The following is a 115,343-nucleotide window of genomic DNA, read 5'->3' on the forward strand; positions in this document are numbered from 1 at the left end:
CGACCGCGTGCTGTCCTCCCAGAACGAAACCACTCTGGTGATGTTGACGCTGATGGTCGTGGGCTTCTTCGCCTTTATTGGCACGCTGGAAGTGATCCGCAGTTTTATCGTGATCCGTATCGGCAGCCAGTTGGAACGGCGTTTCAACTTGCGCGTTTACAAAGCCGCGTTCGAGCGCAACCTGCAACGCGGCCAGGGGCATGCGGGGCAATCCCTGGGCGACCTGACCCATATCCGCCAGTTCATCACCGGGCCGGCGCTGTTCGCGTTTTTTGACGCGCCGTGGTTTCCGATCTACCTGTTTGTGATTTTCCTGTTCAACGTCTGGCTTGGAGTGCTGGCCAGCGCCGGCGCGGTATTGCTGATCGGCCTGGCATGCCTGAATGAATACCTGACCAAGAAACCCTTGGGCGAGGCCAGCGGTTTCTCCCAGCAATCGACCCAACTGGCCACCAGCCATTTGCATAACGCCGAAACCATCCAGGCCATGGGCATGCTTGGCGCGCTGCGCAAGCGCTGGTTTGCCGTGCACGCGCAGTTCCTCAACTTGCAGAACAAGGCCAGTGACACCGGTTCAGTCATCACCGCCCTGAGTAAATCCCTGCGCCTGTGTTTGCAGTCCCTGGTGCTGGGCCTGGGCGCACTCCTGGTGATCCGCGGCGATATGACGGCAGGGATGATGATTGCCGGTTCGATCCTGATGGGCCGTGTGCTCAGCCCCATCGACCAGTTGATTGCCGTGTGGAAGCAATGGAGTTCGGCCAAGCTGGCCTATCAGCGCCTGGATGAGTTGCTGCGCGAGTTTCCACCGGAGGTCGAGCAGATGGCCTTGCCGGCGCCCAAGGGCCAGGTCAGTTTCGAGCAGGTCAGCGCGGGCCCGCCGGGCAAGCGCGTGGCGATGCTGCATCACGTCAGTTTCAACCTGGGCGCGGGCGAGGTGCTCGGCGTGTTGGGGGCATCGGGCTCGGGCAAGTCGACCCTGGCCCGTGTGCTGGTGGGGGTATGGCCAACCCTGGCCGGCACGGTGCGGCTGGATGGCGCAGACATCCATCGCTGGGACCGCGACGACCTGGGCCCGCATATCGGTTACTTGCCCCAGGACATTGAGCTGTTCAGCGGCAGCATCGCCGACAACATCGCCCGCTTTCGCGAGGCCGACCCCGAGCGTGTGGTCAAGGCGGCGCAACAAGCCGGTGTGCACGAGCTGATCCTGCGCCTGCCCCAAGGCTACGACACGGTACTCGGCGACAACGGCGGCGGCCTGTCCGGCGGGCAGAAACAGCGCGTGGCCCTGGCCCGTGCGCTGTATGGCGAGCCACGCTTGATTGTGCTGGATGAACCCAACTCCAACCTCGACACCGTGGGCGAAGCCGCCTTGGCCAGCGCCATCGTGCAGATGAAGGCCCAAGGCAGCAGTGTGGTGCTGGTGACCCATCGGTCGTCGGCACTGGCCCAGGCCGACAAGTTGCTGGTGCTCAACGACGGCCGTTTGCAGGCATACGGACCGAGCCAAGAGGTGCTGCGTGCCTTGTCCGGCCAGCAGGAAGCGCCGAAAGACAAACCTGGCGTCAGTTTCAGTCGTCAGTACCAAGCGGGAAGGAATCCAGGCGCATGAGCAGTATCACTTTCGAACAACCTGTCAAAGAGCGCGACGCCGGTTTTTTTGCCCGTCTGGGCTGGCTGCTGACGGTGGTAGGCGCCGGTGGTTTCTTCCTGTGGGCCAGCCTCGCGCCTCTGGATCAGGGCATTCCGGTGCAGGGCACGGTGGTGGTGTCCGGCAAGCGCAAGGCCGTGCAAACCCTCAGCCCCGGTGTGGTCAGCCGTATCCTGGTGCGTGAAGGCGAGCGGGTGAAACAAGGCCAGCCGCTGTTCCGGCTTGACCAGACCCAGAACCAGGCCGACGTGCATTCGCTGCAAGCCCAATACCGCATGGCCTGGGCCAGTGTGGCGCGCTGGCAGAGCGAGCGCGATAACCACGCCAGCATCACCTTTCCTGCCGAACTGAGCAGCCATCCCGATCCCGCCTTGGCGTTGGTGCTGGAAGGCCAGCGTCAGTTGTTCAGCAGCCGTCGCGAGGCCTTCGCCCGCGAGCAGGCCGGCATTCGCGCGAATATCGACGGCGCCACTGCGCAACTCGGCGGCATGCGCCGTGCCCGCAGCGACCTGACCGCCCAGGCGCAATCCCTGCGTGATCAACTGAGCAACCTGCAACCCTTGGCCGACAACGGCTACATCCCGCGCAACCGGCTGATGGAGTACCAGCGCCAATTGTCCCAAGTGCAACAGGACCTGGCGCAGAACACCGGCGAAAGCGGTCGGGTGGAGCAGGGCATCGTCGAGTCACGCCTCAAATTGCAGCAGCACAGCGAGGAATATCAGAAGGAAGTGCGCAGCCAGTTGGCCGACGCGCAACTGCGCAGCCTGACCCTGGAACAACAACTGACTTCCGCCGGGTTCGACCTGCAACACAGCGAAATCAACGCACCGGCCGACGGCATCGCGGTCAACCTTGGCGTGCACACCGAAGGCGCCGTGGTGCGTGCCGGTGAAACCCTGCTGGAGATCGTGCCCCAAGGCACGCGCCTGGAAGTGGAAGGGCACCTGCCGGTGCATCTGGTGGACAAGGTCGGCACGCACTTGCCGGTGGATATTCTGTTCACCGCCTTCAACCAGAGCCGCACACCGCGTGTGCCGGGGGAGGTCAGCCTGATCTCGGCCGACCAGATGCTCGATGAGAAAACCGGCGCGCCCTATTACGTGTTGCGCACGACGGTGAGCGAGGCGGCGCTGGGAAAACTCCACGGCCTGGTGATCAAGCCCGGCATGCCTGCCGAGATGTTCGTGCGCACCGGTGAACGTTCGTTGCTCAACTACCTGTTCAAGCCGTTGCTGGATCGCGCCGGCTCCGCGTTGACTGAGGAATGAACATGAAACCTGTGTTCTTCGCTGTGCTGTTGAGTTGCACCAGCGCCCACGCCGCCATGGGCCCGTTCGATGTGTACGAGCAAGCCTTGCGCAACGATCCGGTGTTCCTCGGCGCGATCAAGGAACGTGACGCCGGCCTGGAAAACCGCACCATCGGCCGCGCCGGGCTGCTGCCCAAGCTGTCCTACAACTACAACAAGGGGCGCAACAATTCCCAGGCCACGTTGCCTGACGGGCGCGGCGGCAATTATCACGACGACCGCAACTACAACAGCTACGGCTCCACCTTCAGCCTGCAACAGCCGCTGTTCGACTACGAGGCCTATGCCAATTACCGCAAAGGCGTGGCCCAGGCGTTGTTTGCCGACGAAAGTTTTCGCGACAAGAGCCAGGCGTTGCTGGTGCGCGTGTTGACCTATTACACCCAGGCGCTGTTCGCCCAGGACCAGATCGACATCGCCCGCGCCAAGAAGAAGGCCTTCGAGCAGCAGTTCCAGCAGAACCGGCACCTGTTCCAGCAAGGCGAGGGCACCCGTACCGATATTCTTGAAGCCGAGTCGCGCTACGAGCTGGCCACCGCCGAAGAGATCGAAGCGCTGGACGAACAGGACGCATCATTGCGGGAGCTGGGCGCCTTGATCGGCGTGCAGAGCGTCAACATCCACGACCTGGCGCCGCTGAACCAGGGGTTCGCCGCATTCACCTTGAGCCCGGCCAACTACGACACGTGGCACGCATTGGCGATCAGCAATAACCCCACGCTCGCCTCCCAGCGCCAGGCCCTGGAAGTGGCGCGTTATGAAGTGGAGCGCAACCGCGCCGGGCATCTGCCCAAGGTCACGGCGTACGCCAGCTCACGCCAGCAGGAGTCCGACAGCGGCAACACCTACAACCAGCGCTATGACACCAACACCATCGGCGTGGAAGTCAGCGTGCCGTTGTATGCCGGTGGCGCTGTCTCGGCATCCACGCGCCAGGCCAGCCGCGCCATGGAGCAGGCCGAGTACGAGCTGGAAGGCAAGACGCGCGAAACCTTGATCGAATTGCGTCGCCAGTTCAGTGCGTGCCTGTCCGGCGTGAGCAAGTTGCGTGCTTATCAGAAAGCGCTGTCCTCTGCCGAAGCACTGGTGGTGTCGACCCAGCAGAGCATCCTCGGTGGTGAGCGGGTCAACCTGGATGCGTTGAATGCCGAGCAGCAGCTCTACAGCACCCGCCGCGACCTGGCCCAGGCGCGTTACGACTACCTGATGGCCTGGACCAAGTTGCATTACTACGCCGGTAACCTGCGCGACACCGACCTGGCAAAGGTGGACGAGGCGTTCGGCCCTGCAGCGCATTAATGGGTTTTCTCGCTAATTCCAACAACAAGAGAGGCAATACCATGGGTGTCTTTGACTACAAAAACCTCGGCACCGAGGGCTCCAAAGCACTGTTCGCCGATGCCATGGCGATCACGCTGTATTCCTACCACAACTTGGATAACGGCTTTGCCGTGGGCTATCAGCACAACGGGCTGGGGTTCGGTTTGCCGGCCACCCTGGTCGGCGCATTGCTCGGCAGCAGCGATTCCCAGGGCGTGATTCCCGGCATTCCCTGGAACCCGGATTCAGAAAAAGCCGCCCTGGACGCGGTGCAACAGGCCGGCTGGACGCCGATCAGTGCGAGCACCTTGGGCTACACCGGCAAGGTCGACGCCAGGGGCACGTTCTTCGGCGAAAAAGCCGGCTACACCACGGCCCAGGTCGAAGTGCTGGGCAAGTACGACGCCGCCGGCAAGCTGCTGGAAATCGGCATCGGTTTTCGCGGTACATCCGGCCCACGGGAAAGCCTGATCAGCGACTCCATCGGCGACCTGGTCAGTGACGTGCTCGCCGCCCTGGGCCCCAAGGACTATGCCAAAAACTACGCGGGCGAAGCGTTCGGCGGCTTACTCAAGAACGTCGCCGACTATGCCAGTGCCCACGGGCTCAGCGGCCACGATGTGGTGGTCAGCGGGCACAGCCTCGGCGGTTTGGCGGTCAACAGCATGGCCGATTTGAGCACCGGCAAATGGGCGGGCTTCTACCAGGACGCCAACTACGTAGCCTACGCCTCGCCAACCCAGAGCAGCGGGGACAAGGTGCTTAATATCGGCTATGAAAACGACCCGGTTTTCCGTGCGTTGGACGGTTCATCCTTCAACTGGTCGTCGTTGGGCGTACATGACAAGCCCCATGAATCGACCACCGACAATATCGTCAGCTTCAACGACCATTACGCCTCGACGCTGTGGAATGTACTGCCGTTCTCCATCACCAACCTGCCGACCTGGATCGCCCATTTGCCCACCGGGTATGGCGACGGCATGACGCGTATCCTCGATTCCGGATTCTATGAACAGATGACCCGCGACTCGACGATTATCGTCGCCAACCTGTCCGACCCCGCACGGGCCACCACCTGGGTGCAGGACCTCAACCGCAACGCCGAAACGCACAAGGGCAACACCTTCATCATCGGCAGCAATGGCAACGACCTGATCCAGGGCGGCAAGGGCGCGGACTTTATCGAAGGCGGCAAGGGCAATGACACGATCCGCGACAGCAGCGGGCACAACACGTTTTTATTCAGCGGGCAGTTTGACCAGGACCGGGTGATTGGCTATCAGCCGACGGACAAGTTGGTGTTCACGGACGTGCAGAGCGCTGGTGATTATCGGGATCACGCCAAGGTGGTGGGCGGGGATACGGTCATCAGTTTTGGCGGGGATTCGGTGACGCTGGTGGGCGTGGTCGGCTTATCGGGGGAGGGGATCACTATCGCTTGAGCGGGAACGGGGTAAAACCTGTGGGAGGGGGCTTGCCCCCGATAGCAGTGGGTCAGTCAATAAAGATATCGGCTGAAGACCCACCCCTCCCACAGTTGCTCAGTGTCGGCGGCTGGCAATCATTTTTCCTTGCGCACCGTCGCCACATCCTCGGCTTTGACACGGACGCGCTTGCCGGCGATGTCGGTGAACTCGTAAAAACCGTCGGCGGTCTTGGCGTTTGGCGTGTCCTGGGTCAAGTACTGTGTGCCATTTTGCAGCGTCACTACGGTTTGCGTCGCGCAACCGGCCAATACCAGAAAAGTGAGTGCAACCAGTGGCAGACCCAAATTCTTCATGTTCATAACCCTTACCGTTAACCCTGAAAAGTCCCGCGCCAGAGGCTGCGGGCCATAAATGTTACGCGATCGACTCCCCCATCTGATCACTTTTATACAAAAAGTTGCGTGAGCCATTTATCTATTACCGATTGCAACAGAGCAGCAGGGACGGCACTCTGTATGCATAACCAGTATTTGACTCGCTTGCGCCATGGCCAATCCCCTCGACGATCCGCTCTATTACCTGCATAACTTCCGCCAGGTCCTGCATTGGCTGGGGCAGCGCTATGCCGACTTGCTGGAGCCTGACGAAGAGCATTTCATTCAGCAATTCGACAGCTTGGCGCAACCGTCCCAGGCGTTGTTGGTGCGCATGGTGATGCGCAAGGGTGTGCATTTTCGTGCTGGCAAACTCAGCTACCAGGAGGTCGGCTGTACCCACGCCGCTGCGATGCCATTGCGGGCATTGGGCTGGGTGGACGATCAATGCCTGCTGGCCTTTGAAGAAGTGTTCGCCTTGCTGCAAAAAGGCGAAATCCTCAGCACGTTCAAGCCCTGGATCGACCACCCCAAGGGCAACAAGGCCGACTGGCTTGAGGGCCTGACGGCGCAGTTCAGCGAAACCCGCAGCTTTGCCCAATGGTGCCCGGCGCTGGCCGAACCGCTGTACAGCCTCACCGTGATGGACCTGTGTGACCGCCTGCGCCTGATGTTCTTCGGCAATCTGCACCAGGATTGGTCGGAGTTCGTGCTGGCGGACCTGGGCATCTACACCTACGAAAAAGTGGCGTTCTGCACTGAATCCCGCGGCTTGCGCAGCCGGGATGACGTGCACGGCGTGCTGTTCCTGCACCAATGCCAGCACGCCTTTGAAACCGGCGCAGCGCTGCACGACGTACTGGCGCAGGTGGCCACGCTGACCACCGACAACCCCTGGCTGGAAAAACGCCGGGCCAAGCTGTTGTTCCAGGTGGGGCAGTATTGCGAGCGCAGCGCGGAGTTGGCGTTGGCCGAGCAGATCTACCGCACCTGCGCCTATCCCGGCGCACGCGCGCGACTGATCCGCGTGCTGGAGCGTCAGGAGGACTATGCCCAGGCCATGGCCCTGGCGAGTGCCGCGCAACAGGCACCGGAAAGTGCGGCCGAGCAGCAACACCTGCTGCGCGTCATGCCTCGCCTGCGCCGCAAACTCGGTGAGCCCAGGCTGCCCAAGCTGAAACCACGGGACGTTTCGCGCCTGGACCTGGAACTGGTACTGCCGGAACCAGTGATGTCGGTGGAGTACTGCGTCCAGGCACATTTGAGCGAGCCCGATGCACCGGTGCATTACGTGGAAAACGGCTTGATCAATTCGCTGTTCGGCTTGCTGTGCTGGGACGCGATCTTCGCACCGCTGCCGGGCGCGTTTTTCCACCCGTTCCAGCGTGGCCCGGCGGACCTGCACAGCGAAGATTTCCACCAACGCCGTGCGCCGCTGTTCGCCGCCTGTTTCGAGCAATTGCAGGATGAGCAGTACAAACATCTTATTCGCCAGCGCTACGCCGATAAGTGGGGCATTCAGTCGCCCTTCGTGTTCTGGAACCTGCTCAGTGAAGACCTGTTGGAGCAGGCCCTCGAATGCCTGCCCGCCGCCCACCTGCGCTACTGGTTCGAGCGCCTGCTGCTGGATATCCGCGCCAACCGCGCCGGCATGCCGGACCTGATCCAGTTCTGGCCAGCGCAAAAAACCTACCGCATGATCGAAGTCAAAGGCCCTGGCGACCGCCTGCAAGACAATCAACTGCGCTGGCTGGAGTTTTGTGGCGAGCACCAGATGCCAGTCACCGTCTGCTATGTGCGCTGGGCGGAGCAACCGGCTTGAGTTACAGCGTGGCCGTGCGTGCACTGTGTGAGTTCACGGCCAAGGTCGGCGATCTTGACCTGCGCTTTACCCCGTCGCCCAGCGCCCAGGAAGGGATTGTCGGCCACCGCACGGTTGCCTCGCGCCGCAGTGCGCACTACCAGAACGAAGTGGCACTGGAGGGCGAGTACCAACAACTCACAGTAAGGGGCAGGGCAGACGGCTACGACCCCGATGCCAACCGCCTGGAAGAAGTCAAAACCTATCGTGGCGACCTTGATGCCCAGCCGGCCAACCATCGGCTACTGCATTGGGCCCAGGTCAAGGTGTACGGCTGGCTGATGTGCCAGAAGTTGGGGTTGGGCGAAATCGACCTGGCGCTGGTGTACTTCGATATCGTCGGCGAGGGCGAGACCCTGCTCAATCAACGCTTCCAGGCGGCCGATCTGCAGGCGTTCTTCAACCAGCAATGCGCGCTCTTCCTCGGCTGGGCCCAACAGGAAATGCAGCACCGCGAAGCGCGCAACGCAGCCGCGCAGGCTTTGAGTTTCCCCCATGCCGACTTTCGCTCCGGCCAACGCACATTGGCCGAGTCGGTGTACAAGGCCGTCAGCACCGGCCGTTGCCTGATGGCCCAGGCGCCCACCGGCATCGGCAAGACCATTGGCACAATCTTCCCGCTGCTCAAGGCCCTGGCGCCGCAGCAACTGGACAAGGTGTTTTTCCTCACCGCCAAGACCCCCGGTCGCAAGCTCGCCCTCGATGCGTCACAGGTGCTGTTCACCAGCAGCCCCGGCCTGGAGCTGCGCGTGCTCGAACTGGTAGCGCGGGACAAAGCCTGCGAACACCTGGACAAAGCCTGCCACGGCGATTCATGCCCGTTGGCCAAGGGTTTCTATGACCGTCTGCCCGCTGCGCGCAGTGCTGCGTCCAAGGTAAGCCTGCTCAACCAGCACAATCTGCGCGAGGTTGCCCTGGCCCATGACGTCTGCCCCTATTACCTCAGCCAGGAAATGGCGCGCTGGGCCGATCTGGTGGTCGCCGACTACAACTACTATTTCGACTTTGGCGCCATGCTGTTCGGGCTCGCCCAACTCAACCAATGGCGCGCCGCCGTGCTGGTGGACGAAGCCCACAACCTGGTAGAGCGTGGTCGCTCGATGTACAGCGCCAGCCTCGATCAATACAGCCTCAAGACCCTGCGCGACTGCGCCCCCGAGCCGCTGAAGAAACCCCTGCAGCGCCTGAACCGCGAATGGAATGCCCTGCACAAGGACCAGCTCGCGCCGTACCAGGCCTACGCCGTCCGCCCGGAAAAACTGCTCCAGGCCTTGAGCCTGTGCGCCAGCGCCATGGGTGATTACTTCAACGACCACCCCGAAGCCCTCAACGGTGAGTTGCAAGCCTTCTACTTCGAAGCCCTGCAATTTGCCAAGGTCGCCGAGCTGTTCAACGAGCACTTCATCTTCGACATCAGCAAACGCCAACTCAACGGCAAGCGCAGCAGTTCAACCCTGTGCCTGCGCAATGTGGTGCCCGTCGAATTCATCCGCCCCCGGCTGACGGCTGCCCGCAGCAGCGTGCTGTTTTCTGCAACCTTGAGCCCACGCCACTATTACGCCGACCTGCTTGGGCTGCCGACGGATACCGCGTGGATCGATGTGGAGTCGCCGTTCAAGGCTGAGCAACTGCGTGTGCGCATTGTTGATGAAATCTCCACCCGTTTTGTACATCGCCAAGCCTCCTTGGCGCCCATCGTCGAGCTTATTGCCCGCCAGTTCGCGCTTCAGCCGGGCAACTACCTGGCGTTTTTCTCAAGCTTTGACTACCTGCAACAAGTGGCGCAGTTGCTCGCCGAGCGACACCCACGGATCGCGCTGTGGCAGCAGTCCCGGGGCATGGCGGAGACCGAACGCCAAGCCTTTCTCGATCAGTTCACCGAACACAGCCAGGGCATCGGCTTTGCGGTGCTTGGTGGTGCCTTCGGCGAAGGTATCGACTTGCCCGGCGCACGGTTGATTGGCGCGTTTATCGCGACGCTCGGCTTGCCGCAACTGAACCCGGTCAACGAACAGATGAAGCTGCGTATGGGAGCGATCTTCGGTGCCGGTTACGACTACACCTATCTGTATCCCGGCGTGCAGAAAGTGGTGCAGGCCGCGGGCAGGGTGATCCGCAGTCAGCAGGATGAGGGTGTGGTGATGCTGATCGATGACCGCTTCGGCGAGGCACGGGTCCGTCAGTTGTTGCCGCGCTGGTGGACGGTCGACTGATATTCCCGTCATCAATGATGATGGCCTGGAGAGCGCCCATCGCGCAGCCTCACCTGACTAGAACAAGGGCCAAACTTCCAGTGAATGCGGAATCTATGTCAAACGCGCTGTTGTGGTGAGCGGGCTTGCCCCGCGCTGGGCTGCGAAGCGGCCCCAATCCAGGCACCGCGTTTTTTCAGTCATAACCCATTGGCCGGTTTTGGGGCGGCTTCGCCACCCAGCGCGGGGCAAGCCCGCTCACCACAAAAAGCCCGCTCACCACAGGGTTCGGTGTCAACCTTTAAGAGTTGTGTAGATTCCTATGCCTCATGAGCCAATCCACCGAGCAACGCGTCGCCGGCCCCGAGCAGGGCCCGCCCCGCAGTTGGAACAGCATGTTCTTGCCAACTGCGGGCACTGGATCCAGAACGAGCAGGCTGCGCAGGTCAACCGGCTGCTGCTGGATTTTTTACGCCAGCGCTAGACCACTTCCAGATAAGAACTATGGATCGCCCGCGCCAATTCCCGCACGGTGTCGATAAAGTCCGTGAGACGGCTGTGCAGGCCGTCTTCAAGAATTTCATCAATTCCGGTATAGCGCAGCCGTGCCTCGAACTCCGCCGCCAGGCGCTGCGCCGCACGGCCATAGCTGCCGGGCAGGTCCGCCAGGATATGGCTCAACTCCTCGATGCACGCATGCAACGAACGCGGTACATCACTGCGTAACAACAGCAATTCGGACACCGAGCGCGCATTCAGCGCATTGGGGTACAGCTCGGTATACGCCTCGAAGGACGAAAGCGCACGGAGCAGGGCGCTCCACTGGTAATACCCGCGTGCCGAGAGGTCGCTGACTTCTTCCGACTCTTCGCCAAACATCTCGTAGCGTGCATCCAGCAGTCGCAAGGTGTTGTCCGCACGCTCGACGAAGGTGCCCAGGCGGATAAACCGGTAAGCGTCGTTACGCATGATGGTGCCGGACGTCGCCCCACGAAACAGGTGCGAGCGCTGCTTGACCCAGTCACAGAAGTGGCTGATGCCGTGTCGCGCCAGGCCGCCGGCGGCGATGCTGCGCATTTCCAGCCAGGTGGCGTTGAGGTTTTCCCACATATCGGCGGTGATGCGCCCGCGCACGGCGTGAGCATTGCCACGGGCGGCGCGCAGGCAGTTGTAGATGCTGGCGGGGTTTTCTTCGTCGAGGGCGAAGAAGTGCAGCATGCGCTCGGCGTCCAGGGGTTCATGGCGTTCGAGGTAGCTGTCCAGGGTGCCGCTGCTGAGCAACGACATGGCCAGTTCGTCGAGGCCATCGGTGTGCCCGGCTTGCGGCATCAATGACAGCGAGTAACTGACTTCGAGCATGCGCGCCAGGTTCTCGGCGCGCTCCAGGTAGCGGGACATCCAGTACAGATCTGCGGCGGTTCTACTCAACATGATTCAGCCCTCCACCACCCAGGTGTCCTTGGTTCCGCCGCCTTGCGACGAGTTGACGATCAACGAGCCCTCACGCAGCGCCACCCGCGTCAGGCCACCGGGCACCAGGCGGGTCTCCTTGCCCGAAAGCACGAAGGGCCGCAGGTCGATATGCCGCGGGGCAATGCCGTTTTCGACAAAGGTCGGGCAGGTGGACAGGCTCAGGGTCGGTTGGGCGATATAGGCGTGAGGACGGGCCTTGATGCGTTGGCGGAAGTCCTCGATCTCGGCGGCGGTGGAGGCGGGGCCGACCAGCATGCCGTAGCCGCCGGAGCCTTGGGTTTCCTTGACCACCAATTCGCCCAGGTTGGCCAGCACATGGGACAGTTCATCCGGCTTGCGGCACTGGAAGGTCGGCACGTTTTGCAGGATCGGCTCTTCATCCAGGTAAAACTTGATCATCGCCGGCACGTAGGGGTAGATCGACTTGTCGTCCGCCACGCCAGTGCCTATTGCGTTGGCCAGCACCACGTTGCCGGCGCAATAGGCCGCGACCAGGCCAGGCACGCCGAGCATCGAGTCCGGGTTGAATGCCTGGGGGTCAAGGAAGGCATCGTCGATGCGCCGGTAGATCACATCCACCGCCTTGGGACCGTCGGTGGTGCGCATGAAGACCTTGAGGTCGTGCACGAACAGGTCGGCGCCTTCCACCAGCTCCACGCCCATTTCCCGCGCCAGGAACGCATGTTCGAAGAATGCGCTGTTGAAGCGGCCAGGGGTCAGCACCACCACGTTGGGGTTATCCAGGCGGCTGGCGCTTTTCAGGGTCTTGAGCAGCAGGTTGGGGTAGTGGTCCACGGGTGCGATGCGCTGCTTGGCGAACACTTCCGGGAACAGGCGCATCATCATTTTGCGGTCTTCGAGCATGTAGCTCACGCCGCTGGGAGTGCGCAGGTTGTCTTCGAGCACGTAGTACGTGCCGTCGCCGTCGCGCACCAGGTCGACGCCGGATATATGCGAGTAGATATCGCGGTGCAGGTCCAGCCCGACCATCGCCTTCTGATAACCCTCATTGCCCAGCACCTGATCCGCCGGAATGATCCCGGCCTTGATGATGCGCTGGTCGTGGTAGATATCGGCGAGGAACATGTTCAGCGCGTTGACCCGCTGAATACAGCCGCGTTCGATCACGCTCCACTCACTGGCGGGGATGCTGCGGGGGATGATGTCGAAGGGGATCAGGCGCTCGGTGTCTTGCTCGTCACCATAGAGGGTGAAGGTGATCCCGGCGCGGTGGAACAGCAGGTCGGCCTCGCGGCGGCGCTGGGCCAGCAGTTCCGGCGGCGTGTTGGCCAGCCAGCGGGAGAAATCCTGATAGTGCGCACGGCATACGCCATTTGCGTCATTCATTTCATCAAAGAAAGATCGAGCCATTCCAGTACCTTGTCAGTGCCCAGGGTTGCGTGGGGGGTGGCACTGCCGCTTTAAAAAACGCATGTTTTTATGAGCCTGTGGCGCAGAGTGCCAGCAGGCCTGGTCCTTACTTTCTTATGAGGTCGGCTCTGGGTCGGGGGGTAACGATTGCTCCTCTTTACGGGCAGATGAATGGGTTAAGCAATGCGTGTGCCGAAACCCATGCCCGCGTGCTCAATGACCTTGTAGTGAGCGGGCTTGCCCCGCGCCGGGCTGCGCAGCAGCCCCCAAAAAGAATCGCATCGCTGCGCACTCCAGCGACGAGCAGGCCCAATCCCCACAAAGAGGCAATGGACGCCCTTGTTTGGTGCGCAACAAACTTGAACTTCATCCGCGCCAGGTTTTCTAACAGGACTCGAAGCCTAATGGAGCACGATCGTGCCCAGAATCATCTCTCCGCACACACCGGAAGCGGCGCTGACCGATCACAGCGAACACAGCGCCAAGATCTTTGGTTCACCCAAGGACCGCCTGGACTTCTACCGCCGCGAGATCCAGTACGAAACCAGCATCCTCGCCAACCGCACCGATGCGTACCTCACGGCGCAGTCGTTTCTGGTCATCGCCTTTGTATCGGGCATGGGCAATCTCAATCCGGAGTGGGGCAAGCTGTTTACCCTGGTGGTGCCGGTCTTTCTGGCGGTGCTGGGCATCCTCAGCTCGCTCAACGCCTGGCCGGGCATTCGTGCGGCCTACGACATCATTGATCACTGGCATTACAAGCAAAGCGAGCTGCTGCGCAGCGAGCCAGTGATGGGCCTGGCCTATGACGAGTCGCCGCTGTTCTCGGAAGTGGAGTCGTCCCACAAGGGCTATCGCAAGTCGCTGTTGTTTTCGATGCGCGCACCGTGGTTGTTCATGGCGTTCTGGCTGTTGCTGGGGATGTATGCGTTCTATATCCAGATCGACAATCCCATCCGCTAAGCAATCGAACGGAACTTCAAGCGGCCTCGCAGCGCCTTAACATCAGGTAGGCCAAGTAGAGGTGAGCACCATGAGCACAACTGACGACCCGCAAACCAGCAACCGTAACGACCCGGCGATTGATGGCGGCGAGCCGGCACCGTCGACGGCTGCGGATGCACCAAAAGACCGGAATGCCGAGCGTGATCCCAAAGCCGAGGAGAACGCTTATAGCCCCGATTTCGAGCCTGAGCCTGAGCACAAGCCTGAAACCGATGCGGACATCGACACACAAGGCGGATAGAGGAGAGGGTCATGTCAAAAGAACTCGACGAAGAACTCAACGACCCAGGCAATGAAGACCCAGGTTCATTGATGGATGATGCTGAAGTGCCGCTGAATGATCTGGATGAAGCGGCGGACGTGGGCAATACCGAGGATCAGGATTGATCCGATGTGTCCCGTGACGACGGGTCCAGGATGAAGTAGATGTCGCCTTCATCCTGCCCGTCCGGCGGCAATTCCTGACCCAGCACGCGGTTGTCGATCAGTGTTTGCGCCTGCGCACGGCTGATGGAGATAACAGTGCTGGGCTTGCCAGTAATCACGTACACCACATCCACACCTTCAGCGGCCAACGCCGCGAGGTAATCGGCGCGCGGCATATCTTCCCCCTGCTCATACTGCCGCTGTTCCCGCGCCGTTACGCCGCCGGCCTGAGCCAGGTATTGCTGGGAATACCCCAGGCGTTGGCGCTCTTCATACAACCGCTGGCCGATCTTTTTCATCGCATTTCTCGCGCTGCTGGTCCTGACAGTTAGAAGCTGCGGTACGGTGCGAAATTCAGTTTTTTTCGATGTGTCATGCGTGCCCTACGCGAGCAACAGTTGCTCCAGCGCTTCCACTGGCAGTGGCCGACTGTAGAGATAACCTTGAATCTGATCACACCCGGCCTCCTTCAGGAACGCCAGTTGTGCAGCGGTTTCTACGCCTTCGGCGACGACCAGCAAGCCCAGTCCGTGGGCCAGTTCGATAATCGTGCGGGTGATCGCCGCGTCCTGCGGGTTAGTGGTGACTTCACGGATAAAGGCGATGTCGATCTTCAACGTATCCAGGGGAAAGCGGCGCAGGTAGGCCAGGCTTGAATAGCCGGTACCAAAATCGTCGATGGAGATCTTCACGCCCATGGCGCGCAAACGTTGGAGGCTGGCGATGGTGCGCTGGGTGTTTTCCATCAGTGAGCCTTCGGTCAATTCAACCTCCAGCCAGTGCGCTTCAACCCCGGTTTTGGCGAGGATTCGCGCAATGTCGGCAATCAGGTCGCCGTTGATCAATTGCAGGCCGGAGACATTCACCGAGACCTCCCGTGCACCGATATCGCTGCGCTGCCACCTGGCGATCTGTTCGCAAGCCCGCTCAATGACCCAGCGCCCAACGGGTACGATCAGGCCCAGGCTCTCCAGGATCGGCACAAACACCGCGGGCGAGACCGCACCATAGCCGGGCCGGTCCCAGCGCAGCAGGGCTTCCAAGGCGCAGACTGTTCCGCTGGCTACCTCGACCTTGGGCTGGTAATGCAGCGTGAACTCATTGCGTTCAACCGCGCCGCGCAGGGCTTTTTCCATGTCTTGGCGTGCGAGGTCGTGCACCGTAAACAGGGTGGTGTCATCGGCGTGCAGTTGCTGCTCAAGCATGATGCTGTGTTTTTTCAGCTCGTCGCCATGGGCCTTGAGCCGCAGCAAATTACGCACGCGCAGCCACAACTCGACCCGTTCAATCGGTTTGCTGATGAACTCTTCAGCGCCCGTCTCCAACCCGCTGACCCGCGCACTGGCGTCGCTCAACGCCGAAAGCATGATGATCGGGATGTTCGCCGTGGCCGGGTTGCCCTTGAGCTGGCTGGCGACCTCGTAGCCGTCCATGCCCGGCATCATGATGTCCAGCAGGATCAGGTCCGGCGGCTGCTGCGCCACCAGGCGCAAGGCCTCTTCACCGCAGCAGGCACTCTGGGTCACGTAGCCCTCGTGATGCAGCAGGGTTTCCAACAACTTGCGAACCTGGGGTTCGTCGTCAACGATCAATAGCGTTGCGGGTGAGCTGGCCATGGAGAGGACTCATACAGGAGGAGTGAGGGTCGGGTTCAGCAGGGTGTCGATCTCCTGGTACAGCTCCTTGTAGCGCAGGGGTTTGCTGACATACGCGTCGCACCCGGCCAGCCGGGCTTTTTCCCGGTCTTCCTTCATGGCCATGGCGGTGAGGGCGATCACCGGGATGTGCGCGGTATGAGGGTCTTGCTTGAGCAATCGGGTGGCTGCCAGGCCGTCCATGCCTGGCAATTGAATATCCATCAGGATCAGCGCCGGCTGGTGTTCGCGGGCCATGGTCAGGCCGCTCTCGGCATCGGCGGCCCACAACACGCTGTGGCCGGCGTTGACCAGCAACAAGCGCGCCAGGCGCATGTTGGCTTCGTTGTCTTCGACAATCAGGATTTCGGGCATGTGGCCTCCGCTGTGTCGATCGCACGATGCAGCGGCAGCCACACCACAAAACGCGCACCCAGGCCTTCGCGGCTGGCCACGGCAACGCTGCCACCCTGGAGGTCGGTGAGTTGCTTGACCATCGCCAGGCCCAGCCCGGTACCTTCGAATTTGCGCGCCAGGCTGCTGTCGATCTGGCTGAAGGCCTTGAACAGCTTGCCCATGTCATCCGGGGCGATGCCGATACCGCTATCGGTTACGCTCAGCTCAAGGAATCGCTGGTGCACGCTGGGTTGCAGGGCAAAGCCGTGTACCGGCCAATCGCCGGGGACCTCGCCGACTTGCGCGCGGCCGACCTCCCGTACCGCCAGGGTCACGTCGCTGCCGTGTGCGCTGAACTTCACCGCATTGGCCAGCAGGTTGTAGACGATCTGCTTGGTCTTGCGCAGGTCCAGCACCAACGTGCCCAAGTCGTCCTGGCTGTCGAGTTTGAGCTGGATACGCTGCAGGGCGGCCTTTTCGCGCACGATCAGCAGGCTGTTGGCCAACAGGCCGGCCAGTTCCACCGGCTCCAGTTCCAGGTCCATCATCCCGGCCTCGACCTTGGACAAATCGAGGATGTCGTTGATCAGCGACAGCAAGTGCTGGCCGCTGGTGAAAATATCCCCGATGTATTCACGCTGGATCTCGCTCATGTCGCCCACCAGGCCGTCCTTCAACGCCTCGGAAAAACCGATCACCGCATTCAGCGGCGTACGCAGTTCGTGGGACATGGTCGCGAGGAACTCGGACTTCATGAGGTTGGCGTGTTCCAGCTCCAGGTTCTTTTCTTCCAGGGCGCGCTCAAAGCCTTTGCGCTCGGCTTCTTCCTGTTTGCGTGCAGTGTTGTCGGTGCCGATCAGCAGGTAGCCGATGATGGTGTCATTGCGATTGCGCAACGCCGTCACCGACACCATGGCGGACAGGCGACTGCCGTCCTGGCGGATGTAGGTCAGCTCGTAGATGTCCTCGATGCCCCGCGAGGCTTTGAACACCAGCGCCTCGAAGCCAGGCGTGATGGGGGTGTCGAGCTCCTGGCTGAGGGCGGCGGCGCGGGTGATCAGCTCAGCAGGGTCGGAAATATCGGCGGGGGTGATGCGGTTGACTACATCGGCTGCGGCGTAACCGAGCATGCGTTCGGCGCCGACATTGAAGATCTGGATCACGCCTTTTTCGTCGGTGGCGATGCTGGAGAAGTAAGCACTGTTGAAGATGGCGTCTTGCAGGGCACCGGTCTTGAGCAGGGTTTTCTGACGTTTGAATTCGACGATTTTTTCCGCGCGTGACTGCGGCGGCGTGATTCCAGGTGTTTCCATCGTTAGCGCGTTCCGTGAACTTCAGGCCCGCCTTCGTCAGCAGGCGAGGGCGCAGAGCATGCTCACAGAAGATCGCAATGACGCGACGAGGAGGAGATGAGGTGCTTGGACAATAGCAGAGATTATGGCGCTTTGATGGCTAACCGTATCCGTTTGGTGTGATACGTCTGCATTGGGGTGTTTTTAATTTTGTGCGCTGATGAAACGTTTCACTAATCGATAAAAGGCGCAGGCAAGCGCTTGCGTAAGCAAATGTATCTGAATTAGAGTCGTCCTCGCTCGACCACAAAAATAATAAAACCAGGAGCTCATTGATGAGCCTTGAACCCTTGCTTGAAATGCAGGGCATCAGCAAAACCTTCAACGGTTTGCGCGTGCTCAAAAGTGTCGGCCTGAAGGTCTACCCCGGCGAAATCCACGCCTTGATGGGGGAGAACGGCGCCGGCAAATCGACGCTGATGAAAATCCTCTCCGGCGCCTACCAGGCCGATCCCGGCGGCGAAATCCGCATTGCCGGCCAGGCCATCGCCACCTACAACCCCGCCACCGCCAAAGCGCTCGGCATCGCCGTGATCTATCAGGAACTGAGCCTGTGCCCGAACCTGAGCGTGGCCGAGAACATCTACCTGGGCCGCGAACTGCGCCGAGGCTGGACCATCGACCGCCAGGCCATGCAGGCTGGCTGCATCGAAGTGCTGCAACGCCTGGGCGCGGAGTTCACGCCGACCACCCAGGTCAGCAGCCTGTCGATAGCCGAGCGCCAACTGGTGGAAATCGCCCGCGCCTTGCACGCCCACGCCAGGATTCTGGTGATGGACGAACCCACCACGCCGCTGTCGTCCCGCGAGACCGACCGCCTGTTCGCGCTGATCAAGCAACTGCGCAGCCAGGGGTTGGCGATCATCTATATCAGCCACCGCATGGCCGAGATCTATGAGTTGTCCGACCGCGTCTCGGTGCTGCGCGACGGCCAGTACATCGGCGAACTGACCCGAGACGCGCTATCGGCCGAGGTGCTGGTAAAGATGATGGTGGGCCGCGACCTCTCCGGCTTCTATAAAAAGGAACACGCCGCCTACAACCCCGGCAACGTGGTGATGCGTGTGCGCGACATGGCCGATGGCAAGCGCGTGCGCAACTGCAGTTTCGACGTACACGCCGGTGAAGTGCTGGGCATCGCCGGGCTGGTCGGGGCAGGGCGCACGGAGTTGGCGCGCTTGATCTTTGCCGCCGACCCACGCACCAGCGGCACCCTGGAAGTGGTGGGCAAGACCGTCACCCAACTGCGCACCCCGGCGGACGCGATTCGCGCCGGCGTGGTGTACCTCACCGAAGACCGCAAGGCCCAGGGCCTGTTCCTGGACATGAGCGTGGCCGACAACATCAACGTCTGCGCTTGCGTGCCGGATGCCCATGCAGGTGGCGTACTCGATCGCGGGCATGCGGCGCAACGCGCGAATGCTGCCATCAAGTCACTGTCGATTCGCGTGGCGTCGGGCAAGGTCAACGTGGGCGCGCTGTCTGGCGGCAACCAGCAGAAGGTGTTGCTGGCCCGGCTGCTGGAGGTCAAGCCCCACGTGCTGATCCTCGACGAACCTACCCGGGGCGTGGACATCGGTTCCAAGTCCGAGATTTACCGCATCATCAACCAACTGGCCCAGGCCGGCGTGGGCATCGTGGTGATTTCCAGCGAGCTGCCGGAAATCATCGGCACCTGCGACCGGGTGCTGATCATGCGCGAAGGCCAGTTGGTGGCCGAAGTCGGCGGGGCCTCGGGCCACGCTATATCCCAGGAACGTATTATTGACCTCGCCACCGGTGGCGATCAGGTGGTTGCCCATGGCTGATTCAATGATTGCAACAACAGGCAAGGCAGAGCGCGCCCGCGAACTGATGCGCACGGTCGGCATGTTGCCGGTGCTGATCCTGCTGCTGGTGGGCTTTGCCTTGGCCAGCGAGAACTTCCTGACGGTGCAGAACCTGTCGATCATCACCCAGCAGGCCTCGGTCAACGTGGTGCTGGCGGCGGGCATGACCTTTGTGATCCTCACGGCGGGCATCGACCTGTCGGTGGGCGCGATTCTGGCGGCATCCGCTGTGGTGGCGTTGCAGGCGTCGATGTCGCCGCAGTTCGGCATGTTCGGGATTGCCGCCGGGATTGGCTTTGGCCTGCTGCTGGGGCTGGTCAACGGCGGGTTGATTGCCTTTATGCGCCTGCCGCCGTTTATCGTCACCCTCGGTGCACTCACCGCGATGCGTGGGTTGGCGCGGTTGCTGGCGGACGACAAGACGGTGTTCAACCCCGACTTGCCGTTTGCATTTATCGGCAACGACTCGATCCTGGGTGTGCCGTGGCTGGTGGTGATCGCCGTGGCGGTGGTGGCGCTGTCGTGGTTCATCCTGCGCCGCACGGTGATGGGCGTGCAGATTTATTCGGTGGGCGGCAATCCAGAGGCGGCGCGGCTGTCCGGGATCAAGGTGTGGAAGGTGCTGCTGTTTGTCTATGCCATGTCCGGTGCGTTGGCCGGGCTCGGTGCGGTGATGAGCGCCTCGCGGCTGTTCGCGGCCAATGGCCTGCAACTCGGGCAATCCTATGAGCTGGATGCGATTGCGGCGGTGATCCTCGGCGGCACCAGCTTTACCGGCGGCGTGGGCACCATTGGCGGCACCTTGATCGGTGCGCTGATTATCGCGGTGCTGACCAATGGCCTGGTGCTGCTGGGCGTCTCGGATATCTGGCAGTACATCATCAAGGGCATCGTGATCATTGGCGCGGTGGCGCTGGATCGTTATCGCCAGTCCGGTGCGCGGACCTGATTTCACTCATACAACAATCACAAGAGAGATCACCATGAAGCTTAAACACCTGTTCCCCGTCGTTGCGTTGGCTGCCCTGATGTCCCAAGCCGTGGAGGCCCGTGAACTCAAAGCCCTGGGCATCAGCATGGGCTCGTTGGGCAACCCGTATTTCGTGACCCTGGCCGACGGCGCAACCGCCCGCGCCAAGGAGCTGAACCCCAGCGTCAAGGTCACCTCGGTGTCGGCCGACTATGACCTGAGCAAACAGTTCTCGCAGATCGATAACTTCATTTCGTCCAAGGTCGACCTGATTCTGATCAACGCCGTGGACCCCTCCGCCATGGCATCGGCGATCAAGAAGGCCCGCGATGCCGGGATCGTCGTGGTCGCGGTGGACGTCGACGCAAAAGGCGTGAACGCTACCGTGCAGACCGACAACGTCGAAGCCGGCAAGCTCGCCTGCCAGTACCTGGTGGACAAGCTCTCGGGCAAAGGCAATGTGATTATCCAGAACGGCCCGCAAGTCACCGCTGTGACCGACCGCGTCAAAGGCTGCAAGGCGGCGCTGGCCGGGGCGCCGGAGATCAAGGTGCTGTCCGACGACCAGGACGGCAAGGGCTCGCGCGAAGGCGGCTTGAATGTGATGCAGGGTTACCTCACGCGCTTCGCCAAAATCGACGGGCTGTTCGCGATCAACGACCCGCAGGCTATCGGCAGCGACCTGGCGGCCAAGCAGCTCAAGCGCAGCGGCATCATCATTACCTCGGTGGACGGCGCGCCGGATATCGAGAACGCCCTGAAGACCGACACCCAGATCCAGGCCTCCGCCAGCCAGGACCCTTGGGCCATGGCCCAGACCGCGGTGAATGTGGGCAATGACATTCTCAATGACAAAGCCCCGGCCGAAGCGGTTACCCTGCTCACCCCCAAACTCATCACGCGCGACAACGTCGGTACGTACAGCGGCTGGTCGAGTAAACATTGATCTTTTGAAAGGAACCGCGCCGTGGTCACCATGGATGACGTGGCAAGCCGGGCGGGGGTGTCGACCTCGACCGTGTCCCATGTGTTGAACGGCACCCGCAAAGTCAGCCCGGCCACGGTGCAGGCGGTGCAGCGGGCGATCCAGGCGTTGGGGTATATCCCCAATACCCTGGCGCGCTCGCTGGCCCGTTCCAGTACTAACACCATTGGCGTGGCGATCTCGGCGTTGTCCAACCATTACTTCAGCGAAACCGTGCACGCGATTGAAACCGAGTGCGCCAAACACGGCTACATGATGCTGTTTGTCGATACCCATGACGACCCGGAGCAGGAGTTGCGGGTGGTCACGGCGCTGCATCACCGGCGCGTCGACGGGATTGTGCTGGCGCCGTCCAACGGCTCGATGGCCCTGGAGTATTTGCAGGCCAACGAGATTCCGGCGGTGCTCGTGGATCGCATGATGAGTGAGCAGTTCGATCAGGTCGGGGTGGAGAATGCGCAGCCGACCCAGGCCCTTATTGAACACCTGGTTGCCCATGGGCATCGCCGTATCGCTTTCATTGCCGGGCGTGCCGGGTTCAGCACCACGGATGAGCGTGTGGCCGGGTACAAAGCGGCGTTGCAGGCGGCGGGGCTGGTGTTTGATGCGCAATTGTTGGTCAACGGCGGCTCCAACACTGAGCCGGCACGCCAGGCCACCGTGCAGTTGCTGCGCCTGGCTGCGCCGCCTACGGCAATTATGGCCGGCAATAACCTGATGACCCTCGGTGCCATGCAGGCATTGCGGGAGGCGCAGATCGAGGTGCCGGGGCAGATGGCCCTGGTGGGCTTCGATGATTTCGATTGGGCGGATTTCTTCGTGCCGCGCTTGAGCCTGATCGCACAGCCGGTCCAGGCCCTCGGCGCACGTGCGGTGGACTTATTGCTGCAACGCATGGCTTCGCCCAGCTCGCCGCCGCAGAGCGTACGACTGGCGCCGACCCTGCAATTACGTAACTCCTGCGGCTGTGATTGATTGGAATAACCCACGTATGAACGGTCCTGTTTCCCTCGGTATTGATCTCGGCACTTCTGAACTCAAGGCCATCCTCATGGACACCGACGGTGCCGTGCTGGCCCATGCCGGCGTGCGCTTGAGTGTGTCGCGGCGCCACAGCGGCTGGTCCGAGCAGGCCCCTGAAGACTGGTGGCAGGCCTGTCTACAGGCCTTGGACCAATTGCGTCGGCATGAGGCGTTTGCCCGTGTGGCCTGTATCGGGTTGTCCGGGCAGATGCACGGTGCGGTTTTACTCGGTGATGACAACCGCGTGCTGTACCCGGCGATCCTGTGGGATGACTCCCGCGCTGTGGCCGAAGCCGAGCAACTGGGGTCGGCGTTTGCCGACGTCACCGGCAGTTTGCCCATGGCCGGGCTGACCGCACCCAAACTGTTGTGGTTGCAGCGGCATGAGCCTGACGTGTTCAAGGCGATTGACTGCGTGCTGTCGCCCAAGGACTACCTGCGTCTGCGCCTGAGTGGTGAGCGCATCAGCGAGATGTCGGATGCCGCCGGTACGCTGTGGCTGGATGTGGCGCGCCGCGAGTGGTTCGCTCCGATGCTGCACGCAACGGGCCTCACGCCTGCGCAGATGCCCAGGCTGGTGGAAGGCGGTGCGCCGAGTGCGCGGGTGACCGCGAGTGGCCTCGGTTTTTCAGCAGACGTTGTGATTGCCGGTGGTGGCGGTGATAACCCGGTGGCCGCTGTGGGGATCGGTGCAATCAACGCCGGTGACGGTTTCATCACCCTCGGCACCAGCGCGGCGATTGTGGCTATTACCGATCATGCGGCTGGCAACCCGACCAGCGCGGTCCACAGCTTCTGCCATGCGTTGCCCGAGCGCTGGTACACCATGGGCGCCATGCTCGCGGGCGCCAGTTGCCTGCGTTGGGTCACGCGACTGACCGGAACGGCGGATGAGCAAACGTTGCTCGATCAGGTCCAGGCGAAATTGCCGATCACCCAGGCGGTGCCGCTGAACACGCCGTTGTTTTTGCCGTACCTGGCCGGGGAGCGCACGCCCCATAACGATCCCTTGTTGCGTGGCGGTTTCATGAACCTGGGGCACGACTGCACACCGGCCATGCTCGGGTATGCGGTGATGGAAGGCGTTGGCTTTGGCTTGCTGGATGCGTTGCGCGCCGTGCAATCGGCCGGTGCCAGCGTGGGCGCCTGTGCGCTGGTGGGCGGTGGTGCACGTAGCGAGTATTGGGCGCAGTTGTTGGCCAATATTCTTCAGCGGGAAATTCATACCCTGCACGGCAGCGAGTTGAGCGCGTGTATCGGGGCGGCGAAGCTGGGGTTGCTGGCGGTAGGGCAGGGCGAGGAGTTGCTGGCCAAGGGCATGCCGGTCAAGGCGCGCTACCTGCCCGACGAGTCACAACAGCCAGTGCTGGAGGCGCGGTATGTGCAATTTCGAGGCTTACTGAGGGCTGCGCAGGCGCTGCGTAGTTGAAGCAATCAATATCCCCCGAGCTTTGGCGGGGCAGAGTGTGCGGTGTGCCTGACACTGCGCTGACGCAGCCTCGCTTGCGCTCGACAGCGGCTACGCGACGAAGTGAGTACTTGGCATCTAGTCCGCCAACGGCGGCAAACGCCGCTTCACCGGGGTTTTCTTGACGATGGCGGTGTTGGTTTCGGCGTAGACGTTGAGACGGTCGAGCAAGCTGTCGAGGTGGTCCATGGTGCGCACATGCAGGCGGGCGATAAAGCAGTCTTCGCCTGTCACCTTGTCGCACTCGGTGAACTCGGGGATCGCCTGGATCTGGCGTTCCACTTCCTGCAATTGGCCGGGCAGGGGGCGGATGCGCACGATGGCTTGCAGGAGATAGCCGAAGTGCTTGGGGTCCACGTCTACGGTGTAGTGGGTCAACACGCCGCGCTCTTCCAGGCGACGCAGGCGTTCACTGACGCTGGGCGAGGACAGCCCGGTAATGCCCGCCAGCACCTTGAGCGACAATCGCGAGTCGTCCATCAGGGCCGTGATCAGTTGCTGGTCGATAGTGTCAATCATGGTATTCGCCTAATAAGTAAAGGTGATCCGGGCATCTGGCCTGATTTAGTCGCTGGAGCCGCCACCCAGCAGATTGCCATAATTGAGCCTCACTTGAGGAGCTTCAATCATGGACACATCCATCCGTCGCGGTTTGTGGGAAATGGTCGCCGCCATGCTGATCTCCGGCACCATTGGCTGGTTTGTGCTGGTATCGGGCGTGTCGGTGATCGAAGTGGTGTTCTGGCGCTGCGTGATCGGCGGGCTGACGTTACTGCTGGTCTGTGCGCTGCTGGGTTACCTGCGCCTGGACCTGCTCAGTTGGGCCAAGCTGGGGTTGGCGATGCTCAGCGGCGTGGCCATCGTCGGTAATTGGCTGCTGCTGTTTGAATCCTATTCCCGTGCGTCCATCGCCATCAGTACGGCGGTGTACAACGTGCAGCCGTTCATATTGGTCATGCTGGCGGCGCTGTTTCTTGGCGAACGGATCACCGTGCAGAAGCTGGCCTGGCTGAGCGTGGCGTTCCTGGGGATGCTGGCAATCGTCACGGCTCATGGCGATCAACAAGGCAGTGGCGGGGATTATATGGCGGGCGTCGCGCTGGCGTTGGGTGCGGCGTTTTTGTATGCGGTCGCGGCGTTGATCATCAAGCGCTTGAAGGGCGTGCCGCCGCATTTGCTGGCATTGATCCAGGTGATCACCGGCGCGTTGCTGTTGGCCCCGCTGGTGCCTTGGAACAGCTTGCCGCAGACGAGCTATGCCTGGCCGGCGTTGGTCACCCTCGGTGTTGTCCACACCGGGTTGATGTATGTGTTGCTGTACGGCGCGATCCAGAAACTGCCGACGGCCATGACCGGCGCGCTATCGTTTATCTACCCGATAGCGGCGATAGGTGTCGACTGGATTGCATTCGGACACCAACTGGGTTGGCTGCAATGGCTGGGAGTGGCAACGATTCTGCTGGCGGCTTCCGGGTTGCAGCGGGGCTGGTGGTGGCCCCGCTCCCGCAGTGTCAGTGCGTGCCCTGGAAGATGATTTTGTCCGGGTTGAAATGCTCAACCACGCTGCCCGGCTGCGGCAGGCCAAGGATATGCCCCTTGATCTTGCCCACCACGTGCATCTCGCACGGTTTGCAGTCGAACTTCAGTGTCAGCACTTCGTCGCCATGGATCAATTGCATCGGCGCGACCTTGGTTTTCACGCCCGTCACACCCTTGGCCTGTTTAGGGCACAGGTTGAACGAGAAACGCAGGCAGTGCTTGGTGATCATCACCGGCACTTCGCCGGTTTCTTCATGGGCTTCAAACGCCGCGTCGATCATCTGGACGCCGTGACGGTGGTAGAAGTCGCGGGCCTTCTGGTTGTAAACGTTGGCCAGGAACGACAAATGCGCTTCCGGGTACACCGGCGGCGGGGTGGTTTCGGCCTTGCGTCCACCACGGGGGTGGGCGGCGACACGGGCAGCCGTCAGTGCTTCGATCACTTCACGGCGCAATGCCTTGAGCTGAGAGTTGGGGATGAAGAACGCCTGAGGCGCGTCCAGCTTGATATCCGTTGCGTGGTACTCGGTGGTGCCCAGTTGGCCAAGCAGGTCGCGCAGGGTATCCAGCGCTTGCTCAGGCTTATTGGCCACGCCGAACGGGCCGGGCAGGGTAACGCCAGCACTGATGCCTTCTTCGCTGGTCGCGGTGATTTCCAGTTGCTCTTCACGCAGGCGCGCCACCCACGACAGGCCGATACGGCGCTCGGCTGAGGTCTTGAGCAGTGCCTGTTGCCAGTTATGGTCCAGGTTGCGGTTCAGCGGATGGTGCGGGCGCAACTGGTGCAGGCCGGCGGGCATTTCGTTCGGCTCGACGCGGTAGCGGTAGCGCTTCTGGCCGTCTTCCTCGAACTCGCCCTTGGGCTCGGCGATGTTGGCGCGGAACCCCACCACTTCACGTTTGACCAGCACGTTCAGGCCATCACCGTTGGACAACGGCTCATGGGTGACCACTTGAAGGTCGCGCTTGCCGGCTTTTTCCACGGTACCTACCGGCAGGCCGGTGAAGGTCGGGGTATCGAAGGCGCCGATGTCGATCTTGCGGTCGCTGACGAAATAGTCGGTGCTGCCACGGTGAAAGGTTTTTTCCGGGTCAGGCAGGAAGAAGTGCACGGTACGGCCGCTGGATGCGCGGGCGAGGTCCGTGCGGTCTTCGAGCACATCGTCGAGGCGCTGGCGGTAATAGGCGGTGATGTTCTTCACATAGCCCATGTCCTTGTAGCGGCCTTCGATCTTGAACGAACGCACACCGGCTTCGACGAGGGCGCGGATGTTGGCGCTCTGATTGTTGTCTTTCATCGACAGCAAGTGTTTTTCAAAGGCCACGACGCGGCCCTGATCGTCTTTCAAGGTGTACGGCAGGCGGCAGGCCTGGGAGCAATCGCCACGGTTGGCGCTGCGGCCATTTTGCGCGTGGGAGATGTTGCACTGCCCGGAGAACGCCACGCACAGGGCGCCGTGGATAAAGAACTCGATGGCGGCATCGGTCTCGTCGGCAATGGCGCGGATTTCTTGCAGGTTCAGCTCACGGGCCAACACCAACTGCGAGAAACCGGCCTGGTCGAGAAACTTTGCGCGGGCCAGGGTGCGGATATCGGTCTGGGTGCTGGCGTGCAGCTCGATGGGCGGAATATCCAGCTCCATTACGCCCAGGTCCTGGACGATCAACGCGTCGACACCGGCATCGTAGAGCTGATGGATCAGCTTGCGTGCGGGTTCCAGTTCGTTGTCATGCAAGATGGTGTTGATGGTGGTGAAGACGCGCGCATGGTAACGGTGGGCGAATTCTACCAACTGAGCGATATCGCTCACGTCGTTACAGGCGTTATGGCGAGCGCCGAAACTGGGGCCGCCGATGTAAATGGCGTCAGCGCCATGCAGGATCGCCTCGCGCGCGATGGCGACATCGCGGGCAGGGCTGAGCAATTCCAGGTGATGCTTGGGCATGGACATAGTTTTTTTAGTCAGGCTTGTCACGGTTGAGGCGCGCATTGTAGCTGTGAAATGCCTGACCGGCACGCACTCAGGCCTTGGCGGCCATCGCGGTCACTTCCACGCGCATGCCTTCTACCGCCAACGCAGCTACGCCAACCGCCGCACGCACGGGCCACGGCTTGGCGAAGAAGCGTTTGTAGACCTCGTTGAACGCGGCGCGATCGGCCATATCCGTCAGATAGATGGTCAGGTGCATCACCCGGTCCATGGAGCTGCCGGCCTTTTCCAGCGCGACTTTCAGGGCTTGCAGGGTGCATTCGCATTGCAAGGTGATATCGCCCAGCTCCAGGCTGCCGTCAGCGCGGGTCGGGATCTGGGTGGAGACCAGGATACCGTTGAAACCGATCACGTCGGAGGAGATGGAATCGGCATCAGGATCGGGGGTGTAGGACAGGTCGTGGTTGGCCATGGGTGCCTCTCGTTGGACGGTTCGTAAAGGCGCCCATGGTCCCCGAAATCAGCCGCTTGGGCAAACCCGCGGGAGCAGCTTTTTGACGCCAGAAAATAAATATCAACGCCGCGTAAAGTCGCGTATTCAGCCGCCGATAGCGAGTTAGAGATAGCTTCTGCACACGGTTGAGGTTCACGTCATGTTCAATACAACGCTTAAAACAGAACTGGCAGCCAGGACGGCCGAAGTCACCGAATACAAGGGACTGATTGCAGCACTCGAACGCTCCATGGCCGTGGTCGAATTTGACCTCAATGGCAAGGTGTTAAGCGCTAACGACAACTTTCTGCGGACGCTGGGTTACGGCCGCGAGCAGCTGGCCGGTAAATCCCATCGTGATTTTTGCTTGCCGGCGCTCACCAGCAGCCCGGCCTACGGCCAGTTCTGGGCGGACCTCAAGGCCGGCAAGTTTGTGTCGGGCAAGTTCAGGCGGGTGGACGCCCAAGGCAAGACCATTTGGCTTGAGGCCAGCTACAACCCGGTCCTGGATGAGGGTGGCCGGGTATTGAAAGTGGTCAAGTACGCGCTGGACATCACCACCAGCGTCGAACAGGAAGCGGCTACCCGCAGCAAACTGGCGGCGCTGGACCGGGCAATGGCTGTCATCGAATTCGACTTGAACGGCCAGGTACTGGACGCCAACGCCAATTTCCAGAACGTCATGGGGTATTCGCTGGCTGAGCTCAAAGGCAAACATCACCGCCTGTTTTGCGAACCCACCTTGATCAACAGCCACGAGTACGCCGACTTCTGGCGCCGCTTGAACAACGGCGAATTCTTCACCGGGCAATTCAAACGCCTCGGCAAACATGGCCGCGTCGTGTGGCTGGAAGCGAGTTACAACCCGGTCTACGACGGCGACGGCAAGCTGCTCAAGATCGTCAAGTTCGCGAGTGACATCACCGAACGCGTGGAGAAGTTCGAAGAAGACTCCCGTGGCGCCTCGCGGGCTTACCACATCTCGTCCGAGACCGAACGGTTTGCCGAGCACGGCACCCAGGTCATTCAGGAAACTGCCACGGAGATGCGCCGGATTGCTGAAAACATCGGCTCCTCGGCGCGCCTGGTCGGGCAACTGGGCGATCGTTCCGAGCAAATCACCGCGATCGTCAACACTATTCGTGGCATTGCCGACCAGACCAACCTGCTGGCACTCAACGCCGCCATCGAAGCCGCACGGGCCGGCGACCAAGGCCGGGGCTTCGCGGTAGTGGCCGACGAAGTCCGGCAACTGGCTGGCCGAACCAGCCGCTCCACGGCGGAAATCGCCGAGATGATCGGCATGATCCTCTCCGAAACCCGCGACGCGGTGACCAGCATGAATGCCACCCAGGAAGGCGCGCAACGTGGCGTTCAACTGGCGGACCAGGCAGGTTCGGTGATCTTGCAGATTCGCACCAGCACCAGCGATGCGGTGCAGGCGGTGAGTATGTTTGCGTCGAAGCTGGATGAGTCGGAGGTGATTCCCAAGGCTGCCGTAGGTTGGGTTGGCTGATAGCGGGGAGCAGATCAGCTTTTGTGGTGAGCGGGCTTGTCGAACCGTCGCACAGCCCGCGTTGGGACTGCTACCTACTCTTTGACGTCCATGAACTCTTCAGCCCACGCCACGTAGCTTTCGGGCAGCGTGTAGGTGTGCGTCAGTTCGGTCGCGCTGAGGTTGGAGGTGCTGTGGGTTAACTGGCGTTGGGCACGCAAGCTGTCGTAAGTGGCTTTGATCGCCGCGAAATAGGCGCCATGCCCGGCAACCACCACGCGCACGCCCAGGCTGGCCAGACGCTGGGCGTCGTTGAGCTTGGGATTGCCGTAAGTCACCAGCATCAAGGGGACGGTGAGCTTTTCTGCGATCTTTTCCAGGTGTTCGAAGTCGCTCACACCCACCATGCAGATCCCATCCGCACCGGCTTTTTGATAGGCCAGGGTGCGTTCGATCACCGCTTCGGTGGGCAATACACCCGCATTGGTCCGGGCAATGATCGACAGCTCAGGGTCGACACGGGCTTCCAGGGCGGCGCGGACTTTGCCGATGCCTTCCTCGATGGAAATCAGGTCAGTGGATTTACGCCCGAATTGCGCCGGCAGCAAGGTGTCTTCAATCGTCAATGCGGCCACGCCGGCGCGCTCTAGTTCTTCGACGGTGCGCATCACGTTGAGGGCGTTGCCGTAGCCGTGATCGGCATCTGCAATAAACGGCAGTTGGGCCACACGCCCGATGCGCGTGGCCTGCTCAACGAACTCACTCAAGGTAATCAACGCAAAATCGGGCGCCGCCAATACCTGCAACGACGCGACTGACCCTCCCAGGATACCCACTTCAAACCCCAGGTCTGCCGCGATGCGCGCGGACATGGGGTCGAATACGGAAGCGGTTTCAACGCAGCTCGGTTTGGCAAGCAATTCGCGGAAGTTACGGCGCAGCGCTGAGTGAGATTTTTTGGGCATGTTCTTTCCTGGCTCTGATCGTCATATGACGACTTATGTCTATTCGTGGTCGCGCGAGATTACCATGCAGGCGGGCCGGGGATTATGACGTTTGAGAATGGGGTATGCGTGATTCACATAGGTCATGTGCTGGGGGGCCTGTGATGGGATCTTAAATCTCGTCGAGAATGACCTCGGTCGCTTCTTGAAAGGCCTTTTTGAATGCGTTGATAGCAGCCTCGGCCGCGCCACCTGGATGCATATCCTGTCCTTGGATCATTTCAATGTGTTCCTTTAAATCGGAATTGGCGCTGACGAATATTTCAAGTTTTGAAATATGAGTGAGCAGGTTTTTGCAAAGGTTCTTACCCTGCTCCGTCAAACCGGTATAGATGGAAATGCAATGGGTGTTGGACTGGACCCTGAAAAACGTTACATGCTCATCGTAACGATGAAAACGCGGGTGATACATGTCGGAAAACGCGGTGGCGGGCGGGTAGTGGCGGGGCTGCCGGTAACGTGCCTGATTAGACATCCAAACGTTGTCGGTTTTTTTGGAATTACAATCAACGCAAGCAATACTTAAGTTTCGAATATCGAACGTGTGCTGTACGAAAACGCTGTGGGGTAATATATGTTCGATGGGCTTGGCGTGCGCATTGTTCATTAGGGGGCGTCGGCAGTAGCAGCACTGATATCTTTGCTCTTCTTCTATCCGTTTACGAATGTGTTTGCGTATTGCTTTACCCGTAACTTTTGAATTGGTGGGAGAAACATAAGCATAAAAATCCTGCCATAATTTGGTAGTTTTAATGCCCGCTCCCGATTGCCGATGCGCATGCTCTTTAGCAGCCTCTTGCACCATAGAAGCTATGTAAGCCTGGACGTCTGCCAGGCTTTCTTTCTTATCGAAACACTCATCGTTGTACTTCTCACACATGGAGATGATGTCTGCGTTGGACATTGTCTTAAATCGGGACATCAGCCACCTCCTGGCGCATCGCGATGATCGCAAGTCGAGCTTTATTGATCAATTCAACGTCGCTTTCGTACCTCGCGCCCTGGTGGTCGACTGATGAATTTGTGACAAGCTCGGCAAGGGATTTCAATTGCTCCAGGCTGTCATCCAGTTCACTTGTGCTGACCCCGGCTTCGCTATTTCGTTTATTGATAGTCTGCCCAACCAGGCGCGCGCATCGCTCGTAGACTTCCTTGTTTAATGGACTATAGGTGTTAAAAATCGAAACCAGTGAGGTTTCCACAGAACGGCGTTTTTCGGGCGCGATATAATTTAACTTCCCGATCTCAAACCGGAAACAATGTGTGTTCAGCAACGGAGCATTGGAAATCAGCAGAGGTGAGTGCGTCGCGGTCACAATTGAAACGTGCAGTTTTTCGGAAATAAGGCTAAGGATGTTTGGCAACTCCAATTGCCAACTCACATGCAAACTGATTTCAGGTTCGTCCAACAATAGGGTGGTGCCCGCGTTTGCATTGTCAATGCACAGTGTTAGCAGCGTGATGATGTTCTGCTCTCCGGAGCTCAGGTCAGAGTAAAACACGTAGCTGTTCAGGTCATTTTTCTTGACGAGCACAAGGGTAGAGGAATCCTGATGAATCTCGCGCAGGGCTTCCTCGTTTTCGGTTGCATCCGGCCCCATCGCCACCAGCGACTCAACATCCACCATCGCGCGTTTTTTCGAATGGGGTTTAGCACCCAGGTACACGTCCTGGGTAAAATCCAGGCGCTTGAGGCATGCCAGCAATGTCTCCAGTTTTATGGGGTTACAACAGATGCGAGAAAATAGGCCGGGCACGGTATCGATGTGCTGTTGGCGTGTTTTTTGAGCCAGACAGAAAGACGTGAAATATTCCTCGCTCTGGGCCTTTGGGAAACGATTGGATTGGGACAACGTTATCCCGGCTGCAGGTTTTCTCCGTTGAATAAACTCCGTGGCCAAACGCCCTAGGAGTTGGCTTTTTCCTGCGCCGTTGTTACCGATGATATACAGGCATGTCGAAGTATTTTTATCCAATATTGAATGCAATTCAGCGCTGTTGTGGTCTTCGCTGAGGGATGTTAATCCTGCGAAATTTACGTGACGGTTAACGTTGAATAGATACCGGCTGCCGGTAGCTGCGCGGCTGATAGCGTTGCATAATCCATTGACGTCTCGATAGCCATTTCTGAATTGGCTATTAAGTATGCTCGCCACTTTTCTAGGTGTTCCAGTGAGGACCGGTTCATTAAAACGCCAAGAGAGATAGATCGAGCCGGCTAATATCGACCGTTCAATCGCATCAAGAGACCCTATTGCAGGGTTGTCGCTCAGATTGATATAAAGTGTCCGATCATTTAAGCGGTCAGTATTGTTGACAATAATAAAAAGATGTTTTCTGATGCCGCCCTGATGGTAGCTATCAAATGCGACAACTGCCTCAATATTTTCATTATTTGGATTCCATGAATGCCTGAATGACTTGGCGTTCGCCCCTTTGGAAGTACGTGTCATGATATAGAAATCCGGACGCTTGGAGCGCCCAGGGATTTGTGTATATATTTCTTCCGATGTCATTAGGTTGATTAGTTTATCTGGATTGGATAGTCCCGGTGCCTGGGAAACCGCATCAATCAGGAAAGCTTGAGGATGGCTTGGCGCCGGAAACTCATCGAAGCGCTCAGCAAAGCGAGTATTAATAGAGTTGCAATCCAATTTCAGGCGGATCAGGTTCTTTTGCTCTGGCTGAATTTGACCTGACATCAAGAAAGAGTACTTGATGCCCTGACTGCGTACCCCCATTGTCAGGTCAGCGATGTTTGGTGATACATCAATGACGTCGTATCGAGCTCGGTCAAATATTATTCCAGCAAAGCCGGAAACAATTTTGCAGTGACGATAATCGATACCCGTAATCAGACCGATAAGAGCATCAATAATATAGTTGACCAAGTCGATCATTTCTAACGTGCTACAGTCCTGCAGTGGTTTGCGCAGGGCATGATGGGTTAATGTTAATAGTTCGCCGGGCACTGATAACCCAAAATCTTTCCCGCTCTCCCGCAATAGTCGTATTTGACGGATGTTGTCGGTTGGCTCTTGAGAGATTTGGTTTCCAGAACGAATTAAATATGAAACAACCGATACGCAGGAATATAGGAAATCCTTTTCGGGCAGTGCTTGATGGTTAAGTGTTTTTCTAACTTTTTTCAGCAGGCTAGCTGATCTTAATTCGCGCGTATCGTAATACATTATGGGGGTCCGAAAATCCGAGTGCGATGTTTGTTTTGCCGCCAAATTATCGATTCAGATAACAGGGCAGCAGACCGCTAGGGTAGAGGATGGAGATGGCACATTGGTATCAGATTTCCCATGCGCAACGCAAGAAATGCCGAGGCCAAGGCAGCTTTTGCTGGTAGTCAAACACCGCTAACTGGCGAGTACGCTGTGCCATAAATCGCCGAATACATACATAGATTGCATTATTATCGAATTAGGTTATGCATTAACGATATTTTACAACGCTTGTATGCGCCCTCATCGTTGCCAGCTCTAAAAACAGGCATCTGGAGACGAACGTGCGTTACCTGACAACACTGACGGCCGGGTTGGCCGCCGCCTTGCTGAGCCTGACCGCGACGGCGCAAACGCTGGTGGTCGGTGACCAAAGCTACAACGCCCAGGCCGTGATGGAAGCGGCGGGGGTGCTTGATGATTTGCCCTATACCCTGGAATGGAAGCAATTTACCGCCGGGTCGCCGGTTGCTGAGGCGCTCAACGTCGGCAGCCTGGATATAGGCCTGCTGGGGGATGCGCCGGTGCTGTTTCTGGGCGCATTGGGCGCGCCGATCAAAGTGATTGCGGTCAGCCGGCAAAGCCTCGACGGCGTGGCCATCCTGGTCAGCAAGGATTCGCCCATCAAGAGCCTTGCCGATCTCAAGGGCAAGCGTGCGGCGATCTGGAAAGGCTCCTGGAGCCAGCAACTGCTGCTGACAGCGCTGGATAAAGCCGGCGTGGCCCGCGACTCGCTGGAGCTGCGCTACCTCAGCGCGCTGGACGCCTCCCATGCGCTGGAAGGCGGCTCGGTTGACGTCATCGCGACCTGGGAACCTTACGTGACACAACAGGAACGCCAAGGCGCGCGGGTGCTCGCCACGGCTGAAGGCTTGATTCCAGCACAGAGTTTCATTGCCGCCAACGCCAGTGCCGTGGACGCCAAACGGGCGCCCATCAACGATTTTCTGCAGCGCCTGAAAAAGGCGCGTGACTGGGCTCGCCAAGCGCCGGCCAACACCGATGCTTACGCCGATGCGTGGGCCAAACGTACCCGAGCGGACGCGGATATCGCCCGAACCTGGTTTGCCCGTGCGCGCACCACCGTAGAGCCCGTGACCGCCCAATCTTCCGTTGAGGCGCAAAAGACCGTGGACTTTTTTACCGGCCAGGGCTTGGTCAAGTCTTACTCGGCCGCCAGCCTGTTCGATGACTCGTTCGCAGCGTCCTTGCAGCCTGCCGTTGCTAATAAACAGCCGTGAACAGGAAGCCTCTGCAATGACCAAACGACAACTCAAACTGGGCGCCCTGACCATGGGCAGCGGCGGGCCGGGTCGCCACAACTTGTGGCTTGACCCGCAGCTGCCAGCGGATGCCAGCGTCAACATCGACTGGTATATCGATATTGCGCGTCAGGCCGAAGCGGCGCTGTTCGACCTGATATTCATCGTCGACAGCCAATTCATCACGCCGGGCTCGCCGTCCCATTACCTGAATCGCCTGGAACCACTGACCCTGTTATCGGCGCTCGCCGTGAGCACCCGCCATATCGGCCTCGTCGGCACGCTGACCACGTCTTACAACTCGCCGTACAACGTGGCGCGGCGCCTGGCTTCACTGGACCTGATCAGCAAAGGTCGTGCAGGTTGGAACGTGGTGACCAGCGGCGACGCCGGTACTGCGGGCAATTACAGCCGGGATGAACACTACGACTACGACACACGCTACGGCCGCGCAGCCGAACACGTCGAGGTGGTGCAGGGGTTGTGGAACTCCTACGAGGAGGATGCATTCGTGCGCGACCGGGCGACCGGGCAGTTTTTGGATCCCAGCAAGCTGCATAGCCTGAACCACCAGGGCGAACACTTTTCGGTGGTCGGCCCGTTGAATATCCAACGTTCAGCGCAAGGCCAACCGGTGATCTTCCAGGCCGGTGATTCGCAGCAGGGCCGCGAGCTGGGTGCTGCGACGGCGGATGTGATCTTCACCCATGCTGCGAGTATCGAGCAGGGCCAGGCTTTCTATCAGGATATAAAGGGCAGGGCGGTGCAACAGGGGCGCGACCCGGAGCAATTGTTGGTGATGCCGGGCGCCGAGATTTATGTCGGCGACACCGATGCACACGCGCGGGAAATCGAGCAGCACTATCATCAGACCGACCATAGCTTTGAGCTCGCACTGAAGGAGTTTGGGCGCAATTTCGGCTGGCATGATTTCAGCCAGTACGACCTCGATGCGCCGTTTCCACAGCAAAGTCTGGAAGCGGCACGCAGCAGCTTCTTTACTGCCGCCAAACGCATTGCAGACCATGCACGGGAAAAAGGCTTCACGTTGCGTCAGACCGTGGAGTTTGGCCGGCAGTTGCGTCCGGGCGCGTTTGTGGGATCGGCTGAAACCGTCGCACGGAAAATGGCCGAATGGTTCGAAGCACGGGCTATGGATGGGTTCAACATCTATATAGGGCATCCGCAGCAGTTCACGCGGTTTACCCAGGAAGTGATCCCTTTGTTACAGGCGCGAGGTGTGTATCGCGCGGCGTATGAAGGCACGACGTTGCGCGAAAGCCTGGGCCTTGCGATTCCGAGGTTCGTGCGCGAGTGATGCTAGAGTGCGCATCGGTTTTCAACTGATGTATGAAGAATGAGTTCTCAGCTGTTTATTACCCTGGATGGGCCCAAGGGCGTTGGCAAAACTACGCTTTTGGAGGCCGTCACGACCGTACTGAGGGCAGACAACCTGAAGGTGATCCGGCTTTGCGAAAGCAAAAGTGACCCACATCGAGCGCAAACGATGGCCCTCGTCAACGAACTCGTCAGACATCCAAGTCGGGAATTGGAATTGAGGGTTTGCGAGCGTTTTGCTGAGAGTCGGGCGTGGATCACTCAACACGTGCTGCCCAAACAGCCACGGGACAGCCTCATATTGATTGATCGTTGGTACCCATCGGACGCAGCGTTTCGCCGGACCGTGCCGTTCGCAGAGATTCTCCAGTTGAACCTTGATCGAAACGTGCGAGTTCCAGACCTGCACGTCGGTGTCGTCACCGCGCCTGAGATCTCATGGGCGCGAGCGGCAGCACGACGGCGCGGGTTAAGCAGTACGGTCATGCATGCGCTGGAAGAACATGTTGCCAGCACCCAGGCGTTTGAGCAGGCGGCTGCCGAACATGGCTGGGTGTTGTGCCGTAATGAAGGAACGATCGAAGAGGCAACGATGCAGGTGGTGGCTGAGATTCAGAGAGTGGTGTGAGTCAATCAGTGGAGTACGCGATATAGAAACATAATTTAACTTATGGGCGATGTCAGATGTTCATAAGTCGCTCGCAGGTCTACCAGTTTTGGCTTAATGCTCCTGAAATGAATGTGATTGTTCATCGTTTTATGTACATCTGAGCCGTTGTCCGCGCGCTTTTGCGCCACAGCCCGATCTCTGACGGTCCATATCTTGGGGATGAGGGATGCTGGTCTTCAGAAAACGCGTTTTGGGAACTGGATTGAAAATGGATGGCAAAGGATAACTGAACGCAGTGGGCCCACGAACAAATCGATCGGTTGGCTGGTCGCGGACTTCTTAATGATGCCTGCGATGCAAGGCGTCCCAGCCTCCGGTAGCGTCTTGAGGCGCTGAGTGTTAATGAGCAACCGTACCATCTGGATTTTGTGCATCCAGAATATTAACGACAGTAGGTATCGGAGGCGCGGATCGCAGCATGACATCAGCGGAATCCGTGGCAATTTTGCTGACGTAAGAGTGTGCGAGAGGGCTCAAACTCCCTCAGTATTATGAGCGAGATTCAGCACGATGATTTTCACACGCCCTTGCGTCGCTGCCTGACTGCGCGCTTCAAGCATTCTCGCCATCTGTTCTGGAGATGAAGGTGCATCAGCACCTCTACCTGGGCCCTTCAGCTTGGCGTTCTTGCCAAACCATAGAACAAGATAGATACCCAAACGCTGGGCCTGGTGATCGGTTGTGTAGAGCCTGTCGAGCTGTAGATCCGCTGCATCCCAGACATCTTTATGCCATTGCCCTTTGATCTCGATAGGGATGCTAGCGCTCACGGTCGAGCACCAGATGTCTACTTCCTTGTCAGCCGCCATATGCTTTTCGGGATCGTAGACAACGCCCTCGGGGCCTTGTCGGAGAAGGGCGAGAAGATGATCCCGGCAACGCTCTTCCTTCTGGTGGCTGATCTGGTCATCACAATAAAAACCTCTCCACGAATCGATATCGTCACTCCGTATTTTGGCCTGTATGGTATCGATTTCCTCCATTATCCAGGCTTGCAGATCAGCAGCGCTGCGCGGTGGCTCGTCTCTCGTGATGGCAACCAGATCCTTCAGTGTTGGAGGGGTGAAGATCGATTCTTGGCAAAGGCGCAGCTGCCTGAACTTGGCGTCGAGTAACAGCGCTGTGTAGGAGTCGCGTGGGGCGTTGCTGAGCCTGTTCAAAGCGGCGATCGCTTCGGAGGTTGTAAGGCTGCCCAGATTATCAATTAGCTGGGCAAGCCCCCCGTCATTGATCCCGAACAGTGCCGGTTCGATGATTTCGCCAACAGGGTTCTCCGTGTGCGGCCACGACGTGCGGAAATTGGAAATCATCCACTCGACCAGCGCGATATCAGGTTTGATCGTGTGCCCATCGATGCCGGGGTAATGCCCGATCACCAGGTAACGGAGGTATTCCAGTAAGTCCATGTGCAGCGGAGCGCTGGCCAATCGGTCAGCTGTCATTTCGAAGTCGATTGCCAGGTCGACAGCATCCCAGATCAACATGTGCTCCGAAGAATATAAGCGACGCCGTTGGCCTAATGATTTCAGCAGATGATGCTCATCGGCGTCCAAAAGGATTTTTACAAGAATTTTCTCCCGGCTGTACGGTATCGACGGCAAAGTGTGCAGCCACTCTGCTGCCAAGCTCGCAGCCACTTCGTTAGCCTTGTCGTAATGCAAAAGCTCGTCCAGTGAGTCGCTGCCAGCGTCCGTCTGGACCAGGGGTTCATACGCCAACCTCAGCGCTTCCCGCCACAACCCTCTCGCTTGCAGCTCGACATTGAGTAGCGGGCGTACCGGCTGTGGGTCATGGGATACCCAAAGACGAAACGCTAGCGAAGCCGTCAGTAACTGAAGATCTGTGAGATCACTGAAGCCCCGTTTCACTCGATGGCGTTCAGTGATCGCTGCGATGATGATCAGCGGCGAAATGCCTTCTGGGCCGCCGGTTTCAGGCGGATCGAAGTACCAATCCTGTGTTGAGTAGAACCTGCTCACTTCTGGGCCTGAAAGTACGCAAGGAAGACGTTGCAGGTAGGTCTCGAATCCGATCAGCGCGTCCTGTGCCAACGCCTTGTCCAGCCATTCAGCCAGGCATTCGTCAGCGACAGCATCGGACCTGTAACCCCGATCAAGGCCCAGATAGATCATTGCCGGCTGTACCAGGTGCTCGAAGTGTCCAGCCCGAAGGGCCCAGGCATTGCGCTGATACCGTTGCAAGCGCAGGGTCTGATCTCGCTGACGTCCCTGTTCGTTGAAACGGCTTAATGTGCTTGACTGCTCAGCGATTGCCTCTTGCGACGGAGCCAGTGGTAGTTGCTCGAGCCATTGCAGCCGCTCAGGACAGTTCGATGCGAAGGCACGACCCGCCACGCGCATGTCTGAACCCTCATCGTCACTGTGCGGTGTCAGTGAAACCACCGACCGCCAACGCTCATCGGCCAGGTCATCGGGGTCAAGGGCATCGAGCAGTGAAACGGCATCTGCTTCTGAGCACCAAAGGGCAGGGGATATGCAGCTTAGGCCGTAATGCCGATTACTCATGGTGGTTTCGCCATCTTTGCTCAGCAAAACGTATTGTTGCAGAGCGCGCCGTAGGCTGTGATCGTATTCGAGGCGGTCGTGAACATCGCTGGGTGGAAATTGAAACGCCCCATGAGAAGCAGCGAACTGTAGCCAACGCAACAGGTCGCTTGGGACGATGGTCGGGTTGCGGAGATAACGGGAGGTTAAACTCGTCGTCAGATTTGCGAGCTCAGGCCTCTGCTGTGACTCGACAGGCAACTCCATCGCGATCGCGGTTTCTGTAAGGCAGTCAAGAAACCGGCTGATCCGCTGCTCGGGAAGATGCTCAATCAACACATCATATTTATTGTCAGCTTCGCCTCTTCGATAATCCTGGTGCGCGCAGGCGATCACCCATTTCACAAGGTCGCTATCATCGAACAGGGCGTAACCTTTCAAACCTGCCAAATCCAGCGCCAGTCGTGCGCCGTCGTCGGTGGCCTGTGACGTAAGTAACTGAATCAGTTCGTAAGACTGTTCCACCGACAGCGATGGGTGTAACGCCTCAAGTGCAGCACCTCTAGGGGCAAAAAACTCTGTACCGTCGCGTACCATCGTCAGAAGCGTTGGGGCCAGCGTGTCGGCAATGCCAGCGTCCTTGACCGCTTGAAGCACTCTCATCCGAAGCTCGAACGATCGCTGCGGCTGTACCAGCAGCGTCACCACTTCGCTTTCCATTCCTGGCCGGATCACGCCTCTGAGTGAAAGCCTGTGGGCGTAAGTCATGAATCCCGGATTACACAATGCCAATTGGCCGAGCGCCAGTAAAAGGGCACGCGCCTGACGTAGTGTCAAGCGTTCGGGGTCACCGTACTCGATGATGCCAAGGGGATCTGTAGCGATAACCTCTAATGCGAAAGCGGGGTAGAGCGCTATCCATCCATGCACGCCGCGTAAGCTTGCTGGGACGAGTCCGGATCCATGAAACAAAGCGAATAACCGGCGGCGCTTGCGAGGTGAGTCAGCATGACTTGAAAGCCAGCGAGCGGCCAGGTATTCGCCCAGACTTCTGTGGGTGTAGTTGAAATTATCCGCTCCAACCGAATCGAACAAACGTGTTCCGAGCACCCGAATCAAGCAACCGCCACCGGGCAACTCGCTCGCCTCTTTCGACGACAGTGCACGACCGCCACCAGAGGCGTGACTGATGGAGTCAAAGTCGCCCAGTATAAGTGCGGTGCAGGCGGCTCCAGCAGCGTCGAGTGCATCTTGTTCGGTAGGTGCTGCAGCCCATTTGCTGGGCTTGTGCTCACTGACCAACTGCAAGATCGCCATCTCGAACAATCCGGCGCGATCCTTTGGTAAAGGTAATCCCGTCGCGGCCGCATCAATTATCAAACCCAACGTGTGGGGGTTTCCAAGCCAGTCGATGAGCCTACGGGCCTCAAGGTGTGCAATGAGATTGTATGCACCAGGTTCGCCCAGCCGCTTGCATAGAATCTGTCGAACCTGTTCGTCAGTGAGTGCCTTCAGATGCAGTTCAATATGAGATTTATCGTAGAGCGCCAGACTTTCAAAAAGCTCGGAGCACTCAGCAGTTCGCCAGTCGGATGCCCTGCACGACAGAACGAACCGCGGATAACCGAGTTGGGCCAGAGACGTAAGCGTCTTTAGCAACGCATCTGTTGAGGAGGACGCCGTCAGCTCATCAAGTGCGTCGATCACCAGCACTTGGGTCGTGTCCAACGGCTGCGCTGGCGGAAGAGGAAGGCTCAACTGTCGGGTTGTGACGAAACGATAACCATGGGTGGTCGCGAACCACTTGAGCAAAGTGGTTTTCCCCATCCCGGCTTCACCCAGAATGATCAGTGGTCGATGATTCTTGCGGACCAGAGCGTCGAGTTCTGAGTGCTCAAGCTCGGCGAATTCGTCATTGTCGTGGTGCCATAGGGTTCTGGGGAGAAAATTTGCTTCCATTTAATGCTTGACCATAACAGACGATACGGGGCTTTCTGAAAAGCCTATCAGTATTTGCTTTGCTCCAGTCGCGAAATATCGGGGCGCTGTAGGAACGCCTGGTCGGGCGGTTGCTGTATTGCACGAGGCGAAAGCTCTCGCTGACTGATACCGGGTTGCTTGCTTTACGATGGACTTGGATACCAGGCAGCCTTCTTCACCAGTAGTGCTTTGCTCCTTGCCGCTACAGCATTGACTTTTTGGCTGTGCGCAACGAAGGCTTGAGGTAACGGTTGAACAACTAAAGCGGCAGTGCGCTGGCTCGCCAAGTCTAGATTTCTCTGATTCCTACAGGGTACATTTGTACTCCGCTTCACACAGATGTCCGCGCGCCGCTCTCAGCTCTACACAAGGATCAGCTCAGGCCATGAGCTGCAGTGAGAGGGCTCAGATCAAAGGACGAATTTCGCTCTCGAAGGAATTATGATTGGTGGCATAATGCCGCAGTCAGTAGCTAAGGGAGCTAGCATGAGCACCACCATCCAATTCCTCCACGCTTCACATGGTGACTGCATATTCCTACGTCATGAGCAGGAAGGAAAAATTTTCAACCTTCTGATCGATGGCGGGCCAGGTGAGACATTCGGTCAATTAAACGGATATGCAAAGCCCCTTCGCTTACTCCTTGAAGAGCTCAAGGCAAATGGAGAAGTTATTGATTTGGCTGTGATTACCCATGTCGACGACGATCATATTGGGGGCGTGCTCGCAGCCATGTCATACGATGACTATTTACCTTCTCTAGTCAAGGAATTTTGGTTTAATTCTTACGGACTTATCTGCTCAGCGATTGAACAAGCTGATGATAAAAAAAATGAAGTGGCAGGAGTCGCGGGAACTGAAACCAAGACAAGTATCACCCAAGGTGTCACTCTGGAGGGAAAACTTAGAAAACTCAATTGGTTTGATCAGGCAATTCACAATGAACTAACCCCAATTACCAGGTTAGGATTGGAGTTTACGATCTTATCACCCTCAATAAATTCGCTTCGTAGACTAGGCAAGGCTTGGGAGCGTGAGTACCCACCTGCAAATAAAAAAACAGCCAAAGCTGAGAGTGATCATAAATTTCCATTCTCCCATTTTTTGACCGGGGATAGGTTCAAACCGGATCGTTCCATACCAAATGGAAGCTCTATAGCTTTCATATTGAAGGTTGGTGATTTAAAGCTTTTACTACTGGCCGACTCGTATGCAGGCACGGTTGAGCGAAAGCTCAAATCATTGGGCTACAGTCCGACCAATCCTCTCGAATGCAGCATCGTAAAAATTTCGCATCACGGAAGCAAGGGCAATACAAGCCAGAAACTGCTTTCTCTAATCGCATCAAAAAAATATGTCATTTCGACCGATGGTTCTATATTTGGACATCCGGATAAGCGAACCATTGCGCGAATTATTAATGCGCATCAAGATAACCATGTGTATTTTAACTACAAATCTGTTCTCAAGGGCATCATGCTGCCTGAAGATGCTGCTTATTCTGAAAGGCTACACGTTTGCCAAGAAAAAATGGTGTTCTAAATGTCCATTCACGAATTTATCAGAGAGCATGCTGTTAAAGTTAATGATGGGAGCGGGGTATTAGTTCACTGCCTCTCTGAAGACTACTCTTACGTGCTCACTGCTAAACATGCACTGAAGGCTCAGAATGCAGTTGAGACTTGGGATGGTCGCCCAATTACCGTCCTGGAAGTGTATCCTCATAAGGATGACTGTGCGTTATTGAAAGTCTCGTTCATGCCGAACTTGCAATCGGTAAGATATAAAAATAATAAATTCGACTACAAGAGTGAGGCGATATTTGCAGGGTTTCCCGAATATCGAGAAAATGAAGACACTCCCGAGCAAAGATTTAAGTCTTACGAAGGGAAAGTTAAACAGTTTGATAAAGGTTTTTATTTGACATTAGAGGGGCTGCCGCCCAGGGGTCATATCGAGGGTGCGTCTGGTGGAGGGGTTTACCTTCTTGTAGGTGGAAAACCGTACTTGATTGGTGTCGAGATTGAAATGGCTGGCCCTCAACCTCAAGAGGCTGGTGAGGTGCTTTGTTTTGACATGGGAAGATTTGATGAGCTTGTAAAAGCCAATGATCTATCCCCGATTCTTCCCTCATTTCTGTTTTGCTTCACCAAGATAAGGCCAAGCACTTTTAACTACACGCTAAGTAGTTCGAGGGTTCTCCAGATTCTACAGCATCAACTTTATAGAAAAGCTGATAGCTTGGTTCGTGCGGGGATACCTAAGCCCTATGAGCTGTTAGCGCTGTATGACAAAGGCTTGATTGTTAATGGGCAGGCTGATGAAGCCATATTCGACATCGAGCTCTGGTCAGCATTTACTGAATTCTTGATTCTTCATTCACTATTAAATGATGTGGATGTGATGGATCTTAACTATTTGAAAGGAATAGAGCGAACCAGTAGGTTTGTTTACTCGAGAAGCAAAGACGCTTGGCTGCAAGATTTGAACAATATTTTAGCTTCGGCCAGAAAATTGCTTGATAATGGCGGGCTTTTAGTGGTTTCCAGTGGCGATGTTGGTAGTCCGCCGATTGCAAATAAAGATTTCATAAGATATTTAGTAGAAGATATCGGCACCCCGGCTGCTGAGTATGATGGTGACGACGGCGCACGCATCGACATGGGGCTGGAGGGCGGTGATGTACCTTTCAGCTTTGCGCTTCTGGGTAGTCTCCATCGTGAGTGTATAACAAGAAATGAGCAAGACTTTCTGGGACTAAATTCGGCTAAGTCCATGGAGCTTTTTAAGGAAAAATACTCCGATGAATTTAACAAGTGCAAGCAATGATCAGATCCTGGAGGTGCAACAAAGCTTTCCAGATTTTTCATTCAATTTCTTTACTGCTGGAAACTCCGGTTTTGTGAGTTGCATCGCGTGCTGGGCGGAAACCTCTGAAAGTCTTGAGGTTAAATGGAATGCAATTCAGAATGTGCTGGCATTGCGCTACAAGGCGGAGAAGAAGGTAGCTAGGTGGAATGTTTATATAGCATTTTTTTGTAGGGAATCAGTAAGTCGGCCACTGAGGCTGTTGATTGAGAATAATAAATTTACAGCTAGAAAGCTAATTTTTGATTCCTGTACGGATGATCAGCTTTGGCTAAAAGAAGAGTTCGCGCTCCAGCGCTTGAATCATGAAATCTTTGAAGTAGATCTCTCAGCGGGCAAGAATTTTGGAGTTAAGTTTGTATATAAGCCATCATCTCTTGTGTCTTCCCTGACAGGCTATTTAGAGGCGACGTCTATCGAAAGGTTAGAGATGATCGAAAAGCTGATAGCGGAGCGTGATACTCATGAAAATAAAGAAAGTTGAGATTCAGGCTTTTCGAGCTTATCTTGAGAAAGCCAACGGCACGTTTGACTTTATGGTGCACGGCCAGGATGGAGTTGAAGTCCCGGCTAATTTTGTATCGCTGTATGCTCCAAATGGTTTTGGGAAGAGCTCATTTTATGACGCTGTAGAATGGGCTATGACTAATGGCTCAGAGCGCTTTACAGGTAGCATCTATGAAGCCGCTGCACGTGGTTCTAAGCTGGAGGATGAAGCCCTTCGTATTCTACGAAATACCGAAGCGCCTGATGATTTAGAAACGAAGGTTTCAGTATTAACCACTGTTAAGGAATTTGTCCGCAATCCGGGAGTTGTACGGAAAGACAGTATCGATGTCGATTTTAAGGACAAAAAACTCGCCGAGGGGGCTGATTTCTATCGAACAATCTTCCTATCCCAAGACGCGATCGATCGATTTATCCGCGGAGTTAACCCCGAGACTCGTTACCAAGAGTTTGCCGAGGAATATGGTGAGGAAACTGAGTCACTCCGTCGGGCGGTACAGGCGGCGTATCTGGGAGTGGGCGAACAAATTGAAAACTGCAAAGTCACTGAGAAAAAGTTATCAAATGAGCTGCAATCTCCAATTGATAATCGCCTAGTAGAGGCCTTCGTTGCTGTTGCTGAAGAACTTAGAGAAACAGGTATTCCTCTTGCTTCCTTGCCAGAGGCTGTTGGCGATACGGATCCAGATGAGCTTACCGAGGAAATTGTAACATCACTCTCGAAAACTCAGCATGAAATAGACCTTCTGACTACTAGAGAGTTGGCACTAAACGAGCTCGCAGAAGGTCTAGCTTACAATATTACTGACTCCGACGAACTGTCTGGGCTGATTGCTGCAGAGCAGAAGCTTATAGGTGCTCAAGGCACTCTAGGTAAAAAAGATTCTTTATTGCAAACGCAAGCAGAGTGCGCACGCAAATTAAATAGCATAACCGAAGCTCTTCGGCGACATGAGTCGATAGTAGCGATCAGTGAAAAATATCGTGGACTGCGTAAGGCAAAGTTGGAATTTGATAAGGCGGTGAACGCTGAGGGCTTACTCCTTAAAACATTTGAATTGAAGCTAGAGCAGTTAATCTCACAGAGAGGAGAGTTGCAGGGTAGACTTAAAGATCTTCAGGAGCGCAAGGCCACTTGGGATGTTTTGCGCTCTGGTTCTGACGGCATTTTTGAAAAAATAGCGAAATCGGAAGATGATCAGTTAGTTCTCGCCGGAGAGCTGAAAGATGCTTCGACAAAACTAGATTTCATTTCCTCTAGGCTGACCGAGCAGGCGAGGCTGCTATCAGTTGTAGATCAAATGCCCGGAGATGTTTTTGAATTGGTCGTTCAGGATTTTGCGATTCTGGATATCAAGGCTGATCGCTTCTCTGAGCTTCGAGCGGCAAGAGCAGAAACAGTCCTCATCGAAAGCAGGCTCGCTAATATCAATTTCCTTATTCAGGATCTTGAGACCCAATCTAATGCTTTTGGAAAGCTTGCGGCAATTGCTGGAGAGATTTTAGCGAAAGACCCTGGGCCTAACTGCCCACTATGCCAAAAGAATCATGGCTCATTCCGTGAACTCAAAGATGCAATAGATAGCAATGGACTGTTGCAAGGATTCCTCAAGGAAAAATCAGATCAACGTGCTCTTGAGATAGATAACCTGGCTAGGTCTAAAAGAGTATTGTCAGATATGATTTCTGAAATCAATACTCTAAAAGCAAGAAAGATTAAACAGCTTGCAACTGATGTCCGAAAAATAACTAATGATGAGGCGCTGGCTCAGCGTGACAAGGCTCTAATTGAATCGAAGACTGCTTCCGCAAAGCAAGATTTGATATCGAATAAAGCCATAGTTCTCAACTTGGATCGTGAGCAGCTTTCAGCAAAAATAATTCAAGAGCTACAGGGATTTACGACTAAAATTGAGATTGGTCAGGCTGATTTGGCTGCTATAAATAAAGAAATTGACTCAATCGGCCCGCTGCAGTCCTCATCCATTTCAATAGTTTCTGAAGCTAAGGCAGAACTGGCAAAAATTGAAGCGGATGTGGATTTTGTAAAAGTACATGTTTATCTTCTGGAGAATAATCTTGAGCTCTCTGGGGATGTTGGAGAGCTTGAGGATTTTGCAGAAAAATTCAATGGTGAGGCTAAAGAGCTTAGGGGGTTATTGGAGGCGACAGAAAAGTCTTTAGTTAACATTGCAGAAGAGTTGGAGAGTGCCGGGCTTCCTACAGAGATTGGGCTGATCAAAAGCGATGTTGAAATAGTCGCCTCTCGGATCTCTGAATTACGTGCGAGAATAGAGTTATATGGTTCAAGATTTGTCACGACTGTAGAGGTTTCATTTGCAGGTGACTCAGCTGATGAAGAGCGTTTGCGTATCGCAACTGAAGATACTATTAAACGTAAGAAATCGTTAGATGCAGTTCGTGAAAAGTTTGGCAAGCTACAAGCGTTGCTGGATTCCATAAGACCTGTTATCAGTAGAGAGCTTGCCAGGAAAGAGTTGGATGCCACCGTTAATCGACGTGCTGGGTATGAGTCGCTGAGAGAGAGGATTGCAGCTGAGCTCCAGGACATCAATGCGACGCTAGCGCGCCAGCTTGACAGTATGTTTCAAACAGACTTAATCAATGAAATTTACAGAAAAATTGATCCACATCCAAATTTTAGCGAGGTGAAGTTCGCTTGCGGTTTCCGGCTAAAAACTAAGCCAACGCTCAATGTGATGGTGAAGGATAAGGGGTCTGAAAAAGAAATCTCGCCTCTACTATATTTTAGCGCAGCTCAATTGAATATATTGAGCTTGAGCATCTTCTTGGCTAGAGCGCTGAACGCTAAGTCACCCTCAGGTCAGCCGCTTGACCTAATTCTGATTGACGACCCGATTCACTCGATGGATTCCATCAACGTGTTGTCAACAATTGATCTGCTCCGAGGCATCGCGCTCAATCATGATAAGCAAATTGTCATATCGACGCATGACGAAAACTTTTATGAGTTGTTAAAGCGAAAGGTTCCTGCAGGTCTGTGTGGGTCTAAATTCCTTAAGTTGAAGAGCTTTGGTCGAGTGGAGGTGGATGAGTAAATAACCTCATGATGCTAGGCTGCAGGCTCTGATGACATTCAGAGCTTGGAGCCTATCAATCAAATGCCAGCTCTTGCCGCACGTCTTTCTGGTTTCGATGAGGCAAGGGGTTACGTCTCTGACAGTAATCCTTCCGCGGTGCCATATGGCCGATTCCATCTGGGACTAATCACGGCAGATGGATGCAGGCCATGCATTGCGCGCATTCGGCAACGACTTGGGCCTTGAAAGACTTGGAGTAGGAACGGCGTTCTTGTGGCATAGGCGTCCGCTTAAAAAGGCTAAAAATGGTGTCCACTTAAATTTAGGTGGACACCATCGCCTCAAGCGACGGTGTCAGGAAGGTGTGTTGCCCGGACGGTTACCATAGACGCTCCCGATGTTACGACGTCTGATGCTCCGAGGCGAGTGGCCATCATGCATCAAACCGGTATCATGCGCTGGGCTTTCAGGAGGCAGTTGGTATAAGTTTGGCCGCTAAAGTCCACGACTAGCGACAGGATTTACTGGGTGGATTTTAGGATCCTCAAAACTTGACGAGTCGCTGTAGCTTGGCGCCGCCGCTCCCCCCACCGACATCTAGGACGTTTATGAATCGATCCATCGCACTGCGAACTTATTGGGGCGATTGGATGAAGATTTCGATGAACGAGACCCAGCTCGTCAAGCTCAAGGTACATCTCCAAGCGGACTCAACCGAACCCATTGCCTTGGGCGGATACGTCTTTCGGCCTCAGGGAGACGTTCTCTATTTTGCAAATAGCGGAATACCCTCCAAATACTATTTTGAGATGTCGCCGTTGCAAGTCATCGCTGTCATCGATGAGGCGTTGAATGCAAGGTATTAGCTATCCATGCGATGGATGCATGGGGAAGGTCAGCATCTTAAGCCCGATCCGAAAAGGAATTTAACGATGGCCATTCCTGTCGATTTCAATGCAGCACGATGGTTCACCCTGAATACCGTCGGAGGCTCGCGCCTATGATGTATAGATCTACGCCTTACGACTCATTCACTGCACACAATATCCATATCACACCCTATCGTTTCCTTGAGATAGGCCACCGCGGCGGCGAGCACCAAATTCTGGTCAGCGGTACGACCACGTACCGAGAGGCCTGGCTGGACGATCACAATCTCCGCCTCGATCGTTTTGAATCGTGCCATTTTGATCAACTCGTTGAGCATCAACCCATTGCCCGCGAGGTAACGGGTAGGACGCTGTAATGACGTCAGCCGATCTTCACGACCTTGAATGTGCTTCCCAAGCTCGGAGAAGCGCCACTTCCATTTCGCGGACCTTATCGCCTGCGAGCAGACCTCGACGACATCCTTCACGCGTTCGCCAGAAGTCCTTCCACCCGAATACTTGCAGTGTATGAGAGTAAGACGGATGCGATTATTTTCTTCCTTGAGGCATACCAGGTCAGCTGCCTCGCCGGCCCCGTCGTCATCGAATACAATCTCAAACCCACCTTGGATGAAATGTTGAGCGGCCTTCCACTGGACAGAGTCGACTCGGGCAAGATCATCCTTCCAATAAGATTCTTTGGTGAAGTCGACTCCTGTCCAATCCCAGGCCTCGAATCGTTCTTCTCCGATCTGCAGATGCCTTGGGTCTTGGGGCTGGATGAGCATGTTGCCGTCCAACTCGGTCAGGTCGACGAAACGTACCAGAGGAGGGTACTCGCTCAAATACTGGCTTAATGTCCCCGAGCTTCTACCTATAGTTAGTTCGACAGGGTCACCTGCAGTCTGCGTTACGGAGTAACCATTTTCGCCTCCGACCGTGAGTGTAAACTCGGCGAAGTCGCCCGTTTCGTCGCTGGCCAATGAAAACCGCATGTTGTTAGCCGCAACATCGATGTAGCGCAAGTCGACGAAGGTAATCGGGAGGCCGGTCGGAAAGGCTGGGGTGATCAGCACCACTCGGTCTTCAGCAATGCCAATAATCTCGGCTGGCCATTCGACTGTGAGCACGATCTTGTCATTCGGAAACCCAGCCACCTCCGTAGGAATCAGAACGTTCGCAATGATGTCATCAACTACGATGCTATCGTCCAGAAGCTTGGCGCCTACCCCTGCACACCACCGTACGAACTCTGGAATGGAGCCTTGCTCTCGAGACCAGACCCGGCCTTTGTACGAACACCCGACTGAGACTTTTTCGCCATTTTCCCATCCGGTACCGCTGACATTATTTTTAACAGAACCACTGCGCTCAGCCAGACCAAGCGCAACGGCGACATCTGCGCCGGTATACATTGCGTAGCTGAGATTTCTGCGCCCGTGTTTCTTTACGCCCATGTTCTGGAACACCAGGCGGTTGATTTGCCCCAGCATTCGGAACATCCGTTCGCCCTGCAGCAGATCGGCTTGGCCTGTAACGTGCTGTGCTAGCTCCGGAAACAGAGAGCTGTGATCCGTGGAAGAGAGGAACAGTAGACCAAGCTCTTCGTTGTGGTGTAGCACGAACAACGTCCATTCACGATCCAGTACGCCTTTGGCGTTTGTCCAGCGAACTCGTCCCTCGGACCGGGTAACGAAATAAAGCGTACGCATCTCCCTGTTAAGCCAAGCACCTTTGACCTGAAGTTTTGAGGATAGGCCATGATGGAAGCGGTTGGGGAAGAACTGTTGAGCTCTGTAGGTCGCTGTGCTGAAGACTGGTCGGAGTAGTTGAGGCGATAGCGCCACGTTTGCATCATCTTCCTCATCCAAGCGGTTAGAGGCTCGGAGGAAGGCTACAAGCTCGCTATGTTCCCGCACGGCATTCGAGCTGAGCTCGCTCAACACTTGGTTCCAGTCCGCGTCTTCGCTGTAGAGGCGCTCCAACGAATGGGCCACATCCTGGTCTCCGATATTGGCTACTACTGTAGCTTCACCAATGTCCTGCCCTGCAACGCGAGTAAATCTCCCAATGAATTGCAACAGAATCGCCAAGCTTCGATGGCTGTCATGAAGCGCCGCAATCTTCAATTGAGGCAGGTCGAACCCCTCACCAAGCATGTCGACACAAATCACTACCCGGGAAGCACCTGAACGCAGATTGGCGAGCCGAGTCTCGGTGTCATTGATTTTTGAGTGTATGAGTACAGGTCGAAGGTCAGGCGCAAGGCCTCTGTAGATATGTTCAATAACAGTCGCTCGTGCAATGCTGCTACAGCGAGCCATCAGCAGGTGATTGAGACCTGCCTCAAGATTCTGTCGGAGTTTGTGCACTGCTGCCACTGCTATCGCTTGGTCTGCCTGTCTGCCACCGCTTGGCTGGTAGATTGGTTCGAAATGGATAGGTTTGAAGTATTCGTCTCTTTGCGCGGCGGCGAGTGGGTAGTTGAAGACCACTTTACCGTCGACCAATTCTCCGTCCCGGCGAAAAGGTGTTGCCGTGAACTGGAGCGTTGGAATCGATCGAAAGGCTGATTTCAATCCGCTCCACGTCTTGGCGGGCACATGGTGTGCTTCGTCCAAGATCAGTGCTTTACAGCGCTGAGCGATAGCGGCGGGTAGGAGGCTGTCAAGTTCAAACGTCAGTGATCCGATCGTTGATACCACTACGTTACATTGCGTGAATATCTCTAAGTCTGCTTCCGTTTTTGGCCTAGAGGTGATAATTCCAACCACGGGGTTGATGATGTCGTTGGGCACTACGCCAAGTTTGCGCAGCAGCCCCAGGCCTTGGAATTTGTTTGCAGTCTGGAGACGCAGCAAGTCCCATGGCACAACCACCAAGATCGGCGATTTACCATGAGCTGTCAGTGTGGCCAGCATCGTTTCAGTTTTGCCCGTTCCCGTAGGCATGACGATTGTCGCGGGCTGAGCATCGAGGCTCCAATGAGCCCCGATAGCGAAGAGAGCTCCTAACTGCGGAGGTCGCAGCCCTTCTTGACCCTCAGGTATATGCCCCGAAGCATCCCGCCGCTCAGCACGGTACGAGACCTGATTCTGCCAGCTGTCTGCTGCTTCCTTCGCCAAGTCAGCCAAGGACAACTCTTCAAGCCTGATTTTTAGGTCATTTAAGAGGCGATGAGCTCTCCAGACATACTTGTTTTGTCGGAGCTGAATGATCCCATCCACCCCTTCAGGCAGCGCGACACTCGCGCGCTCTGTGATCAAAACACGACTGCCATTGTCCAGCGACCACAAACGCTCTCTGATTCTGGGAGAAATAGGTATGAGCGTCTCGTTGGTCACACGAGTGACGACCGCCGGATGCAATTGATGGCGAATCTTTCCAACGGAACAACTCTGCTCGTAAACCACTGGCGGTAGCTCAACCATCTGGTTCCTTCCTGATTAATACCGTGTGGGGTTGATGTGTAGCTGAAGATTATAAGATTGGTGGCAGATTAGTGGCTTTAATATTTCGATGAGCGTTGGTCAGCCATAGGCAACGTAGGGCTAGAGCAGAGCGCCAGATGTTCGAGACTCAATTGGATAGTGTTGATTTGTCCAATCCAGTAATCTCATGAGCTGCTGGCGATCGGCCATAACACGTTGATGAAGGAACGCAACGCATGCATGCCCCCCCCAAGAGTCCATGCCGGCAGCACTCGACCGGCAAATAGGCAGTGAACAGGATGTAGCTTTTGGGCATCGACACTTCGCCCAAGCGCTTACAGGGGCTGGAAGACGATACCTCGCCTCTCAGCATCGTACGGGGTGTATGCATTATTTCGGTTATCACTGCCCCGACACGCCACGTGTCTTCATGCTAGATAAGGAGCGACAATGGAAATGGAGAAACTGGTTTGGGTCGATGATAAAGCGACGGCAGTCCTTGGTGAATTGGGTACTGAGGCGGTAACTGTATATCGATTCTTATCTGAGCGCTTCAAGACTTACGATCCTGCTCAAGATGAACTGTTCCAGTTCGTTTTTCGGTCATTCTATCGGCTGGACAGTGCGGGGCTCACAGCGGCTTTCAAGAAGCGTTTTTTTGAACTGATGAGTTCTGCAAGGTTGGAGGGGAGGGCCGATGTCGGCGCGATTACCACGGAACTGAGGGACTATCCAAATCTGAAAGGGCAGCTGTCACTCCAATTTTCCTTCGCCACCAAACTCGCTGCGACCATATCGCCACACCTACCTATCTATGATTCAGAAGTGGCCTCGATTTTCGGTTTCCGGGCACCGCACCACAACAAAATGTTTGAAGCGCGCCTGGACGCGAACCTTAGCTTTTATTCAAAACTGCAGACCATCTATGGACGGATCATAGAGGACGATTCGCTCAGATCGGTGAGAACTCAGTTTCGATCAAAATTTGGCTGCGCTGAGAGTGAGGTTTCTGAGCATAAAGCTCTGGATTTCATACTCTGGGCAGCGGGGAAGCATAAGCGGCGTAAATCAAAAAATTTCCAGTAATACACCGGCACGCCACTTACGCAGTGTCGGACTTTAAATCGATTATCATTATAGAAGCAGGGAACTAAAGCTTATATGGACGAAATATATTTCAATGCTCACTTGACTCAGTCAATATTTTTCAAGCCTGAGCAGCTGTACGACAAAAACAGAAAAATTCTAAAAAATCTTGAGCACATTGAAAAAGGCAATATTTATTTTATAGCTGAAAGAGGAAAGATTCGTGTTGACCCCAAGAAAATAAAGTTATCAAGCAAAGGAAGATTGCGAATTGATTTTAGACTGTGCGATGGGGAAGTGATAAGGGAGACGATTGATGCGGCACCGCTATTCATTGATTTGGGAGAAATGTTCAAAAAGATTTATATCGATACAGGAAGGCTCCAAAAGCACATGAGGTCTGTCGAAGATATAGATGACTATAAGCGATTGCTAGCTGAACCTGGGGAGCTACCAATAATTGGTTTGTCGTTGATTCCAGAAAAGCAGACAACAAAGAATGTCGCATTAAGACTTTACACTCCTGACGGGCAAGCTAATGATGCTATAATTCCAATTCACAGCATCATATCCGCATATGGAATTATTGCAAGGGACCACCCTAGAATTGCTTATATAGGAAAATCATCATCACTCGTGGACAGAATATATAAGCATGAAAAAATACAACAGGCTCTAGCGGAGCTGGATGATGATTCCGATATTTACCTGTATGCATTTCAATTTGATAGTGACAAAATAATCAAAAAAAATCTGCCTGACGGAAGCATGCACTTAGAGCGTAATTACACTAGCGATGTATCTGCTGAGGACGCGATTTCTCTTGTGGAAATGAGCCTAATAAATTACTTTAAACCAACTCTCAATATTGACTATGTGGATGCCGAGATCCCTAGCAATGAAATATTTAAAAGAGCTCTAAGAAAAAACTATACTCATCTTGTTGTGGAGGCAATTCATGATGCTGGTAGCTTCTGGAAGTTTGGCACTGAACACATGTCAGCATCAACGAGCCATACTATAAAGTACAATGTATAAATGGCCAGGAAGTTATTGGGGCTAATTGTCGCGGTGCCGCGCGGCACGCACCGGCTAGCAGCATGATTGAAATCCCGCCAAGATTTTGGCCGAAAACACATTCGGAAATGTATTTTGAATTTTTCAAGTCAGGGGCAATCGTACAAATTTGCGGATAGTTCTCAAGTCCATGAAGAATTACCCCAAGAATGGCCCGATCATCTTCACGCAGAGGCAGCGGTCAAATCAGTCGAACGCGTACTTCATCGCGGTGAGTTTCTGCTCGACTTCGCCAGGATGCCGGCGGCTACTTTCGAACAGTTCTGTTGGTCGCTGCTGACCAAGGAGCAATCGCTGCATGGCTGTCAAAGGCTCGGTAAAAATGGAGCTGAGCAGGGCGGTATTGATCTTTTTGCTTATGATGAACGCTTTATCGACAAGCTTAATGTGTACGAGTGCAAGGCTTGGAAGAAATTCGATTCGACACGACTAACCGAGGCAATTGATCGATTTCTTCAAGGTCAATGGAAGAAAGATACTCGATCATTTACGCTTATTTTGGCACAAGAGGACCTTGGCGAGCCTCTGGCAAGACGTTGGGATATCGAAAGAAAACGCTTAAGGCAATGTGGAGTTGAAGGCGAACTTTGGACGGCTCACCACCTGACACAGAAAACCCAGTCTTATCCGGATCTGCTATCAAAGTTTTTTCCAGGGGCGCACGTCGAGACGTTCGGCAATTTGTGGATGGAACGTAGCGGGTTTCTCGATGCTGTCTCAAAAGCAGTCTTCGATCCCAGGGAGCGAGTCGCACAGAAGGCCAGAGAGTTCATTGAAAAATCGGGCTGGCTACTCGACAGCATTTCGGGTGGCAGTAACCTACCGGCTGGATCGACAATACCCTCCGCCCATCGAATGACAGGGGAGTTGTCTTTTTCCATAGACGCGTTCCGGAAAGTCAGTCATACCGGCCGGCATTGGTTTTATAGTGGGCCATGGTTCTCAGTTAGTGTGTTCCTGCCTGACCAAATATCTTCCAAAGCATCCGCCGCTTTTGACTTCCACCAAGAGGATTTAAAGGGAGTCACGATTACGGTGAGTCACGATTGGCTCCTGAAGTGCTTTCTTTTTGCAGCAGGGGCGCCCCTGTCGAGCAAAGCTCGTACCTTCATCATTGGAAAGATGCCAGGCGAGCCCAACCATTACCTGATCGACCTACCTAATTGCCGGCTGACTCTCCAAGAAGAGATTGTCCAAGAACTAGCCGATATATCTGATCTCTTAACCAATGTCATGCGCGATGCGCTAAAGGCCATCGAAAGCAATTGGTCAGCTGTAGATTTTCCATTTTTGGATTGGAGTGGGTCGCATAGAGTTGTCATTGCTTCCATACGTGAAGATGTCTGGAGAGAGATCGGACGATTCACCGAGGAGCACGATTATGCGAATGGCTCTACACCTTGGCACATATTCGACGGCCATGCGGAGTTTCTTAAATCGTGCCATCAGTCTGCTACTGCAGAATTCGACGCCGGTTATCACTGTTTAATTAGCGCTTCAAAAGAGGAGGAGTTTACGTCCGGTAACAGGGTTAAGCTGCTATGGGCGCCGGATGATCTCACGTACAGGTCCCCTTCGCCGAAAAGATGGTGGCCTTGTGAGTTCACTTTTCGCTGGTTGAATGAAACATTGCTTCCCGAGGTAAAGCAACGGGTGTTTAGGCGTGAATTTGGCTCCTGGTGGAAGCGATTTCTGCATTCCAAACAAGCAGAGGAGTTCTCAAGGCACCTAGATAATATCTTCGTCGCACGGGATGCTAGGGAGCCATCACTTCTAGATCATGGTCGTTGGAACACTGACATACTGCGTGGGGTAGAAGCCTTACAGTATTTCTTTACATCTGCTTCGATCGGGGCTGCAGGGCCCTACATTTGCCAGCAAGATGTGGAAAACCTATACAGGGCCATCGCCATAGTCGCGGTCCGAAAGCGTGGCTTTCCAGCATATGTGGCTTCGTCCTTAAGCTTAGACGATCGCCCAGACGATCATGCCCAGCTCATTGAAATGATTCATCATCACGTCGATTCTGGGCGTGTCGTTTCTAACTGCCATGTCGTCGATTATGCATTTCGCGCGATGCTCGAATTGCTCGATGAATCCGATTCCTGTGGTAGCACTAATGATCAAGAAACAATCATGAATTGGCTGCTGCCTTTCGCACGCTTGCGGGACGACGGCCTACTGGTCAGCCGCCACACTAAACGGACATGAACCTGCGCCGAGAACCAAAAGGGAGCGTGAGCATGTCAGTTGGCACGAGGGCTATAGGCAATAACTGCGGTAGATATGGTCATCAACGTTGGTAATCCACGGTACGGGGCTGACACCGACGATCGACACGGTAGCGCTGTTGTTCAAAGAGGCAGAAATCGTACTTTCGCCTATCGTGCGAACTCTGGTGGGGGAATGCGCTGACGGCGCGCTCCAGCAGGTTTCTTCATCACCTCTTTCAAACGCTGAGCAGATCCTTCTAGCTCGGACGGCGACGCAAGGCTAATAGCAAGCATTAACGCATCACGACGTTTGCGTTTACCTTCCAAAATTTCAGAGAGGCTATTTTCCGGCTGAACTGGGTGCTTCATCGCTGCTGACCTCGATCTTCGGATCAAATTGGATGCTAGCACAAGCCTTACAACCCGCAGTCTTCCGTTGATCCCCTTTGCTTATGGAACGTAATCCGTCAGATGTTCATTTCATATCGCTTGGCAGTTCCGTTCGAATTCGAGAAAACAGCTCGTCGAGGGACATCGGGTTGTCCTGAAGCAGATAACAGCCTACGAGTATGGTCAGCGGATGAACGTCCATTACAGTTGCCAGCTCGTCTACCTTCTCGATCGTAGGGCTCTTCAGACCGCGCTCTAGGGTGCTGAGATAGGTACGACTACTCACGTCGGAGAAATCTTCCTGGGAAAGCTTCCTCTCCGATCTCAGCTTTTTCAGGGCCGCGCCAAATGCCTGTTTCAGTTCCATATTGCCGACCTCGCAAAAGGAACGATGAAGCCTTCGAGAGCTCTATAGGGCTACAATCTATAGTGTTCACTTTTGGGATGGCGCTATGTTCATCACTCACAAACCAGCAGAGATTTTCCTCGGCGCTTATCTGGGTGATGACTCTACCCAGTACTGGCAGTACGTTGAGCAGACCACTCATTGTCCCTGGTTTTACGTCAAAGTAGGTCGACAACAAGGAAGTGAAACGTTGACTAGCATGGTTCTGATTCCCAGTATTTCAGCGCTTGAGCAGTTACTTAATGAACAAGGAGCAGACATCAGGCTGTCGGATGTGCAGTTGGTTTCCCCGGGTTATCTGAACGGAAGTGATGGGTGGAAGATGGAGAGGCTATTAGAGTTGCGCGAAACGGTGGATGACATCAGGGCGGGGGCGGCCTACGTGTATAGCCTGGAGGGAGGGCATATCTACACTGAGGACTTGGGATCCTGCAGCTCCGACTTGCAAAGTCCTCGTATCATTTTTTCGGCCACACCAGCATCTCGGCGAACGTGAGCGCAACACGCTCGAACGCTTAAGAACACCTTCCGATGCTCTAGCGGTTAGGCAAATTTACACGCCCGCTACGTCGGCCAGTGGCGATTGCAACCTTTCGGCCACTTACCGCTTTCGCAATGGGCACAGTATGTTCTCGACATCCAACCCTTTAAGCAGGCAGTTATGCGCAATCGTCGACAGTGCTTCATAGAGCTGATCTCGCTGCTTTATCAAGTCGGCATTCTCCGCCTGCAGATGAGCAATACGCTCTTCGAGACTTCTGCGGCGACGGGCACCGTCTGGATCCCTCCCGCTCTCCTTTAGCTGTGCGATGCGGGCGGACTCGATTCGCCGCCCACGATCACCTACTAGGGTAGCGCGGCTCGTCAGGCCCAATCGACGCTGCACTTCGGGGCGTGAAATAGGCGCGAGCTCCAGCCCTAAGCTAATCATTTGAGCGAGGAGGGCATCGATTGCTTCGTCCAAGGTGCCGCCCCTCAAGGTCTGTCGTTGCGCCATGGTCGCCTCTAATCATCTGAAACAGAGCTGTGTCGTTTGTCCGTGTCCGCAACCGTCATTGGATGCCCATTTGGAAACACGCGTTGCACACCTACATTGGTATCGCGTGCGAGGACGGATTTTAAATTGTTGAGCTTGTCTTCCTGGTCCGCCAGCCATACATCGCTGCCTGCCTCTCCAGCGCCGGCATCGCGCATGATGGTGATTGCCATCGTCAGATTCTCGGCTTGTTTCTCAAGGTTGGCCCGCTCCGATGGAGTGCCCATCAGATGGAGATGCGAGCAGCCATTCCAGCACTGAAGATGCTTAGGGCAGGGCGCTTGGGAGAAATCGTGAATGCAACCTCCAAAGGGTGTCACGTGCAGCGCCGTGGCATGCACGGTGAGGAATGCTTCTGCAGTGGTTGTGCCTTTATCTGATAGCAAAGCATGGTAACTGTCGGTCAAAGCGCCCTGAATGCGTTTATCTCTTATGCCTGTATGTAATAAATCGATGCGCTCGTGATGACTATTGAACGCCAAGAACTCCTGGTGGGCAGCGGTGTTTTCTTCAACGCTTGTGTGTTGGTAATAAGTATTTTGGTCGAGACGTTTTCGCCCCAAGGCCAGCGCTTGCTGAACATCGCTCATGCCCGTCAAATGGTAGATCGTGTTCCGCCAGTGTCGAGGTTGGTGGCTAGTCAGTCGAATAGGCGCGCCGTCGGATTCTGTTAATGATCGGCGTGAAAAAATGGACGCGTACTTTTCATCGTTACCTAGTGCATGATTGATATCCAAAAGGGTCACCCGACGCGGGATCGCACGAAACACATTTGCTTCCCGTCCACCCAGGCGGAATTGACCATCAAAAGCGATAGCAAGCGTCTCGCTGGTTTTAAGGACAATATGAAGCGTGCCCCCCACATTTTCTGTTAATACTGCATGGCTATGAAGCTTCGGAACGAGCATGTGCTCAATATCACCTGCCAAATATCTGCGGTTAATCTCCTTGGATCGATGAGGATGAATTCCGTGTCGAGCGAAATACACACGTAGATTCCTAGCTGTGTCTCGGTTCTGGCTAAACCCGAGCCAACGCAGAACTTCAACCTCTGACATTGCCGTCTGCGGAGAGTAATCCCAGAGACGGCCTGGATGGGCCTCTTGCCACTTAGCGATTTCTCGTTGCTCTTGCGTCAGCACCTTCAAACGTTCGACCGCACGCCTGGCTAAAGGAACGTCGCTTTCTGCGAACCAATGAACACGGGATTGAAATTGCTTTTCCGCAAAGTACCTGATCCCGCATTCGACCAGAGGCCTGCCATTGGCATCTACAACCACCTCACCTGTCGGCCCTTTTATTGGTCTCTCGACCCAACAGTCATAGGGTATTACTGCTACCTCATTGCCCCTTTGCCCGGTCGCGATCAGCAAATCGATCACGCGCAGCAAGATTTCTTCGCCCTCATTAAGTGGGTTGTTCGAACATAAGGCGTAGGCCTCCATCGCCTCGCGAGAAGGCAACCTGTCATCAGATTTACGTTGTTTTACCGCGCGATCAGGATCGTGCAATGAAATGTAATCGTGACGGCGCTTGTCTGGTTTTGCATCATGCTCAAAATGGATGGCGATCTCGGTTAATTGCTGACTATCAATCGTATCCGCTACTACTTGAAGATGAGAGGTCGCGTCGTAGAGATTCTTGTAACCACTCTCGCGGAGAAATCTTACGACGCGATCAAAATCGCCTCGCGTCAACTGTGTGGGATGGCCCGCTCGAGGTCATACCCACGCTTCTCGACCAGGTAAGCCAAAAACCGGTCGGCAAAGGTGTGGCGAAAGTCATGCGCGGAAAGTGTAGGCAATAACCCCGGATGAGCCAGTTCAATGGTCAGAAACAGCCGATCAAGGACGTTAGACAACGCGCGGATCGACAGCGGGCGACCTCGGTCAGAGATGAACAAATAGCGGTACAGCAATTTCATTGGTTTGCCATTACGCAGGGGGCGTCGCTCGCCCTGGATATAACGCTCGTAGACTTCATACAACTGCGCGGAGATACCTACTGTCCGTCCGTGTGTTTTCAGCGCAGGCTCTTCAGCGCGCGGGTCGCCGGGATCATGTTCGCGGTCATTGATGCTGACATAGGCATGCTGAGAACCCTCATTGACATCGGTGGTGTAGAGCTTGAGAAGCTCCCCTCGGCGCATACCGGTCTCCAGTAGTAATTCAATCATTAGCCAATTGCGCAGCTGCAGCCTTTCCGGGAACGGGTTCTCCGTAGCGCCGGGGCGAATCAATGTGCGAATGATCTGGAGTTGCGTATCCGTCAGGCTGCGGTAACGAGCGCGGTCCTGCCGAACGTTGATGATATGGCTCTCAAAGCGCCGCTCAATGACGTCGGCGACATCTGCAAATACAACCTCGATGTTAGCCAGGGTGGTTGAATTTTGACGAGCGCGCGGGATGTATCGGGTGACACACCAGGACAGGTATAGCTTCAGCAAACGCAGGTACTGGTCACGAGTACGCGGATCGATCTGCGGAAAAGGTGCTGTTTCAGCTTTGCCGATTCGGGCGACCAGGTTGTCGGCTTGACGGCCGCTTTGGAGCCAAATGGCGTAACCGTCCAATAAAGCCAAAATCGATTCGAATTGGCAGGCCAAGATGGCGTCATCAATATTGAGGTCACGGCTTTTGGCATAGCTATAGAAAGCCTGGATCGCGCGCAGATGTGCCGCCGCCGTATTGTAAGCCCGGTGCCTGAGTCTGAGTTGGACGTAGATGAACGGAACGAGTACGGGCAACGGCTCCGCGTTGCCAGCGTGCACGAGCAGCGGAACACGCTGACCTGAAGAGAAACGGCACTGAATCAGTTTCATCGGCAGCCACCTCATTCAATGACTCGCCATGAACACGAAGGACATGGCCCGTTGAGAGAATGGATGCCAGATGCAGATATGTCGAATCAGTGCCTTACGAGACTCATGAACATTTTTAACATAGCACCTCGTTTAACATAATATACATTATGCGTAACTATATGTGTCTGACTGCCAGGCGTAGGGCTGAAGAATTCACGCACCACTCCAGCCTTTTTCACCGGCCTGACGGCATTCCTTCAACTGTCATCTTTACTCGTCGCAACGGATGTCGATCAGTGCCTTGGAGATTTTGCATGAAGCTGCTTGCAGTCTTGGTGTTCTCGCTCGCATCGCTTGCTCAGTGGCTGCGATATCAGCTTCAACAACAATACGCCCAAGGTCACTGCAAACGATCCCGGCACGCCGCAACAGCAACGCCATCGGCTTTATCGATCAGATGCCGGGCGCACCCGCCGGAAATTACCCAGTGATCGAGTTCGCCTCGACGTTTGCCACGACCACTGTCCAAGAGAAAGTGATCGTGCGTGACGACGACAAACACTGGGGAATCGTCGGTTATTTCGTCCATATGCGCGTTGTTTTCGGTGAGGCCGCCAAGAAAACCCCCTAGCCGGACGCCGCCTCAACTATTCAATAATGATATAACTCAACTAAATATCTATTTAGTTGAGTTATATAAACAGCGTTCCGGCCCTGCCCACGTCAAAGCTGAAAACGGTCTACCGATTGCGACAATTTACCCGCCAGACTGGACAGTTCATCCGTGGTCGACGCCGTTTGCCCAATCACGCGGCTGTTGTTTTCCGACATGCCGGCGATCATTTCCACCTGATGCGAGATCTCATTACTGGCCAGGCTCTGCTCGCCAATAGTGCGCGAAATGTCATTCACCAACTCTGTAGTGTTCAACGTGGCCTGCAGAATCTCGCGGATTGCCCGTTCGACTTCCGCCGTCACTGCCATGCCTTTGTCCACTTGTGTGACGCCCTCCTCCATGCTGGTCACCGCCTCCCGGGTGTTTTGCTGGATACGTGCGACCATGCTGGCAATTTCCTGGGTCGAGGCACTGGTGCGGCCCGCCAGGCTGCGCACTTCATCGGCGACCACGGCAAAACCCCGGCCTTGTTCACCTGCACGCGCCGCTTCAATCGCGGCGTTGAGGGCCAACAGGTTGGTCTGGTCGGCGATGCCTTTGATGACTTGGATAATGCTGAAAATCGCCTCGGACTCCTTGTCCAGCGTACGGATCACTTGGGCCGATTGCTGCGCCGAACGGGCAATCCCATCCATGTCCTTGACCACCTGGTGAATGACTCGGCCACCATCCTTGGCCAAGGCTTCAGCCTGGTTGGCCATGTCCAGGGCGCGGCCGGCGTGGCGGGTGATTTCTTCGATGCTCGCCGTCATTTCACTGGCTGCTGCCGCCATGGTGCTGGCGGCCGCGCTTTGTTGCTGGCTGCTGCCGGCGACTTCATGGCAGCCGTGGCTCAATTGTTCGCTCATGCCATTGACGCCGTGGGCGTTGCTGCGCACCACTTCGATCATGCCGCGCAAGTCTCGCTGCATAGTGGCGAGGCTCAGAATCAGCGTGCCGGCTTCATCCTTGCGCTTGGGTTCGACAATCGGTTCGCTCAAGTTGCCCCTGGCGATACTCGCCGCGATGCGACTAGCCGTTTGCAGCGGCCCCATGATGCTCAGGATGACCCAGCGGCCTTGAGCCAACAACAGCAACAGGCTGGCAATCAACACCGTGCCCAGGGTGAAGTTGGCAGTGCTGATGGTTTGACGCGTGCCCTCGCCGGTCTGCTGGGTCTCGGTTTCGATCAGTTCACTCAGGGCCGCCATTTGGTCTTCCAAGTGGCTGAACGCGGTGTTGAAACTGTCCAGTTCTGCGCGAGCGGCTTCGGGATTTTCCAAGGCCAGCGCGACGATGCGCTCACCGGCACTGACGTAGGTATCCAGGCTGGGTTTGATTTTTCCCAGGCTGGCTTTGAGGGCTTCATCCAACGGCAGCTTGAGGTTGTCGCCCAGCACCTGGCGAAAGTGCTCGGCATGCTCCTTGAGCGAACTGGTGACCTCGGCCTTGGTGCTGGTGCTTTTCCCCAAGCCCACCAGCATGGCCGACAGCACGTCGGCGCGCAGGGCGTCGTGCATCATGTCGGCTTCCATATGGTTGCGCAGCACCGTCATGCTCACTTCGTTGGCCTGCACCGCCTCGCCCATGCGCGCGTTGCCCAGGTAACTGGCCAGGCTCATGACCAGGGCAGTGAGCATTCCGGTCGCTATCAACAGCATCAAGCGTAATTTGATCGTCATGCGGGTATCCCCATACCTGGACCGCCGGTTGGGAGCCCAACCGCTATGAACGTTATCGGCAACAGTTGCTGGTTAGTGAAGCCTAAGTTTGCGGATCTGCACGGATCCCTTAAGCTGGCCGTCCCTTGCTCCGCCCGGAACTGCCCATGTCTCGAAGTATTGCCCATTTGGCCCTGCTGCTGGGCCTGATCACCGCCGTCGGCCCGTTCGCCATCGACATCTACCTGCCCGCGTTGCCAACCCTGGGTGCCAGCCTGCACGCTTCGCCCGCCGCCGTGCAGATGAGCCTCACTGTGTTCTTCGTGATTGTAGGTGTGTGCCAACTGTTTTACGGGCCGATCAGCGATGTCTTCGGCCGTAAACCACCGATATATGCCGGCCTGCTGATTTTTGCCATTGGCAGTATCGGTTGCGCCCTGGCGCCGACCATCGAAGTGCTGATTGGTTTTCGGGCGCTGCAAGCGTTTGGTGCCTGCGCCGGCATGGTGATCCCACGGGCCATCGTGCGCGACCTGTACACCGGTCATGAAGCAGCGCGCCTCATGTCGTTGCTGATGCTGGTGATGAGTGTCTCGCCAATCCTCGCGCCGCTGGCCGGCAGCGTGGTGATTGCGCTCTGGAGTTGGCGCGAAGTGTTTGCCGTGCTGGCGGTGGTGTCCTTGTTGTGCATGGTCATGACGGCGGTGCAATTGCCCGAAACCCACCCGCCCGAGCGTCGCCTGGGCAAGACCCTGGGCAACGCCTTCAGCAGTTACGGGACACTGCTGCGCGATCCAGTGTTTATCGGTTTGTCGGTGGTCAGCGGCTTCGGGTTGGCTACCTTCTTTGTATTTATCGGCAGCGCACCCTTTGTGTACATCGAGTATTTCGGCCTGACGCCCACGCAATTCAGCCTGTGTTTTGCCCTGAATGCAGCGTCATTTTTCGCCATGAGCCAACTGACCGCGCGCCTGAGTGCCCGCTTCGGCCTGGTGCCGTTGATTCGCGGGTCGGTCACCGCGGTGGCGGCTGTCATGCTCCTGCTGGCGCTCACCACGTTGTGGGTGGATAGCCTGGCCTTGATGATGACCCTGTTGTTTATCGGCTTCGGCTTCCTTGGCTTGCTGTTGCCGGCGGCCGGCGTTCTGGCGCTGGAAGATCACGGCGCGGTGGCGGGTTCGGCCTCTGCCTTGCTGGGCGCGATTCAGATGATCACGGGCGCTGTGTCCATGACGCTGGTCGGTGTCTTTGCCGACCACACGCCGGCGCCAATGATCATCGGCATTGCGCTCTGCGCGGTCGCGGCGATGCTCACGGTTATCTGGACATTGCGCCGTTTGCCCGCCCACCTGGCGAGCGCCCCGCCCTCCCCCTGATGGCCTGCGGCAGGGGGAGGCGCCAACCATTCGTCGGGCTTGGGCGGGATCCGGCACAACTATCGCCGGCCACGGAATTACTAACTCCATAGCACCCTTGGAACCTATGGAGATTGAAATGACTGACTATCCACGTCCGCCCTTCGCCCCCCAAGCCCAATCGGTCCCCGGCTCTCAGAAGAAAATGGACCCGTACCCCGACTGTGGTGAGCAAAGCTATAAAGGCTCCGGCCGTCTGGCCAACAAGATCGCGCTGATTACGGGGGCCGACAGCGGCATCGGTCGCGCAGTTGCCATTGCGTTTGCCCGCGAAGGTGCCGATGTCGCCATCGCCTATCTGGATGAACACGAAGACGCCAAGGAAACCGCCCGCTGGGTGGAAGAAGCCGGTCGACAGTGCCTGTTGCTGCCCGGCGACCTTGCGCAGAAAACCCAGTGCCAGGCAGTGGTCGACAACACCGTCAAACAGTTCGGCCGCATCGATGTGCTGGTCAATAACGCCGCGTTCCAGATGACCCACGAAACCCTCGAAGAGATCGAGGACGAGGAATGGGTGAAGACCTTCGATATCAACATCACGGCGATGTTTCGCATCTGCAAGGCCGCCCTGCCCCATATGAAGGCTGGCAGTTCGATCATCAACACCAGCTCGGTCAACTCCGACATGCCCAAACCGACGCTGCTGGCCTACGCCGCCACCAAGGGCGCGATTGCCAACTTCACGGGTGGCCTGGCTCAGCTTCTGGGCAGCAAAGGCATTCGTGTCAACAGCGTCGCGCCAGGGCCAATCTGGACGCCGTTGATCGTGGCGACCATGACCGATGACGATGTGAAGCACTTCGGCGAGGAAACCCCGCTGGGCCGTCCGGGCCAACCGGTGGAAGTGGCGCCGATATATGTGCTGCTTGCTTCGGATGAAGCCAGCTACATCTCCGGTTCACGCTACGCGGTGACTGGGGGCAAACCCATCCTCTAAGGCTGAACATGATCCTTGTGGTGAGGGAGAGCTTGCTGTGGTGAGCGGGCTTGCTGTGGTGAGCGGGCTTGCCCCGCGCCGGGCTGCGAAGCAGCCCCACTAAAGCTGCCGAGATTGTTCAGTGGAACCGCGTCGGTAGGTTTTGGGGCCGCTTCGCGGCCCGGCGCGGTGCAAGCCCGCTCACTACAGGTCGAACCGGTCTACGGCTCGACGGCGTTCGTTGTCGTCACGCACGTCGTAGCTGGCGGTGGTCTGGATATTGGTGTGATGCGCCAGTTTCTGCGCAATCGACAGGTCATGTTCCTCGATCACCCGCGTGATGAACGAACGGCGAAAATCGTGGGGCATGATCTTGACCCCCACCTGCTCCCCGCGTTGCCGGGCAATGTAGTAAATCGCATGTTTGGTGATGCGTTCCCGAGTGATATGGCTGCCCCGACGGATGCGATTGAACAGGAAACTGTCGTCCTGCTCACCCTCTTTCAGTTGCTCGCGCCGAAACGCCAACCACGCCTGCAGCTTGGCAAAAGCCCAGTCCGGCGCGTACTTGATCAGTTCTTTGTTGCCTTTGCCGGTTACCCGCAAACTGCGTTCGTCGAAATTGATCTGTGACAGGTCAAGGTTGACCGATTCCGACTTGCGCATCCCAGAGCCGTAGAGAATGCCGATCACCGCCGCATCACGCAGCCCCTGTGGTCGAGGGTCAGCGGCGCAGACTTCCATCATTTCGCGGATCAGCGTGCGCCGCAGGTTGCGGCCTTGGCCCAGCCGTGTACCGGGCGCGGGTTTGACCGTGCGCATTTTCAACAAATGTTCCTGGCTGATCAGGCTCATGCGCCAGGCTTCATTCATCACCCCGCGCACCGCGTTGACATACAACGATGAGGTATTCGGCGCGTAGCCGTCTTCGCGCAAGGCCGCCACCAGGGCGATGACATGTTCAGGTTGCAGCAGGTGCCAGTCGATGTCTTCAAGGTTGATGTCCTCGAAGCCCAGGCGGTCGGCAGCGTCCTGCAGCACATAGCGCATGGTCAGTTGGCTGGAAGGTGCCAAACGGGTGAGGTAGAGGGTCAGCGGATTGCGGATAGACTCAGACAAAATAGATCAGCCTTTGGATTAAATACCTCGAACAAGCCATTGTTTAATCGAGGTATTTAGTGAATTGGCGAGGGCCGAGTCTAGCGCAGGGCGGCCCCTCTTACCAAATCACGGGGCGGTTTCTTCATCCTCGGTGGGTTCCTGGGGCTGGGTCTGGGCCTGGCTCCACTCGGCGTCCTGCTTCTGCATCAGTGCGAACCAATGCTGGCGCATGAACGTGAGATACGCCTCGGGCGCCTTGGCGAAATCCTTCTCATCGCCATAGCAACCCGGCAATGGCAATTCGGTGCCCTGCTCCTTGTACTGGCTGACCAGCGCCTGTTGCCCGGCGATGCTGCAATCCTTGGGCAGCGGCATACCGCGCAGTGCCCCGGCCTCTTCATCCCACCACGCGGCGCCGTAGCGGTCGACACCGCGCAAACGGTACTTCTGCGACTTGCCCACGTGCATGATCAGCTTGAACTCATTGGGGCTGACGTCGCTGGTGCAGGTGCGCGAATAGCCCACAGTGGCCTGGGTGATGCCATCGCCGGCCAGGTCGGTGACCTTGGTTGCGCCCTGATCGAAGCGCAGGGAGGCGTCGAACTCACAATGCTGTACATCGTCGTAGAGCATCCACACGCGCTTGGGGCGGTTGCCGTCAATCAGGTACTGGGCGGCATACACAAAGGCCGACTGGGTGCCGTCGTCATCCCGCTCGCTGACCTGTTCAGCCAGCACCAGCAGGTTCTTGCCCTGGCGGTCGTCCCAGGTATAGGCGGCGATCTGCTTGCCACGCACTTCCACGCCATCCGGCACTTGATCGATGCTGGTCAGCGCTACGCCTTCATCGGCGCGTACGGTCGCGACACACGCCACGCTCATCAACAACCCCATCAATACCGGCCGCAACTGGCCGCGTAAAAGCTGCACGCTATTCATCCGATCACCCTGGCAAGAGAGCGCTTACTTTACCGGCACTTGGCGGGTATTGCAGAGAAGATTGTTGAATAAAACGCCACGCCGGGATGGGCGTGTCACACCGGAACCAAACGCCTTACAGACAGTTCCTATATCGCCCCAGCCCGCCTTAGTTGACTAGCTGAACCCTAGCTGTCTGCCTGTCAAATAAACGAGTTTTTCATCTGCCTTTCATATCTGTTCCACATTTTTACGCTTAATCTTAAACCCAGTACTTCATAGCGTTCCGCGCTTTAGCGACTAACCTATTGATTATGCTCCACCTTTAGCGACGCTTTTTAATCTGCGAGCCACCCGTTCGCCCAATGATTGCTGCTGTTTTCACGCGCCAAGTTGCTCTAACCCGAGGTCATGATTCTTTGAAACCCTACCCTATTCATTGCGTGTCGATCGTTATCCCGGTCTACAACGAAGAAGAAAGCCTGCCCGAATTGCTGCGTCGCACCACCGCAGCCTGCAAGCAACTGGCCTACGAATACGAAATCATCCTGGTGGATGACGGTAGCCGTGACAATTCTGCCCAACTGCTCGAAGACGCTGCAGCTGAAGACGGCAGCCACGTAGTGGCCGTGATCCTCAACCGCAACTACGGCCAGCATGCGGCGATCATGGCTGGTTTCGAACAATGCCGGGGCGAAGTGGTGATTACCCTCGACGCCGACCTGCAGAACCCGCCCGAAGAAATCCCGCGCCTGGTGGAACAAGCCGCCCTCGGCTACGACGTGGTGGCCACCGTGCGCAACAATCGCCAGGACTCGGCCTTTCGCCGCTGGCCGTCACGCCTGATCAACCTTGCCGTGCAGCGCTCCACCGGCGTGGCCATGACGGACTACGGCTGCATGCTGCGCGCCTACCGCCGCACCATCGTCGATGCCATGCTCGCCTGCCGCGAGCGCAGTACGTTTATCCCGATCCTGGCCAACGGTTTCGCGCGCCACACTACCGAAATCCTGGTGCACCACGCCGAGCGTGAACACGGCGAGTCCAAATACAGCGCCATGCGCCTGATCAGCCTGATGTTCGACCTGCTGACCTGCATGACCACCACCCCTTTGCGCCTGCTGTCCATTGTCGGCTTCAGCCTGGCGGCCCTGGGCATGCTGTTCGCCTTCGCGCTGATCGTCCTGCGCCTGGCCTTCGGTGCCGACTGGGCGGGCGACGGCCTGTTCGTGCTGTTCGCAGTGCTGTTCGTGTTCACCGGCGGCCAGTTCATTGGCATGGGCCTCTTGGGTGAATACCTGGGCCGCATGTACAGCGATGTGCGCGCCCGCCCCCGTTTCTTTATCGAAAAAGTGCTGCGCAACCAACCGGCAGCACCGGCTCCCGTGGTCGTCGTTGACGGCCTGGCGTCTTCCCATACTTCCACTTCTGCCGATCAGGTCCAGTCATGAGTTCAAAAGCTGTTGTATTCGCGTACCACGATATTGGGTGTGCAGGCATTGAAGCGCTGCTCAATACCGGCTACGAAATTGCTGCCGTGTTTACCCATGCCGACGACCCCAAGGAAAACAACTTCTACGGCTCCGTCGCCCAACTCTGCGCACGCAATGGCATCCCGGTACATGCCCCGGAAGACGCCAACCATCCCTTGTGGATTGAGCGCATCGCCAAGCTGAACCCGGACTACATCTTCTCCTTCTACTACCGCAACCTGCTGAGCGAGCCTTTGCTTGCCACCGCCAGCAAAGGCGCGTTCAACCTGCACGGCTCGCTGCTGCCCAAATACCGTGGTCGCGCGCCGGCCAACTGGGTACTGGTCAACGGCGAGACCGAAACCGGCGTGACCCTGCACCGCATGGTCAAGCGTGCCGATGCCGGCGCGATCCTCGCCCAACAGAAAGTCACCATTGACCGCAGCGACACCGGCCTCACTCTGCACGCCAAGCTGCGTGAAGCGGCCAGCAACCTGCTGCGCGATGCTTTGCCGCAACTGGCCCAAGGCAAGCTGAGCGAAACCGCACAGGATGAAAGCCAAGCCACTTACTTCGGACGCCGCACCGCGGCAGACGGCAAGCTGGATTGGAAACAACCGGCCGAAACCCTGTTCAACCTGGTTCGCGCCGTGACCCAACCGTATCCGGGCGCCTTCTGCGCTGTGGGCGAGCACAAGCTGATCGTGTGGCAAGCCGATGTGGTCAAGGGCAACGAAGGCCTGGCGCCGGGCCGTGTGATCAGCGTCAACCCGCTGCGCATCGCCTGCGGTGAAGACTCCCTGGTGGTCAAGTTCGGCCAGCGCAACGACAACGGCCTGTACCTGGCCGGTCCTTCCCTGGCCAATGAACTGGGCCTGGTGGACGGCTCCGTGCTGCGCGGCGCCGAGTCCGGCCGCACGCCGCGCCGCACCCGCGTACTGATCCTGGGCGTCAACGGCTTTATCGGTAATCACCTGTCCGAGCGCCTGCTGCGTGACGACCGTTACGAAGTCTACGGCCTGGACATCGGCTCCGACGCCATCGAGCGCCTGCGCAGCCACCCCAACTTCCACTACGTGGAAGGCGACATCAGCATCCACACCGAGTGGATCGAGTACCACATCAAGAAGTGCGACGTGGTCCTGCCGCTGGTGGCCATCGCCACGCCGATCGAATACACCCGCAACCCGCTGCGCGTGTTCGAGCTGGATTTCGAAGAAAACCTCAAGCTGGTGCGCTACTGCGTCAAGTACAACAAGCGCGTGATCTTCCCGTCGACCTCCGAAGTCTATGGCATGTGCCAGGACCAGTACTTCGATGAAGACACCTCCAACCTGGTGGTCGGTCCGGTCAACAAACAGCGCTGGATCTACTCGGTCTCCAAGCAACTGCTGGACCGCGTGATCTGGGCCTACGGCGCCAAGGGCCTGAACTTCACGCTGTTCCGTCCGTTCAACTGGATGGGCCCGCGCCTCGACCGCCTGGATTCGGCGCGTATCGGCAGCTCCCGTGCAATCACCCAGCTGATCCTGAACCTGGTGGAAGGCACGCCGATCCGTCTGTTCGACGGCGGCGAGCAGAAGCGCTGCTTCACTGACATCGCCGACGGCATCGAAGCCCTGGCCCGCATCATTGATAACGACAACGATGCGTGCAACGGCCAGATCATCAACATCGGCAACCCGGAAAACGAAGCCAGCATCCGCCAGTTGGGCGAAGAGCTGCTGCGTCAGTTCGAAGCGCATCCGCTGCGCGGCAACTTCCCGCCGTTCGCCGGTTTCCGCGACGTCGAGAGCAAGGCGTTCTACGGCACCGGTTACCAGGACGTGGCACACCGCAAGCCAAGCATCGAAAACGCCAAGCGCCTGCTGAACTGGGAGCCGACCGTGGAAATGAGCGAAACCATCGGCAACACCCTGGATTTCTTCCTGCGTGAAGCCATGCTCGAAATCGCGGACAAAAAGTAATGAAGGCTGGCTTGCGCATTGACGTCGACACCTACCGTGGCACCCGTGAAGGTGTGCCGCAGCTGCTCGAAACCCTGGCTGAAGCCGGGGTCAAGGCGACGTTCTTCTTCAGTGTCGGGCCGGACAACATGGGGCGCCATTTGTGGCGCCTGATCCGCCCGCAATTCCTGTGGAAGATGCTGCGTTCCAACGCCGTTGGCCTGTATGGCCTGGATATTCTGCTGGCCGGCACCGCCTGGCCAGGCAAGCCGATTGGCCGTGACCTGGGGCACCTGATGCGCCAGGCCAAGGCCGCCGGGCATGAAGTCGGCCTGCACGCCTGGGATCACCACGGCTGGCAGGCCAATACCGGGCGTTGGAGCGAGGCACAGTTGGTCGAGCAGGTCCGGCGTGGTGTCGACACCCTGAGCGACATCCTGGGTGAGCGCGTCGATTGCTCGGCGGCCGCCGGTTGGCGTGCCGATGAGCGCGTGGTGCAAGCCAAGCAAGGTTTCAACTTTCGCTATAACAGCGATTGCCGGGGTACCAGCCTGTTTCGACCGACCTTGGCCGATGGCAGCGCGGGCACCCCACAAATTCCGGTGGACCTGCCGACCTTCGACGAAGTCGTCGGGCCGGTGGTGGCTGCCAAAGACTTCAATGGCTTCATCCTCGACCGGTTTGCCGAGTCGAAGCTCAACGTCTACACAATCCACGCAGAAGTAGAAGGGATTCTGATGGCCCATGACTTTCGCCAGTTGCTTGCCCAGGCTGGGCAGCGCGGCATCCACTTCACCCCCCTGGGCGATTTGTTGCCTGCGGACGTGACCACCCTGCCCCAGCAACAGTTGGTACGCGGCGCCTTGAGCGGCCGCGAGGGTTGGCTGGGAGTACAGCAGGCATGATCCGCCGCTGGGCCTTGCCCCTGCTCCTGTTGGCATTCGGCGTGTTTTACCTGCTGCCGCTGGCCACCCATGGCTTGTGGATTCCAGATGAAACCCGCTACGCGCAGATCAGCCAGGAAATGCTGCTGACCGGCAAGTGGGCGTCGCCGCACTTCATGGGCATTCGTTACTTCGAAAAACCCGCCGCCGGGTATTGGATGATCGCGCTGGGCCAGGCGATCTTCGGGCAGAACCTGTTTGGCGTTCGCTTCGCCTCGGCCCTGAGTACCGGCCTGAGCATCCTGCTGGTGTACCTGGTGTCGCGTCGGCTGTGGAATGACCCGCACAAGAGCCTGGTCAGCAGCGTGCTGTACATGAGTTTTGTCAGCATCGCGGCGTTGGGCGGCTATGCCAACCTCGACCCGCAGTTCACCTTCTGGGTCAACCTGACCGGCGTGGCCTTGTGGTTCTGCTTCGACAGCACCACCCGTAATGGCCGCCTGGGCGCCTGGGCGTTGCTGGGCTTTGCCTGTGGCATGGGCTTTATGACCAAGGGTTTCCTGGCGTGGCTGCTGCCGGTGTTGATCGCCCTGCCCTACGCGATCTGGCAGAAACGCTTTGGCGAGTTACTCAAGTTCGGCGTGGTTGCCGTGGTGGTGGCAATTGTGGTCAGCCTGCCTTGGGCGCTGGCTGTGCACCTGCAAGAGCCGGACTACTGGAATTTCTTCTTCTGGCACGAGCATATCCAGCGCTTTGCCGGCGACGATGCCCAGCACGCCGAGCCGTTCTGGTATTACCTGCCGCTGCTGGTCGCGTTTTGCCTGCCTTGGGTGGCCCTGCTGCCGTCAACGCTCAAACAGGCGTGGCAGGACAAGCGCAGTGCAAAAATCGGCTTCGTGCTGCTGTGGCTGCTGATGCCTTTGGCGTTCTTCAGCCTGGCCAAAGGCAAGCTGCCGTCCTACATCATGCCGTGCCTGCTGCCCCTGGCCCTGCTGATGGGCTCGACCCTGGCGGACAAACTCGCTGCCGGCCGTGGCCGTGTGCTGCGGATCAACGGTTGGCTGAACCTGGTGATTGGCGTCGCGGTATTACTGGCGCTGGCGTGGTTTCAACTGAAAAAGCCGGTGTACGCACACGGCGACGAAACCCTCAGCCTGGTGCTGGTGTTTGCCTTTCTGTTCAGCTGGATCATCGTCAACCTGTTGCAGGCCGCACGGCCGCTGCACCTGTGGGCGGCACCGGCGCTGGGCAGTTGGCTGATGGTTGCCCTGCTGCCGGCCGCACTGCCGCACTCGGTGGTCTACAACAAGACGCCGGATCAATTCATCATCGATCACCTGCAGGAGCTACAGCCGGCCACCGCGTTGCTGAGCAATGACCTGGGTGCGGCCTCGGCGCTGTCGTGGCGCTTGCAGCGGCCGGACGTGACGCTCTACAACACAATCGGCGAAGTGAAGTACGGCCTCGCTTATCCGGATGCAGCCCATCACAAGGTGGATACCCGGCAAGTCCAGCAGTGGATGAGCGACGCCCGCAAAAAAGGTGCGGTGGGTGTGGTGATGCGCGTTAAAGGTGACGATGAAATTGCCGAAGTTGCATTGCTGCCCACTGACGGTCAGCGCTATGAGCAAGGCAATCTGATGATTCTGATCTTCCCGCAGGTGGCGCCGTGATCACCCTGCTGTTGTTACTGGTGGCCTGCCTGCTCACCTGTATGGGCCAGGTTTCACAGAAATTTGCTGTAGAAGGCTGGCGCGACCAGCCCGACGGCTGGGCACTGAAACTGCGCTCACCGTGGCTGTGGGCGGCGCTGGTGTGCCTCGGCCTGGGGCTGCTGGTGTGGCTGCTGGTGTTGCAGCGCCTGGAAGTCGGTATCGCCTACCCCATGCTCAGCCTGAATTTCGTGCTGGTCACCCTGGTGGCGCGGTTTGTGTTCCATGAAACCATCGACCGTCGTCACTGGCTGGGTGTGCTGCTGGTGATTGCCGGCGTCGTGCTGCTGGGGCGCCAGGTATGAGCCGGGCTCAAGGCTTCGCCCTGGCCCTGGGCAGCGTCGGCCTGGTCAGCGCCGCCCAGTTGGGCATGCGCTGGAGCATGACGCGCTTGCCGCTGCCCAACGAATGGCTCACGGCCCGCATTGATCCGGGCGCCCTCGGCGTGGTGAGCCTGGCGATCTGCGCCTATGCGTTGTCGATGCTCTGCTGGCTCGGCGCACTCAAGCATCTGCCACTGGGTCGCGCCTATTCGCTGCTGAGCATCAGCTACGCGCTGGTGTACCTGCTGGCGGCCAGCCTGCCGGTGTTCAACGAACATTTTTCCGTTTCAAAAACCCTGGGGGTGGCGCTTGTCATCCTCGGTGTGCTGATCATCAACTCTCGTCGTGCCAGTGCTACAAGCCCCAGGAATGCCCCATGAAAATCAGTGTATTTGGTAGTGGTTACGTCGGCCTGGTACAGGCCACCGTATTAGCCGAAGTCGGTCATGATGTGATCTGCATGGACGTCGATCAAAACAAGGTCAAGCTGCTGCAGCAAGGCCATGTGAGCATCTTCGAGCCGGGGCTGGCCGCGATGGTCAAGGAGAACCTGGAAAGCGGGCGCCTGCATTTCACCTTTGATGAAAAGCTCGCCGTCGAACACGGTGAAGTGCTGTTTATCGCCGTCGGCACGCCGTCGGATGAAGACGGCTCGGCCGACTTGAAATACGTGCTTTCGGTGGGTGATGCCGTGGCTCGTCATCGGGTGGCCCCGGTCATTCTGGTGGAAAAATCCACCGTCCCCGTGGGCACCGGCGACACCTTGCGCGCCCACATCGAAAAAGCCCTGCACGTCGCGGGTCGCCACTTGGAGTTCGATATCGTCTCCAATCCGGAATTCCTCAAGGAAGGCTCGGCGGTTGCTGACTGCCGCCGCCCGGACCGCATCATCATCGGCTGCGAGCGCGAAGAAGTCCGCGAGGTCATGCGCGATCTGTACGCGCCGTTCAACCGCAACCATGACCGCATTATCTTCATGGACCTGCGCAGCGCCGAACTCACCAAGTACGCCGCCAACTGCATGCTGGCCACCAAGATCAGCTTTATCAACCAGATCGCCGAGCTGGCCGAGCACCTGGGGGCGGACATCGAAGCCGTGCGCCTGGGCATTGGTGCCGACTCGCGCATCGGCTATCACTTTATCTACCCCGGTTGCGGCTACGGCGGTTCGTGCTTTCCCAAGGACATGCGCGCCTTGATCCACAGCGCCAAACAGGCCAACTGCTCCAGCGACCTGCTGGAAGCCGTGGAAGCCATCAATCAACGCCAGAAGAGCAAGCTGTTCGAGCGCATCAATGCGTTCTTCCAGGGCAACCTGCGCGGCAAGACCTTCGCCCTGTGGGGCCTGGCCTTCAAGCCCAACACCGACGACATGCGCGATGCCCCCAGCCGCGTGCTGATGGAAGCGCTGTGGGCGGCGGGCGCCAACGTACGCGCCTTCGACCCGGAAGCCATGCAGGAAACCCAGCGCCTCTACGGCGACGAAGAGCGGCTGATGCTGATGGGTACGCCGGAGTCCACCCTGGTGGGCGCCGATGCGTTGATCGTGTGCACCGAATGGCAGCAGTTCAAGGCCCCTGATTTCGACCTGATCCACCAGCGCCTGAAAACCCCGGTGATCTTCGACGGCCGCAACCTTTACGACGGCGAACGCCTGTCGCGCAAGGGCTTCCAGTATTTCCCGATTGGCCGGGGCGACTCGTGCCAGTTGCCGATTCCGCAGCAGCAGTGGGTGCCGCAGGTCGTGGAAGCCTGATACGTGAACACAGCCCAACTGCCGTTGCTGAGTACCACGATCCGCCGCCAATCCCTCGGTTTGGGATTGCTGGCGTTATTGCTGTTTATCGCCGGCAGTTGGCACCAGGCGATTATCGGGTTCGACTCACGCTTCGTGCTGTTCGCCCAGGAAATGCTGCGCCATGGGCCGGGCTTCTTTCCCACCACTTACGGCCAGCCGTATGCCGATTATCTGGCCACCTCGACGCTGATGACCTGGCTGTTGTCGCTGCCCTTGGGCCAGGTCACCAGCCTCACCGCCTGGCTGCCCACTTCGCTGGCCTCGGCAGTGATCGTCATTCTGGTGTATCGCCTGACGGCGCCCTACTCCCAGCGCTGGGGCCTGTTGAGCATTGCGGTGTTGCTGTTGAGCACCACGTTTATCAGCGAAACCCGCGCCGTTTCCCTGGACCAGATGCTCGCCGCCATCACCTTGACGGTGTTCTACCTCGGTTACGCCCACGACCACTTCGCTGCCGACAAGCGCCTGCACTGGCTGTTCCTGCTCTTGATCGTGGGGTTTGCGATACGCGGCCCAATTGGCCTGGTGGTGCCTACCGGTGTGCTGTGCAGCTATTACCTGATCAACCGGCAATGGCGCCAACTGGTGAGCTTCGGCCTGGTGGCACTGGCGCTGTTGGTGGCGTGTGTCGGCCTGCTGTTGCTGATGGCCAAGCTCAGTGGCGGTGAGGGCTTCATGCAGGACGTGATCCGCATGCAGTTCCTCGGGCGCATGGATGGCAGCGAAGGTTCCAGCGGCGTGCTGTATTACTTCACCAGCTCTTTGGGCAATTACGCGTTGGCCTACCCGTTGGCATTATTGGTACTGCTGGCTGTAGCAATCAGCGGGCGGCGCACACCTGACCCGGCCGTGCAGTTGGTGCTGTACTGCGCCGCAGCGGCCTTGCTGGTGTTGCTTGGCCTGTCGATTCCCCAGGCGAAGAAGGCGCGCTATGTACTGCCGATGCTGCCCATGGCGGCGATTATTGCGGCGTATCCCTTCTCTACCGCGCACGGGCGGCTGTTTGCCTGGTTGCGCGGGCTGATGCTGGTTATATGGACGCTATTGCCCGCGCTGTTGATCGCCGGCCTGCTGTTCGCCCGCCCACGCTACCCGGAACAGCTGAGCCAGCTGGGGCTGATGTTAGGTGTGCTGGGCGTCCTGCAGGCAGTGGCACTGTCGGCGTGGTGCGCGCCTCGCCTGCGGCCGGTGGGTCCGGCCATTGCGGCGGTGTTGGCAGTGTGGTCCACGTACATTCTGGTGGTCGAACCGCTGGAGCGCAGTGTCTATGACACTCGCACATTTACCTTGCGGGTTCACCAACAGGTGATGCAACAGCGCGCCCCCGTGGTCTTGCACGGCTTGGGCAAAGACGCCAAGGCCATTAAATACATGGTCAACCTTGACTGCGACCAGGTGCCGTTGTTCACCCAACAGGCGGCCGATCTGACGCCCCTGCAAGGCCCGGCCTGGCTGGTGATGAGTCAGGTGGACTTTGAAGGTCTCAAAGATCCGCGCTTTGCCACTCTCACGCCGACCTTGACCGGTGAGTTCGACCGCAATCCCTATGTGCTGCTGCACCTGGTCAAACCCACGCAGCCTTGAGTTGCCACGCGGAAACCTCCTACGCACCTATACGTAAAGGCTGGTGTCATATCACTTTCCTACGTCCGAACCCCAACGTTAAACTCGATCGCCAGGTGCGTTAAGTATCTACCGCCACTGGCCATGAATAACTACAAGGACGCTAGAAGGCGCAGCGCCTGCTGCGGCTCGCTTCGTGAGAGGACAATGCCGTGCCAAATCATCATTTACTGAATACCCCTGCCTCATTGGTCCGCGATGAAGTGCATATCGGCTACCTGCCGATTCCGCCGCTGGATCGACTGATGGCGCTGCGCAATGCCCTCGTCGCTCTAAAAGGCCCCCTGGCCGGTGAACCTGGCATGCAGGAAAACCTGCAGAAGCAGCTGTTCAATGAAGACACCGATAACCGCGTTCTGGGCAAGCCCAATACCCAGTGCATTCGCATCTAGTTCATTATTTTTGTATTAAAACCTCACTAATATGCATTGGCGCTGCGCTATAGGGCACGGCACACTGCGCAGGTTCCTCCCCCAAATGCAGGAACTTTCAGAGGGCTTTTCCGGGCAACCAGACAAGCCTTTTTTTTGCCCGCCGTTTATGGATTCCTGTTCAATGCTCGCTCGCTGGTTCCCCGCTGCAATCAATACCCGTCCCACCGAATGGAGCCGTGCTGCCATTGGCATGGCCCTGGGCACACTGTTCAGTGTCTGGCTCTGTGCCCAGGTGTTTGGCATGGAGGTCGCGTTGCACCTGCTTGGCCCGCTGGGGGCCTCGGCAGTCCTGTTGTTTGCCGTCTCGTCCGGTGCGCTGGCGCAGCCCTGGTCGATCATCGGCAGCTACCTGTGCGCCGCCGTTGTGGCATTGCTGGTTGCGCGCGTGCTCGGGCGCACATTGGGCGGCGCTTGCCTGGCGGCGGGCATGTCGGTGGTATTGATGTGCTGGCTGCGATGCCTGCCCCCACCCGCCGGTGGCCTGGCCATGACGCTGGTGCTGGCCGACCCGGCCTCTGCGGCGCTGGGCTGGCATGAGTTGGGCGCCGTGCTGCTCGGCGCCGGCGCGCTGTTGGCCTGTGCCCTGGCCTATAACAATGCCACGCGCACGCGCTATCCCAAGGGCGCTGTCGAGTCACCGTCAATCGTTTTGAATAACGCCAATGCGGCTCCGGACCCTGCCGTGACCGCCGTCGACTTGAAGCTGGCCCTCGCCGAAATGGAACAGTTCTACGATGTGGCACCTGCAGAGCTTGAGCAACTGATTCACGCGGCCGAAACCCACGCGCGCCGTCGCAGCATCGGCGAAGTGCTGGCCAATCGCACGCCCTGACCGAGGCCACAGCCACCCTGCATAAATGCAACAACCACCTGCATGATTCCGGGTTGTACTGCGCAAATTTGCGCTGGTAGGATCGCGAGAAGGTTCGTCCGCGAACATCTTGATAAAGAACAATAAAAGCAGGGAGTTAGAGATGACTGCTCAGGTTTCATCCGAAGCAAACCGTGCCGATACACCTCAGGAAGAGGTACTCGCCGACGTCCGCAACCATATCGGCCACCTCACCCTCAACCGCCCCGCCGGTTTAAACGCCATAACCCTGGACATGGTTCGCAGCCTGACCCGGCAACTGCAGGCCTGGTCAGACGACCCTTCGGTGTACGCCGTGGTCCTGCGCGGCGCTGGCGACAAGGCCTTCTGTGCGGGTGGCGATATTCGCTCGCTGTACGACAGCTTCAAGAACGGCCACACCCTGCACGAAGAGTTCTTCGTCGAGGAATACGCCCTCGACCTCGCGATCCACCATTACCGCAAGCCCGTACTCGCCCTGATGGACGGCTTTGTCCTGGGCGGCGGCATGGGCCTGGTGCAAGGTGCGGATTTGCGTGTGGTCACCGAGCGCAGCCGGCTGGGCATGCCGGAAGTGGCCATCGGTTATTTTCCCGACGTGGGCGGCAGCTATTTTCTGCCGCGCATTCCGGGCGAGTTGGGGATCTACCTCGGCGTTACCGGCGTGCAGATCCGTGCTGCCGATGCGCTGTATTGCGGGTTGGCCGACTGGTACCTCGACAGCGCGAAGCTGGACGAACTGGACCAGAAACTCGACCACCTGCGCTGGCACGACTCCCCCCTCAAAGACTTGCAAGGCCTGCTGGCAAAGCTTGCGGTGCAGCAACTGCCCGATGCGCCGCTGGCGGCCTTGCGCCCGGCGATAGACCATTTCTTCGGCTTGCCGGATGTACCCAGCATGGTCGAGCAATTACAAGCCGTCACTGTTGCCGACAGCCATGCGTGGGCGCTCAACACCGCCCACCTGATGCAGACCCGTTCCCCCCTGGCCATGGCCGTCACCTTGCAAATGCTGCGCAAGGGCCGCCGGCTGACGCTGGAACAATGTTTTGCCCTTGAGCTGCACCTGGACCGTCAATGGTTCGAGCGCGGAGACCTGATCGAAGGCGTGCGTGCCCTGATCATCGACAAGGACAAGACCCCACGCTGGAACCCGCCCACCCTGCATGGGTTGGCGGCGGCCCATGTCGAAAGCTTCTTCCAACAGTTCGAGCAGGTTGCGAGATAAATCATGCAAGACATTGAATACACGGAAGAACAAGTGATGATTCGCGACATGGCGCGCGACTTTGCGCGGGGTGAAATCGCGCCGTATGCCCAAGCCTGGGAAAAAGCCGGTTGGATCGACGACAACCTGGTCGCCAAGATGGGCGAACTGGGTCTGTTGGGCATGGTGGTCCCGGAAGAATGGGGCGGCACCTACGTCGACTACGTGGCCTATGCCTTGGCAGTCGAAGAGATTTCCGCCGGCGATGGCGCCACCGGCGCGCTGATGAGTATCCACAATTCAGTAGGTTGCGGGCCGATCCTCAACTACGGCACAACTGCGCAGAAGGAAACCTGGCTGGCCCAGCTTGCCAGTGGCCAGGCGATTGGTTGCTTCTGCCTGACCGAACCCCAGGCCGGTTCCGAAGCCCATAACCTGCGCACCCGCGCTGAGCTGCGTGACGGCCAGTGGGTGATCAACGGCGCCAAGCAATTCGTCAGCAACGGCAAACGCGCCAAGCTGGCCATCGTCTTTGCCGTGACCGACCCGAGCCTGGGCAAGAAAGGCATCTCCGCCTTCCTGGTGCCCACCGACACCCAGGGTTTTGTGGTGGACCGTACCGAACACAAGATGGGTATTCGTGCGTCTGACACCTGCGCGGTGACCCTCAACCAGTGCACGATCCCGGAAGCCAACCTGCTGGGCGAACGCGGTAAAGGCCTGGCGATAGCGCTGTCGAATCTGGAAGGTGGACGCATCGGCATCGCCGCCCAGGCCCTGGGTATCGCCCGCGCGGCGTTTGAAGCGGCGCTGGCCTACGCCCGTGACCGGGTGCAGTTCGACAAGCCGATCATTGAACATCAGAGCGTGGCCAACCTGCTGGCGGACATGCAAACCCGCCTCAACGCCGCCCGCCTGCTGATCCTGCACGCCGCCCGCCTGCGCAGTGCCGGCAAGCCGTGCCTGTCGGAAGCGTCACAAGCCAAGCTGTTTGCCTCGGAAATGGCGGAGAAGGTCTGCTCGTCAGCCATGCAGATACATGGCGGGTACGGTTACCTGGAGGATTACCCGGTGGAGCGTTACTACCGGGATGCGCGGATCACGCAGATTTACGAAGGGACCAGCGAGATTCAGCGGATGGTGATTGCCAGGGAGCTCAAGCACTACCAGCTCTGACCGACTCACGCACCCTCACCGGCATAGGTATCTACATAACTTCCCGTGGATGCTGAGCCTATGGCAACTGGGCTGTTGTGGTGAGCGGGCTTGTCCCGCGCTGGGCTGCGAAGCAGCCCCATCAAAGCCACCGCGTTTTTTCAGAAAAACCAAGTTGCCTGGTTTTGGGGCGGCTGCGCAGCCCAGCGCGGGACAAGCCCGCTCACCACAGAGTTATGTATAAGCCGATACCTCTGCTCTCACCGGGCAAGCCGTAGCTGTCGAGCGCAAGCGAGGCTGCGTTGGCGCCCCCGCAGATCGCAGGGTGTCAATACGTCCGCCCCCACACGCTATTTGTCTTTGAACTCCGGCGCACGCTTGGCCACAAACGCCGCCATGCCTTCCTTCTGATCCAGCGTCGCGAAGGCCGCATGGAACACCCGGCGCTCAAAGCGCACGCCTTCGGACAGGCTCACTTCAAACGCACGGTTGACGCTTTCCTTGACCATCATGCTGATCGGCACTGACTTGCCGGCGATCAGGGTGGCGACTTTCAGGGCTTCATCCAACAGCTCATCGGCCGGCACGATGCGTGCAACAATGCCGCAACGTTCTGCTTCCACCGCATCGATAAAGCGCCCGGTCAGGCACATCTCCATAGCCTTGGCCTTGCCCACGGCCCGGGTCAGGCGTTGGGTGCCGCCCATGCCCGGCAGGACGCCGAGGTTGATTTCCGGCTGACCGAACTTGGCGCCGTCGCCCGCCAGGATGAAGTCACACATCAGCGCCAGTTCGCAACCGCCGCCCAAGGCAAAGCCGTTCACGGCGGCAATGATCGGTTTGCGGCGGTTGGCCACGCGGTCGCTGTCGCTGAACAGGTCATCGAGGTAGATCTGCGGGTAGGTCAGCTCGGCCATTTCCTTGATGTCGGCGCCGGCCGCAAAGGCTTTCTTGGAACCGGTCAGCACGATGCAGCCGATTTGCGGATCGGCTTCCAGGCTGTCCAACGCCTGGTTCAACTCACTGACCAGTTGCGCATTCAGCGCGTTAAGGGCTTGCGGACGGTTCAAGGTAATCAGTCCGACGCGGCCCTGGACGTCGAGCAAAATGGTTTCGTAACTCATGTATCGGCTCCTTAGAGATTGCGTGAGATGACCATGCGTTGGATATCGCTGGTGCCTTCGTAAATCTGGCAGACCCGCACATCGCGGTAGATCCGCTCCAGGGGAAAGTCGCTCAGGTAACCGTAACCGCCCAGGGTTTGCAAGGCAGCCGAACAGACTTTCTCGGCCATTTCCGAGGCGAACAGCTTGGCCATGGACGCTTCCACCAGCGCTGGCTTGCCGCTGTCGCGCAGGGCAGCGGCGTAATGCACCATTTGCCGGGCCACGGCAATTTGCGTGGCCATGTCGGCCAGGCGGAAGGCAACGGCCTGGTGTTCGATCAGTGGTTTGCCGAAACTTTCGCGCTCGCGGGCGTAGTCCCGGGCCGCTTCAAATGCGGCGCGGGCCATGCCCACCGATTGCGAGGCGATGCCCACGCGGCCGCCTTCAAGGTTGGCCAGGGCGATCTTGTAGCCTTCGCCCTCCTCGCCCAAACGGTTGGCCACCGGAACCTTCAGGTCTTCAAACAGGATCTGGCAGGTGTCCGACGCATGCTGCCCCAGCTTGTCCTCGACCCGCGCCACGCTGTAGCCCGGCGAATCGGTGGGCACGATGAACGCGCTGATCCCGCGTTTGCCCGCTGCGGGGTCAGTGACGGCAAACACAATCACCACCCCGGCGTTTTGCCCGGAGGTGATGAACTGTTTACAGCCATTCAACACGTAGTGGTCGCCGTCCAGGCGGGCGCGGGTTTTCAGGCTGCTGGCATCAGAGCCGGCCTGGGGTTCGGTCAGGGCAAAGGCTCCCAGCATGGCGCCGCTGGCCAGGGGCGTGAGGAACTGGGCTTTTTGCTGGTCGTTGCCGAACTTGAGGATCGGCACGCAACCCACCGAGTTATGCACGCTCATGATGGTGGAACAGGCACCGTCACCGGCGGCGATTTCTTCCAGCGCCATGGCGTAGGCCAGGTAGCCAGTGTCGCAACCGCCCCACTGTTCCGGCACCAGCATGCCGAAAAAGCCCAGTTCGGCCATTTCGCCGATGGCCTCCTTGGGAAAACGGTGCTCGCGGTCCCACTCGGCGGCGAAGGGTTTGAGGCGTTCCTGGGCAAATTGCCGGGCCGCGTCGCTGATTTGCAGTTGTTCGTCATTGGGCAGCATGGGGGGCAGTCCTTAATACAGGCATTCAACGGCCATGGCCGTGGCTTCCCCACCGCCGATGCAGATTGCGGCAACGCCTCGCTTGAGGCCTTTTTGGCGCAGGGCCGAGAGCAAGGTCACCAGGATGCGCGCGCCGGAGGCGCCGATCGGATGGCCCAGCGCGCACGCGCCACCGTGGATATTGACCTTGGCGTGGGGGATTTGCAGCTTGCTCATGGTCACCAGGCTCACCACCGCGAAGGCTTCGTTGATCTCGAACAGATCCACCTCATCCAGGCTCCAGCCGGTCTTGCTCATCAGCTTGCGAATCGCGCCCACCGGCGCTACCGGAAACAGCCCCGGCTCGTCGGCAAAGGCGGCATGCCCGTGGATGATCGCCAACGGCTTGAGCCCACGCTGGTGCGCTTGGGACTTGCGCATCAGTAACAGCGCCGCGGCGCCGTCGGAAATCGAGCTGGAGTTCGCCGCTGTCACCGTGCCGCCTTCACGAAAGGCGGGTTTGAGGCTGGCGATCTTGTCCAGCCTGGCCTTGGGCGGTTGTTCGTCGTGCAGGATGGTTTTTTGTTCTTTGCCGACAGTGACCTGCACCGGCACGATCTCGGCCGCGAAGTTGCCGTGGGTGATCGCTTCCTGGGCGCGGGCCAGGGACGCAATGGCGAAAGCGTCCTGCGCTTCGCGGGTAAAGCCGTTATGCAGCGCGCAATCTTCGGCGAAGGTACCCATCAGGCGGCCCTTGTCGTAGGCGTCTTCCAGGCCATCGAGAAACATATGGTCCAGGACGCGGCCGTGGCCCATGCGGTAGCCGCTGCGGGCGCGGTCGAGCAGATACGGCGCGTTCGACATGCTCTCCATACCGCCGGCAATCACCACATCGACGCTGCCGGCCAGCAGTGAATCATGGGCCAGGATCGTCGCTTCCATGCCCGAGCCGCACATCTTGTTAAGGGTGGTGCAGCGGGTGGACTTATCCAACCCGGCGCCCAACGCCGCTTGCCGTGCCGGCGCCTGGCCCAGGCCAGCGGGGAGTACGCAGCCAAACAGCACTTCATCCACGGCGTCGGTGGCGATACCGGCACGCTCGACCGCCGCACGAATCGCGGCCGCGCCGAGCTGAGGTGCGGTCAAGCCCTTGAGGTCGCCCTGGAACCCGCCCATGGGCGTGCGTACGGCGCTGACAATCACGATGGGATCAGTCATGAAGCACTCCTTACTTGGCAGCCATGCGCAAGGCACCGTCGAGGCGGATCACCTCGCCATTGAGCATGCTGTTTTCAATGATGTGCCGCACCAGTGCGGCGTATTCGGCAGGCTTGCCCAGGCGTGGCGGGAATGGCACGCCGGCGGCGAGGGAGTCGCGTACTTCGGGGGTCATGCCGGCCATCATCGGGGTTTCGAAGATGCCGGGGGCGATGGTCATTACGCGAATGCCGAAACGCGCCAACTCACGTGCGGCGGGCAGTGTGAGGCTGGCGATTGCGCCCTTGGACGCCGCATACGCGGCTTGACCGATTTGCCCGTCAAACGCAGCGACGGAAGCGGTGTTGATGATGACGCCGCGTTCACCGTCGGCATTCGCTTCGGTCTCGGCAATGGCGGCGGCGGCCAGGCGCAACAGGTTGAAGCTGCCGATCAGGTTGACGTTGATCACCTGGGCGAAGCTCGCCAGACCGTGAGGGCCGTTCTTGCCGAGGATTTTTTCGCCGCGCACCACACCGGCGCAGTTAACCAGCCCGTGCAAACCGCCAAACGCCGCGACGGTGGCCTGCACGGCAGCTTCGGCAGCCGCTTCCTGGCTGATATCGGCCACGCTGCTGCGAGCGTTATCACCCAACTGCAGGGCCTTGGCCGCCACAGCCTCGGCGTTCAGGTCCACCAGCATCACCTTGGCGCCAGCGGCGACGAGCATCTCAGCGGTGGCCGCGCCAAGGCCTGAGGCGCCGCCGCTGACCAGAAAAACCTTGTTTTCAATCTGCATCATTGTTTCCTTGAACGATGGACCAAGTAACGAGCGTATTGACCAAATAGTCCCTTGCGCGCTGCACAGCGGCAATGGTCAAAGCCTTCAACATGGCTGACTGGTTTGGCCAAGAGTGCATTGATCATAGACCGCACCATTCAGCTCGTTGGCCCAGGCGATTGGACGCCCTCCCCGCCAGCTTCTAACTTGATGGCCTGCGCCACCCAACTGACCTGAAGCCGGTTTGACACCTGCCCTGGTCTGACCGAAGCTGACGGCCTTTGTAATAGCTGCTCAAGCTTTCGGACGCCTGCATGTCAAAGTCACGCCGTTACGCCATCGTCGGCCTGTGCGCCCTGTTGTTCATTGTGCTGATCACTTGGTATTTCTCGCGCTCCGCCCCAGTGGCGGTGGCGCCTGCCATTGCCCATGGTTATTCCAAGGCCCTGAAGCAGGCGCGTAACGGCGAACCGGGCGCCGCCCGCGTGCTGTATCAGCAATTGGGCCGCCCGGACCTGACTGATGAGCGCCGCGCTGCGCTGCATGCCGAACTGCACAACTACCCGAGCCCCCAGGCCCTGAAGCTGGCGGATAAGGACCTGGGCAATGACTCGCCCGTGGTCCGCGAAGCGGCGATCCACAGCATTGTCGGCCTGGTTCCCACAGGCCAGCGCACCCTGTTGCTCGGCCCGGCGCTGGATGACCCCGAACAGAGCGTGCGCTTTGCCGCCGCCAATGCCTTGCTCGGCCTGTCGCCGGACACCCTTGGCCTGTACTTCGGGCCGTTGCAACAGGTACTGGATGAATTCGTAAAGCACCTCAAGACCCAGCCCGAAACCGCCGAGGGCTGGATTCAGCTGGCACGCCTGTACATCCACAGCGCCCTGCTGCCTGAGGCGCAACATGCCCTGGAGCAGGCGATGCGTTTGCAGCCGGACAACCTTCAGGCAGTGGTTGCGCAGATCGAGCTGCTGGATAAACAAGGCAAGACTGACGAATCCCGCCAATTACTGGCCCGACAGTTGGCGGCGCACCCCGAATCCGCCTACCTGCAACACGCCCTCGGCATGTGGCTGCTGCACCACGGCGAGCGGCCTTATGCGCTGCTCGGCCTGTCCAAGGCAGTGGAACTGGAGCCGGACAATCAGGATTACCGCTACGATCTGGCCACCACCCTGCACGACCAGCAGGAACTGGAAGCTGCGCAACGCCAATTGGAGGAAATCGTCCAGCGTCACCCTTCCAATCGCAAGGCGCGAGTGTTGCTGGTCAACTACTGGAAAGAGAGCGGGCAGTTGCAGAATGTCCAGGTGCTGTTGGCTCAGCTTGAGCAACAAAACCCGGACGATCCAGCGTTGCAACAAGGTCTGTAGAGCCGTCCTGCGCTTACAAATTGAAGCAAATGTGGAACGGTTGCAAAGTGCCACGGTCAAGTAAACATGGCGTGTCGCAACGGACATGCCCTTCTACTTGTACGTGACCCGAGGGCACTTCTTGTCTACATCCAAAGAGCTGTTCAGTGAAAAGGCGGCCATCGGCATCGAAGGTCTTGATGACATTCTTTCCGGAGGTCTATCGCGCAGCCACTTGTTCCTGCTGGAAGGCGAACCCGGCACTGGTAAAACTACCGTGGCGCTGCATTTCCTCCAGGCCGGGGCGAAAAACGGCGAGCGATCCTTGTACATCACCTTGTCGGAGACGGAGCACGAACTGCGCCAGGGCGCCGAGTCCCACGGCTGGGACCTGGACGACAACATCCATATCTTCGAGCTGACCCCACCGGAAAGCCTGCTCAATGCAGAGCACCAGCAGAGCCTGCTGTATTCCTCTGACCTTGAACTGGGCGAAGCCACTCGGCAGATTTTCGAGGTGGTGGAGCGGGTCAAGCCCACCCGTGTGGTCGTCGACAGCCTCTCCGAGATCCGCCTGCTGGCGCAGAGCTCTTTGCGTTACCGCCGGCAGATCCTCGCGATCAAGCACTACTTCGTACGTTACGACGCCACCGTATTACTGCTGGACGACCTGACCACCGAATCCCTGGATAAAACCGTGCACAGCGTGGCCCACGGCGTGATCCGCCTGGAAGAATTGACGCCAAACTACGGCGCCGAACGCCGCCGAGTGCGGGTAGTGAAATACCGTGGTCAGAAGTATCGCGGCGGTTTCCACGACTTCACCATCATGCAGGACGGCGTGCACGTGTTCCCTCGCCTGGTGGCGGCCGAACACCGCGGTGGCTACAACCGCCAGACGCTCACCAGTGGCATCAGCGAGATGGACTCATTGTTGGGTGGTGGCATCGAAACCGGCTCCAGCAGCCTGATCCTCGGCCCAGCCGGTACCGGCAAATCGTTGATCTCGATGATCTTCGCCGCCGCCGCCGTGTCACGGGGTGAGAAGGCTGCGCTGTTTATATTCGACGAAGAGCTGGGGCTGCTGTTCGAGCGCATGAAAAACATGGGCATCGACCTCGAAGCGCTGCAGGCCACCGGCAACCTGATGATCGAACAAGTGGACGCTGCCGAGCTGTCCCCCGGCGAGTTCTCCCACCGGGTGCGCCGCGCCGTCGATGAAGCGGGCATCAAGACCGTGGTGATCGACAGCATCAACGGGTACCAGGCAGCAATGCCGGAGGAAAACGCGCTGATCCTGCACATGCACGAACTGCTGCTGTACCTCAACCGTAGAGGCGCGGCCACCTTCATGACCGTCGCCCAACACGGGCTGGTCGGCGATATGCAAGCGCCGGTCGACATCACCTACCTGGCCGACACGGTGATTCTGCTGCGTTACTTCGAAGCCCTGGGCAAAGTCCGCCGCGCAATTTCGATCATCAAGAAGCGTACCGGCGCCCACGAATCAACCATTCGTGAATACCGCATCGGCAGCCGTGGCCTTACCGTTGGCGAGCCTCTGGACAACTTCCAGGGCGTACTGCGCGGCATCCCGACCTACATGGGTGCCGGCTCCCCTCTGCTCAAGGATGAGGGATAGTGCCCACTCTACCTGGCGTCTCCGAGCGCGCGATTATCCTGGCGCCCGTAGGGCGCGATAGCTCGCTGGCGCTGATGATGCTCAACGAGGCCGGTTACACCGGCATCGTTGCGACCCACCTGCCAATGCTGTGCGACGCGCTGGAACAGGGTGCAGGCCTGCTGATCATCGCCGCTGAAGCATTGCGCGGTGTCGACCTTGAGCCCCTGCTGGAGTACTTGCACCAGCAGCCGGCCTGGTCGGACATGCCCATCGTGCTGATGACCCACCATGGCGGCAGCGAGCAGAATGGCTCCTCCCAGTTCAGCGGCTTGCTCGGCAACGTCACCTTCCTGGAGCGGCCCTTCCACCCCGTGACGCTGATCAGCCTGGTCAGCACCGCCCTGCGCGGCCGTCGCCGGCAGTATGAGGCGCGTGACCGCCTGATCGACTTGAGCAAAAGCGAGCTGCGCCTGCAACGCACCCTGGAAACCCTCGAACAGCAAGTCGAGGAGCGCACGGCCCAACTGCGTCACAACGAAGAGGCCCTGCGCCAATCACAGAAAATGGAAGCCGTCGGCCAATTGACCGGCGGTATCGCCCATGACTTCAACAATATGCTCACCGGGATCATCGGCAGCCTGGAGCTGCTGCGAAGGCGCGTGTCCCGTGGCAAATTGGACGACCTCGACAGCCTGATCGACCTGGGCGTCACCTCGGCCAACCGCGCAGCCGGGTTGACCCACCGGTTGCTGGCGTTTTCCCGCCGCCAGTCGCTGGATTCCAAGCCGGTCAATATCAACGAGCTGGTCAGCTCAATGGGCGAACTGCTGCAACGCAGCATCAATGAAAGCATCACCCTTGAGATGCACCTCACGGACCAGCTGTGGACGGCCGAAGCCGACCCCAATCAACTGGAAAGCGCCCTGCTCAACCTGGTACTCAACGCCCGCGATGCCATGCCCAACGGCGGCAAATTGGTGGTGGAAACCACCAACCGACACCTGGACAGCGTGTTTACCGCCGCCTTTGGCACCCTGCCCCCAGGCGACTACGTTGAGTTGAGCATCAGCGACAACGGCTGCGGCATTCCCGAAAGCGTGATTGGCCGTGTATTCGACCCGTTCTTTACCACCAAGCCGATCGGCCAGGGCACGGGCCTTGGTTTGTCGATGATCTACGGGTTCGCCCGTCAGTCCCGCGGCCACGTGACCCTGCACAGCGAAGTGGGCCTGGGGACGACCGTCAGCTTGTTCCTGCCGCGTTTTCTGGGTGAAACCGTGCTGGCGGCCCCGCTCAACCCTGCGCTGCTGCCATTGGCCAATTCGGGGGAGACCGTGCTGATCGTCGAAGACGACCCCGCCGTACGCGTGCTGGTCTGCGCAGTACTCAAGGAGTTGGGTTATGGCTTTGTTGAGGCCGGGGATGCCAATACGGCATTACCGATCATTGAGTCGGACCAACGCATCGATCTTCTGATCAGTGACGTCGGCCTGCCGGGTATGAATGGCCGGCAGATGGCCGAAATCGGCCGGCAGCTTCGACCGGATCTCAAGGTGTTGTTCATCACGGGGTATGCTGAACATGCGGCGGTACGCGGCGGGTTCCTGGACCCTGGCATGCAGTTGATCACCAAGCCGTTCACGTTCGATCTATTGACGGCGAAGGTCAGGGAGATGATTCGAGCATAACCCCTCCCAACATAATGGGGGGGGCGCAAGTTATGCAGGGTAACTTGTTAGTGGCTCTTCTAATGCTTTGTAATACTTCAAAAATACGCACAGGGACCTTAACTACATCTCTCGCCACAGAACAAGTTGCCGTCTATCTAATCAGACGACTCACTTACATTCGTCGAGAGTTTTCATGACAACCCTGCCGATTATTCAAAGCACGTCCTTGCCCACACAGCGCCCGAAACATACGGGTGAAACCATTTCCAGACGCAATGTAATGGCGAGCACGGACGGTGACGGCTCGACACATGTCTTAAATTGGGCGAGCACTAACAGCACTGAAGAGGCTGACAAACGGCTGGCCCAGCTTTATCGTACAGTTTTATTGCGCTACGCAAATAGTGAGTCCGGCATTGAACCCTTTAACGAGGTGATTCGCGATATCCCGGAACACTCAGCATTCGGCAAGTGGCGTTCTTTAATAGGAAAAATATTAAATACTCCTGATGTCATCCAGTGGGCCGCAAAAAACAAAGTCGACCTCTCGAACAAGATAACCATTTCTCCAGAAGATAAATGCATTATCGCCATGGTCTCAGGGAAGGCGGTTCACTTCCCTTTTGCCAACTTTCAAGCCTTCCCGCTTCTCCTGAAGGTCGCTGAAGCCTTAAGTCCCACGTCCGACACCACCTACAATCCAAAATCCGCGTCTTTGAGCGATATCGCGAAATTTTATGGCATCACGGTGCCTCAACAGGACGCGACCAACATCCTTAAAGACAGAGTTCGGACGCAGGCGGCCAACTTGGAGGACGGCACTGCCTTCAGCAGCTTCAGTCAAAGTGGCTCACGTTCTGACGCCGAACTTAAGTTAAACCTGAATCAACTCGCCGACCTGAATAATAAACAGGAAGTGACTCGGCTCTTGAACACATTCCCGAAAGACGGCTCGCAAGCAGTGGGCGACTTTCTGGAAACGACAACTTTCAGCAGACATTCAGCATCGGAGCATGGTCAGGTCGAATCAACGAGCTCAGCGAGGACTGTGAGCCTTAAACACTACATCAGCGATCAGAACTGGCAATTACCCAGCACTGCTGAAGAGCTGGAAGACCTGTTGATCGCGCTGTCGACTCCTAAGCCAAGCTCACCCTCGCACGGCGATTTTGGCGGTGCCTTGAGCTGGCCGACGCCTCTAGACAGTGATGCAGCGCGCAATCCCTACATCGTTGTGCTAGGCCGCGTAAAGCCAGGGCCCGGTGGGCTGTTGGGTTATTTGAGCGGCAATCAACGCTGGGAGCCCAGTCAATTGCGTAATCCACGATTCATCATTGGGCAGATACTCGGTTCCTCTAAAGCGAAAGAACTGGGCGAAGGGTTACAGATAACCTGTTGGGGAGCATCGACGCCTACCAGTGCCAACGATTACCTGTTGGCTGCTATCCATGCAGCCTTTGAAGTAAAACTTGTACCCTCAAGAACGTCAGTGTCGGGGTTTGAGCTAGCCCAACCAGGCAACTCGGGCCTTACGGCCTCCGCTATCGTTAAACGACTTGCGGACCATTTGCTTGGGGCAACCAGTGGCACCGGCCATTCGAGAGTCACGCGCGAAATGGCCCCGGTCGCTGCGTACCTGCTTCTGTCAAAGCGGGCGCCGGAGTTTTTGATCAAGGACATTCCCGATAGCGTAACGTACGGCTCACAGGCGTGGCTGACGTTAAGCACTGCCGTGGGGCGCATAGAGGCTGAAACGCCTGGCGCCACTTCTATGATGAGCTACGCGGATATCTTGCGTCGGGGCGATGTTGTCCCCCTTACCACTGAGCAACGACAGATAGAGCAGACGACTAAGTTTAAGGCACTCATGGACTGGGGGGTTGCCAATAGCCTCATCACGTTAAGCCCTTCAGATGATTACAGCGCGGCTCAAAGGACGTTGGTGCTGGAGGCGTTTCAGAAACAAATGAAGGAGCTCCTTCAGGCGCTGGAGGCAAAACAATCCCCCCTGCCTATGCGCAAGGACGTCGGAGCAGAGCAGCTCTTTGAGGCGCTTGGTTTTAGCGAGAATCGGCCCTACTTTGAGGCACTTATGGGCAAGCTTGGAATTCCCGGGGCAAGCACGGAGCAATATCGCAAGGAGCATGGAGATAAGGCTGATTTTTATGATTTCATCAATACCAAATTCATAGAGCTCGCCATCCCCCATAAAGATTTTCCGGGGCCGTACTCGCTATTGGATTTACATATTTCAAAGCGATTGTTCAACGCACCCTCTGTGAGGCGCGGGAGGGTGGTGCAACAGACCTATAAGAACGAATGGTTCTCAAGTGTGCGCGCCCTGAAGTTCACGGAAATTTTCTCCAAGTCTGCTGGTTTTGCTGACGTCTCGACAGAATATTCAAATAAAATAGAATCGCACATCGAGAACTTAAAGGCCGGCACTAGAACAACCGTAAAATACCTTGTTTCTCGCCTTCCAGCAGATGACTTAAAGTTTGTTGATCGAGGAGAAATTGACTTTTACCGTGAGGAACTCATCTACGACCCGAACCCGGGCGGTAGGTATTTGTCTCGACGCCAGCCAACCAACAACAAACCGTTGGTCGCACGCTGCAAAATCGGATCAGAGGTGAGGTTCTATGAAATAAATCCGCAGAAAGGCTATATAGAGAGGCGAAACGACCTGGAAAATAACTTTTTAGTGGGGCATTCCCAAAGAAAAGATGTTGTTTCAGGCGACGACGCAGACCCTATTGAGGTGGCCCACTATTGCAGGCTGTCAAGCAATCTTAGATATACGACAAAAGTAGCTAACTTCCCCCCTTCTCGCGGTCAAAATGCTCATGACACCTATAATTGCGCACGCACTCGCGCCATCGCCAACGTTGTAACGGACAACGTGTATTCCGGTGTTTCAGAGAAACTCAGGGCTTACTCAAAAGGTGCTACGACATTCGAGAGCGAAGTTCCAGAATATGTCCTATACCGCGAGTTCCTGCTGAATTTAATCCCTTTGCGCTCAGCAATTGTGAGTTTTTCAAAAGGCGACTTTGCATCCGGTATAGGTGACCTAACCCTGGATATTCTAGGGTTCGTAACCGCGGGCGCCTCCGTTGCAGCAAAAGTTGCAAAGAATGGAGCAATCGCTGCCAGGGCCCTGTCCCTGGTTAAAATTGTAGGGCGGGCAGCCGTGAGTATGCTCAACCCTTTGGATGGCATTGGCGACCTGGTCAAAGGCGGGGCGAAGCTGGCGGGTACAGGCATCAACAAAGTGACCAAAGGCGTAAGGCGGCTCAGGGGGGCCGCAGCCAGTTATGACCTTACATCAGCCAGCGCGCGTTTTGGTGAGGCCTCGTCAGGCACCTTCAAGTCAAATGGGAAAATCTTGGAATCGGCCGCCGTTACGCAAAACGGAAAATGGTATCGCTATGACTCCATTGCGCGGCAACCCTATGGAGCGCCTCTGAATGATTTTCTCCCTGCCGTCAGCGCCAATCCCCGTGGGTTGGAGAAATGGAAGACCCTGTCTGCTCCGCAGTCAGCGGAATCCATAGCCAACAAGAGAAAATGGCAGCAGTTGCTTGAGGATACAAAAAGTGGGCCGGACAAGGCGGCGTTTGAAAACGGGTACAACACCGGCAGCCCTTCCGATATTGCGGGCTATTCGTCGAAAATGATGTCCGATCAGGTCATATCGCTGGCTATCAACAAAACCACGCTGACGCCACAAGAGCTGGGCACACTTGCTCGACAGAGCGAACGGCTGGCTGTCCAACATGGCTTGAACAGCGCCAGCCGGTTTTCCGAAAACGTCAGTTCCGTCGGCGCGACGCTGATTCCCTGTCCGCAGGTGGTGTACCTCAGCCAGGTCAGTCCCCTTAGCCAAGGCCAGTGCGCAGCGCTTTCACATGCCATGGCTGAAGCCATCAAGGATGGCAAGGAAATGAAGCTGATCGGCAACCTGTTCGAGGCAGCTGCCAATCCGGCGACGCCGGCATCACGCAAATTTGTGGATGCATTGAACGATACCCAAAAGCAAGTCACGAGTCAGACCTTGTTTCACGGAACGGCAAATCCTCGAATAATCTCTTATTTGGATATTGTTCCAGAGTTGACCGACGCGACCAAAACCAAATTCCTGATGCTAAGCACACCCGATCACGCAATTACGGCCGGCGTACGGGTCACTGGCGCCAAGAAAGAATTTTTTCTGTTTGATGCCAACTACGGTCTGGTGCCCTTCCCAGATGCCGATACGATGAAGCGTGGTTTGACCAAAATATTCACCGATAAAAAACTGCCGGTTCAATACGCCACCCATAGCACCAACCCGAACAAACTCGAATTCAAGGTGTCGGTGCAAGACCCTTCATGGGCTACCAAAGCAAGCGTCAACAAGCAGTCGGTGACCGACTTGTACGCAGACTCTCTATTTCCCACACCCAAGCCGCGCCCTAACGTTCAGCCTGCGGCCCCCGTCGCGGCACCGACAGCCAGCAAACCCGAATCCATGTTCGTCCCCGAGTTCGATTCGGCAACGGTTCGAGACACCACCACGCTGCTCAACACCCGCGGTATCAGTGACTGTTCGGCGATCGTGATCCTTTCGGATCTCAAGGAAGGCATCTACCAGAAACGGACCCTGATGCACCTGCGCGGCAGCGCGCTGAACGATCTGCAAGCCAACGCATTGAAAGACGCACAAACTGCGTTTGGGGACGGCGGCGCCAAACTCATCCTCGTTGGCGGCGACAACACCAGAAGCGCCTATGGGCTCTCATCGGTACTCAGTCAGGAGCACAAGGGCCAAACGTTGCTGCGGGACCTTGCGACCCGGCATCCGGACTCGATCTCCATCACTACTGCCAGTGGCATTGATGTGCACCCTGACGGGACATTCAAGCTGATTGAGGGCAACCATCCGGTGAAGCAATTTACTGCAGGCGAGAAGCGTGAGGTATTTGATTTGATCGACTGAAGGTGGTCTTGCCGGCCAGAGATATCTCTGCGCCGGCCCTTTCGTTTCAGGCCAGCAGGCGTTGGATATGTTCCTGCAGCGTATCCAGATCAAACGGCTTGGCCAGGATCGGTGCATTGCGCGTGATCGGGCTGTTGCAATCGAGGATTTCCTGAGGGTAACCGCTGATAAAGATGACCTTCAGCTCCGGCCGCAGCTTGATCGCAGGTTCAGCGATCTGCACCCCGGAAATCCCGCCCGGCAGGCGGTAGTCAGTCACCATGAGGTCCAGGTGCGGCTTGGAGGCCAGGATTTCGAATGCCTGCTCCCCATTGATCGCCTTCAACACCCGATAGCCGAGGCCTGCCAGGTATTCGCCCAGCACAAACATAATGGATTCGTCGTCTTCGACAATCAGTACGACATCTTGTGCATCTTCACTCATGGGAAGCCTTTGTCCGGTCAGTTGCTGCATGTACGACCATAGGGTCACGCAGAAGGTTGCGTCGAAGTGACGATTGATTTCACGCCGACGTATCGAGGGGCAGGCACACCCGAAACAGCGCGCCCTCGCCTATCTGGCTTTCGACCTCGATGGTGCCACCATGGGCCGCAACGATCTGCTCGGAAATAAACAGTCCCAGGCCAAGACCCGCTGCTACCTGGCTGGCGGACACGCGCTCGAACTGCTGGAAGATACGCTTCTGGTTCTCTTCGCTGATGCCGATACCGTGATCACGCACCTCTACCCGTGCTTCGCCGTGCTCACTGTAGACCCGCACTTCAACCGGGCTCTTGGCCCCGTAGCGCAGGGCGTTGGTCAGCAGGTTGGTGACCACCTGTTCAATGCGGAACTCGTCCCAGCTGCCTTCGACGGGCTCGTCTGCAACCAGTTGCATCGACGAATCGGCGGCCGCCACTTGCGGCGCAAAGTTTTCCACCAGGTTGCTGACCAGTTGTGCGAGGTCAAACCGCGCCGGGCGTATCGATAACTTGCCGGTACGGATACGCGACACGTCGAGCATGTCTTCGATCAAGCGAATCAGGCTTTTGATCTGTCGCTCATCGCGGTCGACCATCGCGTGCATCTTGTCCAGGGTGAAGGCGGCGGCGTTGTCCCGGGCCAGGTGCATCTTGCGCAGTTGGGTTTCCAGGATCAGCCCGTTGAGGGGCGTACGCACTTCGTGAGCGACGATTGACATGAAGTCGTCACGCATGCGCACGGCCTGCTCCAGCTCGGCTTGGGTGGCCTGCAGGCGGTTCAGCAGCAACTCCTGCTCGCGGCGGCTGCGCTCCAGGGCTTCGACCTGTTGCTTCATGGCCTTGCTCTGGCGATAGAGGTCGACAAACACATTGACCTTGCTCTTCACCGCGTGGATATCCAACGGTTTGTGCAGGAAATCCACGGCGCCGCTTTCGTAGCCCTTGAAGGCGTAGTTGAGTTCGCGGCCAGCAGCGCTGACGAACACAATCGGGATGTTCTTGGTTTTTTCGGTGCCGCGCATAAGCTCGGCCAGTTCGAAACCGTTCATGCCGGGCATCTGCACGTCGAGAATCGCCATGGCGAATTCGTGCTCCAGCAACAGGGACAAGGCTTCATCGGCGCTCAATGCCTTGAAGACCTGGCGATCCTCACGCTTGATCAGCGCTTCGAGGGCCAGCAGGTTCTCCGGCAGATCGTCAACGATCAGCAGTTTGGCCTGGACAGTACTTAACATGGGGAAGATTCCAGCGAAGCCAGTAACGAGCCGATTTGGCTCAGCGTAAGAATATGGTCGGGGGTATGCAGGGCCAGGGCCGCCCGGGGCATTACGGAGATGCGCGCCTCGGCCGGGTCTTGCACGACGGTGATGCCACCGGAGCGCTTGACGTGGGCCAGACCACGCGCGCCGTCCTGGTTGGCGCCGGTCAGCAGAATCGCCAGCAGATTTTTGCCGTAGGCATCGGCGGCCGACGCGAACAGGTAATCGATGGCGGGTCGGGAATGATGCACGCGGTCCTCCTGGCTCAGGGACAGGCTGTAATCAAGCTCCACCGAGAGGTGATAACCAGGGCCAGCGAAATAGAGAGCGCCTGCCTTGATCTGCTCTTTGTCACGCGCCTCATGCACCGGGATACGCAGGCGACGGGCAAACACTTCGGCCAACTGGCTGCGACGCTCATCCGGCAGGTGCAGCACCGCAATGATGGGCAAGCCAAAGCCCTCAGGCAGCTCGCCAAAAATACTCAGCAATGCCTCCACACCGCCGGCAGACGCGCCGACGACAATGGCTTCAATCCCGCGAATCGGGCTGGCTGGCGCTTCGTTCATGATTTGCGGTAGATCCGTTCCTGCTTGACCAAGGGTTCGAATTGCTTGCTGTAGGCCGAAAAATCCAGGGTTTCCTTGCTGCCCAGCACCAGAAAGCCGCGATGGCACAGCGACTCGTGAAACAATCCAAACGCCCTGTCTTGCAACTTTTTATTGAAATAAATCAGTACGTTACGGCACGAAATTAATTGAGTTTCTGAGAATACACTATCGGTCGCCAAGCTGTGATCGGCAAAGGTCACGTTCTCGCGTAGCGTCTTGTCGAAGATGGCGTAATCGTAAGCCGCCGTGTAGTAGTCGGCAAATGAACGTTGCCCACCGGCCTGCTGATAATTGGCGGTGTAGGCGCGCACGTTCTCCAGGGAGAAGATGCCTTGCTTGGCTTTATCGAGCGAGGCCGGGTTGATGTCCGTGGCGTAGATGATCGTGCGTTCCAGCAGGCCCTCTTCGCGCAGCAGGATCGCCATGGAGTAGACCTCCTCCCCCGTGCTGCAACCGGCGATCCAGATCTTGATCGACGGATACGTCTTCAGCAGCGGCACCACTTCCTGGCGGATGGCCAGAAAGTGCGACGGGTCGCGAAACATCTCGCTCACCGGAATCGTCAGAAACTGCAGCAGTTGCATGAACGCCGCCGGATCGTGCAGCACACGCTCCTGCAAGGCCGAGATGGTTGCGCAGTCGAACTGGCGCAGCGCGTGCGCCACGCGGCGTTTGACCGACGCACCGGAGTAGTCGCGAAAGTCATAGCTGTACTTGAGGTAGATCGCCTCAATCAGCAGGCGCAGCTCGATGTCGCTGCTCTTGTCCAAAAAAACGTGCTCCACTTAAATGCGTTCCATCTTCGGTAGCCATACGCGAATCAGTGAGAACAGACGGTCCAGATCGATCGGCTTGGCCAGGTAATCGTTGGAGCCCGCCGCGAGGCAACGCTCCTGATCGTCCTTCATGGCCTTGGCCGTCACCGCGATGATCGGCAGCTTCTTCCAGCGCGGGTCCTGGCGGATCAAGGCGGTGGCCTCGTATCCGTCCATCTCCGGCATCATCACGTCCATCAGCACCAGGTCGATATCGTCGACTTCATTGAGTTTGTCGATGGCTTCGCGGCCGTTACGCCCGATCACCACCACAGCGCCTTTGTGCTCAAGCGCACTGGTGAGGGCGAAAATGTTGCGCACATCGTCGTCCACCAACAGGATTTTGCGCCCCTCGAACACTTTGTCGCGGCTGCGGGCGGTCTTGAGCATCTTCTGACGGTCATGGGACAGCTGGGATTCGACTTTGTGCAGAAAGAGTGTGACTTCGTCCAGCAGGCGCTCCGGCGAGCGTGCGCCCTTGATGATGATCGAGCGCGAGTACTTGCGCAGCTCGGCCTCTTCATCGCGGGTGAGGTTACGCCCGGTGTAGACGATTACCGGCGGGAACGAGCAGATGTCCTCGGTGGCCATGCGCTTGAGCAGCTCATTGCCGAGCATGTCCGGCAGCTTGAGGTCGATGATCATGCAGTCGTAGACGTTGGTGCGCAGCAGGTCCAACGCGGCCTGGGCAAAGCCGACATCGGTGATCTCGATGTCATCGTCGCCGATCAGGCGGGCAATGCTGTCGCGTTGCAGGTCGTCGTCCTCTACCAGGAGGACGCGCTTGACCTTCTGGGTCAGCTTGGCTTCCAGACGTGCAAACACGTCCTTGAGCTCTTCGCGGGTGGTGGGTTTTACCGCATAGCCGATGGCGCCCATGTGCATGGCGGCTTCGACGCGGTCTTCCACGGAGATCACATGCACCGGGATATGACGGGTACTGGCGTGCTCCTTGAGGCGTTGCAGCACGGTCAGCCCGGAATGGTCCGGCAGGCGCATGTCCAGCAGGATCGCGTCCGGGATGTACTCCTCGGCCAGGCTGTAGCCTTCATCTGCCCCGTGGGCAACCAGGCAGTGGTAGCCCAGTTCGTGGGCCAGATCGAACAGGATCCGGGCGAAGTTGGGCTCGTCTTCCACCACCAGGATGCAGCGGGTGGTGAACGGTGCCTTGTCGCGGTCATCGGCAAAGCGCGGGATCAAGTCAGCCTCGGCGACCGGTAGCGGCGACACCTTGATCGGTGTCGGGGCAGGCACTACCACGGCGTGGCGCGGTTGCTCGATCGGCGGCGCGTCGTCGGCACGCTCCAGGTACTGCTCGGGCAATATCAGGGTGAACACGCTGCCCTTGCCCGGTTCGCTGGTCACGCTGATGTAGCCACCGAGCAAGGTTGCCAGGTCGCGGGAAATCGACAGGCCCAGGCCGGTGCCGCCGTAACGGCGGTTGGTGGTGCCGTCGGCCTGGCGGAAGGCTTCGAAGATGCTTTCCTGCTGGTCCGGCGCAATACCGATCCCGGAATCGCGCACGGTAAAGGCAATGCCCTCCTCCGATGCGCGGGACACCGACAGGCTGACCTGACCCTGTTCGGTGAACTTGATCGCGTTGGACAGCAGGTTCTTGAGGATCTGCTCCAGACGCTGGCGGTCGGTAAACAGCATCGCCGGCGCGTCGGCCTGGACCTCCACCTGGAAGCCCAGTTTGCGGTCCGCAGCCAGGGGTTCGAACATCCCGCGCAGACCGTCGACCAGACGCGCCACGCTGGAGTTTTCCGGGCGCACTTCCAGCTTGCCGGCTTCGACCTTGGAAATATCCAGGATGTCGTTGATCAGGTTGAGCAGGTCATTGCCGGCCGAATAGATCGACTCGGCAAACTTGACCTGTTCGGCACTGAGGTTGTCCTGGGGGTTTTCCGCCAGCAACTTGGCCAGGATCAACGAGCTGTTGAGCGGCGTGCGCAGTTCGTGGGACATGTTGGCGAGGAATTCGGACTTGTACTTGCTGGAACGCTGCAACTCTTCGGCGCGATCTTCCAGTTCCACCTGGGCCTGATTGAGTTCGATGTTCTTGCGGTCCATCGCGTCGCGCTGGTCGGCCAGGGTCTGGGTCTGCTCGGCCAATTGTTCGTTGGTCTGTTCCAGCTCTGCCTGTTGGGTCTCCAGGTGGGCCTGGGATTCCTTGAGGATGCGTGACTGCTCCTCCAGCTCTTCGTTGGCGGTCTTGAGTTCTTCCTGCTGCACTTGCAGCTCTTCGTTGAGCTGCTGGGTCTCGGCCAGCACTTCTTGCAGGCGCTGGCGATAACGCGCGGCCTCGATGGAGGTGCCGATGTTGCCGGCGATCAGCTCCAGCAATTCAATGTCGCGGTCATCCAGCGGGCGCAGGAAGCCGAGTTCGATCACGCCGTTGACGCGGTCGTCATCGCTGGTCGGCATCACCAGCACGCTGCGTGTAGGGCCTTCGCCGAGGCCGGAGCTGACTTTGAAGTAATCCACCGGCACATCATCCAGGCGGATCAGACGCTCCAGTTGCGCGGCCTGCCCAACGATACCTTCGTCGCTGTAGATTGATTGCTCCAGTTGCTCCTGCTCGCGGGAGAAGCCATAAGTGGCCACCCGTTTCAGGCCGCCGTGTTCCTCGCGCACATACAGCGCCGCAACGGCCGAGCCCATGTATTGGGCAAAAAACTGCAGGATATTGCGCCCGAGCATGTTCAGGGTCAGTTGGCCCAGCACTTGTTCGGCCAGTTCAGTCTGCCCGTTGCGCAGCCAGGCCTGCTGTTCGAGGCGGCGTGCAATCTTCTGTTGTGACGCGAGGGTTGTGGCGTAGCTCTCTGACAGAGAAAGCAGATTTTTCCTGCCGATATACGCCAGAAAACCACTCAAGCCGAGTACGAACGCCAGGTACAGGGTGACACTGATTATCGTGGTACGTGTGACATCCTCATTGCGGGAAAGACGGAACTGTTGCTCCATCGCCACCGCGTCTTCGTATTCCTTGCGGATCTCATCGGTCAGGCGCTTGCCTCGGCCAGCCTTCACAGCGCTGCGGTAATCGCCGCTCTGGCGCTGCATATCAATCATCGACTGGGCGTACTTGTTCCACTCACCCTGCATGGCCTCCAAGCGCTTGAGGCGGTCGACCTGCTGCGGGTTATCCGCCACCAACTCCTGCAAGTTACGCAGGTCGGCAATGATGCGCGGCTTGGCCACTTCGTACGGGTCGAGGAAATGCTCGTCACCGGTGATCAGGAACCCGCGCATGCCGGTTTCCAGGTCAACGGTGAGCTTGGAAGACTCGTTAAGGTTATTGATCACCCGATCGGTGTGCTCCACCCACTTGATCACCGTCAGCAAATAAGTGATCAGGCACACAAAAAACACGGCGCTGAGCACACCCACACCCAGCGGTAATGCCACGTTTCGGCTCAGGAGGGTACGAAAGCTCTTTTCATCGACTGACGACGCGGGAGTCATGGGCATGCCTTGGCCAAGTACGGAAAAACCGGGAGTTTGCCCCAAAGTTGCGGTTGAACGCTATTTTTCTAAGGCCGGGAGTGCGAAGAACTGCTGCCACTTGGTACAAAAGTGCCTCTATCAACGGCGTGTCACATCATGTCAACGAATTAACTCCTCACACTGTTGTGCACGTGCAATCGGAACGTGGGCGCGTCGGTTTTCCACCCAATGCGGCGTCTCCGAAACAGGGAGTTTCCATCAGGAGGGCGCTTAATTCCTATCCGTAAAGGTATTTGCAGCATGTTGAATATCTCGACACATGTGTCTACCGCCACGCCCCTTTCCGTCGTTACAGCCACGCCCAGGCCGAGCCTTGCTGAGTCAGCCCCTTCGGCTATAGGCCCCTCGGACACCCCATCGTCACCCGGGAAAACCGACCTCCGCGGCCAACTGGCCGATAAGGCGAACTTGAAGACGCTCGGCCAGGCGCTCAGGGACCTAGCGACAAGAATGGGCAAGGACGCAACGCCAGAGGCCATTCTTGAGGGGGTAAAAAACACATCCATGGCTATCGATCCGGCCTCTTCGTACCTCGCGCCGGGCAATGGCAGCGTGAGCCTGGAGGCTTTCATCGAGCACCTGGGAGTCAAGGTGCCCGCCGCCCACTTCCACCTCAATGCACTCGCTGATGCGGTGATCGACAGAGCGTTGGAGCACCCTCTGGGCAATCTGGGAGGCGCGCTGTCCTGGCCAACGCCCTTGGCGTCAGACGACCAGCGACGCCTGCGGGCCTTTACGCTCAATCACGTCCACCATCTGGGTGACAAACCGTTGGTGATGCAAACCCAAGACGGTGTACTGGAGTTCCTGCGTTATCGTCAGCCGTTACCGGCGGATGCGCAGAATGATCCCGCGAAGATACTGAATGCGCTGATCAGCTCACCGCGGGCCCAACTGATGGGCAAAGACATACAAGAGAAAATGCAAGGCATTGACACCGACAGCAGCGTGACGGATTACCTGCTGGCGGGGATTGCGCTGCAGATGGACCCTGAGTCCATCACCGCGCCTCGTCGCAACAGCATTGCCGGTTTCGATCTGGCAAGCGAGCAACATTGGGGTAAGCCCGCCTCCGCCGTAGTTGAAGGCCTGGCCGCTCATTTGAGCGCGACAAAGCGCACAAGCCCCGCCTTGGCACACGTCGGTGCCCACCTGCTGTTGGCCAGCCGCGCCCCGATGTTCCTGATCAAGGACATACCTGCCTCGGTGACCTATGGCAGTACGGCGTGGATGAACCTGGCGGTGGCTGCGGCCACAATCGAGGCCCGTACGCCGGGCAAAGTCCCGAACATGACGTTTGCCGATGTCATGCGAGAAGCCGAAAGTGCATCCCTGGCAGACCGTTCGATTACCCAGCACGCCCAGGCTGCGGCCCTGGTGGATTGGGGAGTGGCCAACGGTGTTATCGGCAAAAACCTCAACGACGACTACTCCGACGCACAACTCGATACGGTCAGAACCGCCTTCAACGAACAACTTGACGCTCGGCTCACGGCGACCAAAGCGCTGGACGAGTCAATACCCACCCGAAAAGAAATTGCACTGGCCAGACTCCAAGAGCGTTTTGGCGACCTGGGGCCGCTTTTCGAAGAGAAAGTGCTGAGTACAGACACTTATCGCGGGACCGATAAGCAAATCAGGCTGGTAGGCGAGCATTCGATGTTGGATATCGCCATGATGGATTTGCCGGATCCGGCGCCCTTCAAGTCGGATGACCCCCGTATTCCGTTGGAAGCATTGAACGCCAACTTGAGTTTTGGCGTGCGAGGCGCCTTCGAACAAGAGTTCAGCCAAAGCATCAAGGACAAAAAATCCGCTGTAAACACCACGATCCGGCACTTGATTTCACAGCTGCCGTTGGCGGATCGAAAAAAATTCGAATTCGGTAAAGTCACCTTGTTCCAAGAAGGTTCGCACGAGTTAGGCCTGGGGTTTACCGATAAAACCTACGGTCCAAACAAGCCAGGCCTGCTGATCAGGACTGAACTGAACGGCGTATCAGCAGCTTACGAAATCAACTTCAACAAAGGCACGATTGAACCCACGCATCTGTGGCGGGCGGAGGAACAGAGTTCAAGTCGATCACGGTGGGTATCCACGACTAAACCCTTCAAGCCTGAGGAGGGAGCCGACCTGCTCAGTGTTGAACGACCGGTGAATGAATCACAGTTGAACACCTTCAGCGGCGATCGATCCCATGCCATTGCCAACGCGTTTGTGCAGCACCTTGAACTCGACGACCCGTCTATAAAAGCCAATGCGCTGGGCCAGACCACCCTGGACGAATTGCAAGGCGGCCCCAAGCCACTCACCGAATTTCTGTTAAACCTGATCCCGTTTCGATCGGCCATCGTCAATTTCCAGAAAGGGAACTATGGCGAGGGCGCGTTCGATCTGGCGCTGGATGTATTCGGCTTTCTCACCGCTGGCGCCGCAGCCGCAGGCAAACTGATGAAGATAAGCAGCTCCGCGCTCTCCAGCGGCGCCAAGGCGCTACGCGCCGCCAAAGTGATCGGTGCAGCGACCATAGGGGCGCTGAACCCCTTGAGCGGTTTGGGTGATCTAGCGGCGGGAGGCGCGAGGGTATTGGGCCAGGGCGCCAGTTTCCTCGCGACCAGAGGGGCTGAGGCCATTCATAAACTAAGGGGTGCCAGCGGTAGCTATGACCTGCTGAACGCCGTCAGCAAAGAACACGGCACGGCCTTGATCGGTACGTTTACCGCCGGGAACCGCAGCATTGAAACGGTCTCAGTGCTCAAGAACGATCAGTGGTACCACTACAACCCCGACAAAAACGAGCTGTATGGGTTGCCGATCAAGGATTTCAAGCCCAAGGGCGCAAGTGAGCCCCCCACGTTTAACGCCCAGGGAGAGCGCGAATTCCATCATATGGACCTCAAGAACAACATTCTCGCTGCGCAAACGCCGCCCAATCTGCCGCGGTACAACTTAGGGCATTCACGCGGCCTACTGGAGAATGTCAAGGGGTACCACAAAGGCATGGACAGCGCGGAACTCAGGCAGTTGGCATCAAAAACCGATCGAACCCCGGAAGAAATGGGGGTGCTGACAAGGGAAATCAAAAAGAAAGACCTTGAGAATGCTCAGTACGCATCTCGTCTCTTGACCCACGATGTCAGCGCGCCCGGCGTTCGCGTCGTCCCGGTGTCACAAGTTCATTACCTGGCGAATGTTGATATTACGTCGCGTGGCGAGTGCGCGGGTCTATCCAATGCAATGGCCTTGGCGGTCCACCAAGGGAAAGAAGATAAGCTGATGCAAAACCTCTACAGGGCAGCCGATAACCCAAGCGATCCCAAAGCTGCTTTGTTCATTCAACAGCTAAAAGATCTTCAAGACTCGGCCAGCAGGAAAACTACTTTCCATATGGGCAAACCGCATACGAAGAAACCTTACCAAGACATCATCGAGGACTTGACCAACTCCCCCCAATCAAAAACCCTGCGGATAACGACCAAGGACCATGCAATGCTCGCCGGGATAAGAGTTGAAGCCGGCAAGACTGATTGGTTTTTCTACGAACCCAACTCCGGGATGGCCACATTCACCACCTTGCAATCGATGCAGGAGGGCATGGAGAAAGCACTGAACAGCGGGAACATTGCCGCTACCCTGCTCCCCTACGGCAAAAAGCGCGGTACACGGGAATACTCTGTCAGCACATTTGACCCAACTGACATGAATGTCGATTTCGTGAACAAGCCGGCTCTACAGCAACTCATCGATGCCCAATTGTAATGCCTTGATTTGCGCTGTTGAACACCCCAGCCTTGCAGCAAACCCTGCGGGGCTGGGCCTAAGAATTCAATTTGTACGCCCCTGGAAAGAGACAACGCCGTCCAGTGTCGTCACAATGCGCGCTTCTGGGGAACTTGCCTGGATCGGGAAGACTCACTAGTGAAGTGTCTTTTTGACTTTTTTATCACCGCCCCCCCCCTCTTTTCAGGAACTCCCACTATGTCGTCCGCGCCAACCTCCACAATCCTTGTCGTCGAAGACGATGCCATTGTGCGCATGCTGATCGTCGATGTGCTTGAGGAGCTGGAGTTCACGGTGCTTGAAGCGGCCGATGCCGAAGAGGCGCTCAACACGGTTCAAGACGGCGACAAGGTGATTGACCTGATGATGACCGACGTTGGCCTGCCGGACATGGACGGCAAGCAACTGGCAACGAAAGTCCGTGAGCTGCGACCCTCGCTGCCGATCCTGTTTGCCAGCGGCTATGCCGAGAACATTGACGTGCCCGCAGGCATGCAGGTGATTGCCAAACCGTTCTCGATCGACCAACTGCGCGACAAAGTCAAATCAATGCTGCCCAAAGCCTGATTCCGTCGCCAGCGGGATAACGTGACCTGCGTCATTTTTGCAGGGATTAACGTGACGTTCGGGAAATAAAACCGGAAACTCGCAGCCTTCACTCCCCGTCACTCAAAGCCCCTGTAAGGACGCAACAACATGATTGGAAAACCGACGCGCCTGCTGTTGGCGAGCCTCTCGATACTCTTGAGTACCGGCGCCTGGGCCGATTTCACCGCGACCCCGAGCGAAGCGCGGGCCATCGCCAAGGAAGCCTACCTGTATGGCTACCCGGTGGTGCAGATGTACAAGACGCTCTACACCCAGGCCGTTGATAAAGGCGGCGCCAACTTCAAGGCACCGTTCAACCGGATCGGCAACACCGCCCAGGTGTTTACGCCCAAGGACACGGCGATCTTGACCCCGAACGCCGACACGCCCTACTCCTTTGTATGGATGGACCTGCGCAGCGAGCCGTTGGTGCTCACGTTGCCGAAGATCGAAGATAACCGTTACTACTCGGTGCAGTTGATCGACCTCTATACGCAGAACATCGCCTACCTGGGCACCCGCAGCACCGGCAACAATGGCGGCCACTACATGATTGCCGGCCCGGACTGGAAAGGTCAGCAACCGGTCGACGTGGACCGCGTGGTGTACAGCGAAAGCAACATCGCCTATGCCCTGTATCGCACGCAGTTGTTCGATGAAAAAGACCTGAACAAGGTCAAGCAGATCCAGAACGGCTACAAAGTGCAGCCACTGAGCAGCTACGTGAAACAAGCCGCGCCGGCCAAGGCGCCGAAGGTCGAGTGGCCCAAGCCCACCGCGACCATGGCCGAAGGCCCGCAACTGTTTCGCTACCTGAACTTCATGTTGGCCTTCGCCGCGCCCCAGGACAGTGAAAAAGACCTGCTGGCGCGCTTTGCCACAATCGGCATCGCCCCCGGTGCGCCCTTCAAGTTCAACCAGTTGACGACCGAGCAGCGCAAGGCCCTGGAAGATGGCATCAGCGATGCCCGCGCCGAGTTTGCAACGTTCAAGAAGGACAAGCTCGACACCCACCAAGTGCCCAGCGGTGAGCTGTTCGGCAGCCGCGACCACCTGCAGAACAACTACCTGTACCGCTACGCCGGTGCGGACATGGGCATCTTCGGCAACTCCAGCGACGAGGCCGCGTACCTCAGTTATTTCGTCGACAGCGAGGGCAAGCCGGCCAACGGTGCGCGGCACAGTTACACCGTGCATTTTGCCAAGGACCAGTTGCCTCCGGCCGATGCGTTCTGGTCCCTGACCCTGTACGACGCCAAGACCAAGCTGCTGGTGCCCAATCACAAGAAACGCTACCTGATCAACTCGCGCATGCTGGGTGACCTCAAGCGCGACGCCGACGGCGGTGTGACCCTGGCGTTGCAGCACCATGAGCCACCGAAAGCCGAACAGAGCAACTGGTTGCCGGCGCCGCCCGGCCCGTTTTTCGCTGTCCTGCGGATTTACCTGCCCAAGCCTGAGGTGGGTAGCGGTCAATGGAAGCTGCCGCCACTGACACCGCTCAAGTAACACCACGCGCCCGGTCGCAACAGGGTCAGACCGGGCGCGATTGTTTAGGGAGTTGCACCGCACATGACTTGCTGGAATGTCCTCGGCCTGACGCCAGGTGCCGATAGCCGCACGATCAAGCGTCAATACGCCACCTTGTTGAAAAAGACCCGCCCGGACGATGACCCTGAGGGCTATCAGCGTCTGCGCGAGGCCTACGAGGCGGCACTGGCGTGGAACCCAGGCGAGCAGGTCGCGGATGACGTGCTTATCGAGACCTCCGACCTCAGCCTCGCCCAGCATTACCAAGCGGCCATGGCCGATGGCACCGCGCTGTTGCTCGAAGTCCACCTGTTGCAGCGCTGTATCGACGGCGACCTCAATGCCGAAGACACGCGATGGGCCTTCGAGACCTTCAACTGGCTGACCGCCTGGCAGCGGTTGGAATTGCCCAGCGAATTGATCAGCACCCTGGAGTTCCAGCACCGGACCCGGTTGCAGCAACCCTTGCACCAAGCCCTTGGCCAGCAAGACGACGCTGCGTTCCTGGCCGCCTACGCCGCTACACCCGGCGCGCATGCCTGGGTCAACAATCATCCCCATGCCGAGTGGTTCAACGAATGGTTGGCCAGGCTGCTTGCCAACCATCCTTACTGGTCGAGCACGGTGTTCGACGCCGTGTGCGCCGGACAAAACTGGCACGGCGGCGCAGACCATGGCTGCCCGGCCGGCGACTGGGCGCTGTTGTTGAAGCGCCAGCAAGGGCCAGCCTTTATGGCGCGCCAACGTGCGTTGGCAGCAGAACCGCCCCACAGCCCGCAACAGCGCGCCGCACGTTTACTGCTCGCACCGATGAGCCTGGGCCAGCGCCGTGCCTTCGCCCAACGCTTCGACGAAGACGACTGGAAGGCCTGCAAGACCCTGAGCGCCGATATTTATGCCGATCACGTCAGCGTTGCCGAAGGCATGCCCGGTGGCACGGTGTATTTCTGGCAGGGCTGGGAGTCGGCGATGGACACCTGGCCGTGGCTCGTGGCGCTGGTGCTCAGTTGCCTGGTGGGCGTGCTGGTAAAGGCCGACGCCCTGGCCGGCAACGTGGTACCGACCGTGGGCCAGGGGATCCTATGGTCGATCGGTGCCGTGGTCGGTGCGGGCATCGCCTGGCAGGCCTGGCGTCCGTTGGCTCATCAATACCGCGTGCTGGATGAACAGCTGAGCCAACGCTTGCCCCGCTGGCTCAGCCCGACCCACTTGCCGCTGCTGCCGATACGCGATCTGGTCCCCGGCCTGGTCCTGGCGGTAGCGTTGGGTTTTATGTTCAGCCCGTTCGCCAGCTTGACCCTGGTGGTCGCACTGGCGCTGGTGGGGTTGGTCAAGCGGCCTTTCATGAATCACCACACACCGTGGACCGCCCGCCATCCGCGCTGGGGCGTCCTCGGCACGGCGCTTTGCCTCGTCACTGCGGTCGCGCTCTACGCTGGCTTGAAGGTGCTCGACAACCAGCATCGGGTCACCCGCAACCAAGGCCTGCAACAGTGGACCGAACGCCTGTGCAGCCGCATGCCGCGCAGCGTGGTTGAGTGCCAGACGCCCGCCACGCAGGCGCAGTGGTACGGTCAGGAGGCCAAGCCATGAATCCAAAATGGTTGTTACCCATCAGTCTGGCATTGGGCCTGGGCCTGCTCGGCGTGGCCGGTGCCACCAGGCCTTTGCAAAAGGTGCAACTGTGGCTGGACCAGCGCGACAGCCCCCACACCGCCAGGGCGAGTGCCCTGGCGCCGATCATTGATTGCGTGAACCGCGTCGACCGGGATACGCGCCTAACTTATTACCCCGAGCCCGACAAGCCGACCCTCGACAACTATGGCGACCGCAACGAGCCGGCGCCGTACCTTATCCAGCGGTCGGTGTGTTCGCAGCAGTACACGGTGAAACTGGAGCGCCAGGCACCCGCCAGCGATTTGCTCGCGGCCGCCGGAGCCTACGCGCAATCGCTGTACGACCTCACGGCCCTGGCGGATGGGAGCGCTCGCGTGCAGGCGCGCAGTCTGGCGCCTACGGGCCAGGAAATAGCCGCAGAGGCCAAACACAAGCAATTAATGCTGGCCTACGACCAGGTCGTCGAAACCTATCTGACGGCGTCCACTTCTCTGCGCCAACAGCTGGAGGATGAAGATCTACGCGTGCGTCCCGCGCAACTGGCGCTGCTGGAGGCGCGGTTTGGCCGGGACATGCAGTGGCATCTGCTCAACTACATGATCACGGCGCGCCAGGCGGTCAACCAGATCGAGCGAGGTGTGCGCGACGCCAACCTGACCCCGCAGCAGGTGGCCGACTTGACCGAAGCGCTGCGCAAGACTGCCGAAGACGGCCGAATCTTTCTGAACGCCATGCCCAGCAGAAGGCTCGACGATGAGGCGATTCACCTCTGGTACAACATCAAGGCGCCTGCCGATGAATACCTCAAGGCCTTGGTTACCCTGCACCAGCACTGGCAGGACCACGCCGCGCCGCAGCAGTTGAGTGACGACTATTATCTCGTCACCCGCCGCTACGACGCCCTGCTCAGCTACTACAACCGGCTGGCCAGGAATGCGTTTTAGGGTTTTCTAAGTTTCATGTAGGACTGATGCAGGTCGGACGCCCATCCGTCGATCACGCCTTTCACGTCATCGGCCTTCATCACCTGTGAATCGTTTGCCAGTGGCTTGCCGGTACCTTTGCGCACCACTTGGGCGATGACCTTGCCACTGGCGCCGTCCAGAAACTGCGCTTCGGTGCCCAAGGTGGTTTCCTGGTCACGGATGCCGGTGCCGGTACTCACCGCCGCCGCCACCAGGGCCACCGGGATGAACTCATAGGGTTTCAGGCCTTCGGTCTTGCTGCTGACAGCAGTAATTGCCGCACGCACCACGATCACACCTGGGCCGGGCGCGTTGGCCAGGGGCAGTGACTTGGCCAACTCACGCTTGAGCGCCTGGTTGTAGTAGGCGTTGATGCCGTTGAGGGTGCTGTCGGGGATTTTCGCGGTGCCGTGGGGCTTGGGGTAAAACTGCGTGGGTTCGATGTAAGCCGCGTTGTAGCGGCTCAGGTCCAGCTTGGGATCGACCCAGCGCATCACCTCGGCGCCCGACGGTGACTGGGCCTGCTTGAGGTGGCTGTAGTCGGACAGAAAGCCCGAATACTCATCCGGTTGCGTCACCTTACTGGCGCAGCCCGTCATCCCCATCGTGGCAATGCATAGCGTGCTGATCATTAGCCTTAGCTTCATCATCGAACTCCCTGGCGGTTTTCATCGAAACAATGAGCTGTAGGTATAGCCAATCCTGGGGAATACACCTTATTTGCCCCCAGGCATTTGGCAGACCAGCGGGTGTGGCGACAAGACGACTCAGCTGCGCTCGCGAGGGATCAGGCTTTGCAACTGCGAGGCCAGGAAGTTGGCGTCGAAACCGAAGGTATCCGGGTCTTTCAGGCCATTGGTTTTCTTCCACAGCCAGTCGTTTTTATCGGCCGCCAGCACCAGCGAAACGCTGCCGTGGCGGGCAGCGGTCAAGCCCATCACTGCTACGGAAATCGAACCGCCCGCGCCCATCACATCCGGCACGAACTCCACGGTTTTGCCGGTGATCTGCACAATGAGCTTCTCGGTTTTGAAGGTGGACGTCTCCACCGGCACGCTGGGCCCACTGGCCACATAGGCTTGACGATGGACCTCCAGCAGCCCGACGGTTTTCACCGGCTCCAGCCACTGTTCGATCTGCTCGAACAACTCACCGAGTTTTTGTGCCCAGCGGGCTGATTGCACGTCGAATTGCTGCTTCTTGTGCGCTTCGCTGTCGGCGTAATGACGAAGCATCTCGCCCAGTTGCTGTACATCGTCCATTGCCAGATTCCTTGGGTGAGCCAGGTTGCGAGGGCTGATCATGGCAGATGCGGCGGTACGGCGTACGGCTTAAAACTGCACCGGTCATTTGGCTGGCAACTGCGTATGACTATTGGCTGGCCAGTGGGTAAGGTGAAGCCACATCCCTTGTCAGGAATATCACATGCGCACCATCGGCCTTATCGGCGGCATGAGCTGGGAGTCCAGCGCCGAGTATTACCGGATCATCAACCAGCGCGTACGCGACCAACTCGGGCCGCTGCGCTCGGCGCAACTGTTGATGTACAGCGTGGATTTCGGCCCTGTGCAGCAGGCCCAGCATGCAGGGCGCTGGGATGACGCCGCGTTGATCCTGGAAGAGGCTGCGCGTCGCCTGCAAGCGGGCGGCGCCGAGTGTGTGGTGCTGTGTACCAACACCATGCACAAGGTGGCACCACGTGTTGAGAAGGCGGTGTCGATTCCTTTCCTGCACATCGCCGATGCCGCCGGTTTGGCCGCTGTGGAAGCCGGCACGCTGACGGTCGGTCTGTTGGGGACTGCCTTTACCATGGAGCAGGACTTTCTCATGTCGCGCCTGGCCGAGCATGGCCTGACGGTATTGGTGCCGGACGCGAATGAGCGCCGGGACGTGCACCGCATCATCTATGAAGAGTTGTGCGTGGGCGTGATCAGCGACACGTCACGCCAGATCTACCAACGGGTGATCGAATCCCTGGCCGCCCGTGGCGCCCAGGCAATCATCCTCGGTTGTACGGAAATCGGGATGCTGATCAAGCCGGAACACAGCGACCTGCCACTGCTGGACACCACCGAGCTGCATGCGCAGGCTGCGGTGGCGTTTGCCTTGCAGGATTAAGCCGACCGGCGCAGGCGCGCCATGCTCAAGGTGTCGACAAACACACCGTCACGCAGGGCGTAATCGCGCAACACCCCTTCCACCTCGAAACCGAATTTACGGTACAGGTGTTGCGCGGCTTCGTTGTCGGCGTACACCGTGAGTTCCACGCGGTGCAGGTTCATCCAGTTGTCGGCCACGTCCAGCGCGGCCGTCAGCAGGCGCGAACCCACGCCCTTGCCCTGCCAGGCCGGTGCGACGCCCATGCCGAACGAACCCACATGGGCCCGGCGCACGCGCAGGTACTGTTCCAGGCCGAGCTGGCCGATCACCTCGCCCCCGTGCACCGCCACCAGTTGTAGCCGGCGCTCGTTGTCCAGCACCAGTCTGTTGCGCCAGGTCTCCACGGATTGAAAAGGCATTTGCAGCACCTGTCGACACACGGCCGGTTCGTTGTAGAGCGCTGCGACGCCCTCAAGATGGGCCTCGGTAAAGCGCTGGATCACGATATGGGGTTCAGGCGTGTGCATGGTGTTTCATCCTTTGAAAGACACGTGGCCAGCCAGTGTAGAGGCCCTGCCAGTCCGATGGCTAGGGTGCCGGCGCTGTCGACCACAACGCCGGCCAATCGCCGTAACCGACCCCGGTGCAGCGCGGCATGGCGTGCAGCTCGCTGAGCTGGAACCCCTGGCCATCAAACACCCAGACGGCGCCCTCGCCACAATCGCCGAGCCCGCGCAGCTTGTAGAAATAACTCAAGGTGCCGCTGGCCGGGTCGTACCCCACCGAGCCTTGCAGCGGCTCGATCCCCAATGGCAAGGGCTCAAGGTGCATCGGGGTTTGTGCGTACGGCGCCTGGCGCTGGCGGCTGACCACATCGTATTCACAGTTGTAGGCTGCGCAGTCATAACGCACCACCGTCATCGCCTGCTGTGCGGTCAGGGCGCCAGCGTTGGCCTCGGGCGCGCTGCCGGTGCCGTTATCCTCGGGCGTGATGGTATGCAACACAGCCGCGACAAGGCCAGCCTGCTCCTGCGCAGTCAACCCCGGCGCTCCTGGGAATCTGCGCAACACTGGTGCCTGCAAGCGCGCGGGCACGCCGCTGGCCGCGCCTTTACCCGGCCGGGCCAGGGCGCTGACGTTATCCACCCGGCCCTGCACGGAATCCATCAACAACAGCGAAGCACTCAACCCACTCAGCGACACATGGGCTTGCTCATCCCCCGGCAATTGCACACGCTGGCAATTGCGCAAACGCTGTAGCCACCGCCGCGCTGCAGCGTCCTCGATTACGCCGTAGGATTGCACCTCGGGATCACCGCCCTGATCGTCGAGTTCTACGTGCAGGTCCCGGGTCAGCTCCAGCTCCAGCGGCTGGCCGTCCAACAGCAGAGTCGACAGGTCCAGCGCCTCGCCGCGATGGTCGAACCGCAAACGCAGGAACCCTTCAGGCCCGGCCTGATGCCAGATGTGCAAGGTCAGCGAGCTGTAGTCCTCTTCGTCAACGCCACTGGGTGCGCTGAGGGCATGGCAATTGCGCAGGTTGTCGCAACCCGTGACCCAGTTCTTGATTTCCCGGAGCAAGGGGACGGTTTCGGCGTCGGCTTGAGCGAAAGTGGCAGTGCCGGTCAACAGCAGGGCCAGGAATGCGGGGCGCAGCATGGGGACTCTCCGTGTCAAAAAAGGCGCGGATTGTCCCATGTTCGGGAGGCGACGTCAGTGCTTGGCCGCCGCCCGCCACAACCGCGCAATATCCGCCGCCCGCTCACGCAGCAAATGCGGTGCCTCACCGCACGCCTGCTCCAGGCTCATCGGGCCGCAAGGCAGGGCGAAGGCAGCGTCGACGCCGTGGGCGTACATCTGTTCATAACCGTCGCCCAGGGTGCCGGCGATGACGATCACGGGTACGCCGTGCTGTTGGGCGATGCGGGCGACGCCGAAGGGGGTTTTGCCGCGCAGGGTCTGGGCGTCGAAGCGGCCTTCGCCGGTGATGACCAGGTCGGCGCCGCGTACGGCCGCGTCCAGGCCAACCAGTTCGGCGACGACGTCTACACCGGCTCGAAACTGTGCGCCGAGAAAGGCTTTGGCGGCGAAGCCCAGGCCGCCGGCGGCGCCGCTGCCGGGTTCATCGCGCACGTCCTTGGGCAGCACCTTGGCGCAGTGATCGGCGAAGTGGCTGAGGGCGGCGTCCAGCTTCTGGACTTGCTCGGGACTGGCGCCTTTCTGCGGGCCAAAAATCGCTGAGGCACCGTGGGCACCGCACAGGGGATTGTTGACGTCGGCGGCGATTTCAAAGCGCACCTCGGACAGGCGTGGATCAAGCCGCTCCAGGCTGATATGGGCCAGCTGGGATAAGGCCAGGCCGCCCGGCGCCAGCACCTGGGATTGGGCGTCAGACAGTTGCACGCCCAGCGCCTGCATCGCCCCGGCCCCGCCATCATTGGTGGCACTGCCGCCAATCGCCAGGATGATGCGCTGTGCGCCAGCATCCAACGCGGCGCGGATCAGTTCGCCAGTGCCGTAGGTGCTGCTGATGCAGGCATCGCGCTGCCCTGGCGGAACCAATTGCAGGCCGCTGGCTTCGGCCATTTCAATGATCGCCGTGTGGCTGTCGGCCAACCAGCCCCAGCGCGCATCAACCGTGGCGCCCAACGGCCCGCGTACGGCTTGGCGGCGCAATTCGCCATTGCAGGCCGCGAGTACCGAATCCACCGTTCCTTCACCGCCGTCCGCCATCGGGCACTGGATCAACTGCGCATCCGGCCAGACCTGCGCCAAGCCTTGGGCAATGGCCTGGGCGACGCCTTCGGCACTCAGGCTGTCCTTGAACGAGTCGGGGGCGATGATGATTTTCATGGGCTTTCTCCGGTTTTTATGACGCCCATGCTGCCAGTTGGCACCGGGAATGACGCCGGTCCGA

General features: G+C 58.0%; 89 protein-coding genes and 1 pseudogene (1 of these 90 only partly in view). 53 read left to right on the forward strand and 37 right to left on the reverse strand.

Annotation, left to right across the window (positions count from 1 at the left end):
• The 4 genes in view from AOA60_RS02040 to AOA60_RS02055 are tightly spaced (at most 41 nt apart) and all read left to right on the forward strand, a layout consistent with a single transcriptional unit that may run on beyond the window.
• Window positions 1-1,615 carry the 3' portion of a type I secretion system permease/ATPase gene (locus AOA60_RS02040; RefSeq protein ID WP_099582892.1) on the forward strand. 137 nt of this gene lie to the left of the window's left edge, so the window shows 1,615 of its 1,752 coding nt (coding positions 138-1,752); its start codon lies off the left edge, out of view; the stop codon is at window positions 1,613-1,615.
• Complete coding sequence (locus tag AOA60_RS02045) at window positions 1,612-2,925, forward strand: HlyD family type I secretion periplasmic adaptor subunit (protein ID WP_099582894.1); 1,314 nt, start codon at window positions 1,612-1,614, stop codon at window positions 2,923-2,925. The genes AOA60_RS02040 and AOA60_RS02045 overlap by 4 nt, the downstream gene beginning before the upstream one ends.
• A 2-nt stretch (window positions 2,926-2,927) precedes the next feature.
• Window positions 2,928-4,265: a TolC family outer membrane protein gene (locus AOA60_RS02050; RefSeq protein WP_099582895.1), complete on the forward strand. Its 1,338-nt coding sequence runs from the start codon at window positions 2,928-2,930 to the stop codon at window positions 4,263-4,265.
• Between the two features lie 41 nt (window positions 4,266-4,306).
• Window positions 4,307-5,731 (forward strand): lipase, encoded by a 1,425-nt coding sequence (locus AOA60_RS02055; protein ID WP_099582897.1) that lies wholly within the window; start codon window positions 4,307-4,309, stop codon window positions 5,729-5,731.
• 119 nt (window positions 5,732-5,850) lie between these two features.
• Here the strand turns inward: AOA60_RS02055 and AOA60_RS02060 are convergent, their stop codons facing one another.
• Window positions 5,851-6,075, reverse strand: a complete 225-nt coding sequence (locus AOA60_RS02060) for a YgdI/YgdR family lipoprotein (protein WP_099582899.1) — start codon at window positions 6,073-6,075, stop codon at window positions 5,851-5,853.
• Window positions 6,076-6,262: 187 nt separating this feature from the next.
• Here AOA60_RS02060 and AOA60_RS02065 point away from each other — a divergent pair, with 187 nt between their 5' ends.
• The 3 genes and pseudogenes from AOA60_RS02065 to AOA60_RS33775 all read left to right on the forward strand — a co-directional run.
• The gene (locus AOA60_RS02065) at window positions 6,263-7,912 is read left to right on the forward strand and encodes a VRR-NUC domain-containing protein (RefSeq protein WP_099582900.1); all 1,650 of its coding nucleotides are present in this window, start codon (window positions 6,263-6,265) and stop codon (window positions 7,910-7,912) included.
• Window positions 7,909-10,164 (forward strand): ATP-dependent DNA helicase, encoded by a 2,256-nt coding sequence (locus AOA60_RS02070; RefSeq protein ID WP_099582902.1) that lies wholly within the window; start codon window positions 7,909-7,911, stop codon window positions 10,162-10,164. The genes AOA60_RS02065 and AOA60_RS02070 overlap by 4 nt, the downstream gene beginning before the upstream one ends.
• A 358-nt stretch (window positions 10,165-10,522) precedes the next feature.
• Window positions 10,523-10,627, forward strand: a pseudogene (locus AOA60_RS33775) (alpha/beta hydrolase); the annotation flags it as partial.
• Here the strand turns inward: AOA60_RS33775 and AOA60_RS02080 are convergent.
• Window positions 10,624-11,574, reverse strand: coding sequence for an alpha-E domain-containing protein (locus AOA60_RS02080; RefSeq protein WP_099582903.1), 951 nt, complete (start codon window positions 11,572-11,574; stop codon window positions 10,624-10,626). The pseudogene AOA60_RS33775 and the gene AOA60_RS02080 overlap by 4 nt on opposite strands.
• A gap of 3 nt (window positions 11,575-11,577) precedes the next feature.
• Window positions 11,578-12,987, reverse strand: a complete 1,410-nt coding sequence (locus AOA60_RS02085) for a circularly permuted type 2 ATP-grasp protein (RefSeq protein ID WP_099582905.1) — start codon at window positions 12,985-12,987, stop codon at window positions 11,578-11,580.
• 417 nt (window positions 12,988-13,404) lie between these two features.
• Between AOA60_RS02085 and AOA60_RS02090 the strand changes: the two genes are divergently transcribed.
• The 3 genes from AOA60_RS02090 to AOA60_RS33780 all read left to right on the forward strand — a co-directional run bounded on the left by AOA60_RS02090 (window position 13,405) and on the right by AOA60_RS33780 (window position 14,379).
• A complete protein-coding gene (locus AOA60_RS02090) occupies window positions 13,405-13,950 on the forward strand; it encodes a hypothetical protein (protein ID WP_099582907.1) in 546 nt (181 codons plus the stop codon).
• A 70-nt stretch (window positions 13,951-14,020) separates the two neighbouring features.
• Window positions 14,021-14,233: a hypothetical protein gene (locus AOA60_RS02095; RefSeq protein WP_099582909.1), complete on the forward strand. Its 213-nt coding sequence runs from the start codon at window positions 14,021-14,023 to the stop codon at window positions 14,231-14,233.
• An 11-nt stretch (window positions 14,234-14,244) separates the two neighbouring features.
• On the forward strand, window positions 14,245-14,379 hold the full coding sequence (locus AOA60_RS33780; protein ID WP_256592792.1) for a hypothetical protein: 135 nt from the start codon (window positions 14,245-14,247) through the stop codon (window positions 14,377-14,379).
• Here AOA60_RS33780 and AOA60_RS02100 read toward each other — a convergent pair.
• The 4 genes from AOA60_RS02100 to AOA60_RS02115 form a co-directional block, all read right to left on the reverse strand.
• A complete protein-coding gene (locus tag AOA60_RS02100; protein WP_099582911.1) occupies window positions 14,370-14,717 on the reverse strand; it encodes a helix-turn-helix domain-containing protein in 348 nt (115 codons plus the stop codon). The genes AOA60_RS33780 and AOA60_RS02100 overlap by 10 nt on opposite strands.
• An 84-nt stretch (window positions 14,718-14,801) precedes the next feature.
• Window positions 14,802-16,034, reverse strand: coding sequence for an EAL domain-containing response regulator (locus AOA60_RS02105; RefSeq protein ID WP_099582912.1), 1,233 nt, complete (start codon window positions 16,032-16,034; stop codon window positions 14,802-14,804).
• A 9-nt stretch (window positions 16,035-16,043) separates the two neighbouring features.
• Window positions 16,044-16,427, reverse strand: coding sequence for a response regulator (locus AOA60_RS02110; RefSeq protein WP_099582914.1), 384 nt, complete (start codon window positions 16,425-16,427; stop codon window positions 16,044-16,046).
• The gene (locus tag AOA60_RS02115; protein WP_099582916.1) at window positions 16,412-17,761 is read right to left on the reverse strand and encodes a HAMP domain-containing sensor histidine kinase; all 1,350 of its coding nucleotides are present in this window, start codon (window positions 17,759-17,761) and stop codon (window positions 16,412-16,414) included. The genes AOA60_RS02110 and AOA60_RS02115 overlap by 16 nt, the downstream gene beginning before the upstream one ends.
• A 314-nt stretch (window positions 17,762-18,075) precedes the next feature.
• Between AOA60_RS02115 and AOA60_RS02120 the strand changes: the two genes are divergently transcribed.
• Genes AOA60_RS02120 through xylB form a run of 5 tightly spaced genes read left to right on the forward strand, consistent with a single transcriptional unit; the run spans window position 18,076 to window position 24,036 of the window.
• Entirely contained in the window at window positions 18,076-19,608 is a 1,533-nt protein-coding gene (locus AOA60_RS02120; RefSeq protein ID WP_099582917.1) for a sugar ABC transporter ATP-binding protein, read from the forward strand.
• Entirely contained in the window at window positions 19,601-20,578 is a 978-nt protein-coding gene (locus AOA60_RS02125; protein ID WP_099582919.1) for a ribose ABC transporter permease, read from the forward strand. The genes AOA60_RS02120 and AOA60_RS02125 overlap by 8 nt, the downstream gene beginning before the upstream one ends.
• A 34-nt stretch (window positions 20,579-20,612) precedes the next feature.
• A complete protein-coding gene (locus AOA60_RS02130; protein ID WP_099582920.1) occupies window positions 20,613-21,545 on the forward strand; it encodes an ABC transporter substrate-binding protein in 933 nt (310 codons plus the stop codon).
• A 21-nt stretch (window positions 21,546-21,566) separates the two neighbouring features.
• On the forward strand, window positions 21,567-22,559 hold the full coding sequence (locus tag AOA60_RS02135; protein WP_099582921.1) for a LacI family DNA-binding transcriptional regulator: 993 nt from the start codon (window positions 21,567-21,569) through the stop codon (window positions 22,557-22,559).
• A 16-nt stretch (window positions 22,560-22,575) separates the two neighbouring features.
• Window positions 22,576-24,036: a xylulokinase gene (gene xylB, locus AOA60_RS02140; RefSeq protein WP_099582923.1), complete on the forward strand. Its 1,461-nt coding sequence runs from the start codon at window positions 22,576-22,578 to the stop codon at window positions 24,034-24,036.
• Window positions 24,037-24,153: 117 nt separating this feature from the next.
• On the opposite strand, the gene AOA60_RS02145 is transcribed toward xylB, so the two are convergent.
• Window positions 24,154-24,594, reverse strand: a complete 441-nt coding sequence (locus AOA60_RS02145) for an Lrp/AsnC family transcriptional regulator (RefSeq protein WP_099582924.1) — start codon at window positions 24,592-24,594, stop codon at window positions 24,154-24,156.
• Window positions 24,595-24,703: 109 nt separating this feature from the next.
• On the opposite strand from AOA60_RS02145, the gene AOA60_RS02150 reads away from it, so the two are divergent.
• Window positions 24,704-25,609, forward strand: coding sequence for a DMT family transporter (locus tag AOA60_RS02150; protein WP_099582926.1), 906 nt, complete (start codon window positions 24,704-24,706; stop codon window positions 25,607-25,609).
• Here AOA60_RS02150 and AOA60_RS02155 read toward each other — a convergent pair.
• Together AOA60_RS02155 and AOA60_RS02160 are read right to left on the reverse strand one after the other, a co-directional pair.
• Complete coding sequence (locus AOA60_RS02155; protein WP_099582928.1) at window positions 25,587-27,566, reverse strand: U32 family peptidase; 1,980 nt, start codon at window positions 27,564-27,566, stop codon at window positions 25,587-25,589. The genes AOA60_RS02150 and AOA60_RS02155 overlap by 23 nt on opposite strands.
• A 70-nt stretch (window positions 27,567-27,636) precedes the next feature.
• The gene (locus AOA60_RS02160) at window positions 27,637-28,017 is read right to left on the reverse strand and encodes a RidA family protein (RefSeq protein ID WP_099582929.1); all 381 of its coding nucleotides are present in this window, start codon (window positions 28,015-28,017) and stop codon (window positions 27,637-27,639) included.
• A 181-nt stretch (window positions 28,018-28,198) separates the two neighbouring features.
• Between AOA60_RS02160 and AOA60_RS34150 the strand changes: the two genes are divergently transcribed.
• Window positions 28,199-29,554, forward strand: coding sequence for a PAS domain-containing methyl-accepting chemotaxis protein (locus tag AOA60_RS34150; RefSeq protein ID WP_099582931.1), 1,356 nt, complete (start codon window positions 28,199-28,201; stop codon window positions 29,552-29,554).
• A gap of 74 nt (window positions 29,555-29,628) precedes the next feature.
• Here AOA60_RS34150 and AOA60_RS02170 read toward each other — a convergent pair whose 3' ends face one another.
• The 3 genes from AOA60_RS02170 to AOA60_RS02180 form a co-directional block, all read right to left on the reverse strand.
• On the reverse strand, window positions 29,629-30,498 hold the full coding sequence (locus tag AOA60_RS02170) for an oxaloacetate decarboxylase (protein WP_099582933.1): 870 nt from the start codon (window positions 30,496-30,498) through the stop codon (window positions 29,629-29,631).
• 151 nt (window positions 30,499-30,649) lie between these two features.
• Entirely contained in the window at window positions 30,650-31,459 is an 810-nt protein-coding gene (locus AOA60_RS02175; protein WP_099582934.1) for an HNH endonuclease, read from the reverse strand.
• Window positions 31,446-33,728 carry an AAA family ATPase gene (locus AOA60_RS02180; RefSeq protein WP_099582936.1) on the reverse strand — a complete coding sequence of 761 codons (2,283 nt, stop codon included), beginning with the start codon at window positions 33,726-33,728 and terminating at the stop codon, window positions 31,446-31,448. The genes AOA60_RS02175 and AOA60_RS02180 overlap by 14 nt, the downstream gene beginning before the upstream one ends.
• Window positions 33,729-34,054: 326 nt before the next feature.
• Between AOA60_RS02180 and AOA60_RS02185 the strand changes: the two genes are divergently transcribed.
• The 3 genes from AOA60_RS02185 to AOA60_RS02195 are packed head-to-tail and all read left to right on the forward strand — an operon-like array spanning window position 34,055 to window position 36,998.
• Window positions 34,055-35,011, forward strand: a complete 957-nt coding sequence (locus tag AOA60_RS02185; protein ID WP_099582938.1) for an ABC transporter substrate-binding protein — start codon at window positions 34,055-34,057, stop codon at window positions 35,009-35,011.
• 16 nt (window positions 35,012-35,027) lie between these two features.
• Complete coding sequence (locus tag AOA60_RS02190) at window positions 35,028-36,350, forward strand: LLM class flavin-dependent oxidoreductase (protein ID WP_099582939.1); 1,323 nt, start codon at window positions 35,028-35,030, stop codon at window positions 36,348-36,350.
• A gap of 39 nt (window positions 36,351-36,389) precedes the next feature.
• Complete coding sequence (locus AOA60_RS02195; protein WP_099582940.1) at window positions 36,390-36,998, forward strand: dTMP kinase; 609 nt, start codon at window positions 36,390-36,392, stop codon at window positions 36,996-36,998.
• A gap of 515 nt (window positions 36,999-37,513) precedes the next feature.
• Here the strand turns inward: AOA60_RS02195 and AOA60_RS02205 are convergent.
• Window positions 37,514-41,503 carry an NACHT domain-containing NTPase gene (locus tag AOA60_RS02205; RefSeq protein WP_099582944.1) on the reverse strand — a complete coding sequence of 1,330 codons (3,990 nt, stop codon included), beginning with the start codon at window positions 41,501-41,503 and terminating at the stop codon, window positions 37,514-37,516.
• A gap of 507 nt (window positions 41,504-42,010) precedes the next feature.
• On the opposite strand from AOA60_RS02205, the gene AOA60_RS02210 reads away from it, so the two are divergent.
• The 4 genes from AOA60_RS02210 to AOA60_RS32990 are packed head-to-tail and all read left to right on the forward strand — an operon-like array spanning window position 42,011 to window position 47,979.
• Window positions 42,011-43,066: a ComEC/Rec2 family competence protein gene (locus tag AOA60_RS02210; protein ID WP_158235018.1), complete on the forward strand. Its 1,056-nt coding sequence runs from the start codon at window positions 42,011-42,013 to the stop codon at window positions 43,064-43,066.
• Window positions 43,067-44,353 carry an ABC-three component system protein gene (locus AOA60_RS02215; protein WP_099582946.1) on the forward strand — a complete coding sequence of 429 codons (1,287 nt, stop codon included), beginning with the start codon at window positions 43,067-43,069 and terminating at the stop codon, window positions 44,351-44,353.
• Window positions 44,328-44,876 carry an ABC-three component system middle component 1 gene (locus tag AOA60_RS02220; protein ID WP_099582948.1) on the forward strand — a complete coding sequence of 183 codons (549 nt, stop codon included), beginning with the start codon at window positions 44,328-44,330 and terminating at the stop codon, window positions 44,874-44,876. The genes AOA60_RS02215 and AOA60_RS02220 overlap by 26 nt, the downstream gene beginning before the upstream one ends.
• The gene (locus AOA60_RS32990) at window positions 44,857-47,979 is read left to right on the forward strand and encodes a hypothetical protein (RefSeq protein ID WP_178075310.1); all 3,123 of its coding nucleotides are present in this window, start codon (window positions 44,857-44,859) and stop codon (window positions 47,977-47,979) included. The genes AOA60_RS02220 and AOA60_RS32990 overlap by 20 nt, the downstream gene beginning before the upstream one ends.
• Window positions 47,980-48,988: 1,009 nt before the next feature.
• Here AOA60_RS32990 and AOA60_RS02235 read toward each other — a convergent pair.
• Window positions 48,989-52,261, reverse strand: coding sequence for a DEAD/DEAH box helicase (locus AOA60_RS02235; protein ID WP_099582951.1), 3,273 nt, complete (start codon window positions 52,259-52,261; stop codon window positions 48,989-48,991).
• Between the two features lie 450 nt (window positions 52,262-52,711).
• Between AOA60_RS02235 and AOA60_RS02240 the strand changes: the two genes are divergently transcribed.
• From AOA60_RS02240 to AOA60_RS02250, 3 genes are all read left to right on the forward strand, one after another.
• Window positions 52,712-53,347 (forward strand): hypothetical protein, encoded by a 636-nt coding sequence (locus AOA60_RS02240; protein WP_099582953.1) that lies wholly within the window; start codon window positions 52,712-52,714, stop codon window positions 53,345-53,347.
• 75 nt (window positions 53,348-53,422) lie between these two features.
• The gene (locus AOA60_RS02245; RefSeq protein WP_099582954.1) at window positions 53,423-54,385 is read left to right on the forward strand and encodes a hypothetical protein; all 963 of its coding nucleotides are present in this window, start codon (window positions 53,423-53,425) and stop codon (window positions 54,383-54,385) included.
• A 66-nt stretch (window positions 54,386-54,451) separates the two neighbouring features.
• On the forward strand, window positions 54,452-56,635 hold the full coding sequence (locus AOA60_RS02250) for a hypothetical protein (RefSeq protein ID WP_143522363.1): 2,184 nt from the start codon (window positions 54,452-54,454) through the stop codon (window positions 56,633-56,635).
• A gap of 170 nt (window positions 56,636-56,805) precedes the next feature.
• Here the strand turns inward: AOA60_RS02250 and AOA60_RS32125 are convergent, their stop codons facing one another.
• Together AOA60_RS32125 and AOA60_RS02255 are read right to left on the reverse strand one after the other, a co-directional pair.
• Complete coding sequence (locus tag AOA60_RS32125) at window positions 56,806-57,006, reverse strand: hypothetical protein (RefSeq protein ID WP_143522364.1); 201 nt, start codon at window positions 57,004-57,006, stop codon at window positions 56,806-56,808.
• Between the two features lie 106 nt (window positions 57,007-57,112).
• Window positions 57,113-57,394: a helix-turn-helix domain-containing protein gene (locus AOA60_RS02255; protein WP_099582956.1), complete on the reverse strand. Its 282-nt coding sequence runs from the start codon at window positions 57,392-57,394 to the stop codon at window positions 57,113-57,115.
• Between the two features lie 85 nt (window positions 57,395-57,479).
• Between AOA60_RS02255 and AOA60_RS02260 the strand changes: the two genes are divergently transcribed.
• Window positions 57,480-57,929 (forward strand): hypothetical protein, encoded by a 450-nt coding sequence (locus tag AOA60_RS02260; RefSeq protein ID WP_099582958.1) that lies wholly within the window; start codon window positions 57,480-57,482, stop codon window positions 57,927-57,929.
• 105 nt (window positions 57,930-58,034) lie between these two features.
• Here AOA60_RS02260 and AOA60_RS02265 read toward each other — a convergent pair whose 3' ends face one another.
• From AOA60_RS02265 to AOA60_RS02275, 3 genes are read right to left on the reverse strand one after another with little or no spacing between them, the layout of a single operon-like run.
• Window positions 58,035-58,430, reverse strand: coding sequence for a hypothetical protein (locus tag AOA60_RS02265; protein WP_099582960.1), 396 nt, complete (start codon window positions 58,428-58,430; stop codon window positions 58,035-58,037).
• An 8-nt stretch (window positions 58,431-58,438) separates the two neighbouring features.
• The gene (locus tag AOA60_RS02270) at window positions 58,439-60,166 is read right to left on the reverse strand and encodes a hypothetical protein (RefSeq protein ID WP_256592793.1); all 1,728 of its coding nucleotides are present in this window, start codon (window positions 60,164-60,166) and stop codon (window positions 58,439-58,441) included.
• Window positions 60,163-61,290: a site-specific integrase gene (locus AOA60_RS02275; RefSeq protein WP_099582962.1), complete on the reverse strand. Its 1,128-nt coding sequence runs from the start codon at window positions 61,288-61,290 to the stop codon at window positions 60,163-60,165. The genes AOA60_RS02270 and AOA60_RS02275 overlap by 4 nt, the downstream gene beginning before the upstream one ends.
• A gap of 268 nt (window positions 61,291-61,558) precedes the next feature.
• Between AOA60_RS02275 and AOA60_RS02280 the strand changes: the two genes are divergently transcribed.
• The gene (locus AOA60_RS02280) at window positions 61,559-61,903 is read left to right on the forward strand and encodes a DUF4019 domain-containing protein (RefSeq protein ID WP_256592794.1); all 345 of its coding nucleotides are present in this window, start codon (window positions 61,559-61,561) and stop codon (window positions 61,901-61,903) included.
• 92 nt (window positions 61,904-61,995) lie between these two features.
• On the opposite strand, the gene AOA60_RS02285 is transcribed toward AOA60_RS02280, so the two are convergent.
• Complete coding sequence (locus tag AOA60_RS02285) at window positions 61,996-63,609, reverse strand: methyl-accepting chemotaxis protein (RefSeq protein ID WP_099582964.1); 1,614 nt, start codon at window positions 63,607-63,609, stop codon at window positions 61,996-61,998.
• 146 nt (window positions 63,610-63,755) lie between these two features.
• Here AOA60_RS02285 and AOA60_RS02290 point away from each other — a divergent pair, with 146 nt between their 5' ends.
• On the forward strand, window positions 63,756-64,964 hold the full coding sequence (locus tag AOA60_RS02290) for a multidrug effflux MFS transporter (RefSeq protein WP_099582965.1): 1,209 nt from the start codon (window positions 63,756-63,758) through the stop codon (window positions 64,962-64,964).
• Between the two features lie 118 nt (window positions 64,965-65,082).
• Entirely contained in the window at window positions 65,083-65,940 is an 858-nt protein-coding gene (locus AOA60_RS02295) for a glucose 1-dehydrogenase (RefSeq protein ID WP_099582967.1), read from the forward strand.
• A gap of 183 nt (window positions 65,941-66,123) precedes the next feature.
• Here AOA60_RS02295 and xerC read toward each other — a convergent pair whose 3' ends face one another.
• Together xerC and AOA60_RS02305 are read right to left on the reverse strand one after the other, a co-directional pair.
• Complete coding sequence (gene xerC, locus AOA60_RS02300) at window positions 66,124-67,038, reverse strand: tyrosine recombinase XerC (protein WP_099582969.1); 915 nt, start codon at window positions 67,036-67,038, stop codon at window positions 66,124-66,126.
• Window positions 67,039-67,146: 108 nt separating this feature from the next.
• Window positions 67,147-67,959, reverse strand: a complete 813-nt coding sequence (locus AOA60_RS02305; protein ID WP_099582970.1) for a M949_RS01915 family surface polysaccharide biosynthesis protein — start codon at window positions 67,957-67,959, stop codon at window positions 67,147-67,149.
• A 398-nt stretch (window positions 67,960-68,357) separates the two neighbouring features.
• Between AOA60_RS02305 and arnC the strand changes: the two genes are divergently transcribed.
• From arnC to AOA60_RS02365, 12 genes are all read left to right on the forward strand, one after another.
• Window positions 68,358-69,389 (forward strand): undecaprenyl-phosphate 4-deoxy-4-formamido-L-arabinose transferase, encoded by a 1,032-nt coding sequence (gene arnC / locus AOA60_RS02310; RefSeq protein ID WP_099582972.1) that lies wholly within the window; start codon window positions 68,358-68,360, stop codon window positions 69,387-69,389.
• A complete protein-coding gene (gene arnA, locus AOA60_RS02315; RefSeq protein WP_099582974.1) occupies window positions 69,386-71,377 on the forward strand; it encodes a bifunctional UDP-4-amino-4-deoxy-L-arabinose formyltransferase/UDP-glucuronic acid oxidase ArnA in 1,992 nt (663 codons plus the stop codon). The genes arnC and arnA overlap by 4 nt, the downstream gene beginning before the upstream one ends.
• Window positions 71,377-72,261 (forward strand): 4-deoxy-4-formamido-L-arabinose-phosphoundecaprenol deformylase, encoded by an 885-nt coding sequence (gene arnD, locus AOA60_RS02320; protein WP_099582975.1) that lies wholly within the window; start codon window positions 71,377-71,379, stop codon window positions 72,259-72,261. Before arnA ends, arnD begins: the two co-directional genes overlap by 1 nt.
• Entirely contained in the window at window positions 72,258-73,913 is a 1,656-nt protein-coding gene (gene arnT / locus AOA60_RS02325; protein ID WP_099582977.1) for a lipid IV(A) 4-amino-4-deoxy-L-arabinosyltransferase, read from the forward strand. The genes arnD and arnT overlap by 4 nt, the downstream gene beginning before the upstream one ends.
• On the forward strand, window positions 73,910-74,257 hold the full coding sequence (arnE, locus tag AOA60_RS02330; protein ID WP_099582979.1) for a 4-amino-4-deoxy-L-arabinose-phosphoundecaprenol flippase subunit ArnE: 348 nt from the start codon (window positions 73,910-73,912) through the stop codon (window positions 74,255-74,257). The genes arnT and arnE overlap by 4 nt, the downstream gene beginning before the upstream one ends.
• Complete coding sequence (arnF, locus tag AOA60_RS02335; RefSeq protein WP_099582980.1) at window positions 74,254-74,655, forward strand: 4-amino-4-deoxy-L-arabinose-phosphoundecaprenol flippase subunit ArnF; 402 nt, start codon at window positions 74,254-74,256, stop codon at window positions 74,653-74,655. The genes arnE and arnF overlap by 4 nt, the downstream gene beginning before the upstream one ends.
• Entirely contained in the window at window positions 74,652-76,031 is a 1,380-nt protein-coding gene (locus AOA60_RS02340; RefSeq protein ID WP_099582982.1) for a UDP-glucose/GDP-mannose dehydrogenase family protein, read from the forward strand. Before arnF ends, AOA60_RS02340 begins: the two co-directional genes overlap by 4 nt.
• 3 nt (window positions 76,032-76,034) lie before the next feature.
• A complete protein-coding gene (locus AOA60_RS02345; RefSeq protein ID WP_099582984.1) occupies window positions 76,035-77,657 on the forward strand; it encodes a glycosyltransferase family 39 protein in 1,623 nt (540 codons plus the stop codon).
• 191 nt (window positions 77,658-77,848) lie between these two features.
• Complete coding sequence (locus AOA60_RS34210) at window positions 77,849-78,088, forward strand: type VI secretion system contractile sheath small subunit (RefSeq protein WP_099582985.1); 240 nt, start codon at window positions 77,849-77,851, stop codon at window positions 78,086-78,088.
• A 163-nt stretch (window positions 78,089-78,251) separates the two neighbouring features.
• Complete coding sequence (locus AOA60_RS02355; RefSeq protein WP_099582987.1) at window positions 78,252-78,962, forward strand: HPP family protein; 711 nt, start codon at window positions 78,252-78,254, stop codon at window positions 78,960-78,962.
• Window positions 78,963-79,104: 142 nt separating this feature from the next.
• On the forward strand, window positions 79,105-80,208 hold the full coding sequence (locus tag AOA60_RS02360) for an enoyl-CoA hydratase/isomerase family protein (protein ID WP_099582989.1): 1,104 nt from the start codon (window positions 79,105-79,107) through the stop codon (window positions 80,206-80,208).
• 3 nt (window positions 80,209-80,211) lie between these two features.
• Window positions 80,212-81,363: an acyl-CoA dehydrogenase family protein gene (locus AOA60_RS02365; protein WP_099582990.1), complete on the forward strand. Its 1,152-nt coding sequence runs from the start codon at window positions 80,212-80,214 to the stop codon at window positions 81,361-81,363.
• A 329-nt stretch (window positions 81,364-81,692) separates the two neighbouring features.
• On the opposite strand, the gene AOA60_RS02375 is transcribed toward AOA60_RS02365, so the two are convergent.
• From AOA60_RS02375 to AOA60_RS02390, 4 genes are read right to left on the reverse strand one after another with little or no spacing between them, the layout of a single operon-like run.
• The gene (locus tag AOA60_RS02375; protein WP_099582992.1) at window positions 81,693-82,466 is read right to left on the reverse strand and encodes an enoyl-CoA hydratase; all 774 of its coding nucleotides are present in this window, start codon (window positions 82,464-82,466) and stop codon (window positions 81,693-81,695) included.
• A gap of 11 nt (window positions 82,467-82,477) precedes the next feature.
• Window positions 82,478-83,605, reverse strand: coding sequence for an acyl-CoA dehydrogenase (locus AOA60_RS02380; protein ID WP_099582994.1), 1,128 nt, complete (start codon window positions 83,603-83,605; stop codon window positions 82,478-82,480).
• A gap of 12 nt (window positions 83,606-83,617) precedes the next feature.
• Window positions 83,618-84,802: an acetyl-CoA C-acyltransferase gene (locus AOA60_RS02385; RefSeq protein WP_099582995.1), complete on the reverse strand. Its 1,185-nt coding sequence runs from the start codon at window positions 84,800-84,802 to the stop codon at window positions 83,618-83,620.
• 10 nt (window positions 84,803-84,812) lie between these two features.
• Window positions 84,813-85,580 (reverse strand): SDR family NAD(P)-dependent oxidoreductase, encoded by a 768-nt coding sequence (locus AOA60_RS02390; protein WP_099582997.1) that lies wholly within the window; start codon window positions 85,578-85,580, stop codon window positions 84,813-84,815.
• A 296-nt stretch (window positions 85,581-85,876) separates the two neighbouring features.
• On the opposite strand from AOA60_RS02390, the gene AOA60_RS02395 reads away from it, so the two are divergent.
• The 4 genes from AOA60_RS02395 (at window position 85,877) to AOA60_RS02410 (ending at window position 95,189) form a co-directional block, all read left to right on the forward strand.
• The gene (locus AOA60_RS02395) at window positions 85,877-86,935 is read left to right on the forward strand and encodes a tetratricopeptide repeat protein (RefSeq protein WP_099582999.1); all 1,059 of its coding nucleotides are present in this window, start codon (window positions 85,877-85,879) and stop codon (window positions 86,933-86,935) included.
• Between the two features lie 121 nt (window positions 86,936-87,056).
• Window positions 87,057-88,556: an ATPase domain-containing protein gene (locus AOA60_RS02400; RefSeq protein ID WP_099583166.1), complete on the forward strand. Its 1,500-nt coding sequence runs from the start codon at window positions 87,057-87,059 to the stop codon at window positions 88,554-88,556.
• On the forward strand, window positions 88,556-90,226 hold the full coding sequence (locus tag AOA60_RS02405; protein ID WP_099583000.1) for an ATP-binding protein: 1,671 nt from the start codon (window positions 88,556-88,558) through the stop codon (window positions 90,224-90,226). Before AOA60_RS02400 ends, AOA60_RS02405 begins: the two co-directional genes overlap by 1 nt.
• Window positions 90,227-90,401: 175 nt before the next feature.
• On the forward strand, window positions 90,402-95,189 hold the full coding sequence (locus AOA60_RS02410; RefSeq protein WP_143522365.1) for a hypothetical protein: 4,788 nt from the start codon (window positions 90,402-90,404) through the stop codon (window positions 95,187-95,189).
• Between the two features lie 46 nt (window positions 95,190-95,235).
• On the opposite strand, the gene AOA60_RS02415 is transcribed toward AOA60_RS02410, so the two are convergent.
• The 5 genes from AOA60_RS02415 to AOA60_RS02435 form a co-directional block, all read right to left on the reverse strand.
• The gene (locus AOA60_RS02415) at window positions 95,236-95,613 is read right to left on the reverse strand and encodes a response regulator (RefSeq protein ID WP_099583004.1); all 378 of its coding nucleotides are present in this window, start codon (window positions 95,611-95,613) and stop codon (window positions 95,236-95,238) included.
• Window positions 95,614-95,692: 79 nt separating this feature from the next.
• On the reverse strand, window positions 95,693-96,886 hold the full coding sequence (locus AOA60_RS02420) for a hybrid sensor histidine kinase/response regulator (protein WP_099583006.1): 1,194 nt from the start codon (window positions 96,884-96,886) through the stop codon (window positions 95,693-95,695).
• Window positions 96,880-97,479 carry a chemotaxis protein CheB gene (locus tag AOA60_RS02425; RefSeq protein WP_099583007.1) on the reverse strand — a complete coding sequence of 200 codons (600 nt, stop codon included), beginning with the start codon at window positions 97,477-97,479 and terminating at the stop codon, window positions 96,880-96,882. Before AOA60_RS02425 ends, AOA60_RS02420 begins: the two co-directional genes overlap by 7 nt.
• Complete coding sequence (locus AOA60_RS02430) at window positions 97,476-98,306, reverse strand: protein-glutamate O-methyltransferase CheR (RefSeq protein ID WP_224793894.1); 831 nt, start codon at window positions 98,304-98,306, stop codon at window positions 97,476-97,478. Before AOA60_RS02430 ends, AOA60_RS02425 begins: the two co-directional genes overlap by 4 nt.
• Window positions 98,307-101,804 (reverse strand): response regulator, encoded by a 3,498-nt coding sequence (locus AOA60_RS02435; protein ID WP_099583009.1) that lies wholly within the window; start codon window positions 101,802-101,804, stop codon window positions 98,307-98,309.
• 492 nt (window positions 101,805-102,296) lie between these two features.
• On the opposite strand from AOA60_RS02435, the gene AOA60_RS02440 reads away from it, so the two are divergent.
• The 5 genes from AOA60_RS02440 to AOA60_RS02460 all read left to right on the forward strand — a co-directional run bounded on the left by AOA60_RS02440 (window position 102,297) and on the right by AOA60_RS02460 (window position 110,305).
• Window positions 102,297-105,605 (forward strand): hypothetical protein, encoded by a 3,309-nt coding sequence (locus AOA60_RS02440; RefSeq protein WP_143522366.1) that lies wholly within the window; start codon window positions 102,297-102,299, stop codon window positions 105,603-105,605.
• A gap of 219 nt (window positions 105,606-105,824) precedes the next feature.
• On the forward strand, window positions 105,825-106,193 hold the full coding sequence (locus AOA60_RS02445) for a response regulator (RefSeq protein WP_099583012.1): 369 nt from the start codon (window positions 105,825-105,827) through the stop codon (window positions 106,191-106,193).
• Window positions 106,194-106,322: 129 nt separating this feature from the next.
• Window positions 106,323-107,723: a DUF1254 domain-containing protein gene (locus AOA60_RS02450; RefSeq protein WP_099583013.1), complete on the forward strand. Its 1,401-nt coding sequence runs from the start codon at window positions 106,323-106,325 to the stop codon at window positions 107,721-107,723.
• Between the two features lie 63 nt (window positions 107,724-107,786).
• Window positions 107,787-109,337 (forward strand): J domain-containing protein, encoded by a 1,551-nt coding sequence (locus AOA60_RS02455; protein ID WP_099583014.1) that lies wholly within the window; start codon window positions 107,787-107,789, stop codon window positions 109,335-109,337.
• Window positions 109,334-110,305: a DUF3829 domain-containing protein gene (locus AOA60_RS02460; RefSeq protein WP_099583015.1), complete on the forward strand. Its 972-nt coding sequence runs from the start codon at window positions 109,334-109,336 to the stop codon at window positions 110,303-110,305. Before AOA60_RS02455 ends, AOA60_RS02460 begins: the two co-directional genes overlap by 4 nt.
• On the opposite strand, the gene AOA60_RS02465 is transcribed toward AOA60_RS02460, so the two are convergent.
• Window positions 110,302-110,973, reverse strand: a complete 672-nt coding sequence (locus AOA60_RS02465) for a DUF3313 domain-containing protein (RefSeq protein ID WP_099583016.1) — start codon at window positions 110,971-110,973, stop codon at window positions 110,302-110,304. The two genes, AOA60_RS02460 and AOA60_RS02465, sit on opposite strands and share 4 nt — an antisense overlap.
• Window positions 110,974-111,093: 120 nt before the next feature.
• The gene (locus AOA60_RS02470) at window positions 111,094-111,588 is read right to left on the reverse strand and encodes a hypothetical protein (RefSeq protein WP_099583017.1); all 495 of its coding nucleotides are present in this window, start codon (window positions 111,586-111,588) and stop codon (window positions 111,094-111,096) included.
• A gap of 163 nt (window positions 111,589-111,751) precedes the next feature.
• Between AOA60_RS02470 and AOA60_RS02475 the strand changes: the two genes are divergently transcribed.
• Window positions 111,752-112,444 (forward strand): aspartate/glutamate racemase family protein, encoded by a 693-nt coding sequence (locus AOA60_RS02475; protein WP_099583018.1) that lies wholly within the window; start codon window positions 111,752-111,754, stop codon window positions 112,442-112,444.
• On the opposite strand, the gene AOA60_RS02480 is transcribed toward AOA60_RS02475, so the two are convergent.
• The 3 genes from AOA60_RS02480 to AOA60_RS02490 all read right to left on the reverse strand — a co-directional run bounded on the left by AOA60_RS02480 (window position 112,441) and on the right by AOA60_RS02490 (window position 115,279).
• The gene (locus AOA60_RS02480; protein WP_099583019.1) at window positions 112,441-112,953 is read right to left on the reverse strand and encodes a GNAT family N-acetyltransferase; all 513 of its coding nucleotides are present in this window, start codon (window positions 112,951-112,953) and stop codon (window positions 112,441-112,443) included. The genes AOA60_RS02475 and AOA60_RS02480 overlap by 4 nt on opposite strands.
• Before the next feature lie 61 nt (window positions 112,954-113,014).
• Entirely contained in the window at window positions 113,015-114,085 is a 1,071-nt protein-coding gene (locus AOA60_RS02485) for a DUF1176 domain-containing protein (RefSeq protein ID WP_099583020.1), read from the reverse strand.
• Between the two features lie 54 nt (window positions 114,086-114,139).
• Window positions 114,140-115,279: a glycerate kinase gene (locus AOA60_RS02490; protein ID WP_099583021.1), complete on the reverse strand. Its 1,140-nt coding sequence runs from the start codon at window positions 115,277-115,279 to the stop codon at window positions 114,140-114,142.
• Window positions 115,280-115,343 lie beyond the last annotated feature (64 nt).

The organism is Pseudomonas sp. 2822-17 (assembly GCF_002742485.1).
GTDB classification, from domain to species: Bacteria; Pseudomonadota; Gammaproteobacteria; order Pseudomonadales; family Pseudomonadaceae; genus Aquipseudomonas; species Aquipseudomonas cyclaminis.

Bases quoted from the DNA above. Each gene is read 5' to 3' on its own strand.
- AOA60_RS02045 (WP_099582894.1), top strand. From the start codon at position 1,612: ATGAGCAGTATCACTTTCGAACAACCTGTCAAAGAGCGCGACGCCGGT.
- AOA60_RS02050 (WP_099582895.1), top strand. From the start codon at position 2,928: ATGAAACCTGTGTTCTTCGCTGTGCTGTTGAGTTGCACCAGCGCCCAC.
- AOA60_RS02055 (WP_099582897.1), top strand. From the start codon at position 4,307: ATGGGTGTCTTTGACTACAAAAACCTCGGCACCGAGGGCTCCAAAGCA.
- AOA60_RS02060 (WP_099582899.1), bottom strand. From the start codon at position 6,075: ATGAACATGAAGAATTTGGGTCTGCCACTGGTTGCACTCACTTTTCTG.
- AOA60_RS02065 (WP_099582900.1), top strand. From the start codon at position 6,263: ATGGCCAATCCCCTCGACGATCCGCTCTATTACCTGCATAACTTCCGC.
- AOA60_RS02080 (WP_099582903.1), bottom strand. From the start codon at position 11,574: ATGTTGAGTAGAACCGCCGCAGATCTGTACTGGATGTCCCGCTACCTG.
- AOA60_RS02085 (WP_099582905.1), bottom strand. From the start codon at position 12,987: ATGGCTCGATCTTTCTTTGATGAAATGAATGACGCAAATGGCGTATGC.
- AOA60_RS02095 (WP_099582909.1), top strand. From the start codon at position 14,021: ATGAGCACAACTGACGACCCGCAAACCAGCAACCGTAACGACCCGGCG.
- AOA60_RS33780 (WP_256592792.1), top strand. From the start codon at position 14,245: ATGTCAAAAGAACTCGACGAAGAACTCAACGACCCAGGCAATGAAGAC.
- AOA60_RS02100 (WP_099582911.1), bottom strand. From the start codon at position 14,717: ATGAAAAAGATCGGCCAGCGGTTGTATGAAGAGCGCCAACGCCTGGGG.
- AOA60_RS02105 (WP_099582912.1), bottom strand. From the start codon at position 16,034: ATGGCCAGCTCACCCGCAACGCTATTGATCGTTGACGACGAACCCCAG.
- AOA60_RS02110 (WP_099582914.1), bottom strand. From the start codon at position 16,427: ATGCCCGAAATCCTGATTGTCGAAGACAACGAAGCCAACATGCGCCTG.
- AOA60_RS02115 (WP_099582916.1), bottom strand. From the start codon at position 17,761: ATGGAAACACCTGGAATCACGCCGCCGCAGTCACGCGCGGAAAAAATC.
- AOA60_RS02120 (WP_099582917.1), top strand. From the start codon at position 18,076: ATGAGCCTTGAACCCTTGCTTGAAATGCAGGGCATCAGCAAAACCTTC.
- AOA60_RS02125 (WP_099582919.1), top strand. From the start codon at position 19,601: ATGGCTGATTCAATGATTGCAACAACAGGCAAGGCAGAGCGCGCCCGC.
- AOA60_RS02130 (WP_099582920.1), top strand. From the start codon at position 20,613: ATGAAGCTTAAACACCTGTTCCCCGTCGTTGCGTTGGCTGCCCTGATG.
- xylB (WP_099582923.1), top strand. From the start codon at position 22,576: ATGAACGGTCCTGTTTCCCTCGGTATTGATCTCGGCACTTCTGAACTC.
- AOA60_RS02145 (WP_099582924.1), bottom strand. From the start codon at position 24,594: ATGATTGACACTATCGACCAGCAACTGATCACGGCCCTGATGGACGAC.
- AOA60_RS02150 (WP_099582926.1), top strand. From the start codon at position 24,704: ATGGACACATCCATCCGTCGCGGTTTGTGGGAAATGGTCGCCGCCATG.
- AOA60_RS02155 (WP_099582928.1), bottom strand. From the start codon at position 27,566: ATGTCCATGCCCAAGCATCACCTGGAATTGCTCAGCCCTGCCCGCGAT.
- AOA60_RS02160 (WP_099582929.1), bottom strand. From the start codon at position 28,017: ATGGCCAACCACGACCTGTCCTACACCCCCGATCCTGATGCCGATTCC.
- AOA60_RS34150 (WP_099582931.1), top strand. From the start codon at position 28,199: ATGTTCAATACAACGCTTAAAACAGAACTGGCAGCCAGGACGGCCGAA.
- AOA60_RS02170 (WP_099582933.1), bottom strand. From the start codon at position 30,498: ATGCCCAAAAAATCTCACTCAGCGCTGCGCCGTAACTTCCGCGAATTG.
- AOA60_RS02175 (WP_099582934.1), bottom strand. From the start codon at position 31,459: ATGTCCCGATTTAAGACAATGTCCAACGCAGACATCATCTCCATGTGT.
- AOA60_RS02180 (WP_099582936.1), bottom strand. From the start codon at position 33,728: ATGTATTACGATACGCGCGAATTAAGATCAGCTAGCCTGCTGAAAAAA.
- AOA60_RS02190 (WP_099582939.1), top strand. From the start codon at position 35,028: ATGACCAAACGACAACTCAAACTGGGCGCCCTGACCATGGGCAGCGGC.
- AOA60_RS02195 (WP_099582940.1), top strand. From the start codon at position 36,390: ATGAGTTCTCAGCTGTTTATTACCCTGGATGGGCCCAAGGGCGTTGGC.
- AOA60_RS02205 (WP_099582944.1), bottom strand. From the start codon at position 41,503: ATGGAAGCAAATTTTCTCCCCAGAACCCTATGGCACCACGACAATGAC.
- AOA60_RS02210 (WP_158235018.1), top strand. From the start codon at position 42,011: ATGAGCACCACCATCCAATTCCTCCACGCTTCACATGGTGACTGCATA.
- AOA60_RS02215 (WP_099582946.1), top strand. From the start codon at position 43,067: ATGTCCATTCACGAATTTATCAGAGAGCATGCTGTTAAAGTTAATGAT.
- AOA60_RS02220 (WP_099582948.1), top strand. From the start codon at position 44,328: ATGAATTTAACAAGTGCAAGCAATGATCAGATCCTGGAGGTGCAACAA.
- AOA60_RS32990 (WP_178075310.1), top strand. From the start codon at position 44,857: ATGAAAATAAAGAAAGTTGAGATTCAGGCTTTTCGAGCTTATCTTGAG.
- AOA60_RS02235 (WP_099582951.1), bottom strand. From the start codon at position 52,261: ATGGTTGAGCTACCGCCAGTGGTTTACGAGCAGAGTTGTTCCGTTGGA.
- AOA60_RS02240 (WP_099582953.1), top strand. From the start codon at position 52,712: ATGGAAATGGAGAAACTGGTTTGGGTCGATGATAAAGCGACGGCAGTC.
- AOA60_RS02245 (WP_099582954.1), top strand. From the start codon at position 53,423: ATGGACGAAATATATTTCAATGCTCACTTGACTCAGTCAATATTTTTC.
- AOA60_RS32125 (WP_143522364.1), bottom strand. From the start codon at position 57,006: ATGAAGCACCCAGTTCAGCCGGAAAATAGCCTCTCTGAAATTTTGGAA.
- AOA60_RS02255 (WP_099582956.1), bottom strand. From the start codon at position 57,394: ATGGAACTGAAACAGGCATTTGGCGCGGCCCTGAAAAAGCTGAGATCG.
- AOA60_RS02260 (WP_099582958.1), top strand. From the start codon at position 57,480: ATGTTCATCACTCACAAACCAGCAGAGATTTTCCTCGGCGCTTATCTG.
- AOA60_RS02265 (WP_099582960.1), bottom strand. From the start codon at position 58,430: ATGGCGCAACGACAGACCTTGAGGGGCGGCACCTTGGACGAAGCAATC.
- AOA60_RS02275 (WP_099582962.1), bottom strand. From the start codon at position 61,290: ATGAAACTGATTCAGTGCCGTTTCTCTTCAGGTCAGCGTGTTCCGCTG.
- AOA60_RS02280 (WP_256592794.1), top strand. From the start codon at position 61,559: ATGTCGATCAGTGCCTTGGAGATTTTGCATGAAGCTGCTTGCAGTCTT.
- AOA60_RS02285 (WP_099582964.1), bottom strand. From the start codon at position 63,609: ATGACGATCAAATTACGCTTGATGCTGTTGATAGCGACCGGAATGCTC.
- AOA60_RS02290 (WP_099582965.1), top strand. From the start codon at position 63,756: ATGTCTCGAAGTATTGCCCATTTGGCCCTGCTGCTGGGCCTGATCACC.
- AOA60_RS02295 (WP_099582967.1), top strand. From the start codon at position 65,083: ATGACTGACTATCCACGTCCGCCCTTCGCCCCCCAAGCCCAATCGGTC.
- AOA60_RS02305 (WP_099582970.1), bottom strand. From the start codon at position 67,959: ATGAATAGCGTGCAGCTTTTACGCGGCCAGTTGCGGCCGGTATTGATG.
- arnA (WP_099582974.1), top strand. From the start codon at position 69,386: ATGAGTTCAAAAGCTGTTGTATTCGCGTACCACGATATTGGGTGTGCA.
- arnD (WP_099582975.1), top strand. From the start codon at position 71,377: ATGAAGGCTGGCTTGCGCATTGACGTCGACACCTACCGTGGCACCCGT.
- arnT (WP_099582977.1), top strand. From the start codon at position 72,258: ATGATCCGCCGCTGGGCCTTGCCCCTGCTCCTGTTGGCATTCGGCGTG.
- arnF (WP_099582980.1), top strand. From the start codon at position 74,254: ATGAGCCGGGCTCAAGGCTTCGCCCTGGCCCTGGGCAGCGTCGGCCTG.
- AOA60_RS02340 (WP_099582982.1), top strand. From the start codon at position 74,652: ATGAAAATCAGTGTATTTGGTAGTGGTTACGTCGGCCTGGTACAGGCC.
- AOA60_RS02355 (WP_099582987.1), top strand. From the start codon at position 78,252: ATGCTCGCTCGCTGGTTCCCCGCTGCAATCAATACCCGTCCCACCGAA.
- AOA60_RS02360 (WP_099582989.1), top strand. From the start codon at position 79,105: ATGACTGCTCAGGTTTCATCCGAAGCAAACCGTGCCGATACACCTCAG.
- AOA60_RS02365 (WP_099582990.1), top strand. From the start codon at position 80,212: ATGCAAGACATTGAATACACGGAAGAACAAGTGATGATTCGCGACATG.
- AOA60_RS02375 (WP_099582992.1), bottom strand. From the start codon at position 82,466: ATGAGTTACGAAACCATTTTGCTCGACGTCCAGGGCCGCGTCGGACTG.
- AOA60_RS02380 (WP_099582994.1), bottom strand. From the start codon at position 83,605: ATGCTGCCCAATGACGAACAACTGCAAATCAGCGACGCGGCCCGGCAA.
- AOA60_RS02385 (WP_099582995.1), bottom strand. From the start codon at position 84,802: ATGACTGATCCCATCGTGATTGTCAGCGCCGTACGCACGCCCATGGGC.
- AOA60_RS02390 (WP_099582997.1), bottom strand. From the start codon at position 85,580: ATGCAGATTGAAAACAAGGTTTTTCTGGTCAGCGGCGGCGCCTCAGGC.
- AOA60_RS02395 (WP_099582999.1), top strand. From the start codon at position 85,877: ATGTCAAAGTCACGCCGTTACGCCATCGTCGGCCTGTGCGCCCTGTTG.
- AOA60_RS02410 (WP_143522365.1), top strand. From the start codon at position 90,402: ATGACAACCCTGCCGATTATTCAAAGCACGTCCTTGCCCACACAGCGC.
- AOA60_RS02415 (WP_099583004.1), bottom strand. From the start codon at position 95,613: ATGAGTGAAGATGCACAAGATGTCGTACTGATTGTCGAAGACGACGAA.
- AOA60_RS02420 (WP_099583006.1), bottom strand. From the start codon at position 96,886: ATGTTAAGTACTGTCCAGGCCAAACTGCTGATCGTTGACGATCTGCCG.
- AOA60_RS02425 (WP_099583007.1), bottom strand. From the start codon at position 97,479: ATGAACGAAGCGCCAGCCAGCCCGATTCGCGGGATTGAAGCCATTGTC.
- AOA60_RS02435 (WP_099583009.1), bottom strand. From the start codon at position 101,804: ATGACTCCCGCGTCGTCAGTCGATGAAAAGAGCTTTCGTACCCTCCTG.
- AOA60_RS02440 (WP_143522366.1), top strand. From the start codon at position 102,297: ATGGGCAAGGACGCAACGCCAGAGGCCATTCTTGAGGGGGTAAAAAAC.
- AOA60_RS02445 (WP_099583012.1), top strand. From the start codon at position 105,825: ATGTCGTCCGCGCCAACCTCCACAATCCTTGTCGTCGAAGACGATGCC.
- AOA60_RS02450 (WP_099583013.1), top strand. From the start codon at position 106,323: ATGATTGGAAAACCGACGCGCCTGCTGTTGGCGAGCCTCTCGATACTC.
- AOA60_RS02455 (WP_099583014.1), top strand. From the start codon at position 107,787: ATGACTTGCTGGAATGTCCTCGGCCTGACGCCAGGTGCCGATAGCCGC.
- AOA60_RS02460 (WP_099583015.1), top strand. From the start codon at position 109,334: ATGAATCCAAAATGGTTGTTACCCATCAGTCTGGCATTGGGCCTGGGC.
- AOA60_RS02465 (WP_099583016.1), bottom strand. From the start codon at position 110,973: ATGAAGCTAAGGCTAATGATCAGCACGCTATGCATTGCCACGATGGGG.
- AOA60_RS02470 (WP_099583017.1), bottom strand. From the start codon at position 111,588: ATGGACGATGTACAGCAACTGGGCGAGATGCTTCGTCATTACGCCGAC.
- AOA60_RS02475 (WP_099583018.1), top strand. From the start codon at position 111,752: ATGCGCACCATCGGCCTTATCGGCGGCATGAGCTGGGAGTCCAGCGCC.
- AOA60_RS02480 (WP_099583019.1), bottom strand. From the start codon at position 112,953: ATGCACACGCCTGAACCCCATATCGTGATCCAGCGCTTTACCGAGGCC.
- AOA60_RS02485 (WP_099583020.1), bottom strand. From the start codon at position 114,085: ATGCTGCGCCCCGCATTCCTGGCCCTGCTGTTGACCGGCACTGCCACT.
- AOA60_RS02490 (WP_099583021.1), bottom strand. From the start codon at position 115,279: ATGAAAATCATCATCGCCCCCGACTCGTTCAAGGACAGCCTGAGTGCC.